Origin of the sequence: Bacillus sp. MRMR6 (assembly GCF_001940785.1) — a bacterium.
Taxonomy (GTDB): Bacteria; Bacillota; Bacilli; order Bacillales; family Cytobacillaceae; genus Neobacillus.
This window is the reverse complement of record NZ_MSLS01000002.1, coordinates 230,686-345,428: the sequence shown is the minus strand read 5'-3', so window position 1 is coordinate 345,428 and position 114,743 is coordinate 230,686. Positions and strand designations below refer to the sequence as shown.

The following is a 114,743-nucleotide window of genomic DNA, read 5'->3' as shown; positions in this document are numbered from 1 at the left end:
ACAAATAAAATACTTAATTTTCTGCTGATTGATTGCATTTACTTGTCCCCGCCAAATTTATATCCAGCTTTCATGACTGTTACAATGTATTTAGGGTTCTTTGTGTCAGTTTCGATTTTCTTTCTAATGTTTTTGATATGGACATCAACGGTACGGTCATAGCCGTTAAAATCAACACCAAAGATTTTGTCTATCAGCTGTTCTCTTGATAACACCTTTCCCTTATTAGCCACAAGTGTGCATAAAATATCAAATTCACTAGGAGTAAATGGAATATCTTTGCCGAGAAGGCTAACCGTTCTGTTATCGCAATCAATTTGTAGATACCGATCGTTATAGATGACATTTGACGAGCCTAATCTTCTAAATAGTGCATTGACTCTTGCTGTCAATTCCCTAGGACTAAAGGGTTTAATTAAATATTCGTCTGCGCCTATATTCAAGCCCTCAATTCGGTCATTAAGAGAACCCTTTGCGGTCAGCATAAAAATATGCACATCGGATGTTTGACGGATGATTTTGCACACATCTTCACCACTTATATCTGGAAGCATTAAATCGAGAATTACAAGTTTGAAATCCGTTGTCTTAAACTTTTCAATGCCTCTCGAACCTGTAGTGGTACACTGTACACTGTACCCTTCCTTCTCTAAATAACCCTTTAATACGACGGAAACACTTTCTTCATCCTCGATGATCAATATATGGTTCATAAGATTTCACCCTGCTTTGTAATGTAACTACTTAAGGTTAGTATACTAGCTAGGTATAGTGGAAAAAGAGAAAAAGGCTGACAATTGTGTGTCAGCCTTTTTCTTTGTATTACTTTTTTATACGATGTCGTAGCCTTGGTCATCGATGGTTTCTTTAATTGTTTCCAATGTAACAGCTTCTTGATTGAATTCTACATCAACCGTTGCTGCATCTAGGTTAACCTTAACGGAGTTAACACCGCTAAGTTCACCCACACTGCCTTCGATTGCTTTTACGCAATGACCACAAGACATTCCTTGTACTTTTAACGTTACTTTTTCCATTCTGCTACTCCCCTTTTTAGTAAGCTTTTTTATCACGACTCAATTTTACTATACCCCCCTACCCTATGTAAAGTGATATTTACAACATTTATTGGCAGATTGGCTGTTTATGTATTATTAACTCTATTATCAATATTAATAAGATAAACGGCATATGAACGTTTTGATTTTGACAATTTGGGGTCATTTTTATTAGTAAATTCGAAAAAAGGATGGAGAATTCCCCATCCTTTTCTTCTAGATTATAAACCACATTTTAATTGAGCATTACAGTTTGTACAAGTGTTGCAGCCGCCGATTTCTTTTACTTTTCCTTTGCGGCAAACGGGACACGTGTTACCCACTTCGGAGCCAATGGTAACGTCCGTTGAACGAAGATCGCTGATGGTATCGACTAGTACGACATGCTGCTTTGGCTTTTCATTAAAAATTGATAATTGTTCGTTCGTATTTTCTTCTGCTTTGAGTGTAAGAACTTGTGAATCACGTGAGCCGTCAACATAAACTGTACCACCTTTGGCACCGCCACGGTAAAGACGTTCGTACACTTTTTCTACTTGTTCTACGCTATAGCCTTTTGGTGCATTAACTGTTTTACTAATTGAGCTATCGATCCAGCGCTGAATGATACATTGCACATCTGCATGTGCTTCTGGGGCAAGCTCCATCGCAGCAACAAACCACTTTGGCAGGTCATTCGGATCCGTTTCCGGATGCTGATCTAAATATTCTTGAACAATATCAGCTTTTACCTCGATAAATTTTCCTAGTCGTCCGCTTCGGAAATACGAGAATGAGAAATAAGGTTCTAATCCAGTTGAGACACCAACCATTGTTCCAGTGGACCCCGTTGGAGCAACAGTTAATAGATGTGAATTTCTTATTCCACTCTCTAGTATGGAGTCACGTATGTCTTCAGGCATTTTTCTCATAAATCCTGTATTAATAAAGGCATTTCTTAAACGGTTTGTATCCTCAGAAGTTTCACCGTCTAAGAACGGGAAGCTCCCCTTTTCTTTCGCTAATTCGACTGAAGTTCTATATGCAGTTGTTGCGATGGTTTCAAATACTTGGTCAACCATCAGGTTGCCTTTTTCTGAACCATACTCAGTTTCACAGTAGATTAGGAGGTCATGTAATCCCATCACTCCAAGACCAACTCGGCGCTCACCAAGAGCTTGCTTTTGGTTTTCCTCAAGGAAATATGGAGTAGCATTGATCACGTTGTCCTGCATTCGGACTCCTACGGCTACAGTTTTCTTTAATTTTTCAAAATCCACTGTTTTCGTTTCCTTATCAGCCATCTCTGCAAGATTGACCGCTGCAAGGTTACAAACAGAGTAAGGTGCGAGTGGTTGCTCCAATTCTCGCTCTCTTATTTCTAAGAGGATTGGACTATCGCTTACAGTATCGTTTCTATACCGGATACTGGCTCAACCGCTTTAGTCTCTCACGGTCCCTTCTGGGTTCCGCCCTGTTGCCTTCACCATTACGTGGTCAGGTTCCAAGTCAATTAGGTCGAGTTTTTAACGTGAGGCAAGCACTTTACCACACGGGTTTGTTGCAACGACTTGCTGTCCATATGCTTTGGCATTTGTCATGTCGTTTGCATTATCGATGAAGAAAATCCCTGGTTCTGCAGAGTAGGTCGCACAGATGTTGATCAGATTCCAAAGCTCTTTTGCTTTAATTTTCTTATAAACTCGTACTTTATGCCCCTGCTTTTCCCACTCACGTACATCGCCAACTTTATGCCATTCTTCGTTGTAAACTTTCATTTCCTCTTCATTGTAATGTTCTACATATGGAAAACGAAGCTCATACTCACCATCTGCTTCTACAGATTCCATGAATTCCTGTGTTAAACAAATGGAGATATTAGCTCCTGTAAGGAATTCAGAATTATGCACAGTGTAATTACCACCAGTATTGAGCTTCTCTTCTGCATCTGCAATAATACTTTCACTAAATCCACCTAAACCAGGAATACTCTTGTAATTAATGATCCCTTGATACATCGCTTCTTCTTGTAGTGTAAGTGGGGTGAACTTAAGTTTATCTTTAGCATGCTTTTTAATCGTTTCGTCGTTTGTATTATCTATTAAGAATCTTAAAATTCTTGGATTTTGCATTTTTGAAATAATAAATTCAATAATGTCTGGATGCCAGTCCGCCAACATGATCATCTGCGCGCCCCTGCGCGACCCACCTTGTTCCACCAAATGAGTCAATTTTGCAATATCATCTAACCACGAAACCGAACCCGATGATTTACCATTTACGCCTCTTGCCAAGGTGTTTCGGGGTCTTAAGGTTGAACCATTCGTTCCTACACCACCGCCGCGGCTCATGATTTCCATTACCTGCTTACGGTGATCAGAAATCCCTTCCCGAGAATCTGGCACAAAAGGCATCACGTAACAATTAAAAAAAGTAACATCGGTGTTTGCCCCTGCACCATACAAAACACGGCCTGCAGGAATAAAATTCAATGATACGAGCTCTTGATAAAACTTTTCAAACCACTCTCTTCGTTTCTCTTCTGTCTTCTCAACAGAAGCAAGGCCCGTTGCATTTCGTTTGGCAATTTGCTCATAGAAAAGCTCTAACGGCTTTTCAATGACGTCAAGTGAACTCCAAATGATCCCCTCAGGGTCATCCAAGACACCTCTAAACTCCTCTTCCACTAAAACCTTTGCTTTTTTACTCTCCCAATCTATTTCCATGATGTATCCAAGTCCGCGAGCTGGGAATTTAGGATCCTCTTTAATCGTGAGTACAACAAAGTCACCGTTTGTTAAGGTTATTTTTGCAGTGTCTTTAAAGGTGTAACGGTCTAACATGACCAAGCGTGAAACACCCTTATGAGTTATTTTCATATCTGGGGTTACGGGGTGCACCTGCGGAAACAAGTGAATATCCTCATTTAACCTTTCAAAATCAATATTCATTTTTTGTCTAAAAACTACAGACATGCAAACAACTCCTTCTAATCATTCTATATCTTGTATGTCAGTCTAGTAGATTTTGGTATATCTAGTTGACTTGATATACATACGTTACCATAGACAAGCAGACTAAATCAATATATAGTACTTAAAATATTTTCGACACCACTATATATTGTGTTTGAGACAAAAAACTTTCTTTTTGTCAAACGTAAAATATACTAGTATCTTAAGCAATTCAAAGATTTCATTTGGTTTTCGGCAGAAAACAGGAAAATTTAACAAATTTCGCGGGTTGCGAATTTTATTTTCAGCTAAAATAAATAGTAGCTTCATTATTTAAAGGATTTAAAAAAATAAAATAGAAATAAATATGGAAAGAGGAGGATTCTTAATGATAGCAGAAATCAAAAAAAATGCTAGGGGCTATACAGCGCGATTTGAACGATATATGAACCATTCTGCGGAGAAGGTCTGGGCCTATTTAACTGAAAATGATAAATTAGGTCAATGGTTTACTGAGCTTCGGATGGGTGAACTTCGCGAAGGTGGAGTGATTACATTTGACATGGGAGACGGCACCTTCGACCATCTTACTATTCTGGAGTTGAAGACTTGTTCGGTGTTGAAATTTACCTGGTGGGAAGATACTGTGCGCTTCGAATTGTTCCCAGAAACGGAAGGGTGTTTACTCGTTTTTACTGAAGAAATAAAATCCATTACTCCCCAAACAGCAAAAGACTTGGCCGGCTGGCATGTCTGTTTAGACGTCATTAAAGCATTACTAGATGGGCGGTCAATTGAGAATAGAATGAATGATTGGGAAGGCTGGTACCCAAAATATATTGAGGCTGTAGAGCATGTAACAGCTGAATAAAGTAAAAGGCGAACACCATTAAATGTGTTCGCCCAATGTTATCTTTTAAAATTCCACTCGTCTGTTTCATAACGCTCTTTCGCAATTTTATTAACATAAGCTAGCTCTTCTTCAGTTAATTGATAGGATTCGAGCTCAATATTCAACCCTTCAGCAAACCCCTTATAGAAAGCCTCTTTCGCCTCCTCTAGTGTTATACGCTTCGTGCTAATATCGTTTATTGCAACTGCTTTACTCTTAAAAGCCTTTTGCATCCGTTCTTTAACTCTTTCATTTGGATATTTAAACACACTGAATAGCTTATCTTCATCCAGATCTAATAAAATGGCCCCATGCTGCAAAATAACACCTTTTTGTCTAGTCTGGGCACTGCCTGCTACCTTTCGGCCTTCCACAACCAGTTCATACCAGCTGGGTGCATCAAAGCAAACCGCTGAACGCGGGTTTTTTAGTGCTTCACGGTCTTCATCCGTGTTTGGAACGGCAAAATAGGCTTCAAGTCCTAAGTGATGAAAACCTTTTAAAATCCCCTCTGAGATCACTCGGTAAGCCTCAGTAACAGTCTTTGGCATTTCTGGGTACTCTTCCGAAACAATGACACTATAGGTAAGTTCATGCTCATGAAGCACACCACGCCCCCCCGTTGGCCTTCTTACAAAGCCCAACCCAAGTGCTTTCACTGCATCCAAATTAATTTCTTTTTCAACGTTCTGAAAATACCCTACTGACAAAGTGGCTGGATTCCATCCGTAGAAGCGAATCACGGGAGGGAATTTCCCTTGACTATGCCAATCAAGCAATGCCTCATCTAATGCCATATTAAATGATGGAGTGCTGTTTCCAGAATCGATAAAACGCCAAACTTCTTTTGCCATTTGTAAAACCTCATTCTCAATTGTTAATTTGTTTTAAGTCTACCAAAATCTGATATGAATTCAAAATAGAAAGAATCTGTTATAATTTTTAAAGGAGAAGGGAAATAATTTAGTCTTTTGCCTTTATATTTAGAGAATAGACTTATATAATATTACTAGTGCAGTATAGCTTGAAAGGAGCAAAAGAATTTGGATTCACTAATTGTATTACTCGTTATCATTTTAGGGGTTGTAGCTTATGCCGCTTTTAATTATTTTCATCAAAAGAGAATCGTTAAAACGGTAACAGAAGAGGAGTTTCGCGCAGGCTATCGAAAAGCACAGCTAATCGATGTTCGTGAACCGAATGAATTTGAAGGCGGTCATATTTTAGGAGCCCGTAATATCCCAATGTCGCAAATGAAAACACGCATGAAGGAAATTCGTCCGGATCTGCCTGTTTACTTATATTGCCAAAGCGGTATGCGAAGCGGCCGTGCGGCTCAATTTTTGAACCGTAAAGGGTACAAACAGTTAACCCAGCTTCAAGGCGGGTTCAAAAAATGGTCAGGAAAAGTAAAAACCAAAAAATAAATGCTTCCCCAATGGACTTCTGCCACATAGCAGAGTCCTTTTTATATGAGATTTTGGGAATTCTACAATAATTGGTGCGATATCAACAAATTAGTGAGTGATATCAACAAATTATTGAGCGATATCAACAAATTAGTGAATGATATCAACAAAATTTAGCCGTTATCTACAAATTCATATATCTACAAATCCTTCACACACAAAAAAGGTCAGATCCTGCAACTAGAATCTGACCTTTTTGACTATTATGCTCTTTGGTATTTTAGAATAGGTTTGCGGGCGGCTGTTGCTTCGTCCATCCGTCCAACTACAGTTGTATGCGGTGCTTCTTGAACAATTTCTGGGTTTTCTTCTACTTCCTTAGCAATTTGGATCATAATTTCAATGAAGGAATCAAGCGTTTCTTTTGATTCGGTTTCAGTCGGCTCAATCATGATACACTCTTCCACATTTAGTGGGAAGTAAATAGTTGGCGGATGATAGCCAAAATCTAGCAGACGCTTAGCAATATCTAGTGTCCGAACTCCAAGCTTTTTCTGGCGCCTGCCGCTTAGTACGAATTCATGCTTACAATGTTTATCAAATGGCAGATCATAGTATTCTGCCAGTCTTCTCATCATATAATTCGCATTTAATACCGCGTACTCTGTAACGGCCTTTAGCCCATCTGGACCCATAGAGCGAATATACGTGTATGCACGGACATTAATTCCAAAGTTTCCATAGTAAGGCTTCACACGGCCAATTGATTGCGGGAGATCATAGTCAAATACATATTCATCACCACGTTTTGCAATAACTGGCTTCGGCAAGAACGGAATGAGATCTGCTTTAACACCCACTGGACCTGAACCAGGACCGCCACCGCCATGTGGGCCAGTGAATGTCTTATGAAGATTTAAATGAACAACATCGAATCCCATATCACCTGGTCGCGCCTTCGATAGAACAGCATTTAGGTTTGCGCCGTCATAATAAAGCTTACCGCCGGCACCATGGACAATTTCTGCCATTTCCACAATATTCTCTTCAAATAGGCCTAATGTATTAGGGTTAGTCAGCATCAAGGCAGCTGTGTCTCCCCCAACCACTCTCCTTAAATCCTCAAGATCTACTAGACCAAATTCGTTAGATTTAACTGTAACCGTCTCTAAACCTGCTACAGTAGCAGATGCCGGGTTTGTACCGTGTGCTGAATCAGGAACAATTACCTTTGTACGCTTTATATCTCCGTTTGCCTCATGGTAAGCACGAATCATCATTAATCCAGTCCATTCACCATGTGCCCCTGCAGCCGGCTGTAAAGTAACTTCATCCATTCCGGTAATCTCAATTAAATGCTGCTGCAAATCATATAAAAGTCCCATGGCCCCCTGAACAGAGCTTTCATCCTGCAGTGGATGTACATGTGCAAAGCCATTAAAACGGGCTACGTTTTCGTTAATTTTCGGATTATACTTCATTGTACAAGAGCCTAATGGATAGAACCCAGAATCCACACCATGGTTTCTTCTTGAAAGCGCAGTATAATGGCGCATGATATCAAGTTCTGAAACCTCAGGAAGCTCAGGTTCCTCGGAACGTAAATACCCCTCGGGAAGCAGGCTGTCTAGGTCTAGCTCAGGAACATCCATTTCTGGCAAGCTGTATCCGATTCTGCCTGGTGTACTTAGTTCAAAAATGAGTGCCTGGTCTTGATTATGCATGCAAATCCCCCAATTCTTTAACAAGAGTATCAATTTCTTCCTTCAATCTTTGTTCTGTTACAGCAATCAACATGTGATTCGCAAGTTCTTTATAATCCCTGCCTAAGTCATAACCGCCAATGATTCCTTCTTTTAGCAGCTGCTGGTTAATTTCTTTTACTGGTCTATTTAATTTAACAATGAACTCATTGAATAGGTGACCATCGTAAACGACTTCGAATCCAGCTTTTTTAAAAGCAGTCTTAGCATAATGTGCTTTCTGCAGGTTTGCAGCCGCCATTTCACGAACACCCTTTTTCCCAAGTGCAGTCATGGCTACAGAAGCAGCAAGGGCATTTAACGCTTGGTTGGAACAAATATTTGAAGTTGCTTTGTCACGGCGGATATGCTGTTCGCGTGCTTGAAGGGTCAGCACAAAGCCGCGGCGTCCTTGATCATCTTTCGTCTGTCCAACCAAACGGCCAGGTACCTTACGCATTAATTTAGTCGTTACTGCAAAATATCCACAATGAGGTCCACCGAATGCAGTGGGGATACCAAACGGCTGTGCGTCTCCCACCACAATATCTGCACCAAACTTACCAGGCGGTGTCAATACTCCGAGCGCTAATGGATTACTAGAAACTACAAATAATGACTTATTCGCATGGATGATTTCTTCCAATTCCTTCAAAGGTTCAACTCTCCCAAAGAAGTTTGGATATTGGACAACCACAGCAGCTACATCACTGTCTATTGATTGCTTTAACGCTTCTAAATCTGTAACACCATCTTTAACCGCAACCTCAATTACATCAAGATACTGACCTTTTGCATAGGTTTTAAGAACCTCGCGTGACTCTGGGTGTACAGAAGCAGATACGATGACTTTTTTTCGCTTTGTATGTCCTGCTGCAAGCATGGCTGCTTCAGCCAGAGCTGTTCCGCCGTCATACATAGATGAGTTGGCAACATCCATGCCCGTAAGTTCACAAATCATAGTTTGAAACTCAAAGATGGCCTGAAGCTCACCCTGTGAAATTTCAGGCTGATAAGGTGTATATGCGGTATAGAATTCCGAGCGTGAAATGACGTGATCAACGATAACAGGCATGTAATGGTCGTAAACGCCTGCACCTAAAAAGGATACGTTTCTCTTTAAGTCTGCATTCTGTTCTGCCAGTTTAAAGAGTTCTTTCATTAAAGCGGTCTCTGATTTTGCTGGTTTTATGTTGTATTCACCCTTAAATCTAACCTTTTCAGGTATGTCACTGAACAATTCATCGACGGAGGATACACCAATCGTTTCAAGCATTGCCCTTTTATCTTCTTCAGTCATTGGTAAATAGCGATGTTTCATATCCCTTGCTCCCCTCTTATTACTTTTCTCTTTTGTAAAAAGGTGTTTGTACTATTTTTGCTTTTAGTCGTTTTCCACGGATTTCAACTACAATTTCAGACTCAAGTGCAGCAAATTCCTTTTTGATTAAAACAAGGCCAATATTTTTCTTTAATGTTGGTGATTGAGTACCAGTCGTAACTTCACCAATTTGCTCTTCACCTTGAAAAACTGGGTAGCCGTGACGCGGAATTCCCCGGTCAATCATTTCGATTCCAACTAATTTTCGGGAAATACCCTGTTCCTTTTGCTGTTTAAGCGCTTCTTTTCCGATAAAATCAACTTCTTTATTTAGCTTAACTGCAAAACCAATGCCTGCTTCAAGCGGAGTAATATCTGCTGATAGCTCTTGGCCATATAATGCTAAAGTCGCTTCGAAACGTAGTGTATCCCTTGCACCTAAACCGCATGGAAGAATGCCCTCTTCTTTGCCGGCATCCAGAATAGCTTTCCACAATTCGACAGCATTGGCTGCATCGCAATAAATTTCAAAGCCATCTTCACCGGTATAGCCTGTTCGGGAGATAAGTGCATGGATACCGTTAATTTTCACTTCTTGCTGAAATTTAAAAAATCCGATATCAGTTAGATTTGTATCCCCTGCCAATTTTTGCAATACTTGTTCAGCTAGTGGTCCTTGAACGGCAAGCTGTGCCATTTTTTCAGAAAGATTGTCGATTGAAACGTCCCCTTCTAGATGGTCTTCCAGCCAGTTAAAATCCTTTTCTATATTTGATGCATTGACAACTAACAAGTAATGATTGTCCTCCATTTTATAAACAAGCAGATCATCAACAGTACCACCATTGTCAAAGCACATAGCGGTATATTGGGCACCGCCATTTTTCAACTTAGAAATATCATTTGTCAACAATTTTTGCAGGTACTGTAAACTGTCTGGGCCTTTCACTTCCACTTCACCCATATGAGAGACATCAAACAAACCTGCCTTTGTACGAACCGCTTCATGCTCTTCCTTTATACTAGAGAATTGAACGGGCAGTTCCCAGCCCCCAAAATCAATCGTTTTCCCGCCATACTCTTTATATACTTCAAATAAAGGTGTGCGTTTTAATTCAGTCATTGATAAATCCCCCTTCAGTCGAACCTACATTAATTTTCCCAAGAAAATATTAGAAAAACTTGGCCTTCGCCAAGTTTTTCTTATGCGTTAGGAGAGTATAAATTTGAATAAATTTATACTCTCCTATTAGCTAAAAAAAAGGACAGAGACCTCCCTTTATGAAAAAAGAAGGTCTCTGTCCTTGCACCTGAAAGTTTACCTTAAATGGCTTTCCCCTTTGGTGGCTGCACAATTTTGCAGCGCTCTCCAGAGTCGCGTCAAACAAGAGTTCTTTTGCCTGAGAGATTCACATTTCTATGCTTGCTCCTTCGGCGCCACCACCAGGTAGTCTCTCCCCTTGTCATCATTCGCATTATATTATTTTCTAATCTGGTCATACTAAAATATACATCTAAAAAAAATTATTTTATTTCAATATTTCAAACTTTCAAAGCTATTATCATCCTATCATTAAAACAATGTATAGAGCAATATTATTTTTACTTAAAAGGAGCTGAAATAATGAATGTCCAAATTGAATTTGATTCCTCCTGGAAGGATGATTTTTTCCATAGGATTGAAACTGACGGCCCTTGGGGAAATTGGGAGCTTTTTAAACTTGCCGTTGGGGTTGAAAAACATCTTGTCATCCCTGAATTTGAGGGTTTGCAGGCACCTAGTCACCTGCCAAATTTAACACCTCTTCCACATCAGCTCGAAACAGCAAAACAAGTAATTGAAAATATGAATGGGAAAGCCATCCTTGCTGATGAAGTAGGTCTTGGAAAGACAATTGAAGCTGGTTTAATATTAAAAGAATACATGATTAGGGGACTTGTAAAAAAGGTCTTAATCCTAGTTCCGGCCTCCCTAGTTACCCAGTGGGCGATTGAGCTCAACTCAAAATTTTTTATTCCTGCTATTACACAAAGAAAAAGCTATGTCTGGGATCAGTGTGATGTTGTTGTATCTTCTATTGATACTGCTAAACGCAATCCGCACCGGGACATTATTTATCAGCAAGACTATGATTTAATTATTATTGATGAAGCACATAAGTTAAAAAATAATAAAACCAAAAATTACGAATTTGTCCAAAACCTAAAAAAGAAATTCTGTCTATTACTAACAGCTACACCCATACAAAACAGAATAGAGGAAATTTTCAACTTGGTTTCCCTCTTAAAACCCGGGCATTTAGGCAGCGAAACGGCATTCTATGAAAAATATAAAAGAGACGCGCGCTCCTTAAATGATGATCAGCATTTAAAAGAACTGGTCAATAAAGTGATGATTCGTAATCGCCGGGCTGACACAGGCATTGAGTGGACAAAAAGACATGTTGAAACGATACCGATTGAGGTTTCCGAGCAAGAAAAGGAATTATATAATGCCATTACCGAGTTAAAGAATGAAGGAGATTGGCTCCAAAAAAGTACGTTTTCTGTGATGACCTTACAACGAGAAGCATGCAGCAGCAGAGAATCTGTCTTCTATACACTTAAAAATATGCTACAAAAACAAGAAAATCCAAGCCGTGCCTACCAAGAGCAGATTCAGTTTTTAATTAGCAAGGTTGAAGCTGTCCAGAAGAATTCTAAGGCTGAGAAAGCACTTGAATTGATTCAAAAAATCAATGATAAAGTCATCATTTTCACAGAATATCGAGCTACCCAAATGTATTTGCAATGGTTTCTAAAGCAAAATGGGATTTCTTCAGTCCCATTTCGCGGTGGCTTTAAACGTGGGAAAAAAGATTGGATGCGGGAACTATTCCAAAAGAATGCTCAGGTATTAATTGCCACAGAAGCTGGTGGTGAAGGGATAAATCTGCAGTTCTGTAATCACATTATTAATTTTGATTTACCTTGGAATCCAATGAGGCTTGAGCAGCGAATTGGAAGAATCCACCGACTTGGTCAGGAAAAAGATGTCATGATATATAATTTTGCCATTAAGGATACAGTGGAAGAACATATCCTAAAACTTCTATATGAAAAGATTGAATTATTTGAAAAGGTAATTGGCGAACTGGATGATATTTTATCTAAATTAGATTTTGGTAATATCGAGGATCATCTCATTGATATCTTTGGACAATCGAGCTCTGAAGGTGAGATGCGCATTAAAATGGAAAACTTAACCTCTATGATTGATATGGCAAAGGATATGCAGAAGGAGGAAAACACACATGCAGCAGCAGGAAATTCATGACTTTCTTATACGCTATTTCCGGGCTAATGAATGTGAAATACTTGAAAACGGGCCTGGGTATCTTATTGTACAGCTGACAATTGATTTGGATAAACAACTAATGAATCGACCATTTTATTGGCATTACTTAGAAAAAACAGGCGGTATTCCTAATCCAATGAAGCTTACTTTAATTACTAATCAAGAAAAAGCACCTGAAAATCTCAAAGGGGAGACGATTCATTTTGGTTCGCCCAGATTGCACCAAATTTTCGAATCAACCAAAAAGCTCGCAGGATACATTCGACTATATGAAAACCATCAGCAGCATAATCTGCAAACTCCCTTGATGCCTTGGCTTTGTATGAATGTAAAAATCTCTTATCAATGTGATCGAAAGCGTGACATTTTTAAATCGATTGGCGTGCAGTTAATCAATGGACAGATGGTGGAAGATTTTCATGATCGCTTGCTGCAGGTCCAGTTAACACCGAAAATTCCAGATTACTCGTTTACCTTGTCACCACTCGTCATGCCAAAAAGCGGAATGCAAAGAATTGAAAACTACCTAAGATCTGTAATTGAAAAGGATGATCACACATGGGCAGATGCTGCAAGACAGCGATGGGATCAGGATCTTCGTTTGTTAGATCACTTTTATGAAGATATAGAAGAAGAAAATGAAAGTTATGAGACAGAGAAAAAGGCCTTGCAGGAACAATATGAACCAAGAATTAATATATCTTACATCAATGGCGGCTTATTTTATTTGACGAATGCAGCAATATAGCTATTAAATGCCCCTCCCTTCCCTAACAAACGAGAGGGAAATTTTTAATAAAGTATTAAAAGCAATGTTAATTTTGTATCATAATGATTTGTGCTCCAGTTGCGAGACTCCAGCAGGAGCAAGGGGCAGGGGAGACCCCGCAGGCGCTTTAGCGCCGAGGAGGCTTCCCCTTCCTCCTGCGGAAAGCGAAGCACCTGGAGCACAAATCAACAATATTTATTTCCACAGCACTTATAAAATATTTTTTGAAAATAAAGAAGGAAAAGCTAGAAGTCTGTCGAAATAATCTAAAGACAAACTAAAAGGTGGTGTTACATATTGTTAGTTCTATTGAAATTTTAGCAAACAGAATTATTAAAGATGCTGCTAGAAACCAAGCAACAGATATTCACATTGTTCCCAGAAAAAAAGACACACTCGTTCAAATCCGCTTAACCAACAAGCTGATCCCCCGGCTTTCCCTTCCAAAAGATGAATGCGACAGATTAATTTCACATTTTAAATTCACAGCTAATATGGATATCGGAGAACGAAGACGCCCCCAAAGCGGTGCGATTTTTTGTGATGTAGACGGACAATTAATGGGACTTAGGCTTTCAACCCTCCCTTCAAACAACAGAGAAAGCCTTGTGATTAGACTTCTCCCCCAGCAAGAACAAATTCCTTTTCACCAGCTCTCACTATTTCCTTCAATGACCAGAAAATTACTTGCCCTGCTTAAACACGCACATGGACTAATCATATTTACAGGTCCAACCGGGAGCGGCAAAACGACTACCTTATATTCTCTATTGAATGAAACGGCTCACCTTTTCCACCGCAACGTCATTACTCTTGAAGACCCCATTGAAAAGAATTATGATTCGGTTTTACAGATACAAGTAAATGAAAAAGCAGGTGTAACCTATGCTGCAGGCTTAAAGGCGATCCTACGGCATGACCCGGATATCATAATGGTTGGGGAAATCAGGGATGGTGAAACAGCAAAGATTGCTGTACGTGCCGCCCTGACAGGTCATTTAGTCTTGAGCACAATGCATACTAGAAATGCTTTGGGAGCAGTCCACCGCCTGCGTGAATTCGGAGTAGACTGGTTAGAGGTAGAACAAACCTTAATTGCTGTTACTGCACAGCGCTTAGTAGAATTAACCTGTCCATTCTGTGAAGGGGAATGTTCACCGTTTTGTTATTCCTACGGCAGGTGGAAAAGAGCAAGTGTATTTGAATTATTATCTGGTAGAAATCTAAACACAGCATTAAGGGCTGTAAAGGGGGAAGATGTGATGTCCCGCTATCGAACAGTGAAAGAAGTCATTAAGAAGGGGGTTGCACTCGGGTACATTAAAGAGTCTGAATACGAACGACTGGTTTATGATGATGAAGCGCCGTAAGTGGACATTAAATGAACAGGCGAATTTCCTAAAAAGAATGGGTGAACTATTATCTAGAGGATACCCAATTACTGAAGCGATGACGTCGATTTCCCTGCACCTGCCTTCGGATCGAAAGGAGGAATTATATGATTGTTTAATAGACCTAAAAAAAGGATTACCGTTTACTGATGTCTTAAACAAGCTTGGCTTTCACAGAGATTTAATTGGTTACGTCTACTTTGCAGAACAACATGGAAGCTTTGCCGAGGCGCTGTTGGAGGGCAGTGGTTTAGCCCTTGTTAAAGACAAGGATATGAAAAAACTAATCAAATTACTGCAGTATCCCCTGCTGCTCATTGTCATAACTGGTTTTTTATTTGTATTTGTACAAAAGACATTACTGCCGAAATTTACAAACTTATTTAATTCAATGAATCTTGAAGCAAATTTATTTACAAAGTTTCTTTATTCCTTTGATCATTACTTCCCCATGTTTATCTTTAGTTTGCTTCTATCCTTACTCGCAGCTTCAATCTACTATTTTCTTCTTTTCCGTAAACTTCCTGCCCTAAAACAAAGGACGCAACTCGTTCGAATTCCCATTCTGGGCAGTATCCTCAAATTGTTTTTTACCCATTACTTTTCCATTCAATTAAGCTTTCTATTATCCGGAGGAATATCGGTCTTCGAAGCACTACAGCTATTTGAAAACAATAAAAGACAGCCATTTTATAGCGAGCTTGGAAGTGAAATAAAAAGAAAGCTAATTACGGGTGAAAAACTAGAAGAAATAATTGGAGCCTTCCCTTTTTTTGAAAAAGAGTTTCCATTAATTATTAAGCATGGGCAAGAAAATGGAAGATTAGATCAAGAATTACGTTTTTTTAGCCAGCACTGTACCGAGTGCTTAGAAGATCAGATAAATAAGAGTCTAAAAACTATACAGCCTACACTCTACCTTTTTATCGGAATTCTCGTTGTCTCAATGTATTTAGCCATTCTATTACCAATGTTTCACTTATTAAATGGTATATAAAAATTGGAGGTAAAAAAATGAAAAATGAAAAAGGATTTACACTGGTTGAAATGATGATTGTTATGCTGGTAATTTCCGTTCTGTTAATCGTCACCATTCCTAACGTCGCAAAACACAATGCCAATATTAACGATAAAGGCTGCGAAGCGTTTGTCAAAATGGTTGAAGCCCAGGTTCAATCATACCAAATGAAACATAATAAGATTCCTACCTTACAGCAGCTAATTGAAGGAGGATATGTCAAAACCACTGGCTGCCCCGACAATAAGAAAGAGGTTATTATAGGTCTCGATGGGGCAGTTACAACAGTTGAAAAAGCCTCCGTCACACCTTAGGAACATGAATCAGGATCAAAAGGGGTACACCCTGATTGAATCTTTAATTGTTCTTTCTATCTTTATGATTCTTTCATGTGTCACCGCTATATCCCTTAAACCACAATTTAACATGGTGAATGAACAGATATTTATTTCACAGTTAAAGGCAGATCTTTACTTTGCACAGCAATATGCTATCTCCCACCAGCAGGATGTAACAGTCAATTTTGTTGCTGATCAACAGTTATATCAAATCTATGAGAAAACGAGCCTAAAACGTTTAGTTGAAAGAAAATTCCCCTATAACTTCCAAGTCATTTCAGGATCTCTCCCCCTCTATTTTCGCTATTTGCCGGGCGGGAATGTCGATCGGTTTGGATCTTTCTTTATTCAGACTGCTGAAAATCGCTATCGCGTGACTGTTTTAATTGGAAGGGGCAGGTTTTATGTTGTTAAAGAATAATAGCGGCTATTTTCTGCTCGAGCTCCTTTTATCCTTGTCCTTCATGTTAATGATTGGCCTGTTTCTTGTTCCATTACTTCGTGATTTATCTGTCCAGTCTCAGCAGCTAATCATAGACCAGAAAATGAACCAGCTTTTATACGAGGAACTTCAAGCAAAACTGAAAGACAGCCCTACCTTTAGCAGCTACTCCCTCACGCACAATGGGCTAGTCTTTTCCATCCAGTGGAACGAATCAGCGGTTAAAGAGCAAAAGGAGGTTTGTGTGAGTTTTGAAGGGAGTACATTTATTAAAAAAGCAGAAATTTGCGCTCGTCAGGAATGAACATGCTTTTACACTCCTAGAGGTGATGTTTGCATTAACCATCTTTACGACGATTGTTTTTTTCATCGCACCCGTTTTTCAAATAATGTTTAAAAATATCGATTCAGAGGCACAACTTCAGGCAATGGAATGGGAAGTATTTGGAAGCCAGGTTAAAAAAGAGATTCGCATGAGCTCACGTGCTGATGTTGTTTCTGGGAGACTGGTTTTAATTAAAAATAATGAAAGCATTTTTTATGAAAAATACCAAAGTAACTTACGAAGACGGGTAAATTCGACCGGCCATGAAATCATTTTACAAAATGTTTTTGAAGTGAATTTTGTTAAGCAGAATAATTCAATAAAAATTAGTGTAATTGATGTCTGGGGAAAAGAATACTCGCTCATTGTCCACTCTTATGTTGACTGGCTGACAGCCATATGAGGAATAACGAGAAAGGATTTACCTTTCCATTAACCTTAACAATTACATTGCTATTCCTTATCATTTTCTCTTATCGATTAGAGCAGCTTGTAACCGAGCGAAGACTTTCTCATGAAACGGCTATTATTATACAGCAGGAGTATTACTATCACTCTTCAGTAAAGAAACTAGAAAAGGTCTTGCAGTCTGGGGGCACGATCCAACCGAAGGGAAGCTATTCATTTACAAACGCTCATATAGCGTATCAAACTGAAAATCTCATTGGCACTACCCAGCGAATTAATTTTACACTTACGATGGCGTCAGGGGAAACAAGCAGCTACCGCGGTATCTTTGACTTACATCTCAAAAAATTGGTGAAGTGGATAGAGCTGCAATAAAGGTTGTAACGTTTGAATTTAATAAACATGGACATACTTTAAGGGAAGTAATAATGGGTAGGTGTGTTCATGAAAACAAATGATTATGTAAAATATGTGACTCAGACACTTGTAAAATATGCAGATCAACCGAAGGATGAACGCAAAAGGCTCCGTACGGAGAGAAAACAGGCTAAAGCGTCATTTTGGTTCCGCTGGTTCGGAATTTTACCTTATATATTTTATATTCAAGTGAAAAACAGAAGAAAACAGTAAATTGGAGAAGCAGTTACACACTGCTTCTTAATTTATGCTGAGTTTCAAGTTGAAAAAACTGACGAAAAGTAACTATTGACATACAACCTGTTTTACATTTGTATAACCTTTGTGTAGTTGGTAAAATCTCTTTATTCTTCAATTGTGAACATTTTCTAAACATATAGTGTTAACATTGTTAACCTCATTCACTTGTTAAATCCGCTGTATTATAATTGGATTAAATTATGGGGGTCCGAGGTGAACCAAGATGGAACAAACACTAAAAATAACAAATGTTTTGTCAGATCCAACACGGTACTATATTTATCAATACATTACTAAGCGTCATCAAGAAGTAACAGTACAAGAGGTAGCTGAAAATTTTAATATTCATCCGAATGTTGCTAGATTGCATTTATCAAAGCTTGAAGACGTGAATATGTTAATATCTGAAACAAAAAAAACGGGTAAGGGCGGCAGACCAAGCAGATTGTACCGCTTATCTGACGATGTTATCCAGTTGCATTTCCCATTTCGTGACTATATGCTGCTTTCAAAAGTAGCGATCCAAACAATGTTAACTTTAGGGGATGCAGGAAAACAGGCACTTTATTTAACAGGTAAGCGATTTGGTACTGAAGTCATTGAACAGGAAATGACTAAAAAGTCATTTGGTGATGAATTAGAATTTGATCAAAAGTTAAATATATTAAAAAGTGCTGCTACTCTTTCAGGTTTCTATCCAGAATTTGAAGCAAATGGAGAAAAGACAAAAATCTTTTTCCAAATCTTCAACTGTCCTTTTAAAGAAGTCGCAGAAGATCACGAATCTGTTTGCCAAATGCACCTTGAATTCTTAAAGGGCATGTTTGAGGCACTATTTGATTCTGTAGAGCTAATTGAAAAGGAAAATATGATTACTGGCTGTGAAACTTGTTCGTATCAGGTATTTGTGACAAACTAATGTGAAACCATTATTTACATTATACCTCCTTTTCCTATATAATATTGTATTGATGGTACCGCATGGTAAAGGGGGGATACATATGGATCGCATGTTCAGAGTTTTGGGTTTCTGGACGGGTATTTTTACCGTAATGTTCTATCTAGGTGACATGGATAAAACCGCAATGCTTTTCTTAGCCCAAACTGGTTTCTTCGTATTATTGAGTTATTTAAAACTGTCCGAACGTATGTATATGTATGTTTTCGGAGCTTATCTAACTGTTTTCTTCGCAGGCTTTACCTATTGGACGACCTTCATGATGCCACTTGGCGGAGGCGGACATTAAGAATTGGAAGAACAACAAAACGCCAGAGCGTAGCCTCTGGCGTTTTTTGTTTGGTCAAAATTCAAATAGATCATCACTGCTTTTAATCTCCATATTCTTTTGTTGAATAATGATATTAAAGTAAGAGCTTATACCGGCTGGCATGATTAAACTTCTTATTGCCCGATTCCTTTTACTAACCTCACTGAAAGGATTAGGGTCATAATGGTTTTCCAATTCCTGTAATATTCCTGTTTTTAATAAAAACTGATCTTGTCTTAGCTTTGTTATAAACTTCAAATTGAACTCCTCACCCTTTTGGATAAGCCAGTCTAAATGGATATGTGTAGTTATATCCATATCACCGGGGTACTGCAGGACATCGTCTATCATTTTATGCTGATAAAATCCTCTTAAACTCCCCAGCTTCCTTGCTGGAAGCTTCCATTCCTCATTCGTATATCCATAATCAGCTGTCACTACTATTCCTTTATTTAATACCCTAGAAATTTGTTGAATTATTTCTTCCATCAGTAACGGAATTTCTATCCGCTGATGATCCATTAACGTTATTCCACTTTCTTGCAGATAGGCAAATATATCACCATTGGTATTAGGGACGAGAACCTCAAATAATGTTTCATCCTCTAATCCAATCATCACCTCAAACAACTGTCCATTCACTTGCTCAACGACATGAACAGGCAAAGCATCGAATAGTTCATTTGAAAAGACGGTTCCTTCAAAGGAATCGATCTCTTCAAGGGAAAATACTTGGATGACAGAGAATTCAGGAGTAAGCAACTCCGATTGAAGCTTTCGATGATATGGACTAGTTTCAACTATAATGTATGTAATAGGACTTTGCGCGGACTTATACCATTCTTGTAAAAAAGCATGGGCAAAACGGCCATTACCAGCCCCAATTTCACAGAATACAGCATCGATACCCGTCTTTAAACAGTAATGTAAAAACCATTTGGCCGTCATTTTTCCGTAAAGGTCGGATATATTACTTGTAGTAATAAAGTCACCCTGTCTGCCAATCTTCTCTTTATCCTTCATATAATATCCTTGTTCTGGGTGGTAAAGGACTGCATTCATATAGTCGGCATATGTTATTAACTTCGTTGACGAAGAGGTAATTAAACTTTTCAAGTAGGCAATCATGTCTTCACTTTCCCTAGAATCCGTTCAAAAATGGATTTTGATCCATTTCTTCTCCGACTGTTGTAATAGGCCCATGTCCTGATAATACTTCCGTCTCTTCCGGCAGGAAAAGCAGCTTCTCATGAATACTTTTTATCAGTTGCTTATGGTTTCCACCTGGAAGATCTGTTCGGCCAATGCTGCTTTTAAATAATGCATCTCCAGAAACAACGAAACCTGCGTTTTCAAAATAAAATGATATACTGCCAGGAGAATGTCCAGGTGTCTCGAATACTGAGAATTCATAGTCGCCGACCTTCATCATACCTTCTTTTTTAATGATATGATCTGCTTTTCTCACCTTTATCTGCTCCTGCATCATAAAATATTTTGAGCCATTTAAACCAGGGTCAGTCAGCCAACCCTCTTCTTCTTCATGAACATAAGCAGGTATTTGATAATAATCTCTAACCGTATCGACAGCACCAATATGATCAAAGTGAGCATGTGTTAGAAGTATGGCAACTGGTTTTAACTCACGTTTTTCCAGCCACTTGATCAGTTTCTTACCTTCGCTCCCAGGATCAAAGATTAAACAAGTTTTGTCCTCATTTTCTATGATGTAGCAATTTGTTTGCAATGCCCCTAGTGGGATTTGTGACCATTTCATACCTTATACCTCCTGTTAAAAATTACACTAGTTATATTTTACACGATCGAACTGATAATGCTAACCCTTTAACTCTCGACAAATGAATGAAAAGAATATAAAATAAGTATCGATGTATATAATATCCTTACATAACTATCTTAGGTATTTAGGCTAACTGCCTAGTGAGTATTAACTAAAGGGGGCTTTATAATGGGGTTAGTAATTATCTTTGCATTAGTAACGATTCTTGCTGGATATGGTTCATTTACTGCGCTGAAAAATAAAAATTTATTAGGCGCATTCTTCGGGGTAGGTTCTTTCCTAGTATTTGGCTGGTTCACAATCATGACACTCCTCGAAAGTGGATTCCCAGCAGCACATTAATAGTAAACTTAGCTAAAAGACTGCCTGCTGGCAGTCTTTTTATTACCCCTCGTTTAAAAGGCTTGAAACCCTGTCTACTTTATATTCCATCGTTCGTGATACATCTCTTCTGTCATCAATCCGAATGTTTGTAGCAACCCTCTGGATGCCCTCTGCGAAGGGAACTTCATGCATAGCCTGTATTACCTCAAACAACATCGGTAGATCACCTTCAATGATGGTATTCATAGGTGTAAGCTGATACCGGATTTTTCCTTCTACTTCATATTTCTGCAAAACCTTATGTATACTTGCAACATATCTGCTAACACTTGGTGTCTCAGTCCCTATCGGAATAACTGTTACATCAACAATCGCCATAATAAACTCCATCCTTTACTTGTTAATACACTAAAATTCTATCATATTTCTCACCAATTAGAAAAACTAGGCATTCGCCAAGCCCTTGGTGCGAGTGCCTTAGTATTTCTTATGCGTTAGGAAAGTATAAATTTCAAAAAAATTTATACTTTCCTATTAGCAAAAAAAAAGAATGATCAATTGTATCATTCTTTCACCAGCTCATTTATCTCTTTTTTCTCTATATCAATTACGTTTTCTAATCTATTTCCATATAAGAGTGCATTCCCTGAAGGTGAGAAAACAACAGGAGCATTCTTCAATCCCTCCATTATTACCTCTGAACTCCCCTTCTTTATATCATACGATATTAATTGAAACCCTTCTGAATAGGCATCAGCATCTCCACTGCTTAGAGGTTGGAAGGTAATAAACCGCCCTTCCTTTTGGTTGTAATCATAAGATGGAACCAGCCAGCCAGAAAATACAGATAGTAATGGCATTGTAAATGAAAAGATTGGTACATTTTCGTGATCAAAAAATGTATAAACTGACTGCGACGGGTCTTCTTTATCAACGGTGATTGTCATTAATAAATCATGAAAGGTTGAAAACTGGTATACCTCGGGAAGAATCAGCTTATCGGTCATATCGTCCAGGTTCATCGACATTATAGGAGCATAGAGTGAAAATGAAACCTCTTCCCAGTCAAGAAAGGCAATTTGATTCTTACTAATCCACTTAATAAATGGCTGTGGTAAACTAAGTTCTTCTACCCTTTCATTTACAATATCAAAAAGATACATTAGATAAGTCCAATCCTCATTAAACGCAGCAACAAGAATCTCCGACTCATTATAGGGATTCCATTCAAATGCTAATTCAACAGAAGCAAGTGATTGTTTCAAAAGCTCTGTGCCATTTTGATCAATGATCGTAATCATACCTTCATATGATGAAGGTGAGGTTTGTACTAAGATATATTTTTTACTTTCACTTATCTGAACCGTTACAATCGGTTGGTCTGATTTATAGAGTAATTCGCTCTTACCTGTGTAAAGCTCGTATTGATAAACACTTGATGTTTGTTCTTGATTGGTAATATAGAGGAGTTGCAGTTCTGAGAGCCACCCTGCAACCTTGTAAAATGCCCCCTCTGGAGGAGTAATCGGAAGGACATATTCAATCTTTTCTTCTGGGAGAGACTCATCTTGTTTTTCCTTTTCTTCTGGCGGCTTAGGCTTAGTATTTTGTTTATTCGTACATGCAGTTAAAATCATGGTAAATATCAGCAAAAATAGACAAGCGAATATAAAGTTTTTTCCGTTCCTTTCTGTTACTGGTCGCAAAACTGGTTCCCTCCCTCCTGTAAATTAGTACGTCTATATTACAAAAATGTTTCAAATTTTTCAAAAATATTCAAAAAAAAATAAAGAAAAAAGCCGTTAAGTACGACTTTTTTATCTTGTGTAATACACTAACGATATTTTATTTTAATGTGAATAATCTTCATTTACAAGTAGAGAAGGGACTATATATAAAAATAGTTTTAGCAGTTTTTATTTATTTGCAATTAACCATGCAGCTCCAATAACACCTGCATCATTTCCTAAAGTAGCTAGTGTAATCTCTGTTGAGTCTTTAATCGCTGGGAACACAAATTTTTTAAAATTGCTTTTAACTCGATCTAATAAAACATCTCCAGCTTTCGAGACTCCGCCGCCGATTACAATTTTCTCAGGACTTAATGTATTAGCGATATTTGCTAATGATAGCCCTAAATGGAAGGAGACTTCATCAACTACTTTAATAGCTAGTTCGTCACCAGCTTTCGCAGCATCAAATACATCTTTAGCCGTGATTTGTTGATCTTTCCCATAAACCTCTGCCAGTTGACCTTTAAATTCCCCTTTAGATAGCTCGGCTAATGCAAGCCGGACAATTCCTGTTGCTGAAGCAACGGTCTCTAGACAGCCGTTTTTCCCACAATTACATGGAGAACCCCCAAGCGGCACAGCAGTAATATGCCCAATTTCACCCGCTGCTCCGTTCTTACCCTGAACGATATTGCCATTAGCAATAACACCGCCGCCAACTCCTGTCCCAAGTGTTACACAAACAATGTCCTTTGCTCCATGCCCTGCACCATTCCACATTTCACCCAATGCGGCACAATTCGCATCATTTTCTATCAAAGCGGGTAGTCCCGTCAATTCTTCAAGGCTCTCCTTTAATGGAAAATTGTCTTTCCAACCGAGATTTACTACATTTAGAATAACACCTTTTTCATAATCTACCGGTCCAGGTGCCCCCATTCCTATTCCAATCAAAGTGTCCTTTGAAATCGCCAGCTCTGCCATTTTTTGCTCAATAGCGGTTGCTATGTTTTTTGTGATATTTTGACCTTCATTTGAATTATCTGTGATGATCTCCCATTTGTGAAATATTTCACCCTTTGTGTTTACAAAAGCTAGTTTCGTGGTTGTCCCACCAAGATCCACACCAGCAATTAATTGCTTAGACATATTATCACCTATTCTTTTGATCTTTTTCTTTTTGGAATTGTATTTCTTGGCGCAAGATTAACAACGCAGTAGAATAATCTCTCTGTTCCATTAGCTGGGATTGATAAAGCTCTTTTATTTCGGCTTCCATAAGTTCAAGGTCACTAACCCGATCACCGATGTAAATGATTGTCCCGTATTGCTTTAAGTATTGTTGAATATCGTAAATCGTTTTCATTATGATCCCTCAACTATTAAATTCAATATGTACTTCCAAAGTATACCTTAACCTAATATCTCTCTCAAGAGAATCATGATGGTTTTTTTAAAGTCCACATTATTGGCATTTCTTTTTTAATTTTCCATATACCTTTTATTAGGACAGCCATATCATTGGCTATTAAGGATAAAGGATGGGGTAGATTTGAAAAAGCTATATATGATTTTTGGATTATTTATAATTTTTTTTCTAGCTGTATCCGTGCAGCAGTATATGATGCCTCCTAAGGTGCAGGAAAGCATAACCTTCTTTCCGATAGATCCTAAAGTAACCTACAAAAAAGCAGAGACCAACCTAGAATTGATAGAAACACCCGCCCAAACTCTTAATTGGAAAGCTTCATCAACATTGGATCGAAAAGCATATTTGAGACAAGATGCCTCACTATTATATTCAAATGGTCGGCTAGTTTCCGAGTTTCATGACTGGAAACAGAATTCAGATACCATTATCCAAGAAAAACAAATAAGCATGAAAGGTAGTGCACTTCTACAAGCAGTTACCTTTCACCATGCAGAGCTTCATGAAAAAAAAGAACTTATATTTAGTTCCCAAACAATGTCAGAACACCAATTATATATCATCCTATTAAATTCTGAAGCGAAGTCATTTATTACACCTGAAAGCCTAGATGAAAAGGAGTGGAAGCAAAAACTAGATGAACAGACAGAAAGAATGCTGCAGCTAAGCTGGAATAAAGGAGTCGGCCACTATTCAATCAAGCTTGACAATTATCAAGCATTTCCGCTAAGTGAATTTAACCGAAGATCTAAAGAATCTTTATCTGGGTTTTCGAAATCAGAAACAGCAAGAGTGGTAGGAAACCTATGGGAGGGGTTATATAAGAATTACCTCTTAGGGATAAAAAAGGCGGATGGCACGATTGAAAGTCCGATTGGCAGTACCATTCCGCTTATTCTTGTTAGCAATGATAAATCACATCTATTGGCTTTGACTGAAACCGCAAAGGGAGAGCCTATTCTCCTCCGCCAGCTGATTTCTGATACTGATTAATCTCATTAACTAAGTTTGAGTATTCCTTTTTATCTGGATTCAGTTTTGATGCCTGCTCTGCATTTATCTTTGCCTGTTCTAAATTATTTCCTTCTAAGAAAATAAGAGCAAGATTATAGTAAGCTTCAGAAAGATTCGGGTCTAATTGTACTGCCTTTTCGAGGTGTACCTTAGCATCATTATACTTGTTTAGCTTGATTTCAGTAAATGACAATACAAAATACATCTGTGCAGTTGGTTTATTGGTATTGTCTACTACCTCTTTCAACGTTTCATATGCTTGTACATAATCTTCTTCACGAATATATTCCTGTGCGAGCAACAAGGAAGAACTTTCATCCTTTCCTCTTGCAGTCGTACTAAATCCGTAAGATAATGAACTCCATATAAGAATAGCTGTAAAAGCTAAGAAAATCATTTGCAATATGAGCTTTTTCTTTTTTGGGAAATGGGTCACACCTGCTGCGAGAAAACCACCCGCAAGTCCTCCCAAATGACCTGCATTATCAATACTTGAGATAGAAAAACCAAAAATCAAATTAAATATTAAAACCATAATGACACTTGGTCCCATTGTTCGAAAGAAGAGTTTTGGATAAATTAGACAAAAGTAAAGAAGTGCTCCAAAGCAGCCAAATATCGCTCCACTCGCCCCCGCTGAGACATTTGAACTAAAAATAAAGCTTGCGATAAATCCAATTACTCCCGCAAAAAGATAAATGAATAAAAAACGAACGTTTCCAAAAATCCTTTCTACTGCGGTCCCTAAAAAATATAAAGCCATTGTATTCATTGCTAGGTGAAAAAAACCAATGTGAAGAAAGATCGGCACAAGGAATCTCCACCACTCCCCTTCATAGATATAAGGATTGAATTTGGCTCCGAATTTAATAAGTGTGGATGTATTTGTACTGCCACCTTGGGTTTCTAATAATAGAAACATGACTACTTGTATCACAATAAATACATAAGTAAAGAAAGGCTTTCCATTTGTAAAAATTTCTTTTTCCGTTTTAGCTTTCTTCGCTGCATGTTCCAATGCTAATCGCTTCTCGGACTCAACCGCCTGCTCCGGATACTCATTTTCTATCTGAAAGGTTATGTCACTGTCCATTAATTGTGACATCCGTCTTAACCCGGCTTCATATTCACCACTTGTTAGCAGGACCGAGTTAACCGTTGTTTTGTTTCCATTGGGATGGACATATGGCTCCCTAAGCCGATCTTCATAATCATCAACCGGAGGGTATTGACTGATATAGATATTATGTATAATGAGTTCACTGCGGCCTACTTGTTTGCGTATCCTTTCACCATTGATAGCAGAAAATTCAATGTCCCTTTGCATCGCATTGCTCCAGTCCAAATCAACTCTTACCAAGCGAATGATTGGTGCCTTCTTGTTTTCTAACTTTTCCAGCCATAGTTCTTTCCCATTTTCAAATAACTGGACAATACGGTAGCCTTGATCGGTTATAAAAAAAGTTGCCAACCTCCAAAAAACATAATCCTCTCTGTAGTTCATGGTTAACCCTACTTTCTATTTGAACATCTGAATGAATTTAAAAGCATCCTATTTTATTATAAACAAAAAATAAACCAAAAGACCATCTGCGGCTTTCACCAGTCAGATGGTCCTTCAATTGATGGTCTATCAGTTGCTGTTCTACCAAATACCGATTCCATCATTTTTCTTTTTACTCCTGGAAAACTCATAATGGATCCAACCGTTACCCGTCTTAGCCAGCCTGAACGCAGAAGCAGATTAATGATTCGATACCTGTAGCGGAATCCAAAATAGCCTAATGATCCTATCATGAAAATGGATGTTAACATCCTAGACATTTTCATCCCTCCTACCCATATATTGTGATAAGATGATGTTTTTTATCCCATTTTCAAAGTAAAAGGAATGAAACCTAAAATAAGATTTCATTCCGCTCGTTTTTTAGTATTTGCTTAGGACTGGATTTAGCGTTTTCTTTAAAACATTAACAGAGTTTGCGAACTTTTCTTTTTCTTCATCGTTTAAGTCTAGTTCAACTACTTCTCTAACACCATTGCGATTAACAATCGCTGGTACTCCAATATAGACATCTTTGTGTCCATACTCTCCATTTAGGTAACAGGATACCGTTAAAACAGAATTCTCATCCCGTAAAATCGCTTTGGTTAATCTAACAAGTCCCATTGCAATTCCATAATACGTTGCACCTTTACGCTCAATAATATGGTAGGCAGCATCACGGACATTTATGAATAATTTATCCAAATCCTCTTGACTGCCTTTTTCATGGTTCTTCATCCAATCCCAAACTTTGGTTCCGGCAATATCAGCATGGCTCCAAACGGGAAGCTCTGTATCTCCATGCTCTCCAATGATATAGGCATGAACGTTTCTAGTGTCTACATCAAAGTATTGCCCAAGCAAAAAGCGGAACCGAGCGGTATCTAAAATCGTACCTGACCCAATTACACGTTCCCTAGGTAAACCTGAAAACTTCCATACCGCATGTGTTAAAATATCCACTGGATTGGTTGCTACTAAGAATATACCGTTAAAGCCGCTTGCCATGATTTGATCAACAATGCCTTTAAAAATCTTTGTATTTTTCTCGACAAGGTCAAGACGGGTTTCTCCGGGTTTTTGATTAGCACCTGCAGTAATTACTACAAGGTCAGCTTTGCTGCAATCCTCATAGCTTCCGTAAAAAATTTTAGTTCTAGATGGTGCAAATGGAAGTCCATGGTTTAGATCCATTGCATCTCCTTCTGCTTTTGCTTCATTTAAATCAATCAACACTAATTCCTCAGTAATTCCTTGATTTAAAAGGGCAAAGGCATAACTCGACCCAACAAATCCAGTCCCAATAAGCGCAACTCTATTAACTTTAACCATTATTCATCCTCCTTAAAGACTCATTTTATAAGTTCAATTACCAAGATGGCAGCCACTGCTGACAGTAAACCCGACAAGAAATTAACCATATCATTATCCACTAGTGGAAGTCCTTTTATTCTTCTTGTTGGAAACTGGCAATGGAGTGTTTTTTCTGTTTCGATCCCACATTGCTCGCAAATATAAACCTGCTGATAAAAAGCACCTATTAATGTATCTATAACATTCCCAATAAAACCAAAGGCAAAAATGATGAAAAAGAGAATCCAGTCAAATTGAAATATCCAAGTACTTAGCATTGCTATTAGTAATGACCCAAGGAGGGCTGCAACTGTTCCAAGTAAGCTAATTGCACCCGACGTTCCTTTGTCAACACTTCGAAAAGTACGGATAAAAATAGGTTTTCTTTTGCTTAATGAACCAATTTCAGATGCCCAGGTATCGGAATTTGCACTAGCCAGGCAGACACTAAATCCAATTAACCACATGATATCCTGATTATAGATATAAACAATGCTAATTAGGGCAGCGGCTCCTCCATTAGCAAACACCTGACGCCAATCTCTTCTTGCACCTTTTGCTAATTTTTCTTCTACTTCTGCTTTAGCATCGTTCTTATATTTAGACCATAAGCTTGAAGTTGCAAAAAATACTCCGAGAAGAAACAGTCCCTCTAGTCCGAATCCGAAATAAACTGCAAGTCCTACAATGGCTGCAGCAATTGCCCCTGAATTACTAAGCGAGTGCAGCATATAACCTCCAAAACAGGTTAAAACAATTATTGTTATTACAATGTATGTTTCAATCATTTTATTTTGATAACCTCATCATTTGTAATGATTTTTGATACAGGCTGATCATGTTTTTCAATCGGGAGATTCGTTACAATTTGGGAATCAAAAGCAAGAGAAATTGTCTTTCCCTTGTAATTTGTTAACAAGCGGTCATAGTATCCACCGCCAAACCCAATCCGATAACCTTCTCTTGTAAAACCTAAGCCTGGAACAATTAGCAGGTCAATGAATTCTGGTTGGATTTCTCTAGTTACCTCTTCAATAGGTTCAAACAACCCGTAGAAAACTGACTCAAGCTGGGAGAATTCACATAAAGTGCGAAATGTTAATTGCTTTTCTTGTGGATGGCATTTAGCCGTAACCACTTGTTTACCCATTTCCCAGGCTTTCCGAATAATTTGGTATGTATCGACTTCTGGATGTCTCGAGATTGTGATCCCAATTACCTTAGCACACTTCCAGTCATCATCATTATAAAGTAATTTGGCAATATTATATGAGTAGTGTTCATAGAGTGGCTTGGAGAGTGTGTTAAGTGCTGTTTGAATTTGCTGTCGAACAGTTTGTTTACTAGTCATATTAAGCTAATCTCCTTACTATTCTAGACAACAAAAAAAGCAGCAGGAAGCCCTACTGCTTATTTTGTTTCACGATGTGCTGTTGTGCGCTTTTCTCTTGGGCAATATTTTTTAAGCTCAAGACGATCTGGGTTGTTACGTTTATTTTTTGTTGAAATATAGTTACGATCTCCACACTCAGTGCAAGCTAACGTAATATTAACACGCATGTCAATTTCCCTCCAAACGATAAGCAAGTTCGTTCATACGACTTTTCTATAATATCACTTTTCAAAAGGAAATGCTAGTATGTTTTTTTATTAAGATGAAGAGCTTGATTTAAAGATAGTAATTCTGTTTTATTTCCCCCAGAGATTGTCCATGTATTGATAGTTTCGATTGAACGTGGCTTTAGGGATATTTTCGATGCAAAGATGATTGCGGCCATCCCTTTTAACATAGGTTGATACATTAAACTGCCTGTATTCAAACTGCTCCATATTTGATCAGAAAACACATTCCAATAAGGTTGGATCGTATATTCCTTTACTTCTTCCCCATTATATAAAGCGTTCAGTAGGTAAACATTTTCCTCCTTAATGTGATAGATAAGACTGTCTGTTGGAGATACAAAAGTAAAGTGCTCTTTACCTACCGATGGTGCGCAGTACATCGCTAATAGTTTTACATCTTTAGTTCTCTTTCCATGATTACTAACGTAAATAGTCGAATAGGTGATTTTGGAATGAGATTGTTCCTGCTTTACTTTTACAATCAATTCTTCCTCATAAAGGACCTTTTCCGTACAATTTTGCAGCCAATAACATTTTCCATTTACCCACAGACCTGGAGTAAACGGAAGTCCACTGACTAATGACGGGGGTGTAGGAACGTGATTATTTAACTTCGTATCTTCTAGTTTCATCATAATTACACCCTTTAATAGTTTTTTAAGGATTCTTCCATTAATCTCACGTCTTTACAGACATCTAGAGCTCTTTTATTGAGCAGTGTATCCTCTATCACATGGGTTGTTTGAATAGCAATTCGCTTCCAGCTGTATAACCTCTTTGCTATTTCTCGCCCCTTAATGCCAATTTCCTTAGCCTTCTCAGGATAGGTTAATAAATAGTTAATACTATCCATCATATTGGTGGCATCACCAGGAACCATCCACATTCCTGTTTGCAAATGTTTAATAATCCCTTTTAATCCTCCAGTTTCAGATACTACTGTTGGCTTCGCCAAAATCATCGATTCAAGAGCAACAATTCCAAACGGTTCATACAGGCTCGGAAAAACAGTTAATTCACTGCTCTCTAAAAGTGCATTCCTCTGTTCATCCGTTACAAAGCCAATAAAACAAAGATGGGATTCTAAATGCTCTTCCACTATTCTCTGACGGTATGCTTCAAGCATTGGCCCTTTACCGGCAATTACAAAGAACAATTCCTGCTTTGTTTCTTTGGCAATCCTAGCAGCCTCAATAACGGTTTCAAAGCCCTTTTCCTTTACAATCCTTCCCATAGAAAAAATATATTTGCGATTTTCTAAAATAGGGAAAATTTCAATTGGATTCAATGTAACAACTGCCTGATTGAGGTCTATCCCGTTGGCGATTACTGCTATTTTATTTTCTTCAATCTTGAAAATCCCTTTAAGCTCATCCCTCATATAATCACTACAGACAATGAGTTGATCTGACTCTGTAACGAGTTGAAGTTCTTTTTGGTGAATAAATTGCTGCATTTCAGTATAAATTCCATTATGCCTGCCCTGTTCATGGGCATGTATCGTCGATAGTAAAGGAAGGGCTAAAACATCTTTTAACGTAATCGCAGCGGAACCAACTAACCAGTCATGTGCATGGATTATATCAAACTTAATGGTTACAGAAAGAGCATCAGCCCTAAAAGCCATAGCCAAATTAAGTCCGGCAATCCAGGTTAGAAAATCATTGTCATGTTGGTTTAATGGGAATACCCGATAAACGTTAACTCCATTCAAGACCTCAAAGTCGGGTAAATCACCTTTTCCTGCTGTAAGAACATGTACCTCATGACCTAACCCCGCCAGAGCGATTGATAAACCATTGACATGCCGTGAAAGTCCGCCAATTATATTCGGAGGGTACTCCCAGCTAAGGATCAGTATATTTAACTTCCTGTCCGATGAATTTACTTTCAGGTCCAATTGATTTGTAGGTCTATTCATCGTTCTGCTCCACTGAAGATTCATCATAGTAGGTATAGGTGCTGACATGGTCAATCCATTTTAGCGCGGTGTCCTCATGCTGCTGGTATTGGATTAAGTCATCATATAGTCCATTTTCATTAGCAATGGTATTTGCAGGTGTTTGAAAAGAATTAGATCGGTAAACCGGGAAAAAATCTGACCTTTGGACCTTCATGCCTAGTTCTGCCACATAGCTTCGGTTTGCCGGTAATCCCTTAACAAACCAGTATCCCTTGTTATATGGAACAGCTATTTCATAGTAATGATGAGCATTGCTGCCTGTAAATAAAATATCGGTTACATCATAAATCCTAACAATATGAACAAGCTCATCCATCTTACTGTTGAAATATACACCAATAATTTTTTCGGGAATCTCTGAAATCTTCCAAAATAAAATGACCTTTCTTGGGGAAACCAGCTTAGCCTGCATTTCCCCCTTTAAATCATTTGCCATCAGGGTGCGCTCTGTATCTTCTTCATTCGAGGCTCCTTGCTTGTCCACACATCCTTGGACAAGTTCATTGTTCCATTTATTCCAGCGATATTGAACTTTTCCTACCGTTGTATTCAGTTCTGAGGCGATTTTTCTAAACGATAAACCAACCTCTCTTAGTTTTACAATTTGATCGATCACCGCGGTTCCTCCTATCTGCAAATTATCAATATATGCAAAAAGTACCTGTATATTCCTATATTCATTAGTTTAATCGTATCATCATGATGATAACTGTACAATAAACGCAATTTGTCGTATCTTGTTAATCCTTATTAACACCGCATCTATAGTCGGGAAATTTTTTAAATTTAGGGATAGATAGCCATTATATTCAAAAATCGACATGGGCCTTCTTCAGTTTTTCGACAAGAAAAAAAGATGAGCGCTTAAGAAAAGGGCTCATCTTTCTGGTTGAGGTTTTTAATCATTTAGGTTATAGCTTTTCCCTGTCACAAGATATAATACATTTTCCGCAATATTCGTAGAATGGTCAGCGATTCTTTCAATAAATCTGCATACAAAAGCTAGTTGAATAATTTGGTTGGTAGCCTCTGGATTATTTGGTACCATGCTAATCAATTCATGAATCATTTTTCCAAACATTTCGTCAACCTTGTCATCTTTTTCAGCGCATTTTTGTGCGAGCATTACATCTTCATCAATATATGCCTTAATAGAATCCGACATCATCGTTAAAGCTAGGTCCATCATTTTAGGAATATCAATAATTTCTTTAAAATGCTGATCCTTACCGATATGCAAAGTAGCCTTTGCAATATTGACTGCCATATCTGCCATACGCTCAATTTCTGAGGAAACCTTTAAGGCCACGTTTATCGTTCTAAGGTCCTTCGCAACAGGTGATTCTGTAGCGATTAATAGTAATGCCTTATTATTAATTTTTACATTTAAAGTATCGATTTCATTATCAGCATCGATGACTTGCTCCGCTTTTTCGAGATCTTGATTAATAAGTGTACTTAGTGAATCTTTAATTGCCTGCTCTGCTTTCCCTTCCATTTCCAACAGCATTTCTTTTAATTGTGCTAAATTTTGATCGAAATTGGTTCTTGTACTCATAGTTATCGCCCCTTAGCCGAATCTTCCTGTAATATAGTCTTCCGTTCTTTTATCCAAAGGAGTGGAAAAAATTTTGTTCGTATCAGAGAATTCGATCACTTCACCGTTCAAAAAGAAAGCTGTTTTATTGGAAATACGTGCTGCCTGCTGCATATTATGGGTAACAATGATAATACTAAAATCATTTTTTAATTCCTGTACAAGCTCTTCCACTTTTAAGGTTGAAATCGGGTCTAACGCAGAGGTCGGCTCATCCATTAAAATAACATCCGGTTCTATTGCTAGACAACGGGCTATACAAAGGCGTTGTTGCTGTCCGCCAGATAACCCATATGCGTTTTGGTTAAGACGGTCCTTTACTTCATCCCAGATTGCTGCACCTCTAAGGCTTTTCTCTACAATTTGGTCGAGAACTTTTTTGTCTCGGATCCCATGAATCTTTGGACCATATGCAACATTCTCATAGATTGACTTCGGGAATGGATTTGGCTTTTGAAATACCATCCCTACCTTGGTTCTCAATTCTTCAACTTGGTAAGACTTTTCAAGTATATTTCTATCTCGATAGATAATTTTTCCAGACGTCCTTACTCCTGGTACTAATTCAATCATTCTATTTAATGTCTTAATATACGTGGATTTTCCACAACCTGAAGGACCAATGATTGCCGTCACTTCATTTTCAGCAATATCAAGATTAATATTTTTTAGGGCCTGATGTTCTCCATACCATAGGTCTAAATTATTTGTTTTATAAACTATTTGTTTTTCAAATGATCCCGCTATTTTTGGAGTGGCTGCTGCTGCATTCATATTTGTTGCCTCCTTCTAGCAATTTAGTATCTCTTCTGAAACTTATTTCGAATTAACACAGCGATTGAATTCATGAAAATTAATAAAACTAGTAATACAATGATTCCTGCTGCCGCTAAGGCATGAAACTCTGCTTGCGGACGACCTGTCCAATTGTATATTTGCATGGGTAAAACGGTCATCATATCCAATAATGAATTTGGTAAAAACGCAAGAAACAAAGGCAGACCTAGGACAACCAATGGAGCTGTCTCTCCAATAGCCCGGGATAAAGCCAAGATTCCACCTGTTAAAATACCTGGTATGGAAGCAGGTAATACAATACGTACAATGGTTTGCCACTTGGTTGCCCCCATACCATAAGAGGCCTCTCTTAATTCCTTTGGCACCGCACGAATCGCCTCTTGAGATGCAACTATGATAACAGGTAACACTAGTAAACTCATGGTTAATCCCGCGGCAAGTACACTTGTCCCTAGTGCCAATGCTCGAACAAATACGGTTAAACCTAATAATCCGAATACAATAGATGGGACACCTGCAAGATTCGATATATTAACTTTTATAAAATCGGTCAAACGATTTGGTTTTGCATATTCTTCTAGGTATATAGCTGTACCAACACCCAGTAATAATGACACAGGCGCAACAACAGCCATTAACCAAACTGTCCCGATCAGCGCAGCATAAACACCTGCCTGTTCCGGTTTACGAGAAGGTAAACTTTGCAAAAATTGAAAATCTAAATAGCCTAATCCTTGAGTAAATATCCGATATAATAACACTCCTAAAACGAGCAATCCAAACATAGTTGCAACAAAGAAAATATATTTTGACAGGAGGTTTACAACTAATCTAGATTTCATATGGTTTACAACCGACTGATGATTAATAAACTTCATTAATATTCCTCCCTAAAACGCCGGGTGATGTATTGCGCAAATAAGTTCATGACTAAAGTAAACACAAATAATGTCATCCCAACTGCATAAATACTATAGTAAATTGTCGTTCCATAACCTGCGTCCCCTTGGCTGACTTGAACAATATACGCTGTCATTGTTTGGATCGAGCTTGTCACATCCCAATCCAGGTTCGGTGTTGAACCTCCCGCAACAGCAACAATCATTGTTTCACCAATTGCACGAGAAATAGCCAAGACAATGGAAGCAACAATTCCTGAAATGGCAGCCGGCAATACAACTTTAATGGCTACTTCAAATTTAGTCGACCCTAGAGCAAGTGCTCCTTCTCGCATTGAATTTGGAACTGCAGACATTGCATCCTCAGAAAGAGAAGTAATCATTGGTGTAATCATAATTCCAATTACAATACCAGGACTTAGAGCATTAAAAATTTCTAGTGATGGAATGAATTCACGTAATAAGGGTGTAACGAAGGTTAGAGCAAAAAATCCATAGACAATTGTTGGAATTCCAGCTAATACTTCTAATATCGGTTTAATAATTCTGCGTGTACGGTCAGATGCATACTCACTCAAAAATATGGCTGAAGTCAGTCCAATCGGAACTGCCACGATTGTTGCGATTAACGTTACCTTTAAGGTCCCTGATATTAAGGGAAGAATTCCAAAAGATCCCTGGGTTTCAGAGAAGGGATACCATTTCTTTGCTGTAAAAAATTCTTTAACCGAAACAGCATCAAAGAATAGAAAGGTTTCAAAAATAAGAGTAAAAATAATACCAATTGTTGTTAATACTGAAACAGCAGCAGCGAGAAACAAAATATACGGCATAATCTTTTCTATCATTCCAGCTGTATTTTTCTTTTTCTTCTTCTCCTGGATTAATTTCTGAACAGAGAAGGAATTACTTTTTTGAGTATCCAAAATGAAGACCCCTTTCATCACAAAGCAAGATGAGAAGCGATATTTCAACACTTCCCACCTCATAAAATTATGTTCGTTGCTATTTAAGTGTTTCAAGCATTTCAAGCTGTTTAGTATACTCGTCATCTGGTAATTTAACATAGCCTACATCTTCAGCTAATTCTGCTACATTCTCTAATAGGAATTTAACAAAATCATAAACTTCTTCTTGGTCTTTTACAGCCGAGTTCTTTACATAAGTGAACAATGGACGTGAAAGTGGAGCATATTCACCAGATTCAATCGTTTTATTAGTAGGCGTGATTGGTCCCTTCCCACCATCGATCGGAACAATCTTTAAAGACTGTTTATTTTCTAAATAATATGCATATCCGAAATACCCAATAGCATTTTTATCACCTTGAACCCCTTGTACTAAAATATTATCATCCTCAGATAGTGTTGCTTTTTCAACGATTGGTTCATCTTCAAGAATGACTTCATTAAAGTAATCAAATGTGCCAGAATCAGTACCTGGCGAGTAAAACTTAATTTCCTTATCTGGCCATTCTGCACGGATATCGGACCATTTCTTAGTGGTACCATCTTCAATCCAAATTTTCTTTAGTTCATCAACCGTTAAATAATCCACAAAATCATTTTCCTTATTTACAATGACGGAAAGTCCGTCAAATGCTAATTTTATTTCAGTGTAATCAATACCTTTTTCCTCAAGGGCAGCTATTTCCTTGTCCTTAATTGGACGAGATGCGTTACTAAGTGCTGTTTCACCTGCGATAAAGGCTTCGAAACCACCGCCTGTACCAGAAACCCCTACAGAAACCTTTACACCAGGCTGTGTTAAACCATATTCTTCAACAACTGCTTCCATAATTGGGAAAACGGTAGATGAACCGTCAATTTTTATTTGTCCTTGGAGTTGCTCTGTCCCTTCACCGGTTTGTTCATTGTTACTTCCGCCGGTTTCTTGTCCACAAGCTGCTGTAAATGCTAGCATTCCAGTCATCATAGCTGTCAGTGCTAATTTCTTATAGCTTTTCATTCCTTGATTCCCCCTACGAATTGTTGTTTTTATTTATCTTACATATTTAATAATAAACTGCTCTTGTAAACCTTGTTTTAATTGAATGTAAAGGTTGAGTAAACGATTGTATGAATTTTGTAAATTGCAAGACTTTACCACAGACCACAAAAAACACCTGCCTCATGTTTGAGACAGGTGAATCTACTACTCTTCAATATCCAGTTGTACTTCAGCATTTTCGTCAGTTTGCTCTGAGGTATTAGTTTCTTCTGAGGTTGCTATACGTTCTTTTTTCAAATTAAAATAGGCATCCATTACTTTTCTGCCAATATGGTTATTAATGCTTGGTCCACTATTCCCTTGGTAAGCCCACGGAACAACTACGACCATTGCAACCTCAGGATGATCATGGGGGGCAAACCCAACAAGAGTTAGATTAATAACAGGGACTCTTCCATACTTCTCCTGTTCAAAGCCTTCATAAAAGGCTTGTGCTGTACCCGTTTTTCCGGCTGGGCTATAGTCCACGTTTCTGAAGTAACTCACCGCAGTCCCATCTCCTACCTGCATGACCATCCTAAAACCTTCTTGGACCCGGTCAATCCACTCATCCTTTGCATCTAGTCGATTTAATATGGTTGGTTGAACTTCCTGCAGAATTGGGCCCATTTGATTACTCTCCAGCAATGGTTCACGAATCTCTTTTACAAGACGGGGTTGAATACGATACCCGCCGTTTGCAATTGTTGAAACGTATTGAGCGAGCTGCATGGGTGTATAGGTATCATATTGACCAATAGCTAGGTGAAGCAATAGCCCCGATTGTTTGACGGTTCCAACATAGCCTGTAGCTTCATTCGGAAGGTCAATTCCAGTCCTCGCACCAAGGCCAAATTGTGCAAATGAATGCCTCATCGTATCAAAAGCTGTCAAGTTAAGTGGTAACGGGTTATTTGGTACATAATGACCGTCAGCCATCGCAATCACTGTTTTCCACATATAGACGTTTGAGGAAACTTGAAGAGCTCTCAAGTCGTTAAGCGCACCAAAGTTTTTCCAAGAAGACATTGGATTGGTATTCTTTATTACCATAGGCTGATCGACGTGGACAGTACCAGGAGATATTGCTCCCGTCTGATAACCCGTTAAGATAGTAGCACCCTTAACCACTGAGCCCACTGCATAACTGGTGGTAATATTTCCTTGGGCAAAGTCAGTCATTTCTGGTTTTCCTGTATCTTTATTTTTCTGAATACCCTTCCCTGCCATTGTTAATAATTCACCGGTATTAGGATCCATTAAAATAACAAATGCACGATCAATTAAGGCTGATTTTGCTTCTTTCTTTGCATTCCATAGTTCTTCCTCGATAATTTGTTCCACTTGACTCTGAAGATCCATATCAATGGTTAAGACAAGGTCCTTCCCTCTCATGCCTTCAGATATAACTTCAGTAGATAGAATATTTCCAGCTTTGTCAGTAATGTTTTTAACCTTAGCTTTTTGTCCGTGAAGCACATCCTCATACTGAAGTTCAATATTACTTTTACCCACTCGGTCGTTCCGGTTATAGTCGCGTGCCAGAAATTCATCTAACTGTTCCTTAGGCAATCCCTCTTCCGAGGAAGTAACTTTCCCTAATATCGATTTTAATGTTTCGCCAAATGTATAGTACCGTTCCCAATCAGTAGTCGTATCGACTCCCGGGAGGTCTTCGAGATTTTCACTGACAACGGCGAACTCTTCTGCAGTAACGTCGGAATTTTTTACTATTTGTGGTGCCAATGCATACCCACTAGAAAACTCCCTGTAAATGGCTAGAGTTTCTATCTCTAGTTCTGTCAGGGTACCTACAAAATCTTTGCTTCCCTCAAGCTGAAGATCATAAATTTGTTTATCCGTTAGAATCCCTTGCTCGTACGATTCCCATTGTTCTTCTGTAATTAGTTCCATCGCCTTATCAGGATTCTTTATAATCCAGAAGTCCTGTTTATCACGCAATCGGACTTTCGAAGTATCTTTATCTATTAATTTAGCCAATCGTTCGGCTACTTCGAGCATTTCCTCTTGACTTGTTCTTTGGTACTTAGTATAGGTGATGGCATTAAGCGGTGTATTATCTACAATGATATTACCATTACGGTCAAACATTTTGCCGCGGGGTACTGGATTATTAACTGTAATATCTTCTGTTCGTTCAATCTCACGTTTGAAATCATCCCCATATACTATTTGAACCATACCCAAACGTAATATCAGTACAGAAAATAATAAAAACACAACAAAGAATAACATGTTCAAGCGAAATGGAACATGCGTCTTTTTCTTTTTATTTCCCACTGTTTTACCACTTCCTTATCACTCGACATTCTAAACACTATTTTATCTGAACCTCCCCTATTTATCTATGAAAAACACTTACCAATTTTACAAAACTCGACAAATTTTGCCTAAGCCAAAAAAAAAAGATGAGTAATATAAAATTACTCACCATTTAAGTTGAAGGCAATTGTACTCTCCTTAAAAACAGATAAATAATTGAATGACCTGCTCCTAGTAAAAGAAGTAATACGGGTATGCTTTTTTCAGGATTAAACCACGTGACTGCTCCGATAAAAACAAGTATTGAAATAATTCTGCCAACATTCAAGAAAATTTCTCGAACAACAATATACTCGATCCTCATTTCAGCAGCTTTCCAGCCTGATCCAATCACATCGTATGTAGTAGAAATATATGGTACAAGCAATAATGGATAGGCAACAGCAATAATACCTGCATACAGCAATAGTTTTACAAAGTTCAGGTCCCACACTAATAATAAAACAGCTGCATACAGCATGGCACCGCCAATTAAAATGGACTTTTTCCGATGTTTCTTTTTTAATAACCTCGAGACTGCAAAATAAGCTACAAAGGATATTCCGGAGTTAATTAAACCAAATGTCCCTAAAGCCATCTCACTCCCAGTCGAAAGATAAACGAAGATCCCAATCATAAATAAAAACGTACCCTCACGTAACCCCTGAAAAAAGTGAGCATTTGTAATGAGACGCCAGTTTTCATTTTTATTTCTCTCATCTAATATCCTTTTAAAATAATACTTTCCTTTTGCAGGCCGGCGCTTTAAAGAAAAACTTAAGAAAACCGCTATTGCAAATAAAGCTAAAGATATTCCAAAAACAATCATGTAGCCTGTAAATTTTTCAAATCGAGTAATAATAAATCCAGCTGCGAATGGTCCAATCATTCCCCCGGTCGAGGATAAAATCCCTAAGAATCCATTAAAGAAATCCCTTGTTTCTGGCTCTGTTATTTCAAAAGTTAACACGTTATAAGCCAGCCAGTAAAACCCATACCCTATACCTAATAGACCTCCGAGGAGAAGCAAATAGGCAGCAGCATTTTTACCAGTTATTAACACAGTTAAGTAAAAGATAGCTAAAAAAATTACACCTATTCGCAAAACAATCACTCGGTCAATTTTTTTAGCCCATCTGCCTGCCAGTATAAAGGTTAAGGGTTGCAGCACTACAATTGACAGGTTATACATGGCTATATCGGAATATTCTCCTGTCTGTTTCCAGAGGAAAACATTCACAAACGTATTGGATAAAGCAACACTTAAAGAATATAATCCTCCAATAACTAACAATAAGGTTAAATCTTTTGTTAGCTCTACTTCACCTAAAAGCTTAAATTTCTTTGCCATATTAACTCCCCTTTATCATAAAGGTTAGTCTTTAACAAAGAAGTTGGCTTTATTCATTATTTATTCCATGAAAAAAAGACAGCTAGTATTAGCTGTCTTTTTTAGGTTGAATTATTTTGCTGCACTGTAGCGCTTTGAAACTTCATCCCAATTTACAACGTTCCAGAAAGAAGAAATGTAATCAGGACGACGATTCTGGTAGTTTAAGTAGTATGCATGCTCCCAAACATCTAGGCCAAGGATTGGAGTTTTGCCTTCCATTAATGGAGAGTCTTGGTTTGGTGTACTAGATACTTCTATTTCACCGTTACTTACCGATAACCATGCCCATCCAGAACCAAAACGAGTAGTAGCTGCTTTTGCAAATTCTTCTTTAAAGCTTTCAAAGCTTCCAAATTTGCTGTTGATAGCATCTGCTAATTCGCCAGCTGGTGCACCGCCGCCATTTGGTGCAAGAATTTGCCAGAAAAGTGAGTGGTTAGCATGTCCGCCACCGTTGTTGCGTACAGCAGTACGAGCTGCTTCAGGAACCGCATCTAAGTTAGAAATTAGGTCCTCAACAGACTTAGAAAGTAATTCTTCGTTACCAGCTAATGCGTTATTAACGTTTGTTACATATGTGTTATGGTGCTTAGTATGATGAATGTTCATAGTTTCCTTGTCAATATGTGGTTCAAGTGCATCGTATGCATAAGGTAATTGTGGTAATTCAAATGCCATAATAAATATCCTCCTATGTATTTAAAAATTTTGGGGCTTTAGTGTCAAAAATCAAAACAATTTTTGAATATTCCTAAAGCTTTGTAGCTTAAGATTACTATAGTTTAGTTTTTGTTTCAAATAAAATGCTTACAGCTAACAAATTTACCATAACCATATCGCTGTCTTTATATACATTCTTTCTTGCCTTTGCGAGAAACCATTAATATTCGAAAAATTGTCACCATCCACCAAACATGCAATCAATCAACGATTAAAGTCACTTTGGCCAAAAACGCTGCTACTACAAGGGTTTGGCTATATTGACATGTTGTTAATAATGGATTTAAATCAAGCTATAGGGGTCTAAAAGGAGTGAGAGAATCATGCTTAGAAACAGCTTATCCATATACAATCAATTACTGCACTTTTTCCAGGATGATGATCAGCTTTTAAAAGTAAAAGCTGGGACCGTTCTTTTTCAAGAAAAGGATCCTGTAGATCATGTGTTTCTTTTATTAAAAGGAAGTATTGCCCTAGGCAGAGTTCATTTGCGTGGGAAGGACTTTATCTTAAAAATTCTAAATGAAAGAGAATTAATAGTCGAGTATCAACTATTTAAGGCTCATCCTCACTATCAGTTTTATGCTAAATCACTGTCGGATTGCGAGCTTATTGCAATAAAAAAAGAACAATTCGAGAAATTTATCACTACCGACCCAGACGCAATGAATGGATTTGTTTCTTGGCTTAGTACAAGCTACCTAAAGGCACAAATGAAATGCCAGGACTTAATCATGAACGGTAAAAAAGGCGGCTTATACAGCATCTTAATCAGGCTGTGTAATACGTATGGAGTCATGACAAAGGACGGAATACTAATAGACCTTCCATTGACGCATCAAGAGCTGGCCAATCTCACCTACGGTACGAGAGAAGTAATACAGCGCACCTTAAAAGAACTTAGAGAAAATGATATTATATCTTATGACCAGCAAAAGTTTACCATTAAGAACCTTCACTATTTAAAAGAAGAGGTAGATTGTCAAAACTGCGCATATGAAATATGTGGTGTAAACTAAACTCCCTCTCACCGTCGAGAAGGAGTTTCTAGCTTCAAAAGGGGAGATTTTGGAAAATCACTCCCTTTTCATTCCTATTGTTAAAGTACGACGAGGAAGAAGTATACGAGCATTAAGATTTGTATAATTGATTTTGTTATGACACTGCTAATAAAACCAACGACTGAACCAAATCCAATCTTTATGCCGTCTTTAAAACTCTTCTTGTTTACAATTACTTCAGCAGCAATTGCTCCGATGAACGGTCCGATCAAAATCCCCAAAAATGGAATAACAAATGGTCCTACGAGCAGACCAATCGTACTTCCCCATATCCCAGCCTTCGATCCACCGTATTTTTGAACTCCAATCATATTCGCAATATAATCGGCACCAAACAACAGAATAATAAAGAACGCTTGAATTAACCAAAAAAACCAGCTAAATGGCTCAAAGGAAAAAAACAAACCATAAGCAAGGTAACCTGCTAACAAGAATAGCACACTTGGGATAATCGGATAAATTAATCCAACAAATGCAACGATAAATAAAACACCTATTATACTCCAATAAACAATCTCCATTATTTCTCCTCCGATAATATTTCAGGTTTAAAATGGTCTTCATTCATACGTTGACACATATGCATTGGTTTCATCTGCTGATAAGATTCCTACCTTGTATATAGCGGACGCAAAAGCTACAATAGAATGGTGAATCTGTCTAAGGGTGGTAAAAGCATGAATATCTTCAAACAATTTTATAAAAGTATTTATTCTCCAAAGGATATTGCATCCTTTCGATTCCAAGGAATTGGCAAAACAATATTATTTGTTTTTTTTCTGACATTCATTTCTATTTTACCTAGTGTTGTTTTCTTAAGTACCATCTTAACAACTGGACTCGAAACAGCCAAAAACGTAATTAATGATGAAATACCGTCTTTCACGATTTCTGAAGGTGAATTAACAACGGATTCAAATGCCCCGATCATAATTAGGAAGGATGACTTTTCAATTATGATCGATTCTACCGGTACATTAACACAGGAAGACGTTGAGAAGGAAGGCAATGCTTTTGCCTTGCTAACCAATCAATTTGTACTTGCTGCTGGCGGCAGAACTGATCCGTATGACTATGCAATGCTAGAAGGGATAGACATCACGAAGGAAGACTTCGTTGATATCATTGATACAATTGACAGTTTAAAGGGAATTATTATTCCGGTAATGTCACTTTTTATCTACCTGTTTTCTAGTGCCGCAAGCTTTATCGAAGTAACGGTTTTGGCCTTATTCGGGTTAGCACTTAAGAATTTAAGCGGCCGGAAGCTGACATACGGGCAATTATGGCGAATGTCTGCATACGCTGAAACGCTGCCTACCCTATTTTTCACCATAATGGCCATACTCAAAACACCTGTACCAAATAGTTTTATTATCAATTGGTTTGTGGCTATTATCGTCTTATACTTAGCCATAAAAGAGGTGCCAAAATCAAAGCAGGAAATCCCGGAACTTTAAACGCATCCACTTGGATGCGTTTTTTTGTTCTATTTTCTAGTGGACAAGCATACGATGTAAAAACTTTCCTATTGGAGGCTTGTCCCATGAAAAGGTTCCTTCTTTCCATTTTTACACTAATAACGATTTATGTAATATATATTGATTTAACGCAAGGTACACTGCCTAAAAAAAGTAAAGAAGAATCAGTTCCAGTAGTGGAAACCCTCGCAGAAACTACAGAGTCCCTACCAGCATTTGAAGCGAGGGTTGGGCGAGGTGAGACACTAATTTCAATTGTTGAACGTCACATTGAGAAGTCATTACCCGTATCAATTGCAGAACTCGTTCAAGATTTTCAAAAACTAAACCCAGGACAAGCACCGGAGAAAATTCAAATTGGTGCTACCTATCGCTTTCCTGACTACTCAAAAGGTTTCTAAATATCCCTAATTTACGCAATCTGGATTAGGATAAAATCGTTAGTCTTGTCAAGATTAGTAGGAGACTGATAAAATAAGTACAGCTTGAAAAATAATGACAAAATTATTCGAATCCAATTTGAAGGAGCGAATCTTCCTTGAGTGAAATATTACATCGTACAAAAACCCGTCCAGTTAAGGTTGGAAATTTAACAATAGGCGGTAGTAACGAATTATTTATACAAAGTATGACAACGACCAAAACACATGATGTGGAAGCAACAGTTGCAGAAATTAAACGACTAGAGGAAGCTGGCTGTCAAGTTGTAAGAGTTGCATGTCCCGATGAGAGAGCAGCAAATGCTATTCCAGAAATCAAAAAACGAATCAACATTCCACTAGTAGTCGATATCCATTTCGATTATAAACTAGCTCTTAAGGCCATTGAGGGTGGAGCGGACAAAATCCGCATCAACCCAGGGAACATTGGTAAAAGGGAAAAAGTAGAAGCTGTGGTAAGAGCAGCAAAGGAAAAAGGCATTCCGATTAGAATTGGAGTAAATGCCGGTTCATTAGAGAAAAAAATCCTTGAAAAATATGGCTATCCAACAGCAGACGGCATGGTTGAGAGTGCATTGCACCATATTAAAATCCTCGAGGACTTAGACTTTCACGATATCATTGTTAGCATGAAGGCATCTGATGTAAACCTTGCGATTGAAGCCTATGAGAAGGCCTCTAAGGCGTTTGATTACCCATTACACCTTGGAATAACTGAATCAGGAACACTTTTTGCTGGAACAGTAAAGAGTGCAGCAGGTTTAGGTGCCATCCTCCACAAAGGGATTGGAAATACACTAAGAATTTCTTTAAGTGCTGATCCTGTCGAAGAAGTAAAAGTAGCAAGAGAGCTGTTAAAAGTGTTTGGTCTCTCTTCAAATGCCGCTACTCTCATTTCATGCCCTACCTGTGGAAGAATTGAAATTGACCTAATCAGTATTGCCAACGAAGTGGAAGAGTATATCCAAAAAATTAAAGCACCTATAAAAGTAGCTGTATTAGGTTGTGCCGTTAATGGCCCTGGAGAAGCAAGAGAAGCTGATATCGGAATCGCAGGAGCACGTGGAGAAGGCTTACTATTCCGCAAAGGTGAAATCGTTCGCAAAGTCCCGGAAGATCAATTAGTTGATGAGTTGAAAAAGGAAATTGATCAAATTGCCGAAGAATATTTTCAAAAAAAGGCTGCAGAAGAAGCAATAATCAACTAGACAGCAAAGAACCTGGTATCAAATACCAGGTTCTTTTTTTGCCCCTATTTTCGCAAGTTACATGTTAAAAGAACGGTAAGATAAAGATACCGACAATAATTGATACGGCACCGATACCGATTGCCCACGCTCCAAGCCCTTGGGCTCCTTTGCGTCTAGCAACAAATCCTAACACGATCCCCACTGCCCCAAAAAGAATTGGCATTACAAACAGAGATAAAATCGAGAGTGCCAAAGCAGCCCAGCCTATTCCTGTACCTGCATTTGTTCCCGTCCCTGCCCCGTTGTCCGCTTTAGACCTTTCACGGAAGGTTGGACGAGTTACTGGTACAGGTGCAGCAATTTCTGCCGCTGTTTCTTCTCTATATTCTGAAGGCTGATTTGGGATATCTTCACCAGTGTTTCCACCTTGGAGATTATTTTGCACCTGAGTGTCTTTTTCATCTGCCATTCGAATCCCTCACTTTCAAGTCGATAGGAGCATTAATTATTGTTTGTAAGTTTCAGCTTTTTAGTATGTTAATCTTTGACACCATTAGGGAATATTTCATTATTCCTGAACTTTGGTAAAATAATAAAGATAAGTGTAAAGTCACATAACAAAGGTGAAGGAACGTATGAAAAGAAGATTTGGAATAGATATTGATGGAACGGTTACATGTCCTACCTCTTTATTACCATTTATTAACAGAGATTTCGGACTAAATATCACTTTAGATGATGTGAAACAGTATGATTTAACGAAGGTTGTTGATGTTTCTGAAGAAGAATTTGCAGAATGGTTTATCAAGTGGGAACCAATCATTTATGAAAAATCGCCACTCGCTAAAGGCGCAGAAAAAGTACTTAACAGCTGGACAGCACATCACGAGTTATTTTTCATCAGTGCCAGAGGAGCACAGCTGCTCGATCAAACCAGGAAGTGGTTTCAGAATAAGGGCTTATCTTATGACCATATCGAATTAATCGGCTCGCATGATAAGGTAGCAACTGCCAAAAGACACCGGGTAGACCTTTTTCTAGAGGATAAACACGATAATGCCGTTACGATTCATGAGGAGTGTAGAATCCCAGTCCTTTTATTTAACACACCCTATAATCAAGAACCAATTCCAAAGGGTGTGATCAGGGTTAACAACTGGGAAGAAGCCAATAGCTGGGTTCAAAAATGGTTAAGAGGTTAAAAAACAGCTAGGGAATTTACCCTAGCTGTTTCTAACGACACTCCGGGCATCTTCCATAAATCTCAAATTTATGTCCCGAAATATCATATCCCCTAAGATCCTCACTTAATCCATTCATTGGACAGGTTTCAATCTCTTTTGTTTTTCCACAATCAAGGCAGATGAAGTGGTGGTGATGATGATGATGACGTGAACAAGTAAAACGAAAATGCTTTTCTCCTGACAATTCAGTCATTTCAAGTATACCCATATCAACAAACAGGGAAAGATTTCGATAAATGGTATCAAAGCTTAGACCAGGGTAATCTTCCTTTAGTTTATCTAAAACGTCTTTTGCAGTTAGATACTTATTACTATCTGCAAACAGTTGAAGCATATCTTCCCTTTTTCCTGTCTGCTTAAATCCGTTCTCTTTTAAGTGTTGAATCGCTTCTTCTACATTCATTTAGATACCCCCCTGACTAATGGATTTATTGATTGTCATTTTTTTATAAAATATGGTTAATATTAATATGACAACAGCAATCATGACAATCGTTCCACCTGGGGCTAAATCTAAATAATAAGAAGCAAACAAGCCTCCCAGAACGGAAATCTCTCCGAATAAAACTGATAATATAATCGTCTGCTTGAAGCCTTTAGCGACTCTGATGCTGGCAGCAACTGGCAGGGTCATAAGTGAGGAAACAAGCAGGATCCCCACGATCCGCATCGAAGCCGCAATAACGAGCGCAACCATTACAATAAAAATAAAGTGAATCGCCTTTGCAGGAATCCCAGAAGCCTTTGCATGCTCCTCATCAAAGGATAATAAAAAGAGTTCTTTATATAAAAGAATAATGACTAAAATGACAACAATACTAATGGAGAAAATAACCCATAAATCGGTCCTGCTAACCGCTGATACACTGCCGAACAAATAACTAAATAAATCAGTGTTAAACCCGTTTGCAAGTGATATAAAAATAACCCCTAGCCCGATTCCACTTGATAAAATAATTGGAATCGCAAGTTCTTGGTAATGCTTGTAAACTCCGCGAAGTTTTTCAATAAACAATGAGCCTCCAACAGAAAAGACCATTCCTAAATAAAGTGGATTTAGTCCGCTCATGAAGAGAAAGTATTTCTCAATTAGAAGACTCGCTGCTATACCAGCTAATGTGACATGGCTTAAAGCATCTGCAATTAATGAAAGTCGTCTGACAACGATGAACACTCCTAATAACGGAGCCAGAATACCAATCATTAAACCTGTAAAGAAGGCATTTTGCAGAAATTCATATTGTAGGATTCCTTGTATCATGACCTGACGCCTCCATGATCATGCTCATGATGATGAGAAAGCAGGTGGACATCATGACCATAAAACTCTGACATTCCCTCTGCTCTAAGCTTTTCAAATTCATCCGTCTCACCATGGAAATGCAGGTGTTTATTAAGGCAGACTACATGGCTCACCCTTTCAGATATGGTGCCAATATCGTGTGTAACCAATAGGAGTGTAATTCCCCGTTTCTTATTTAACTCACCAAGCATGTGGTAAAAAGCATTTACATTCTCTGCATCAACGCCAACAGTAGGTTCATCTAATATTAGCAGTTTCGGTTCACTAACAAGTGCGCGGGCAATAAATACTCTTTGTTGTTGTCCACCTGACAGTTCTCCAATATTACGATTTTTGAACTTTTTCATCCCGACAGCATCTAATGCTTCTAGCACTTGCTGTGAATGTTCTTTTTTAAAGAAATTAAACAAACCCAGCTTCTTGGTTAATCCACTTGAAACCACTTCGAAAACAGTAGCTGGAAAACCAGTATTAAAGGAATTAGCCTTCTGAGAGACATAGCCGATTTGCTGCCAGTTCTTGAATTTATTTAACTCCACACCGAATAAATGGATCTCACCGCTTTGTATTTTTAATAATCCAAGAATTAATTTTAATAATGTTGATTTACCTGAACCATTGGGACCAACAATCGCTAAAAAAGAACCATTTGGAATGGTAAGATTGATATTTTCTAGAACAATATCCCTTTCATAACGATAAGAAAGCCGCTTAATTTCAATTATAGGTTTAGCTGTCATCTTATCTCACCTTTTAATTTTAAGAATCATTCCGATTTAACATCAAGTAGTATACAACAGCTATTTCGTAATGTAAAGGTCTAAGACTTTACAAATTTGTTATCTAACTTATTACGAATCGTCACAACCTTATCCCTTCCCTCATAGATTATCTGGAGGAGTGGTGACTGTGACGATTTTTAAAAACATCATTAATCACAAGCTAAAGAATATTACTGGTGAAGAGTTATTAAAATATGCAGATCAATTTAATATTAAGGTTAATCGACAGCAATCGAATAAGATCGCCTCGTTCTTAAAAGGTAAAGATGTGAATATTTTTGATGATAGACAAAGGACGACGTTAATTAGAGAAATAGCTAAGGTGGCTGGTCCTGAGACAGCCCGTGAGGTCAATAAACTATTTATTATGTTTACTAAGTAAGCTCGATTGGTTTGACAAAAAGCTGAGCCTAAGGCTCAGCTTTTTAAAATTTATTATGAAGAAAGTACAATTTTATCAAGTAGATTCTCGTTAAATTTCTGTTCACGGAGCATTTCGATTTCGAATTTGTATGGAGCTTTTTTATCGTTTTTATCTTCTCCAACAAAAGGTGTCTCAAGAATTTTTGGTACATCCATTAACTGCGGGTGATGGACAATATAGTTAAGGGCTTTAAAGCCAATATGTCCAAAACCAATATTTTCATGGCGGTCCTTTCGCATGCCAACAGCATTCTTACTGTCATTGATATGAAGAACCTTTAACCGCTCAATTCCGATGATCTTATCAAATTCATTTAGAACACCATCAAAATCCTCAACAATATTGTACCCGGCATCATGGGTATGACAGGTATCAAAGCAGACAGAAAGCCGGTCGTTATAGTTTACACCATCGATGATCATTGCCAATTCTTCAAAGGTTTTACCACATTCGGAACCCTTTCCTGCCATTGTTTCTAAAGCAATTTGCAGCTGTTCTTTTCCGGTTAATACTTCATTTATACCTTCAATTATCTGCTTAATCCCTGCTTCGGTCCCAGCACCTACATGGGCACCTGGGTGAAGAACAATTTGTCTTGCACCCAAAGCTTCAGTACGTTCGATCTCCGAGGATAAAAATCTAATACCTAAATCAAACGTATCGGGGTTCGTTGTATTACCAATATTGATGATATAGGGAGCATGGACAACGATATCTGAAATACCATGCTGTTCCATATGTCTCATGCCTGCTTCTATATTCAAATCCTCAATTTTTTTCCGTCTGGTGTTTTGCGGTGCACCTGTATAAATCATAAAGGTATTAGAACCATATGAAACGGCCTCCTCACTCGCAGCAAGGAGCATCTTCTTTCCACTCATAGATACGTGCGAACCAATCTTCAACAAACCTTTCTCTCTCCCTTCACAAGACTATTTCTTATTTATTTTTCTTTGTCGTTTTTTTATCTTATCCATTTCCCACTGCATTTTCTTTTTATAGCCTGGTTTAACCTTTTGCGGCTTCTTCACAAGTGATTTGGCTACCTTATCTGCCTCATCTTCTTTTCTAACCCGCGTTTTTCTTTTATTACGTCCTTCAGTTTCTACAAAACCGTCTTTCTTAAGGTCAATATTCTTGAACTCAATGCCCATCTTCTCTATACGGTTTAAGGCATCTTCATCAGCAAGCTCATAAACCGTTAAGGCAATACCTGACTTGCCCGCTCTAGCTGTTCTGCCCACCCTATGGATGTAGAAATCCAGGTCAGTTGGGAGCTCATAGTTGATGACATGACTTACGCCTTCAATATCAATCCCCCGTGAAGCAAGGTCCGTAGCAACGATATATTGATATTCTAAATCTTGAATTTGCTTCATCATCTTTTTTCGTTCTCTTGGGCTTAAGTCGCCGTGAACCCGGCCAACCTTTAACCCTTTTTCGGTCAAGAATCCAGCTACCTCTTCAGCCATTCTCTTGGTATTGGTAAACACAATAGCTAAATAGGGATTGTAATGTGTCAGTGCTTCGTATACCAACTGTTTTTTATTTCGATGCCTTGATGGCAGTAAATAATGGTCTAAATTTACAGCAGCCCGTTGTTTCTCCTGGATATGAATCGTTTTTGGATTCTCCATATACTTTTTAAGGAATGGCTTTAGCTTTTCAGGGATAGTTGCTGAGAATACCAGCATCTGCAGCTTTTCAGGCATTCTTGCCGCTACCTGATCAAGATCCTCAATAAAGCCCATATCTAGCATCATATCTGCTTCATCTACTACTAGCATATCGGAAGTATGGACAAACAACGCTTTGTCTGACATCAAGTCTTTGATTCTTCCTGGCGTTCCAACCACAATATGCGGCTGCACCTTTAATTTATCAATTGTCCTCTGTTTATCCGTCCCTCCAATAAACACCTTTGTCAGGATGGCTTCTTCTGGTCTGCAGTGTTCCGTAATCTTTAAGATTTGTTGATAAATTTGAGAAGCCAGCTCTCTTGTTGGTGCAGTTATAACTGCTTGCACTTCTTTCTTCTCTGGATTAATTTTTTCAAGTATTGGCAAAACATAAGCAAGTGTCTTTCCTGTACCAGTCTGCGATTGACCAATGGCACTATCATTTTTTAAAACCATCGGAATCATTTGCTCCTGAATATCAGTCGGCTCATGAAAACCAAGATCTTTTATAGCTTCTATAATAAAAGGTTTAAAATTAAAACGTTCAAATCGATTTACCTTCATGTAATTGCTCCCTTATTAAAAAATAATCTAGATCCATTTCTGTCCATCATGTAATTATAGTAAAGATTGATTCAAATAACCAGCATGACCTTTAGAAATCCATTTTTCATTGGATATTCGAATATTTAGTCTTCATTATCATTTTTAACCTTTCATCTCATTTTAAATCATATAAATTTAGAGTTTGTATTGTGGTTAATACCTAAACCAAAATAGGATAGATGCATACCCTAAAGCATAACGAGTATTTTGAGAGGAGGTTATGTTAATGCAGCCTAGACCAAGAATCCCATTTCAAGGGGGAATGGGCCCGAGAATGATGGGTCCAGGCCAAATGAGAGGCCCTTACGGCGGAGGGGGTCAAAGGATGATGGGAGCAGCGAATCCCTTCGGCGGCGGCAATCAAATGATGGGTTCCATGATGGGAAGACCCCCGGGCAGAAGTGGTGGTGGTGGAATCCTTTCAAAGCTCTTAGGCGGGAATAAACAAGCTATGGGGGCTCTTCAAGGGATCCAAGGAGCAGCCCGAAACAGTGCTTCAGGCGGAAGCGGAGGCGGTATCGGTTCAATACTCCAAACCTTGAGTAAACCTGATGGATTATCTGGTTTTCTTAATAATACACAACAGGTATTACAAACAGCACAATCTTTTGGACCAATGATTCAGCAATATGGCCCTTTAGTAAAAAATCTTCCTGCCATGTGGAAGCTCTACAAAGGATTGAAGGATTCACCTAGTGAAGACCAACCAAAGGAAAGCACAACCGTTGCAGTTGACAAGGATGAATCTTCTGAAACAACTTCTAAAGGGAACAAAAAAGCTCCGCAAACAAGCAGTCCAGAAACAAAAGAGAAACGTAAACAAGGTACTTCAATACCTAAACTTTATATTTAAATATGGAATCATTTTGAATGCTGGAAACAGCATTCTTTTATTTTGTGCTTTGTGAAAGGCTCTTTTCTTATAGAATGTTGTTATTGGAAATAAACATGGACCGTTTCTTTTCGCTACAGGCGCAAGAGTACCTCGGGGAGGAAGTCGAGCCTCCTCGACGCTTCGCGTCTGTGGGGTCTCGACTTTTCCTCTATATCCCGCAGGACAAGGAAGGCTACGGCAGCGAAACATCGCACGAAGAAAATGTGGTTTTCATTTTCGAGGAGTCAAGCGCCTTTCGCTACAATCCACTCTGCGCGTTGAATATTGGTAAAAGCAACAATCTGTTAGAAAAGAGCCTTGTGAAAAGGAAAAATGTATCTTTGTAATATTTCTATTAGTTTTATATAATAATTACATAGATTAAGATGTTGTTCCTTAGGAGGACCTTATATATGCAAATTATTAAGATTTCACCGCGCGGATATTGTTATGGTGTTGTTGACGCCATGGTTATTGCTAGGAATGCTGCATTAGATAAATCACTACCCCGTCCAATCTACATCTTAGGGATGATCGTTCATAATAAACATGTTACCGATGCCTTTGAAGAAGAAGGAATCATTACTCTAGATGGAGAAAACCGCCTAGAGATACTTGAAAAAGTTGATTCTGGAACAGTAATATTTACTGCTCACGGAATTTCCCCAGAGGTAAGAGCGATGGCGAAAGCAAAAGGACTTGTGACACTTGATGCAACCTGCCCTGATGTAACGAGAACCCATGATTTAATTGAAGAAAAAACAAAGCAGGGTTATCATGTCATTTATGTTGGGAAAAAAGGACATCCTGAGCCAGAAGGTGCTGTTGGGGTTGCACCTGGCTTTGTACATCTTGTTGAAACTCCAAGTGACGTAGAAGCCCTAACTCTTGATCGTGAAAAACTGATCGTAACCAATCAAACAACCATGAGCCAATGGGATGTAGCAGACACGATGAAAAAGGTTCAGGAAAAATATCCTCATGCTGAGGCCTATAATGAAATCTGTAATGCTACACAGGTCCGTCAAGAGGCTGTTGCTGGTCAAGCGACAGAAGCTGATGTCACCATTGTTGTAGGCGATCCTAAGAGTAATAACTCTAATCGTCTTGCACAGGTTTCAGAAGAAATTGCCGGTACAAAGGCCTACCGTATAGCTGATATTACAGAATTAGACATTGATTGGATTAAAGAAGCTAAAAACGTTGCCGTTACTTCTGGCGCGTCCACTCCGACTCCAATCACGAAGGAAGTTATTACCTTCCTAGAACAATTTGACCCGAATAATGAAGCAACTTGGGAAAGACGCCGAAATGTACCATTACACAAAATATTGCCAAAGGTAAAGAAATAACGTCACAATAAAGATGACCATTTGTATAACAATTTGGTCATCTTTTTTGTTTCTTATGTTATCTGGCATCATGACGCTATCATGCTCACCGATAGCTTTCAAAATTTAACTGAAACGGGCATCTTAACACTTTCATGACGAAAACGGACCTCATGGAACGTCAGTGAGGTCCAAAACGTTTAAAAATCCAGCAACGATTACCTTTTATACAAATTTAAACGGATCTGTGTTGAGTTCGGATGGAAAAATCTCGACTTCATAGCCGGCTTTTTCGCACATTTTTGAAAGTGTGTCGGTCAGCCCTTTTTTCATGATTTTCTCAACATTGTGGCCAGGATCAATCATATTTAAGCCTTCCATCAGCGCATCATGGGCAGTGTGATAATAGATATCCCCGGTAACATATACATCGGCACCTTTAAATTTGGCCGAAGTAACATACTTATTCCCATCTCCACCTAATACAGCAACCTTTTTAACTTTACAGGTTAAATCCCCGACCACACGGACCTGGTCAACCTCAAGAGCTACTTTCACTTTTTGAGCAAACTCTTCAAGTGTTACTTCCGGAATGGTGCCAATTCTTCCAAGTCCAAGTACTTCACCAGGATTTTCAACTGGATAAATGTCATAAGCTACTTCCTCATAGGGGTGTGCCTTAATCATTACGTTAACAACTTTCTTTACCAAATGCTCCGGGACGATCGTTTCAATTTTGACTTCATCCACAGCCTCTAGGTGCCCTTGTGAGCCTATATGTGGATTCGTCCCCTCTCCAGGTAAAAACCTTCCCGTCCCCTCTGTCGAGAAGGAACAATGGCTATAGTTACCGATAAATCCTGCACCGGCTTTTCCGAGTATACTCCTAATTTCCTCAGCATGACTGGAAGGTACGAAAACAGCAATTTTTTTTAGCTTCGTTTCGTATGTAGGTACCAGTACCTCCGCGCCTTCTAAGCCAAGAGCTTCGGCTAAAAGGTCATTTACCCCTCCTGCTGCAACATCTAGATTGGTATGAGCTGCATACACCGCTATATCATGTTTAATGAGCTTTTCGATCATTCTCCCTTGAACGGTATCAGTGATCACATTTTTTAGCGGGCGGAAGATCGGCGGGTGATGCGCAATAATAAGCTGGACATTCTTCTCAATGGCCTCATCAATGACCTCTTCAAGGACATCGAGTGCGATCATGACCTTATCAACTTTCTTATTAAGACGGCCTATCTGCAAGCCAATCTTGTCACCCTCCATCGCTAGTCCTTTTGGAGAAAACTGTTCAAACAACTGGATAATTTCATGTCCATTTGCTTTCTTCATCCTTTAGTACCTCCTCAACCAATCGTATCTTCTTTAAAAGTTCCTGCTTTTTTTCTAGTGTTTCTGCTGTAGGTTCAGCAGAGCCTTCTAGCTGCTGATAAATTCGCTGCCAGTTTTTCTTTTCCAGACTCCATTTTTTTCTAAACGCTTGATTTCTCTCCCTAGAAAGGAATGGTCCTACTAAAAGCTCCCTTTCTATTTGAGCTTTATCATAATTCGATTCAGAATTCCCCTTTTCTCCTACTAAAACCTCATATATTTTTCCATCTTCTTCAAGGATTTCTTCTGCTATAAGCTGCCAGCCATTTTCAATAAACCATTGGCGAATAGCCATTGCATTAATATTTGGCTGCAGAACTAACCGGGTAACTGAGCTTAGCTTCTCTTTGCCTGTATCTAAAATGCTGATTATTAGCGTTCCACCCATACCGGCAATCGTAATACAATCAACCTCTCCAGGTTCCAGCACTTCTAATCCATCGCCCATACGGACTGAAACCATACCTTCTAAGCCCTCTGCCAGCACATTTTTTTTTGCAGACTGGTACGGACCCGCTACTACTTCCCCGGCGATTGCAAAGGTAACTTCATTGTTTTTAACTAAATAGCATGGTAAATAGGCATGGTCAGACCCTATATCAGCCACTCTGGACCCGCTTGGAACATACTTTGCCACCGTACCTAACCGAACGGATAATTTATCTGTATTCATTTATATCCACCACTCTTTTACTCATTTATGTACATTACTAAGTATTAGAAAAACGTAGCATTCGCCAAGTCTTTAAAGGCGTATGCCTTAGTTTTCCTTATGCGTTAGGAAAGTATAATTATACTTTCCTACTAGCTAAAAAAAAGTCCTTTACAGATGCAAAGGACTTAAAAAAACTCTTTTTAATTACTTAATATTAGACAGCCATTCTGCCATACCTGCAGCTTGATCAGGCTTAACTAAACCAGCAGGCATACTGCCAATACCATTAACCACGATGTCAGCAAGCTCTTCTTGTGAATATTTGTCACCCACGCCGACTAACTTTGGCCCCATACCCCCTTGGTACTGATCGCCATGACAGGTAATGCAAGAAGATTTGTAAATATCTTCTGGATTGGCAGCAACTTCTTCTGTTGGTTCACCGCCGCCCTCTTTTTCCGCAGCTAACTCCTTCGCATCCCCGAGGCCTTTGAATGACAATAAGAACATTAGTCCGATTCCAAATACCATAATGAGAACGAAAGGAATAACCGGATTTCGATTCATAAAATAACCTCCCTTATGTACGTAACACTTTAAATAATAAGATATCACACTACAAACAACTACTATTTTACTTTAAAAATGCAAGAAGGAAAAGCCTAAACTTACTTTGTCACGATAATATTTATAAAAAACCAAAAAAAGGCTGAATTTTCCCAGCCTTTTCCCGCTCCTTATCCAAGGTTAACAACCAATTTGTCTTGCAATGACTAGTCTTTGAATTTCAGAAGTACCCTCTCCGATTTCGAGTAATTTTGCATCACGCATCATTCTCTCTACATGGTACTCCTTCATGTAGCCATACCCGCCGTGGATTTGTACAGCCTGACTGGTTACTTCCATACATACTTCTGAAGCGTATAGTTTACACATTGCCGCCTCTTTACTGAACGGCCTTCCTTGGTCTTTTAACCAGGCTGCCTTATAGACCATATTGCGGGCTAGTTCAATTTTCATCGCCATATCAGCGAGCTTAAACTGTGTAGCCTGGAATGAGGAGATTGATCTTCCAAATTGCTTGCGCTCTTTTGCATATTGCAATGATTTCTCATAGGCCCCTTGCGCGATTCCCACTGCCATTGCCCCAATTCCTATACGACCGCCATCAAGCGTAATTAAGAACTGCTTAAATCCCTCCCCCTTTTTACCTAATAAGTGGTCCATAGGAACCCTGACATCCTCCAGTACAAGCTCCGTAGTGTTAGAAGCATTGAGCCCCATCTTTTCATACTTGTCGATGATAGAAAAACCTTTAGTGTCTGTCGGAACAATAATCGCACTTATTTCTTTTTTTCCATCGGCTGTTCCGGTTACAGCTGTTAAGGCAAGATGTTTCGCATAGCTGGCGTTGGTTATAAAGCATTTGTTACCGTTAATAACATATTCATCATTTTCCTCTATCGCAGACGTTCTCGTTCCCCCTGCATCTGAACCAGCCTGAGGTTCAGTTAACCCAAAGGCGCCAAAAGAATCGCCAGTACAAATCTTAGTTAAATACCTTCTCTTTTGCTCTTCTGTACCGAATAAGTATAAGGGGGCTCCACCTAATGAAATATGTGCAGAATAAGTAATTCCAGTTGAGCCGCATGCCCTGCTCAATTCTTCCGTTACAATCGCAAAGCTTACAGTGTCTGCTCCACCGCCAGCATATTCTTCAGGAAAGGGAAGCCCCATTATTCCCATCGCCGATAATTGCTCAAATACATCAACAGGAAATTGTTTATTGCGATCACGTTCTATACTCCCAGGTGCAACCACCTCATCAGAAAATTCCCGCATCATTTTCTTTATCATTTCTTGTTCAGAAGTTAAATCAAAGTTCATACCCATCCCCCTCGAATAACCATTGTATGCGTTTTCATTTCCATTATACGGTTATTTTTTCAATTTTCCCAACATTTTAAATCTGAATATTTATTATATTATTCAGAAATAAGTATTATAATGAAAATTGAAAGGGTAGCTAATTGTTCACAGAAAGATTATATTTTTTTAAAAAAGTGAATTTTTTACTAAACGGGTTAAACGGATAAAATAGTCATTTGCAAAGTGAAAGACAATTCAGTAAAATATAAGACAACAGAGAAAGCACTTTCATTCCCAATAGTTTTTAAAAAAAAATAGTTTACTCCTTGTTAGAAGTAAACTATTTCTAAAAAAAGCATTTTACTCTAAGAAATCTTTTAGACGTTTGCTACGGCTTGGATGTCTAAGTTTACGTAATGCTTTTGCCTCAATTTGACGGATACGTTCGCGTGTAACACCGAAGACCTTCCCTACTTCTTCAAGCGTTCGTGTACGACCATCATCTAAACCAAAGCGCAGTCGCAAAACGTTCTCTTCACGGTCTGTTAACGTATCAAGAACGTCTTCTAGCTGCTCTTTTAATAATTCATAGGCAGCATGTTCTGATGGTGATGTCGCATCCTGGTCCTCGATAAAATCACCAAGATGTGAATCATCTTCCTCACCAATAGGAGTCTCGAGTGAGACAGGCTCTTGAGCTATCTTTAGGATTTCTCTTACCTTTTCTGGTGTTAGATCCATGTCTTCTCCAATTTCTTCTGGAGTTGGTTCACGGCCAAGATCCTGAAGTAACTGTCTCTGTACACGAATAAGCTTATTAATCGTTTCAACCATATGCACTGGTATACGAATCGTTCTAGCTTGATCGGCAATGGCTCGAGTAATTGCTTGACGTATCCACCAAGTAGCATACGTACTAAATTTAAAGCCTTTTCTGTAATCGAATTTTTCTACGGCTTTAATTAGGCCCATATTCCCTTCTTGAATTAAATCAAGGAAGAGCATGCCGCGGCCTACATAACGTTTTGCAATACTTACGACAAGTCGCAGGTTCGCTTCAGCCAGGCGCCGTTTTGCTTCTTCATCGCCTTCTTCAATACGGTTAGCCAATTTGATCTCCTCTTCAGCGGAAAGCAGGTCTACCCGGCCAATTTCTTTTAAGTACATACGAACTGGGTCGTTAATTTTTACTCCAGGAGGGACGCTTAGGTCATTTAAATCAAACTCTTCGTCATCTTCCTTCGATAACTGTTTAGGGTTTGGATCTTCTTCGTCACTTTCTCCTACTAGTTCAATTCCTTGCTCGCCAAGAAATTCATAAAATTCATCCATTTGATCGGATTCTAAATCAAAATTTGCCATTCTTTCTGCAATATCATCATAGGCAAGGACGCCGGTTTTTTTACCCAGTACCGTTAACTGATCTTTTACTTGTTCGAAGGTCAATTCATTCTCGGCCTCTTTTGAACGGGCTGATTTTTCAGCCATAGGTCCCCCTCCTTCTAGAATCAAAGACACCAAAATGGAATCTATAGAGACTTACGTAATTGATTGATTTCAATTCCAATTGCCGCAGCCTTCATTACATCGCTTTTTCGCTCGGCTTCTTTTAGTTCCACTTCTTTTTCTTTTATCTTTAACAATTTTGGATAATTCAACACCTGTTTGATATAATCAGTTAATTCTTGGCTGCTAATTTCTTCATTAATTGACATCATTTCAATGTTGGCGATTATTCTTCTAAGGTTGTCATCTTGAATATAGGTTAAAAGTGCACTAGAGTTTGGATTTTCATGCTCCTCATAAAATCCAAACAAATAGGTAATGATAGCCTGATGTTCATCGACATTAAATGTATTACCTTGTAGCAAATCCTGTACTTTATAAGCGACATCTCGATCTTTCAACATATGTGCAATTAAGCATCTTTCAGCCTTATGGTGTTTTGGTTGTAAATCATTTGTACGCTTTATAGGTAAAGGCTTTTCAATAGGTGGATTCTTTACATTTGCTTTTCTTTTTTCAGAGAAAAAAAGTTGTTTTTCTTGAGTGTTTTGCTGCTGTTTTAAGGCATCTAATGATAGTGAAAACTCACTGGCAAGCTGCCGCAAATAATGATCTTTTTCAACAGCATTTGTCAACTTGCTAATTTCTTTAAGTATTTCTTCGATATAAGCAAGCCGATCTCCTTCAAATTGAAGATTTTTTCCTCTTCGATAGTAAAGGAATTTAAATGCCATCCAAGTCATGCTTGCGCCAATCACTTCATTACGGAACTTTTCGGGACCATTTTTTTTAATATAATCATCAGGATCTAATCCATCTGACATAAGTGCTACCTTAATGTTACAGCCTGCATCCGTAAGAGCGTTTCCGGCTCGGAAAGCCGCTTCAATCCCTGCTTTATCTGAATCAAAGCAAATCGTTACGGATTGTACATTCTTCTTTATTAACGAGATATGCTCTTCAGTCAGCGAGGTTCCCATTGTTGCAATACCATTTTCGACACCTGAACGATCTGCAGCTATAACGTCGGCAAATCCTTCAAATAAAACAGCTTGTTGAGTTTTTCTAATGCTAGGCTTAGCATGATGGAAGTTATATAAAATTTTACTTTTATTAAAGATTGCGGTTTCGGGACTATTTAAATATTTAGGCTCATCGGCCCCAAGTGTTCTCCCTGAAAAGGCAATTGTTTTTCCATTACGATCGTGAATAGGAAACATAATTCGATCACGGAACCGATCAAAATAGCTGCCATCTTTTTCACGTTTAATAATTAATCCGGCTTTTTCCATCCATTCAGGAGAGTATTCTCTTTTTGCGAGAAATTTATAGACGAAATCCCACGAATTTAACGAATAGCCGATTTGAAACTTATCAATTGATTCTCGGTTAAACCCTCTTTGCAGCAAGTATTCTAATGCATGTTGACCATCTTTTGTATTTACCAGTAAATGGTGGTAAAATTTACGTAATAGTTCATGAGCATCGAGCATCGCTTGCCGTTCTGGAGAAACATTCTTAGCAGGACCATTTGTTGATAAACTGATGTCTAATTCTATGTTTACCTTATCAGCTAACTTAATGGCAGCTTCTTGGAATGGAATCCCTTCAATTTCCATTAAGAATGAATAAACATTTCCTCCTGCTCCGCAGCCAAAGCAATGGAAAATTTGTTTATCAGACGATACGGAAAATGATGGGGTACTTTCTCCATGGAATGGACATAAACCGAAGTAATTTCGCCCCTGTTTTTTTAGTTGTACATATTCACCAATGATTTCAACTATATCTACAGTCTGACGAATTTGGTCAATTTTTTCTTCGGCAATACGGTCTGCCATGAAAAACAACTCCATTTGTACTATCTAGCATCCGCGCAAAGGCACTTATGCTTTTCTAAAGACAGTATTTCTACATACAGCCTCTAAAATCCTTCAAATTTCGACAAAATTTTTGTTAATCACTTCAAAAATTTGCTCAGTCCTCCGCGTTATGGCCTTTCCCATTTACACCCCTTTTTCTTGCTTTAGCATTTAAGCAGCGCAAGTCAAGAGCAATTTGGATTCCAGTTTCATCATAATGTACCCTTTGGAGTTATCACATAAACACCGGAGCAGTAAAGTAGACGCAAGTCTAATGTCCTGTGTCACAGTGATATAACCTTTTAACGCATGGTTCATGATGGATAAGTCTGCGGCTTCCTTCCTAGAGTCAACATATTCCCAGGGTTGACTGTGCATATGTAATATCTATTCTATGGTGATCATAGGAAGCGACAAAATGAACTTTAACAGAAAACTTTGAAGCAATTTCGACAATTTCTCTTTTACCGGGCCTAAATCTGCAGTGACAAAAATAGTCGGAATTGCTTTACATAATTACTAATTCTACATCACTCCGCTTATTCCTTCTTTCACTGCCATTTTTTCAAAAAAGGATTAATGTCGAATTTTTTCCTGGCGGTTCCCTTGACATCTAACAATAAATAGTTTATTCGTTCAGGTGCAAGTCTAAACCTAAAAGATTCATTTTTATCACAATTTTTTATTATAGTACATTCATTTCAATTTTTCCATAACTATTTCTTACTATTTTTTCTTAATAGAAAAAACACATAATCAAGGATTATGTGCTAAGTAGTCCGTTTATGTATGAAATTTAGGATTACGTTTGCTGTTTCTTCTACAGCTTTATTCGTTACATCAATAACAGGACAATTAATTTTTGAAACAACATTTTCAAAGTAAGTAAGCTCAGCACGGATTCGCTCAATATTAGCATAGCTGGCTTGATCATTTAAACCTAATGAAATCAACCTTTCCCGCCTGATATTATTTAATTTAACAGGACTGATTTTTAATCCAAAACACTTCTCTGCTGGCACTGTATATAATTCTTCTGGCGGGTCTACTTCTGGGACAATCGGTACATTGGCTACCTTAATTCGCTTGTGTGCTAAATACTGAGATAATGGCGTTTTTGACGTCCTTGAAACGCCGATTAAAATAATATCAGCCTTTAATATTCCTCTCGGATCACGGCCATCATCATACTGGACAGCAAATTCAATGGCTTCTACCTTTTTGAAATAATCCTCGTCTAGTTTTCTCACAAGACCTGGTTCGCACAATGGAGTTTTCCCGCTAAATTCCTGGATTTCATCCATAATGGGACCCATGAGGTCAACCGCACGCACACCTGCGAGACTAGCCTTTTCCTTCATGTAGGAACGCATATCAGGCTTAACTAAAGTAAACGCAATCATACTTCTGTCCATCTTGACTAATGAAATAACTTCATCTATATTTTCCTGATCTTCAACAAAAGGGAACCTTTTTATCGTTATTCCGGCTCCGTTAAATTGGGTAGTGGCGGCTTTTGTTACTAATTCAGCAGTTTCCCCCACTGAATCAGAGACAACATAAATAATTTGTGAACTCATTCTTCCTCAACAGCTCCTCTGCACGTTTTATCTTCGAACAATTGCTAGCTCTGATTTTAATATACTTACTATTCATTTCCCAAAGCTACAAATGCTTTTGTTATTGTTGTTTTCGTAACTCTCCCAATCACTTCATATCCAGAATCCGACTTTCTAACCACCGGCATGGCATCAATTTGTTTATCAATTAAGACTTTGGCAATATCAATTAACAGGTCATCCATTTCACACATTGTAATATTAGGCATTCTTGTCATGATAATATTGATTGGCAGTGCAGTAAGCTCTTGCTTGCCTATACTAGCTCTTAATAAATCCTTTCTAGATAAAACACCTACTAAGGCAGAGTTTTGGTCAACAACAAATAGTGTCCCCACATCCTCGAGAAACATGGTACAGATTGCATCATAAACCGATACATCTTCCTTTATTACTACAGGCATTGACTTATAATCTTTCACAAATATCTTCTGAAGATTTTCAGTCAAAAGCTGTGTACCGGATTTACCTGTATAAAAATAGCCAACCCGCGGCCGTGCATCTAAATAGCCAGCCATCGTTAGAATCGATAAATCCGGCCTTAATGTGGCGCGTGTCAAATTTAGTTGTTCGGCAATTTGTTCCCCAGTAATCGGGCCATTTGCCTTCACGATTTCGATAATTCGGTCTTGGCGCTTTGTTAGTTCCATCATCCTCACCACCATATCTATCCTATGTAATTATTATATACTAACTATTTTTTATTTGCCTGAAATTAAGAAAGGTACGGAAATAAACCGTACCTTCCCATTTAAAATGTAATTTTTGCTTGGATAAAGGTAACCAGATCAGCAATCGGAACACGAGATTGTTCCATTGTATCGCGATCACGAATCGTAACCATTTTGTCTTCCACAGAATCGAAATCATAGGTAATACAGAACGGAGTACCAATTTCATCGTGACGGCGGTATCGTTTACCGATTGACCCCGCTTCATCATAATCGACTGAAAAATGCTTGGACAAAGTGCTAAAAACTTCTCTAGCTTCTTCAGATAATTTCTTAGACAAAGGAAGAACGGCTGCTTTAAAAGGTGCTAGAGCAGGATGGAAATGCATTACTGTTCTTGTTGTACCATCCTCAAGCTGTTCTTCATCATAGGCATCGATCAAGAAAGCTAACGTAACGCGATCTGCACCAAGAGAAGGCTCAATGCAATAAGGAATATAGCGTTCATTTGTTTCAGGATCAATATATTGGAAGTCTTCTCCAGAGAATTGCATGTGCTGCTTTAGGTCATAATCTGTTCTTGACGCAACTCCCCACAGTTCACCCCAGCCAAATGGAAACTTATACTCAAAGTCTGTTGTAGCATTACTATAATGTGATAATTCATCAGCTGAATGGTCACGAAGCCTTAAATGTTCTTTGTTAAGACCTAAAGTATGGAGCCAATCTTCAGCAAACTGCTTCCAATAATCAAACCATTTCAAATCTTCACCTGGCTTACAGAAGAATTCGAGTTCCATTTGTTCAAATTCACGAGTACGGAAGGTGAAATTTCCTGGTGTAATTTCGTTTCGGAAGCTTTTTCCGATTTGGGCAATCCCAAAAGGCAGCTTCTTTCTCATGGTACGTTGAACATTCTTAAAGTTAACAAAGATACCTTGTGCTGTTTCTGGACGTAAGAATATTTCATTGGTACTTGATTCGGTAACACCCTGAAACGTTTTAAACATTAAGTTGAATTGGCGAATGCCAGTAAATTCATGACCGCCACAATCAGGACATGGAATATTATGTTCTTTTACGAGTTCTTCCATCTTTTCAAACGGCAAACCATCTACGACCATTTCAATGCCTTTTTCATCAAGCGCATTTTCAATAAGTTTATCAGCACGATGCCTTGCTTTACATTTTTTACAGTCAATCATTGGGTCATTAAAGTTACCGATATGTCCGGATGCTTCCCAGGTTCTTGGGTTCATTAAAATGCTGGCGTCAAGACCGACATTATATGGAGATTCCTGAACAAATTTTTTCCACCATGCTTGTTTAATATTGTTTTTGAATTCTACGCCTAGCGGCCCGTAATCCCAGGTGTTCGCAAGTCCTCCGTAGATTTCTGATCCTGGGAAAATAAAACCTCTGTGTTTTGCGTGAGAAACAATTTGCTCCATTGTAACACTCATTCTTCTTGCTCCTTTAAAAGTTATTTAAGTAAATAAAAAAACTCTCGTCCCTATGCTTAAGTAAGCATAGGGACGAGAGTTACCCGCGGTTCCACCCTATTTGCTGCTATCTGCAGCCTCTTTAAGTAGTGTCTATGTGACACAGTAGTGTTGCTCGGGAACGCCTTCCTTAATGCTCTATACCCTAGCTCTCACCACCCTAGGTTCGCTTTTTATAGAGGAGACCAAGTACTACTCTCCGTCATTACAACTATTCTTATTAAAAAACATATTAACGATTTATGGAAAGCTTGTCAACAGGCCTATAATTGATTACGAAACTGATCCATACTATTAAGAAATTTTTTTGTTTTTAGGTAAAGACCTGAATTTTCCTCATAATAGGCCGTGATGATTTTCTTCAGCTCAGCCTTCGTTTCATCCTTAATTGATACATTTCCAAGTCTAGAAAGATCAAAATAATAAAATACCCGTAACAATTTTACTGCTGCTGGTGATAATTTAAAATGGTATGGGTCTTTGCTTAAGCAGCGGTGACAAATAAATCCGCCTTCTCTTATTGAAAAAGAAAAATGCCCGTCTGTACTCCCGCAAACGGAACATTGATTTAACACAGGATATAAGCCCATGAGATTTAACATTTTCATTTCGTAAATATTCATCATGACATCTGGGTCATAGCCTTCGTTCAGATAGTTTAATGTTTGAAATAACAATTCAAAATGAGAAGGGTTTGGTTTTTTTTCTTCTGTACATTTATCCGTTAGTTCAACGATATAACTAGCATAGGCGGTTAAGAAGATATCTTCACCAATTGACCTCAAACTGGTGATTGTTTCACCTTGTTGAACGCTCCCTAGACCTGTTCCCCTCTGAACTAGAAAGAAGCCATGTGTGAACAGTTGTGTTATCGAGGAAAGACGGCTGTTTGGCTTCTTTGCTCCTCTGGCCATTACACCAATCTTTCCCCACTCTCTTGTATATAGTGTAACAATTTTATTCGTTTCTCCATAATCCGTTGATCTAATGACGATGCCTTCACATTTTTGAAGCATGTCTGTCACCATCCCGTATTACAAAACAAACTTATGAAACGGGAAAATCCATTTGTGCTAGATCTTCATTCTGATTTCCGGGTATTTCTTGGTTTTCCTTCTCAAGTTCCTTGAAGAGAAGATATGTGTCAATATTACCTGTTTGTAGGAATACTTTCCACGTAAAATCCATCATCGAAAAAACCCCACCTTTCATTATTTAGACTAGCTTCTTTTCAATCCCAAACCTTACAATTATCATAGCCTGTCTTGCAAAAATCATAAGACGAAAATTTTGTTAATGTTGTCCATGCATAATCTTAAAATAAAGCTAATATCCTGATAGGGTGATTAGATCCTAATATTCATCTTCATTAAAGCCGAAATCGCGTAGCTGGGACATCTTGTTGCGCCAGTCTTTTTGCACTTTAACCCAAAGCTCTAGAAATACCTTTGAACCTAGGAGATTTTCAATATCTCCACGAGCCCGTTTACCGATTTCTTTCAGCATACTACCTTGTTTTCCGATAATAATACCTTTTTGAGAATCTCGCTCCACAATGACTGTAGCCATAACATGGATGATGTCCTTTCCTTGCTGACGCTCAATCTTATCAAGAACTACAGCGAGTGAATGAGGGATTTCCTCCCTTGTTAGGTGCAGCGCCTTTTCCCTGATTAGCTCTGTAATAATAAATCGTTCCGGGTGATCTGTAACCTGATCGGCTGGATAATATTGTGGTCCTTCCGGTAAATAAATCTTAATTTGCTCCAAAAGCCGCTCCACATTATTGCCTTCAAGAGCTGATATAGGAACAATCTCTTTAAACGGATACTTCTCTTTGTAAGATTCAATCAGTGGTAATAACGCATCAGGGTGTATTTGATCAATTTTATTAATCACAAGAAAAATTGGGGTGTTCACAGTCTGGAATTTTTCGAGTATAAATTCTTCACCACGACCAAATCCCTCTTCGGCATTAACCATAAATAGAATCAAGTCAACTTCTTTTAGCGTGTTTTGTGCAACCTTCATCATAAAGTCGCCTAGTTTATGCTTTGGTTTATGAATACCTGGGGTATCAATAAAAACCATCTGAGTATCGTTTAAGGTTAAAACGCCTTGAATTTTATTACGAGTAGTTTGAGGTTTATCGCTCATTATGGCAATTTTTTGGCCAATAACCCGATTAAGAAACGTTGATTTACCGACATTTGGCCGTCCAATAATGCTAATAAATCCTGACTTATATCCTTTTGTTTGATTATTCAGCATGTAAGTCCTCCGGAGAAAATGCACCAGGGAGTAAATTTTCTACAGTAGTTTCAAGTACATCCCCTTTTAGGTTTGTTAGCACTATCTTCATATCTTTCGGGCAAAGTTCAGCAATCACTTGGCGGCAAGCACCACATGGGGAGCATGGGCGGTCGGTATCGGCCACTACAGTAAGTTGGTGAAAATCTCGATCCCCTTCTGAGTAGGCCTTAAACAATGCGGTACGTTCAGCGCAATTACACATACTATAAGCGGCATTTTCGATATTGCAGCCGTGATATATTTTTCCATCCGTTGTTAGTAATGCTGCTCCTACTTTAAATTTAGAATAAGGAACATATGCTTTTTCTCTTGCCTTTTTTGCTTCTTCGATTAAATTGTCGGTGCTCAAAATCATTCTTCCCTTCCAGCAGAAGTCTGCCGCTTCCTTTATTTTACCTTAAAATGTTCACAAAATCATCACTTGTTGCAAAATTGTAATGGAAAAAATTGAATTTTCTTAAAAATCAACTAATTCAACCTTTCTAAACCTAGCTGCCGTTATGTCATTTTACATAATTCCGATTCTCATTTCAAATTAAGCAAAGATTTTCCTAATGATTTGTAGAAAATATGGCCAAAAGATGATTGCCCCGATGGCCACTGAGACAAGCGCATAAATAAAAACCGCACCAGCAGCTATGTCCTTAGCCTGCTTTGCAAGCGGATGGTAGTCTTCAGTGATTAAATCGACAACACGTTCAATGGCTGTATTTACTAGTTCCAATGCAAACATTCCACTTATAGCAATTAATATAAATAGCCACTCTGTTTTGGATATGGAGAAAAAAACAGACAACACAATAACTAAAACAGTGGATCCTAAGTGGATGCGCATATTTCTTTCTGTTTGTATAGCTGACCCTATCCCATGAATTGCAAATGAAAAGCTTTTTAATAAACGGTTAGTTTTCTGGTTATCTTGTGAGGCCATACTCATTCAAAATATCCTTTTGCAGGGTAAACATTTCTTCTTCATCAGCTTCTGTCATATGGTCGTAGCCTAATAGGTGTAAAAAGCCATGCACTGCTAAAAACCCTAGCTCCCTGATGAAGGAATGACCGTAATCCTCTGCCTGTTCCTTTGCCCTTGCCACAGATATGATAATATCTCCTAATACACGGGGCAATTCTACTCCAGAAAGTGCGACTTCACCTTCCCCTAGTTCTTCCATTGCGAATGAAATGACATCTGTCGGGGTATCTTTATCCCTGTAATCACGGTTAATTTCTTGGATCCTGTCATTTGTCACAAAAGTAAGGGACACTTCACTGTTTTCTTCAACCTTTTGCTTTTCAGCAGCAAAATTTAAAAGCTTTTCAAGTTCTATTATTTGCTCTCTAGATAATTCATTTGTTTCATCAATAAAATCAATCATTAATTTAGCCAATATCAGTTCACCTTCTTTGTCATTTCTGGGTATTCAATCCTCGAGTGAAATATTCCCTTTAACGTTTCACAAAACGAATAGGCAACAGTGTCTAATTCCTTAAGTGTCAAATCACATTCATTCAATTGACCGTCTTGAAGCCTATCTACAACTATTTTCTTAACAAGCGATTCAATCGCTTCATGTGTAGGCTGTCTCAGTGACCTTACTGCAGCCTCAACACTATCCGCAATTCCAATGATAGCAGATTCCTTCGATTGTGCTCTTGGGCCAGGATAGCGATAATGCTCTTCCTTGACCTCCTCACTTTCCTGCAATGCCTTGTGATAGAAGAACTTCAACAAGGTTGTCCCATGGTGCTGCTCAGCGATCTGAATGATTTCTTTCGGCATATGATATTTCTTTAAAATTTCTACTCCATCGGTTACATGTGCAATAATGATGGCTGCGCTTTTATCAGGGGGAAGCCGATCATGAGGGTTTTCAACATGCATTTGGTTTTCTATAAAGAAACTAGGACGATTTGTCTTTCCGATATCATGATAATAACTCCCTACTCTTGCTAAAAGACCGTTCGCACCAATGGCCTCACAAGCAGCATCCGAAAGGTTTGCAACCATCACACTATGATGATATGTGCCTGGGGCTTCCATCAGGATTTTCCTAAGTAAAGGGTGATTTGGATTGGAAAGCTCAATTAATTTCATGGTCGAAAGTATCCCAAAGCTCGCCTCAAAAAATGGCAGTAATCCAATTGTTAATACGGCAGATCCAATCCCAGAGAATATTGCCGTTAAAATATAGTAACCGTATTCAAGACCAGAAAATTGCCCATTCGGAAGGAACATTAATGCCCAAATGGTAAACAGATTTACTGTTGCTGCAAATGAACCTGCCTGCAGGATTTTTGAACGCTGATTTTGATCACTTAAGAAAAGAATACCTGCCAAAGAACTGAATAAAGTATAGATTCCGACTGAAAAGTTAAGGGTCCCTGAGACACCTTCATTAAATAAAATACTGCCACAGACGGCGAAAATAATGGATGAAAGAATAGCTAGCTTTTCCTCAATTAATATTTTCAATAACATTCCACCCATTGCCGCGGGAAATAAATATCCAATTCCTGTATAGTTGAATATCTCTAGGATGCTGACGATCTTCATGATGAAAAATGTCAGCATAAAGATAATGCCAAATAACAACAAATATGCTTGTCTTTTTTCCGGCTGTTCCTTCATTTGATAAAAATAATAATAAAGAGCTGATAATAAGATGGATATTAATATAGCTAAACCGATAAACGGTTTAACTGATTTCTCATTATTTAAAAGCCCCGCTAGCTCTAACTGTCTAAATTCTTCTTGCCTAATTAACTTACCTTCTTCTACAATAATTTGACCTTGAAGAATTTTAACAGGTTCAACACTTTCTGCTGCCTGTTCCCTGAGTTCCTCTGTTTTAACAGGATCATAAAATTCATTTTGAATAACAGCGTATCTGCCCAATTCAATGACTGCATTTTTTAATTCGCTATGTAAGGTCGAGAATTTTATTTCCTCTTCTAGGCTTTTTTTAGCATTTTCGACATCATCAGCAGAGATTTTTTTCGTCATGACATTATTAATAGCCGTTACGGTTATATCCTTTGCAATTGACAGCTCATCCCTGCTTGCTTGTATCAAAGAAGTGAAAACCCGTTCAGAAAGCTCCTTATTAACCCTTTCTGTTAGCTTTGATTTAAGCATCTTTACTTTGGCTTCCACACTAGGTTCTGTAACCTCAAGCTGTTCAAACTCTAGAGCTTCATTTTTCTTCTTGATCTCTGCCCTGACTTCATCATCTACCTCTTTAGCTGCATTAAAAATCGAAGTAATTAAATCAACCTGGTTGGAAGAATACTCTTTCTTTACGGTATAAACATCTTGAACCTGATCTAGTGCATCCTGACGCTTTTTTTCTGTACTCGCTTTATCTTCTACAGTGGCTGGTGAACGAATTGTTTTCTCTGCGGCTGTAAGCAAAGAAATATCCAGTTTTTCCGGTTTTACATTGTTGTACATTGATGAAAACAAAATGATACCGATTACTAGGAAAAAAAACATTCGAAAAAAAGTAATATCGAGAAGCCTTTTAATATGAATTAAGTACTGTTGTATTTTCTTCAACTAACTCCCCCCAAAACAACGAATATCCATATTAGTAATTTTAGTATAAAAATCACACACACCATTTTTAAACTAACTGAATTCGACAGAATGGTCAAATCTGGCAGGAAATGCTTGCTTTATGTAAAATGATAACAGTTTTTCTGTGAGATTTCACCCTCAATTACAAAGTACATACTTTTTCAGAATTTCATTTCGCAGAATATGTAAAAAGGATAAACCAGATTTGTGGTTTATCCTTGATTGACTGCTAACTATTTAGTGTCTTTCTTTGCGTAAGCTTCAATAATTCTGCCGACTAGCGGATGGCGGACGACATCACTTTGTTCTAAGAAAACAAAAGAAATTCCATTTACGTTCATTAGGATTTCTTCGGCGACGATTAAGCCAGATTTTGCCCCCCTAGGTAAATCAATTTGGGTTTGGTCGCCAGTAATCACCATCTTCGATCCAAAGCCTAGTCTTGTTAAGAACATTTTCATTTGTGCATGTGTTGTATTTTGAGCCTCATCCAATATGACAAATGCATCGTCAAGTGTACGGCCTCTCATATAGGCTAAAGGGGCTATTTCGATCGTCCCGCGTTCAATTAGTCTTTGGGTATGCTCAGCGCCTAAAATGTCATGCAGAGCGTCATACAGAGGCCTTAAGTAAGGATCAACCTTTTCCTTCAAGTCACCTGGTAAAAATCCTAGACTCTCCCCAGCTTCAACTGCCGGCCTTGTCAAAATAATTTTATTTACTTGTCCATTTTTTAGCGCATTAACTGCCATCACAACTGCAAGATATGTTTTTCCTGTTCCCGCAGGTCCAACCCCAAAAACCAAATCATTTTTTCTAATTGAATTTACATATTGTCTTTGTCCAAGGGTTTTTATACGTATGGTTTTACCCTTTACAGTTTTAGCAAGTTCTTCATCATACAAATTTTCAAAATACTCGAGTGTCCCTTTATCAGCCATCTGCACTGCATATAATACATCTCTCTGGCTAATGGTAACCCCTTTACGTATAACAAAAATCAGTTTATCAAGAATTTGGCTGGCTATCCCTACCTTTTCCTCATCACCAGACAATGAGACTGACTCGCCTCTCGTGACGACTGAAACTCCCAGCTCTTCCTCAAGAACCTTCAAGTTAGAATCTGTATTACCTAATAAAGAAATAGCTTCATTTGGGTTTTCAATTTGTACTTTGATGGTGGTTAGCTTTTCTGTCATTCAAGAGTCTCCTTGGGTATCGGTTTTCCGATTGCGATATTTTCGATTATCTTAAAATGGATATCTAGGATAACCTTACCATTTTTCATCTCTTTGTGTAAAATCTTTTCATCCTTAATGATAGCATCCTCATCTAAACCACTTTTTATTTCTTTTTTAGCTAAGTTCAAGGCTATTTCTTCAGCTTCTTTTCTGGTATACGTTCTCGTTATTTTTTCACTTGCCCTTAATGTCTCATTTCCATAGGAAATAGGTAATTTCCACTTAAGAAACTGTATTTGCTGAACGTTTCTTTCTTTTTCAAATTCAGTAAATTCCGGCTTACCGAAACCCCAAACAGGTATTTCATAGCTGCCAATAAGAATAAAATGTTTTTGTTTTTCACGGCCATCGAACACTTTAAAATCTGTCTGTAAAGGCTGTTCAACATGGCTCATATACCAAGTTTCTCCCCATACTTCACCTTTTGCACCTACTTCTTCCGTTTGACCTTCTTTTCCAATGACACCTGATACAAGGATCTGCCCTTCTTCTACATGCTGATTAATTTTAACTAATTTTTGACCAGTTTCAATATACATATTAGCAATGACCGCTTTCTTTTTTGCCACAAGATTTTGCGGAGATAGTTGTTCTTGCTCATCTGGTTCTTTCTTTTCTACTACCTGCAAATGATAGGTTGTCCCTCTTAATTCCACACCAACCCACGTCAAGTTACCTACATTATTAGTTAACTGACGTTGGATTGCTTCTACATTATCTACAAAGAATTGAACTTTACCAATCTTAACCCCCATCTTGTCCAATTCTTTGTGAATCTGGTACTCGGTTGCAGGTTTTGCACCTCTAACCTCGATTCCCCAGATGACATTGGATAAAATTAAAATAATAACTAGAAATAAAACCGCCCCCGCTACAAATCCGCTATTTTTCAATAACCTTTTAAAAAGGAACGGCATCCCGCTCCGTCTTAAAAATGAAACTGTACATTCTCGTTGTTTGGCATAATAACGAATTTTAAGTGCATCCTGAAGTTTCATTGTAAAGGTGATTGTTTCCGTCCCATGCCGTTTTACATTCCAGATATGAAGATTATTCCTAATCAGACTATTTAAAAATCGTTCAATCCCCTTTCCGGTTACTTTGACTGTAACTTTGCCATAAAAGAAATCGACCCACTGGTTTTTCATTTCGTTCCTCCTGGATTTTCAGTTATATATAGGACCTGATCAATTTTTCCTTCTAATAAAATTTCTTCAGGTAATATCGTTTTAATCACAAAGGATTTTCCTTTGATCAGCAGTTGCCCCTGCTTAAGGAGCAGCCTCAATTCTTTATCTGTAAAAGTGAGTAGCCCACGGTGATTTTCAATGTATATGTGAATTTGCCCAATCATCGTGATTCGGGGTAAATCCATCATGACATCTTGAGGAAGATCCATTTTTTGTGCCATCCAGTTGCGGACTCTTTGGCCCCATTTTTTTGCCATAAAAAAAGAACCCCCTTTCATCTCATATTATGAAATGAAAGGGGGTTCTAGCACATCTTTTTCCATTTTCCAGCGTTGTTTTATTCATCTGCCTCGTTTTGAAAAATGTGGACGTTTCGACCTTGGCTCGTTTAAAATCTCCGACCAAATGATCCCATTAATAATCGTTTTTTCATCTGGCTTTTCTTGAAAAATACTGCCTTCTTTAACCAGAGGTCTTTTCTCTTCGTTTAATCTGCCTTCAGACCTGCCAATACGCCTTGCTGGTGCATGATTTGTTTGCAGAACATTTGGGGAGAAATTATCTTCATTCATGTTTCGAGCAGCCGATTGTCCTGTCGATATGGTCTTGGGACTTGGAGGTCTTTCCTCTTGCTCTTCAAATAACGTTTGAATATCCTTAAACCCCTTAGGAATAGAAGTTCTTGCAGGCTTACCTTTTCCTTTTGCTTTACCAAAAATAGAAGAAAGCACCCAAACTATAATTAAAAACAAAATTGATTCCAAAAGCCACCCTCCTTTTTAGGAAATACAATGGTGGTTTAACGATCTTCTTCCTTCTTCTCACCAGTCATTTTACCGATTGATCCACGCATTTCTGTATCAGCTGTAATATTCTTAATATTCATGTAGTCCATTACACCGATATTTCCCGATTTAAGGGCATCAGCCATCGCGAGAGGTACCTCTGCCTCTGCTTCGACTACCTTTGCTCTCATTTCTTGAACTCTTGCCTTCATCTCTTGCTCTTGAGCAACGGCCATCGCTCTACGCTCTTCTGCTTTGGCTTGAGCAATTTTCTTATCAGCCTCTGCTTGTTCTGTTTGCAGTTCTGCTCCGATATTCTTACCGATGTCCACGTCAGCAATATCAATCGATAGAATTTCAAAAGCGGTACCAGCATCTAAACCTTTTGCCAGAACAGTTTGTGAAATGATGTCAGGATTTTCAAGCACTTTACTGTGACTAGCAGAAGAACCGATTGTACTTACAACACCTTCACCTACACGGGCTACGATTGTTTCCTCACCAGCACCCCCAACAAGGCGGTCAATGTTGGCTCTAACGGTAATTCTTGCCTTTGCCTTTACTTCAATACCATTCATAGCAACACCAGCAATAAAGGGCGTCTCGATTACCTTCGGGTTAACACTCATTTGTACTGCTTCTAGAACATCTCGACCCGCAAGGTCAATCGCAGCACAACGCTCAAAAGATAATTCTATATTTGCTCTGTGGGCAGCAATTAGTGCATTTACAACCCGGTCAACATTACCACCAGCAAGATAGTGGCTTTCAAGCTGATTAGTTGTTACACCAAGTCCTGCTTTATGCGCCTTAATTAACGGGTTTACTACTCTGCTAGGGGTTACCCTTCTTAGTCTCATACCAATTAGTGTGAAGATGCTGATTTTCACTCCGGCTGCTAGCGCTGAAATCCAAAGCATTACAGGCACAAAGGATAATAAAATCCCTAAAAAAATCAGAGCTACGACAATTATTGCAATCATGAAAAGTGTACCATTTGTTAAAATCACTGTATTACCTCCTCTATTTACTTTAAATTACAACTCTCTGACAACTATACGTACTCCTTCAACCTTAATGACTATAATCTTACGATCCTTCCCAATGAATCCACCTTCACTTACTACATCAAGTCTCTCATTGTTAAATACCGCTGTCCCGGACGGACGTAAAACAGTTAATGTAATTCCATCCTTCCCTAATAAATCTGTACGATTCACATTTGAAACATAGCCATCTTCTTTTCTAGCTGTATCAAACAAAATCATCCGATTAAACAAAACAATCTTTTTCCTTAATACTTTAGTCATGATATAAAGGATTATGATTGATACTAACAATGCAATAAAAATAGATATTCCCATTGTAAATGGATGTTCACTAGCTAAGAATAGGCTTGCAATCAAAGCAGCCATTCCAAGTGTCCCTGAGATGGCACCTGGCAGAAAAAATTCTAAAAAAATGAGAAGGATTCCAACTGCAAATAACATAATCGTTCCTATTCCTGCCAAACCTGCCTGAAAATGCCCATAAAAGAACAAAAGTAGTGCAAACAAACCGATAAAACCTGCCACTCCCATTTTTGACGAGAAAAGTTCAAATACAATAGCACCACCAGCAATTGTTAATAGTATGGTAATAACTATCGGATCAGTAAGTATTTCAACCAAACTTCCTCCCCCCTTCCTGCATATGAATTCATCAGATAATCTTTATACGTATTAGTAGCATTAAAGTTTCATTTAATGTTCCCTTTATTAAAATGAAAAAACCACAGGGATTAGATACCTGTGGTTTCGCTTTGTAAGAATAATTATGAAAGGTGTTGTTGTACAAATTTATTAACAAGTGACCCATCTGCCTTGCCTTTGACTTTAGGCATAATAGCAGCCATCACTTTTCCCATTTCCGCTTTTGATGTTGCGCCGACTTCAGAAATTGTCTCTTTAACAATGTCTGACAGTTCTTGTTCAGAAAGCTGTTTCGGTAAATACAGTTCGACTACTGCCAACTCTGCACGCAATTTATCAACAAGGTCACTGCGACCTGCTTTATCAAATTCATGGAGGGAGTCTTTGCGTTGCTTAACTTCGCGAGAAAGGATTGTTAACTCAACTTCTTCGGTAAGCTCAGCAGTACCGAGCTTGATCGCCTCATTTTGCAATGAAGCTTTAACCATCCGAATGGTGGTGAGCTTGTCTTTTTCCTTATTTTTCATCGCTTGTTTCATGTCACTATTTAAACGCTCGAGAAGACTCATTAATTACACCCTCTCTTTAGAACTTACGTTTTCTTGCTGCTTCTGACTTTTTCTTACGCTTTACACTTGGCTTTTCGTAGAATTCGCGCTTTCTTGCCTCTTGCAAAGTACCAGTTTTTGATACTGTACGTTTGAAGCGACGAAGAGCATCTTCAAGCGATTCGTTTTTCTTAACGACGGTTTTAGACATTCTCTTTCCCTCCCTCCGAAACACAACACACTTACATTCATCCCATGTACCTTGCAATTATAATATAACCTTGTTACAAGGTCAACTGTATTTCAGTGAGATAAAACATGCTTTTTTAATTTTTATTCTGAGTGATGCAATTTATTCAAATTTCCTGTTAAAAATGGCATGTCCTCTTCTCGTAATCATACAATTAAGGGAGGGGTGAAGACATGCTTTATATCATATTATTTATTCTTTTCATTTTATTATTTATTTTTGGCATGACCATTATTAGGTTTGGATTATTTAATTTAAGCGGAAATAAACTAAAGGGATGGTTAACGAAACTCACAAGCACACCATTAAAAGGAATGGTAACAGGTACATTTGTGACTGCTCTTTTACAAAGCAGTTCAGCTGTAATGGTAATTACCATTGGGTTAATCTCAGCGAAGATTATGACCTTTCCCCAGTCAATTGGAATCATTTTGGGGACCAATATCGGGACAACCTTTAAAACCGAACTCATCACCTTTAATTTAGATGCAGTATTAGTTCCATTAGCGATTATCGGGGCAATACTTACCTTTTTTAAAAATATTAAGCTTCGTAGCATCGGAATGGCCACATTTGGAATTGCTTCAGTCTTTACTGCCATGAAAGGCTTTGAATTATTAGCTGAACCTTTAACAGCACTGCCGTTTATAAATAATTTTATTATCAGTATTAATGACAACCTCCTTTTAAGCCTCTTGACAGGTGCATTCATCACTGCCATTATTCAGTCGAGTACAGCGATGACAGGGATTACAATGGGATTTTTAACAGCAGGTCTACTGCAGCTAGATGCAGGTATAGCAATTGTATTTGGAGCTAATATTGGCACTTGTATTACAGCTCTAATTGCTTCAATTGGAGGGGGCAAGGAGTCAAGGTTAGCTGCCTTCGCCCATGTCTGGTTAAACGTTGGCGGGGTTCTGCTATGCTCCCCATTCATTCCTTTTCTCGCTAAAAATGCCCATTTATTAGCAAGTGAAGTAATGGTCCAATTAGCCCATATCAGTGTCATCTTTAATATCGTCTCCTCCGTTATTGTTCTACCTTTTGCAACAAAGTTTGGTGAAATGATCTTACGATTACATGGTGGTTCTAAGACAAACTAAAAAGACGGCAAAGCCGTCTTTTTAGTATCCAGAGGAAACAGTTAGTCCCTTAAGGATTGAAACTCCTGCACTAGCTCCAATTCTTGTAGCACCAGCATCAATCATCTTCTGAGTATCCTCGGTATTACGAACACCCCCTGATGCTTTAACACCGATGTCAGGACCTACAGTTTCTCGCATTAATCTAATATCTTCCACTGTGGCACCTCCGGTCGAGAAGCCGGTAGAGGTCTTGACATAATCGGCTCCTGCTTTAACGGAAAGCTCACAGGCTCGAACTTTTTCCTCCCTAGATAACAAGCTTGTTTCGATAATGACTTTTGTTAACGCTTTACCTTTTGCCGCATCTACAACAGCCCGTATATCCTGCAGAACTAACTCATCATTCTTATCCTTCAATGCGCCGATATTGATGACCATGTCAACCTCATCGGCACCATATTCAATCGCATGTCTTGTTTCAAATGCTTTCGTTTCTGGAGTGTTCGCACCCAATGGGAAGCCGATCACGGTACAAACCTTGACACTACTTCCATTTAACAGTTCTTTGGCGGTGCTAATCCAATTCGGGTTTATACAAACTGAAAAGAAATGATGCTCTTTTGCTTCCTGGCATAATACTTCAATTTGTTTTCTTGTTGCATCTGCTTTTAACAATGTATGGTCAATCATTGCAGCAATATTGGCAGTAGTCATGGACGTGCTCCCTTCCATTTCATTCTCTTCTTTTTGTACTTGAGTCACATTTTGCTGCTAAAATTAGATTTCCCGATTACAATAAAAAAAGGACCAAAGATTAGGTCCTTAAATGGCAGCTTCTTCTTTTTTAAACACTTCTTCTTTTACATCGTCCATTACTCGCACAAATTGTCCTTCATTATATGGGTAACCAGCCTTGGTGATTTTCACCTTTACTAATTTTCCAATCATATCCTCTGTTCCAGAAAATACAACTTTTAAATAATTATCTGTATACCCAACGTACATACCTGTGCTGAATTCTTCTTCAGGAATAATTTCCAATACTTCGTTCTCGAACTTAGAAGCATATTCTTTAGCTAATTGATCTGAAAGCGCAATTAAACGATGAACACGGTCATTTTTAACTACTTCATTCACTTGGTCTTCCATCCGGGCAGCAGGTGTACCTGTCCGTTTTGAATAAGGGAAAACGTGGAGTTCAGAAAATTTATGATCATTGATAAAATTGTACGTCTCCATGAACTCTTCTTCTGTCTCTCCAGGAAAACCAACAATGACGTCTGAAGTAACCGCAAGCCCAGGAAGTACTTCTTTTAAGCGATCCAATCTCTCACCAAAGAATTCCATTGTGTACTTTCGACGCATCCTTTTAAGAACCGTATCAGAGCCTGATTGGATAGGAATATGCAAATGTCGAACAATGATATTGGAATGTTTAATTACCTTAATAACGTCATCAGTAATTTGGCTGGCCTCGATGGATGAAATACGAAGTCGTTCCAATCCTCTTACCTCAGCCTCTAAATCGCGAAGCAGCAATGCTAAATTATAATCCTTCATGTCTTCTCCATACCCGCCCGTATGGATTCCAGTTAAGACGATTTCCTTATACCCAGCATCAACAAGCTGAATTGCTTGTCTGATCACTTCTTTAGGATCACGGGATCTCATTAATCCACGGGCCCATGGAATAATACAAAACGTACAGAAGTTGTTACAGCCCTCTTGAATTTTCAAAGATGCTCTAGTCCTGTCAGTGAAGGCTGGAACATCTAATTCTTCGTAAACACGATTTTTCATGATGTTACCAACACCATTAATCGGCTGACGTTCTGTTTTAAATTGTTCAATGTATTCCAGCATTTTGACACGGTCCTGTGTCCCAACAACAATATCTACACCGGGGATCGCCATAATTTCTGCCGGAGATGTTTGTGCATAACAGCCCGTGACACAAATAACAGCATCAGGATTTTTTCGAACAGCACGGCGAATGACTTGACGGCTTTTTTTGTCCCCTGTGTTTGTGACCGTACAAGTATTGATGATATATACATCCGAGATTGATTCAAAATCAACCCGGTCATAGCCTTCTTGTTTAAACAATTGCCAGATGGCTTCAGTTTCATAGTGATTAACCTTACATCCAAGTGTATGAAACGCTACTGTTGGCATTGTATCTTCACCTCAATAATTCAAAATGATAGGAAATCGCCGCAAGAGCATACATCGGCGCAGTTTCCGTTCTTAATATACGTGGCCCTAAACCACATAAAGCAAATCCACTTTCCTTTAATGCATGAACTTCTTCCTCGGATAATCCGCCTTCAGGGCCAAAAACAATCAGCAGTGTTTCTCCCTTTTGCATTTTTTTGAGTGTGCCTGACAAGGTTGATACCTCTCCGCTTCTACTTTCTTCCTCAAAAGCAACTAATTTATGATGATAGGATTGTGCTTTTTCAAGCAATCCTTTAAAACTAACCGGATGTTCCACCTCAGGTAAATAGCTGCGATGAGACTGTTCAGCCGCTTCCTTCGCAATTTTTTGCCATCGCTCTAGTTTCTTTGCGGACTTCTTATCATCCCACTTCACGATAGAGCGTTTAGCTGAGAAAGGCAGGAATTCATGGGCACCAAGTTCTGTACCTTTTTGAATAATCCATTCAAGTTTATCACCTTTAGGAAGGCCACTTGCAATTGTAATCGTAACGGGAAGCTCTGAGTGCTCATCTTTCCATTGTACAACGTCTGCAACGACTTGTTCATCGGTAATTTCTGCAATTTTACAAATAGCTGATTTCCCTTCTGGATCGACACAAATGATTTCATCACCGATGCCCATTCGCATGACCTTTAACAAGTGGTGACGGTCCTCGGCATCGATCAAAAAACGATTTTCATTTGCTCGATATTTAACAAAATAACGTTGCACACCATGCACCCCTTTAAAAATTTTACTCTTTATTTTACTAAAAAAACTCTCTTAATTAAAGGACAAAAATAGAAAAACACAATTGACTATATAATTACAAAATAAAAAGGGGATTGATAGTCCCCCCTTTATCTTGGTACCATTATTTCCTTTTTGCTATGATTGCAACCCAGTCTTCCATTAAAATCGTTTCAACAATTTCAAATCCCGAAGCTGTAAGCCCTTCTTTTACCTGGTCTTTCTTCTGTTGAATAATACCAGACGCAATAAAACTTCCACCAGGTTTTACAACACGTGCCACATCATCTGTAAAGCGTAAAATAACTTCTGCTAGTATATTTGCGACTATTACATCGGCCGAACTTTCTTCAACAGCATCAAGCAGATTATTTTGGGATATCGTTACTTTTCCATGGACTTTGTTCAACTTAATGTTAAGCCTTGCCTGTGTAACAGCGACTTCGTCAAGGTCGTAGGCACGGATGTCTTCGGCTTCCAACATCGCTGCAGCAATACTTAGAACTCCCGAACCGGTACCTACATCAATTACCCGATCACCTGGACGAACGGTTCTCTCAAGAGCCTGGATGCACATAACCGTTGTAGGATGTGTGCCAGTCCCAAACGCCATACCAGGATCCAACTCAATGATTAATTCATCACTGCTGACTGGATTATAGATCTCCCAAGTCGGCACGATGGTAAATCTTTCAGAGACTTTAACGGGGTGATAATACTTCTTCCACGCGGTTGCCCATTCCTCTTCATTGACTTCACAAATGGTAACTTGATTTCTCCCGATATCAATATTGTGGATAATTAGATTATTGACCGATTCTTTTATCGCATCTACCGTTTCACCTAAGAAACTGTTCACCGGTAAATAAGCTTTAATAATGACACCTTCTTCAGGGTAGTCATCTGGATTGAGTTGGTAGATCTCCCCAAACTGATCTTGCCTCTCCTTTGTTAGTTCAAAAGGATCTTCAATAACAACGCCGCTTGCACCGGCTTCATGTAAAATATGCGATATTGGTTCAATCGCTTCGTTTGTAGTGTGGATACTGATTTCTGACCACTTCATATCTACCAACTCCAATCCTTACTCGCCTTTAAAGGCACGTTTTACTTTTGAGAAAAATCCTTCTTCATGTTCACCGATTGGGGAACTCCCACTTATTTCTGCAAATTCACGTAAAAGTTGCTTCTGTTTATCCGATAACTTAGTCGGAGTGATAATGCGTACAAGGATGTGCTGATCCCCGACACCGTATCCTCTAACGTTTGGTATTCCCTTGCCTTTTAGTCGGAACTTGGTACCTGTTTGCGTACCAGTAGGAACTTTCAGCTTAACCTTGCCATGTAGGGTAGGAACTTCAATTTCATCTCCAAGGGAAGCTTGAACGAAGGTAATCGGCATTTCACAATAAACATCATCGCCGTCACGCTCAAAGAATTCATGCTCACGCACATGGAAAACAATGTATAAATCTCCTGCTGGGCCGCCATTCATTCCTGCCTCACCCTGGCCGGATATTCTTAGCTGCTGACCATCATCAATTCCTGCAGGGATTTTAACATGAATTTTCTTACGCTTTTTAACTTTCCCGGCTCCACCACAAGTAGCACATTTATGTTTTATTTCTTTCCCCGTTCCATTACAGTGATGACACACCCTGCGGTTGACAATTCTACCGAATGGGGTATTTTGTTCAACGTTTAGTTGGCCAGTTCCACTGCAATGCTTACAGGTTTCTGGTTTAGTACCTTTCTTGGCTCCAGAACCGTCACATGTACCACAGGTTTCTTCACGTGGAATTTCAATATCTGTTTCTTTCCCAAAGGCTGCTTCTTCAAATGAAACGGTCATAGTATACTGCAAATCCGCCCCTTGTCTTGGTGCATTGGGATCTCGTCGTCTAGAACCGCCGCCGCCGCCAAAGAAGGTATTAAAGATATCTTCAAATCCGCCAAACCCGCCGCCAAAGTCTGAACCGCCACCAAAACCTTGGTTAGGATCTGTATGGCCAAACTGGTCATAGTGTGCCTTTTTCTGATCATCGCTTAAGACCTCATAAGCTTCAGCGATTTCTTTAAATTTATCTGCCGCATCGGCCTCTTTATTAATATCTGGATGATATTGTTTAGAGAGCTTCCGATAGGCTTTTTTTATTTCATCCTTAGAAGCGCTCTTACTAACACCAAGCACCTCATAGTAATCTCGTTTACTCATGATTACCACTCCCGAATCTGTCACATAAAAATTATTCTAACACCTTTTAATACACTAGTGCAATAAAAAAGAGCAAGCCCCTAAGCACAGGAGCTAGTCATTTAAAAAAGCCAAAGCAATATTCAGCTTTGACTTTTTCACTTGTTGCTCGAATGGATTACTTCTCGTCTTTAATTTCTTCAAACTCTGCATCGACTACGTTGTCGTCTTTAGCAGTTGTGTTTCCAGCTTCAGCACCTTGTGCTTGTTGTTGAGCTTGTGCTGCTTGCTCGTATAGCTTAACGGTCAAAGCTTGAACGATTTCTTGTAATGCATCCTTTTTCGCGCGGATTTCATTCAAATCGTTACTCTCAATCGCTGCTTTTAACGCATCTTTTGCTTCGTTAGCTTTTGCAACCTCATCAGCATCAACTTTACCTTCAAGGTCTTTTAGTGTTTTTTCTGTAGTGAATACTAGCTGATCTGCTTCATTACGAAGTTCAACTTCTTCTTTACGCTGCTTATCAGCTTCCGCGTTTTCTTCTGCTTCTCTAACCATTTTTTGAATTTCTTCATCAGATAGACCAGTAGAAGATTTAATCGTAATTTGTTGTTCTTTATTTGTACCAAGGTCTTTTGCACGAACATTTACGATACCATTTTTATCGATATCAAAGGTTACCTCAACTTGCGGTACGCCACGTGGTGCCGGTGGGATGTCAGCCAATTGGAAGCGGCCTAATGTCTTGTTAAGATTAGCCATTGGGCGTTCCCCTTGAAGAACGTGGATATCCACAGCCGTCTGGTTATCTGCAGCTGTTGAGAATACTTGTGATTTAGATGTTGGAATCGTTGTATTACGATCAATAAGCTTCGTAAACACGCCACCCATTGTTTCAATACCAAGTGATAGTGGAGTAACGTCTAGTAATACAACATCTTTTACATCTCCAGTGATAACTCCACCTTGGATTGCAGCACCCATCGCTACAACTTCGTCTGGATTTACACCACGATGCGGCTCTTTACCTGTTGCTTTTTTAATCGCTTCTTGAACAGCTGGAATTCGAGTAGAACCACCAACAAGAATTACTTTGTCAAGTTCAGACGGTGATAAACCAGCATCGCTTAATGCTTGGCGAGTTGGTCCCATTGTCCGTTCTACAAGTGGTGCAGACAGTTCATCAAATTTCGCTCTTGACATGGTTACTTCAAGGTGAAGCGGACCAGCAGCTCCAGCAGTAATGAATGGTAAGGAAATTTGTGTAGTTGTTACACCAGATAAATCCTTCTTAGCCTTCTCAGCAGCATCCTTTAAACGCTGTAGAGCCATTTTATCTTTTGAAAGGTCAATGCCGTTTTCTTTTTTGAACTGTTCAACTAAATAATCAATAATAACTTGGTCAAAGTCATCTCCACCTAGACGATTGTCACCAGCAGTTGATTTAACTTCGAATACACCATCACCTAGTTCAAGAATGGAAACGTCAAAAGTTCCGCCTCCAAGGTCATAAACAAGAATGGTTTGGTCTTGGTCAGTTTTATCCAAACCATACGCTAGTGCTGCTGCTGTTGGCTCGTTGATGATTCGCTCAACTTCTAGACCAGCAATTCTGCCTGCATCCTTTGTAGCTTGACGCTCAGCATCATTAAAGTAAGCAGGTACTGTAATAACTGCTTTTGTTACTGGCTCTCCCAGATAGTCTTCTGCATATGATTTTAAGTATTGTAGAATAATTGCAGACATTTCTTGCGGAGTGTAATTTTTACCTTCTACATCCACTTTATAGTCTGTTCCCATATGACGTTTGATTGACATAATGGTATTAGGGTTTGTAATTGCTTGACGTTTTGCTACTTCCCCTACTTGACGCTCTCCGTTTTTGAAAGCAACAACGGAAGGGGTTGTGCGATTTCCTTCTGGATTTGGAATTACCTTTGGTTCTCCGCCTTCAAGAACAGCTACACATGAGTTAGTTGTTCCAAGGTCGATCCCAATAATTTTACTCATAACCATTTCCTCCTAAATCTTTATATGTAGACTTATTGATTTACTTTTACCATTGCTGGACGAAGCACACGGTCTTTTATCATATATCCTTTTTGAAATTCCTCTACTACAATATTGGAACCGTAATTTTCATCTTCTACCTGCATAACTGCTTGATGGAAATGCGGATTAAATTCCATACCTACTGCCTCGATTGATTCAACACCCTCTTTTTTCAAGGCTTCAACCAAACTGCGGTAGACCATTTCCATTCCTTGCAGCAAACTTTGGGTTTGTTCAGAATCAACTTCGATTTTAAGTGCTCTTTCGAAATTATCTAAAGCCGGTAATAATTCTAAAGCTAATTTTTGTGCTTTATATTTTTCACTAGCCTCTGCATCTAATCGAGTACGGCGGCGGAAATTATCAAAATCAGCCTGAAGCCTTAGGTAGCGATTATCTGCTTCCTCTAATTTATTGATGAGCGACTGAAGTTCAGAATTTGTGTCCTCAGTAGAAGTTTCTTCTTCCGCAAAAACAGCTTCAACTGTTTCTTCCTCGGTAAGTTCAGCCTCATTTGCATTCGTTTCAGTAACAAGTTCTTCATTTAATGTGTTTTTCTCATTTGTCAACTTACTCACCTCCCTTAAAGGATAAGATTCATTCTATTAAAAAGGGGATATTATTCATGGAAATAGGGGTGAAATAACCTTTCACCCTGAGTGGTGCCTAAACATTCACCCTTACTCAATATTTCCAGCGTGATTATTTTTGATACAGCTTTGTTAATACTGCTGTTAAATCCTTGCTTAAGAACTGCAATAAACTAATGACTCTGGAATATTCCATTCGAGTTGGACCAATAATGGCAATTGTTCCAAGTTTCTCAGTTCCGACAGAATATGCGGCGGTAATTAAACTACAGTTCTCCATGACACTATTGTTGTTTTCCCGACCAATCTTTACATTGATTCCAGCGGAGTCTTTTTTAATCAGATTATAAATCCATTCTTCCTGATCAATCATTTGAAGAAGAGTACGGATTTTACTAATATCATGAAACTCTGGTTGACTTAACATATTCGTTTTCCCGCCAAAGAAAAGTTTTTCATTTACCGGCATTTTGAGTGAGTCAGCAATTGTATACAAAAGCAAATCGTAATTATGGATATGTTGCCTCAACAACACGGCTACTTCTTTGTAAATCTTATCATTCAAGTCTTCAAGCGGAACACCAGCTAAACGTTCATTTAGAATGTTAACTGTTTTCTCTAAGTCACTCACGTCTACATTAGGCGGTAAATAAAACATTCGGTTCTCGACATGACCTGTATCAGTAACAAAGATTGCTACAGCAGTTTCTTTGTTTAAGGGAATAATTTGTATTCTCTTTAGTTTATTCAAACTAGCTGCTGGTCCAAGAACGATTGAAGTGTAGTTGGTTAGTTCAGATAAGATTTTTGCGGATTTTTGAATAATTTTTTCAAATTCAAAAAGTCTTTCGGCAAAGATCGATTGAATAACCGAAACATCCTTCTTGTTTAAGGCCTGAGGAGACAGCAAATGATCCACATAATAGCGGTAACCTTTTTCTGACGGAACACGCCCAGAGGAGGTATGGGTTTTTTCGATAAAGCCCAACTCCTCCAAATCAGCCATTTCATTTCGAATGGTCGCGGAGCTAAATGAAATTTCATCTTTTTTCGACAAGCTTCTTGAGCCGACAGGTTGCGCAGATCGAATGAAATCATCAACAATAACCTGAAGAATCAATAATTGACGATCCGATAACACATTCATCACCTCTGTTAGCACTCATATTAGTTGAGTGCTAATTCTATTAATAAATTATCAAATAAAAGGGGATGGTGTCAATCATTTGATAAAAAGAAAAGCGAAAGCGCCTTGGTCAGCCCCGACCAGCATAAGACGAGCCGGCGAGAAGGTTGCTCTTTAACCTTCTTGACGGATTGGCTTATGACTCGAGGGGCTAGGCGCTGTAGCTAGACAAAAGAAAAGCGAAAGCGCCTTGGTCAGCCCCGACCAGCATAAGACGAGCCGGCGAGAAGGTTGCTCTTTAACCTTCTTGACGGATTGGCTTATGACTCGAGGGGCTAGGCGCTGTAGCTAGACAAAAGAAAAGCGAAAGCGCATTAGACGGCTCCTATAAATGTTTGAAATACTTCATTTCCTAATAGTCGGCCCTTTTTAGTTAAAAATATTTTACCGTCTTCAATTTCTATCCATTTTTTCCTAACTAATTCTTCAAGTTCATTCTTAAATAATTCCAAAGGGTCTTTGCCAAATTTTTTAAGGAAATGACTGATTAACACACCATCCGTTTTACGAAGACCTAAAAACATTTCTTCTTCCATTTGTTCCGTGATTGACACTTCGTTTTCTTGAAATATAGGCAGTTTCCCATACTCAATCTGTTCAATGTACTTCTTTAATGGACCTGCATTCGATCGTCTCCAGCCATTTACGTAACTGTGAGCTCCGGCACCAAACCCATAATAATACTCATTTTTCCAATACGTAAGATTATGCTTGCTTTCATAGCCCGGCTTAGAGAAATTACTAATTTCATATTGGTGAAAATCATGCTTGTCCATTTCCTCCATTAGCATCTCGTACATGGTTGCTTCAACATCCTCACCAGGCGTAGGCAGTTTGCCTTTTTGCATAAGGTTGTAGAACACCGTCTTTGGCTCAATAATAAGTGAATAAGCAGAATAGTGCTGAATATCAAGCTTGAAAGCTTCTGATAATGATTCTTGAAAATCGTTGATTGTTTGAGTTGGCAGACTAAAGATTAAGTCAATGCTTAGATTATTGAAACCAATAGCCTTGGCTAGTTCAATTGTTTTGTAGACATCTTTTGCACGGTGAGACCGGCCGATACTTTTTAAAAGTTCATCGTTAAAGGTTTGGACGCCAAGGCTAAGCCGATTAACTCCCGCATCCTTTAATATTTGTAATTTCTCTTTCGTTAAATCCCCAGGATTCGCTTCAAAGGTAAATTCAACGTCTTCGCTCATTGGTAAATGTTTGTTGATGCTTTCACAAAAACGACCAAGCTGCTGCTCATTTAACGACGTGGGCGTACCACCACCGACGAAAATCGTTTCGAGTTGGTTGGTTGGATCCTTTTGAAGAGTAAGCACCATTTCTTTTTCTAATGCTAGTAAATATTCATCTACCGGCTGATTTTTAAGAAATACCTTATTAAAATCACAATAGTGGCATATATGCTCACAAAAAGGGATATGCAGATAAGCCGCGTGAATCATGTCATTTTCCTTCTTTCCTATAATTAGAAAAACTTGGCATTCGCCAAGTCCTTAAGGCGAGTGCCTTGGTTTTTCTTATGCATTAGGAAAGTATAAATTTGAAAATTTTTATACTTTCCTAATAGCCAAAAAAAGGCGGGATTTCGCCTTTGTAGACAAGTCCCGACCTCCGCTTCGTTATTTCTTAGTATTGGTATCGTCCATTTTTAATACGGCCATGAAGGCTTCTTGTGGAACTTCAACAGAACCAACCTGTTTCATTCGCTTTTTACCTTCTTTTTGCTTCTCAAGTAGTTTACGCTTACGAGAGATATCTCCGCCGTAACATTTTGCTAAAACGTTTTTACGCATTGCTTTAATCGTCGAACGAGCAACAATCTTTTGCCCAATAGCCGCCTGAATAGGAACCTCGAATTGCTGTCTAGGGATTAACTCTTTTAGCTTTTCAACAATAACCTTCCCACGTTCATAAGCAAAGTCTTTATGGACAATAAAGCTTAATGCGTCTACCTTTTCATTATTTAATAATATGTCCATTTTAACCAGGCTAGATGGTTTGTAACCAATTAACTCATAATCAAAAGAAGCATACCCTCTTGTACTAGACTTTAATTGATCAAAGAAATCATAAACGATTTCGGCTAATGGGATTTGATAGACGATACCGACTCGATTTTCCCCTTGATATTGCATATCAATAAAGATTCCACGTTTTTGCTGACAAAGTTCCATAATTGCTCCAACATATTCATTCGGTGCCATCATCGTTGCTTTTACATAAGGCTCTTCAACCCGATCAATTTTCTGTGGATCCGGAAGGTTCGATGGATTGTCCACTTTTAATAAAGTGCCATCCGTCATATATACATCATAGATAACGCTTGGTGCTGTTGTAATTAAATCAATCTTAAACTCACGCTCAATCCGCTCCTGGATGATTTCCATATGGAGAAGTCCTAAGAAACCACAGCGGAAACCAAATCCTAAAGCTTGTGATGTCTCTGGCTCAAATTGAAGAGCTGAATCATTCAACTGGAGCTTCTCGAGTGCTTCACGCAGGTCATTAAATTTAGCGGTATCAATTGGATAAAGTCCACAATAAACCATTGGATTTAGCTTACGATAACCCGGAAGCGCTTCAGTCGCACCATTTTTTGCATTAGTAATTGTATCACCAACACGAGTATCGCCAACATTTTTAATCGAAGCAGTTAAGAATCCTACATCGCCCACCGTGAGCTCTTCACGTTGTGTCGCTTTTGGTGTGAAAACGCCAACTTCGTTCACTTCGAATTCAGCACCCGTTGCCATCATTTTAATTTTATCGCCGACTTTTACGGTACCTTCCATGACACGGATATAAGCAACAACGCCCCGATATGCATCATACAAACTATCGAATATTAATGCCTTTAAGGGAGCTTCTGGATCTCCTATTGGGGCCGGAACGGTTTTTACTATTTGTTCGAGTATCTCTTCAATTCCGATTCCTGCTTTAGCCGACGCTAACACAGCCTCCGAAGCGTCCAATCCAATTACATCTTCAATTTCAGCACGGACTCTTTCTGGCTCAGCACTTGGCAAGTCAATTTTATTGATTACAGGTAAGATTTCAAGATTGTTATCTAATGCTAGATAAACGTTTGCAAGTGTCTGTGCCTCAATTCCTTGGGCAGCGTCAACAACTAAAACAGCCCCTTCGCAGGCTGCAAGACTTCTTGATACCTCATATGTAAAATCGACGTGCCCAGGGGTATCAATCAGATGGAAAGTGTATTCTTCTCCATCTTTCGCTTTGTATCTTAATTGGACTGCATTTAACTTAATAGTAATCCCGCGTTCTCTTTCGAGGTCCATTGAATCTAGTAACTGGTCTTTCATTTCACGGGAGGTTAGTGCGTTTGTTTTTTCCAAAATACGGTCTGCTAATGTTGATTTTCCATGATCAATATGAGCGATAATGGAAAAGTTTCTAATTTTTGATTGTCGTTTAAGTCTATCTTCTCTATTCAAGTCGTTCACTCCTACTATACTCGCGCATGTACACTATTTTTGATTATATCAGTAGAGAAATCAAGATTCAATTAAAACTGAAGGAAGGAGTAAATTCCCAATAGAAAAGCGGAACCCACTACGGCACCGCTTCATTTTTTATTCGGTTATTAACTTAATCAGATGCCCCGATAAAGATGATACGCCCTCAGAGATATTTTTCCCTAATGATGAGAAGACATTATAGGCATTCATTTCTTCTAGTTTTTTCTTTTTTTCATCTAAATCATGACTAGAAAGATCGTTGCCTAAGAATGTTGCGGTTATTTGCTCACCATTGTCATTGAGGGCAACGGCTCTTTGGAAATTCGGATCGTCATAGCCTTTCATCTTGTGAATGCCATCATTAGCCAATTGCATGCCTGCCAATACAGAGATAAACATGAGAGCCGCTATACAAATTGCTTTCATCATGAACATTTTCATAAAATGAACCCTGCCTCTATTCCTTATTTGTCGAACCCTCAACATCGTAATTGACTTTTTCGGCCTGCCAGAAATACTCACTAAAGACATCTGCTAGTGCTTCAGCTGAACGGTTTAATTCTTCAAAATTATTATCCACACCGCCGAATTCAATCAACAGTGCATTTTCAGATAAATTTTGATTGTAGACACCATTTTGTCCGGCACCTTGATTTTTCATAACTCCCCAGCTTAAACCTTTATATTTTTTTTCTAAAAGATTATGGAGTTCGGTTGCTATCTTTTCATTTTTTTCATAATTAGGATTTTTACCGCCTACGACAAAAACGACCTGTGCATACGATTGACCATTAACCCTCACTTTCGTTTTGTCTCCTCGACGAGCATCTCTGTGAATGTCAATTAAATACTTTATATCACGGTTCGTTGCCATAGCAGACTGAACCAGTTCTCCTGACTTCCAATAGGTACTGGCCATTTTTACAGTCCCCATAACATCTGTTTTATCAATGGTTGTTCCTATACCTCTTTCCTCTAAGCCCGCTTTAAGCTGATCTCCCACCTTCGTAACATTCAATTGTGAATGATAAGCAAGGTTGGGATCGGTTACCCCTTGCAAATAAGGTAAATAGGACTCACGATTATGAGTAAAGTAAAGGTGAACAACTTTCTTATCTCCTGTTGTAAGGGTAGGAGGAGTAGGTGTTTTTCCTTCATCACTACCCTCTATTCCCTCTAAATTCTGCAGAGCTGCCTCTCGTTCTGCTTGCATTACTTCAATTGGCGGCGCAGATTCCATAGGCATATTCGTATAATTCGAACCTATTCCTGCTATTACAATTTCGCCATCAAACTGATAAAACCCTGGGAGTTCTCTTCCCAACAAACTTCTCGGGTCATCCAAATTAATATTATTCGATAGACTAAAAATTAAATTTGTCAGCTTGGGACTTGCTGATAAATCATCTTTAACTGATAAGAAATGATGATTTTCCCACGCCATCAACTGGTATAACCATTCACCATTTATTTTGTCTGCCGCTGAGTTCACTGATGAGGAAGAGATCCTATATTGGGGCTTTAACGATGTTAATAACCCGCTGATTGAGAACACTAATACAATAAACAGCAGCAGAGCAGAGGTAATTTTGATAAGATTAGTCGCTTGTACCGTCACGAACATACTTGGAGTCCTAGTAGATTTCATGGTTCCACCTCTCAATTCAATTCTAGTAAATACTATGACATTACTAGAATTAGTAGAACCAATAAAAATTGACTATATCACCGGCAGGAAGTTTCGTGAGGACTTTATTTTCCTTTCGGAGATCCAAAAACCTTTCATGAAGACCGAATCGACTCGTGTTTCCCTTTTTCAGTCCTCATGAACCTTTCATGAGGACCGCATCCACTCGTTTCACATTTTTTCTGGCCTCGCATTTTCTAGTTACTCAATTCGAGATCTACCTTGTATAGAATCCAGCGTTATCTTGATTAACTGCACTATGCAGGGAAGCATTTAATCCACTTGCCACAAGATTGGCCATGTCTTCAATGAAAACGTCTACCTCTTTCGGCGTGACCATTAAATTATGTCCCAGCGGAGAAAGTACTTCGGAAATTAACTTCCGCTTTTCTTCTTCCTCTAAGGTTCCGATCATCCCAAGGAAGGTTTGACGATGCTTTTCATCTGGAAGGTCTTCCTCTGTCAGTTTTTTACGCTTACCAAATGTCATTCCCGCAGGTGCCAGTGCTCTCGAAGGACGATTTCCTTCCTTGAGTTCTTTACCAAAATGCTTCAATATGAAGTCAATCGTATCACTGGTAATGGATACAGCATCTACTACTGTAGGTACACCAATTGCAATAACCGGGACGCCTAGGGTTTCTTTACTTAATTCTTTTCTCTTATTCCCTACACCAGATCCAGGATGAATACCTGTATCGGAAATTTGGATAGTTGAATTAACTCTTTCAATTGATCTTGCTGCCAGCGCATCAATCGCAATAACAAAATCAGGCTTTGTTTTTTCCACAACGCCAAATATGATGTCGCTCGTTTCAATTCCGGTTAATCCCATAACTCCAGGCACCAAAGAGCTTACAGAGCGATAGCCTTCCTCGACGCTTTCTGGTTGTAATTGATATAAATGTCTTGTAATTAATAAATTCTCACAGACCATTGGACCAAGGGCATCTGGAGTCACATTCCAATTTCCAAGCCCTACAACAAGACATGATGCATCTTTTTTTATTCCGGCTCCTTCTAAAAAATGAGAAAATTCCTTTGCGAAAATTTCTTCCACTTTTTGCTGTAACTCTGTATCTTGTTGGCGAATTCCCTGAACTTCCACGGTTAAATAACGTCCTGCTTTCTTTCCAAGCTGTTTCGCCCCTTCACCGGTTACTTCTACCAATGAAATTTTTATATCATCAATATCTTTTTCTTTAATGACAACGCCTTCTATTTGGGATAGGTCTTCTTCCTGCTGCACAGAGCCTGTCCGATTAGCAATGACCATTTCCCTAGCTTCAATTGCTAGGTCTGTTCTAATAGAGTACTGGCTTAAATCGATATTCGAATCCATATTCTTACTCATACAGTAGATCGCTCCCATCCAATTAACTAAACTATTCCCTATTTTGGCCCCTTTTCGTCTAAAACATTCAAGTTATTATTTCAGGTAAGTAATTCTAGTATTGCAAATTAAGGTCTTATTTGATAAAATATCTCTTGTTCTGATTAATTGTGAATGAGGTAAAGTCGAGTTCATATAGTATCTCGATTCTTTGTAGGAGGTGAATGTAATGCCTAACATTAAATCTGCTATTAAACGTGTAAAAACAAGCGAAGCTCGTAATGCTCAAAATACAACTGCAAAATCTGCAATGCGTACTGCTGTTAAGAAAGCCGAAGCTGCTGTTACTCTTAACGATGCTCCTGTTGCTAAAGAAGCGTTCGCATCAGCTGCTAGTAAATTAGACAAGGCTGCTGCTAAGGGTCTTATCCACAAAAATGCTGCTGCTCGTAAAAAATCACGTCTTGCAAAAAAAGCTAACTCTCTATAAGAAAAGCGGAAGCACCCTGGTCAGCGGTGTATGGCCTCCTCGAAAAAAGCTAACGCTTTTTCCTTCGTGCGATGATTATGCTGCCGAAGCCTTCCTTATGGAGCCCTCCAACTGAGATAAAGGAAACACGAAGAGCGGTTTTTGCGATTCGATGTTGACTTATCGTAGGGCGGAGTGCGAATGACACTAGCCGCTAGGGTGCTGGAGCTGGACAATAAGAGTATATAAAAAACGATTCCCATAAAGGAATCGTTTTTTTATTTATCTTTTTAATTTAAACAACAACATTTCGATTAAAAGGGATTTGTTCATTCCGCCAGTTTTCATTTGGTAGTCGGCGTCTGCTAGTAGTTCCATGATTTGTTTTAGGTCTTCATCGGTAAATTTACCTGCTTGTCCTGCTGCGAGTTTTACCCGGAAGGGATGCGTTTTTAAATAGCCTGCAATTTGCTGCTGTCCATAGCCTCTTCTTGATAGCTCTTTTACTTGATAGATGAGCCTGAACTGCCCTGCGAGTAGCGCAAGGATTTTAATTGGTTCCTCATTTTGCTTCAGTAAATCATAATAAATTCTTAATGCTTCCTCAAGTTTCCTCTGAACTACTTTTTCAATTAAGGTAAATATATTCTGTTCAAGCGACCTGGAAACTAATTTCTCAACTACCTCGACCGAGATTCTTTCTTTATCAGATGCATATAGAGCTAATTTATCTACCTCACTTGTAAGCATGAACATATTAGTCCCGACCAGTGCTATCAACATCTCAAGGGCATCAGGCTCGAACACAATTCCATTGATCTTTGACCGATCTTTTACCCAGTTCTTTAACTCATGTTCATTTAATTTTTTCGCTTCGACGATTACGGCATTTCTTTTTAATTCCTTTGTAATCTTTTTACGTTCGTCTAGCTTTTCATATGGGGCCGAGATTACCATTACCGTATATGGTGCCGGCTCTTTTAAGTAAGCTTCAAATCTAGATATGTTGTGATCGATTTTTTCTTTAGACTTTTCTGCAGTTAAGAAAATGGGGTTATGTAAAAAGATTACTTTCCTTTCTCCTAGAAAGGGAAAGGTTTCAGCATCTTCAATAGCTAGTTCAATCGGGGTTTCTTCTAGATCATATGCAGAAAAATTAAAATCCTTATCTTCTTCATCCAATACCTGATTAAGAACCATTTGCTTTGTTTCATTAATCAAAAATGCTTCTGTTCCATATAATAAATAAATGGGAGCAATTTCCCGTTGTTTAATCTGCTTCCAAATTTCTAAAACCATGTCCTTACGCTCCCTCTTATTTCACTTACCACTCTATCGTAATGAAGCTTGGACAATTTGACAAGAGGTTAAAGGGAATTGGCAACCTTCGGAACAGGCGCCAATTCCCAATCTATGATGAACGCCGGCAACAAAAGCCCTAGGAACTTTTGTCGCTTGGCGGGATTCCTTTTGTAGAATTAGTTTCACCCGCAAGAGAGAAAGTATTTGTGTCAACTCTTGCTAATAAAGGAAACCAGTATTTGAAGTATACTGGATTTTTTTAAAAAAATAGCTTATACTAAATGGTGAAAATAGGAGGGGTATACTGTGAACGAATTTGAAAAAAATGTGCAAAGTAAACGTAACGATGCAATCGATTCTGGGGTAGGATTTGTCGTTTCTTTTGGTTTTTTTGCAACCATGTTCTTAATTGCAACTGTTATTAGCGTGATCGGCTCTTAATTGTTTGGCTACATAATGTATTGTTTGGAGACTGCATACAACTGCAGTCTCTTTGCTCTTTACCCGAAGAGTTATGTTGCTCTATCCTATGGCAAATAGGTTGAAAAGGTTCCATGATTACGAAGAAAACGGTAGGTTATGGCCCCCTGTTGATCCGTTCGATATATGTTGGAATCTTTTAAACGATTTAAAACCTCCTGATGTGGATGCCCATATCGATTATTTTCTCCTGCAGAAATGAGGGATATCTTAGGTTTTAGTTTATTTACAAAAACCTGGCTTGTTGAGGTTTCACTGCCATGATGACTTGCCTTTAAAACATCAATTTTTAAATTGGGATATTTTCTAAAAATCTCCTCTTCTCCTACCTTGTCAAGATCCCCGCCAAAAAACCAGTTAAGACCACCAATATTAGCAAAAAAAGCGATTGAACCGCTATTCCGTTCCCCCTGATAATTTTTTTCTGGACCTAGAACATAAAATAGACTTTTTCCGCAATACCATCGGCTGCCTTCTGACACTTTTACAATAGGGATCCCCTTTTCAGCAGCTAATCGAATAATTGCCATTTCCGTATCTGATGGTTCCGCTACAGCCGGCATGATAATTTCTTTCACTTTTACTTCATTTATGATTGAAAATACACCGCCAATATGGTCCATATCACCATGTGTAAGAATTAATTTATCAATTTTTGTGATTCCTTTTCCTTTTAAAAAGGGAACTACCACATCACGTCCAACTTCAATTGGTTTCTCATCCTTTTTCCATTCCTCTTCAGGAAATTGAATCGTTCCTCCGGCATCAACTAAATAAGTCCCCTTACCAAAGGGAAAGCGAATGAATATACTGTCACCTTGTCCAACATCAATCATCGTCACTTCCCCGTAAGGATTTAACCAGTTGCAGGTTACTTGAAAAACAACCAGCATAACCACTAACACAGGTATCAGCAGTTTTTTCCTTATAAAAACCTTAGCCTCCCAAGAAAAAAACAGCGCTAAAATAAGCAAAACATAAATGACCAACATGATCCAAGCCGGTCTGCCAGGTACCAGCCTAAAGGCAGAGTACGTGGCAAGATGTTCAATTAACCCGTTAGCAAGGGAGATCATTTTTATGAAGAAATAAATAAAGAGCATTGGTACATCATGGAAGCTGATTTGGATAAAAAATAACAGATACAAACCAGGAAGTAGTATAAATGAAAAAAGTGGAATATACAAAAGATTAGCTGCAACGCTTATAAAGGATACTTCAAAAAAATGATACAGCAAAATCGGAAGTGCTGAAAGCTGGGCAATAATCGAGACGGCCAGCATTGATAGGACTGGATGATTGCAGTTAGGAAGGATATAGGAGACAGAGAGAATAATCGCAAAACTGACAGAAAAAGATAACTGAAATCCCGCATCGAATAAAATAGTCGGAGAAAAAAACAAGTAAATTATGAAGGTCAGACTAACTGCATCAAGAGAAGACAATTTAACTTGCCTGTTATATTTTAGAATAATCATCACTAAAAAAACCATTACAACTGCTCGAATAACAGATGGAGAAGCTCCGGTCAGAATCGCATAGAACGGGAGAATAACGAGAAGTAAATCTGTCATAAATTGCCTGGTTAACCCAAACCGTATCCCTAGGTAAAAAAACATGCCAATTAATAAGGAAACATGCAAACCAGAAATAGCAAGTAAATGAACAATTCCAGTCCTTTGATAGGCTGTTAATACATCAGGGGAAAGTAAGCTTCTGTCACCAAAAATTAACGCAGCTGAAAGTGAGGCAATCTCTGGAGGAAAAGTATTTTCGAGGTAATTAATTCCTGTAAATCTTAATTCCTTGATTAAGGTTACTGGAGAGGGCTTGATTTGTGCACAATTTTGACTTGGGTTGTTTTGTGCTTCAACAATCCAAAAAATCTGTTTTGTAGCTAAATAATTTCGATAGTTGAAGCTATTAGGATTTTTTGCTTTTGAAGGCCTTTTTAATTTTCCTGATACCTTGCACACATTCCCATAAAAATTCGTGTTACTTAAAGATTCTTTTTCCTTTTCAGACTTAATTCTATAACGGAGGATAACCTTTTCCTTATATCTAGCGTCCATCGCGGCAACCTGGAACATGTCACCATCAATTTTTGGGTTTTCATTGTATGTAAGCACGAAGGTAGTTGCTGAATCTGGTATCAATGTTTTTTGATTCAATTCAGCAAATTGACCGGAAATAAAGAAAACGACATATATACCTAAAACAAAAACAATCTGGGCGGAAGAATACTTTTTGAATTGGGATAAGAGATAAAAATAAATAATGGTAAGAAGCAGGAAAGGAAAAAAGAGGGATAGCGAGGAAATGACCCCTAATAAAGCAGCTAGGGCAAAGTATATAAATTTTCCGTTCATAAATTTTCTCCAAAGTGTAGGATGACTAACGCCGAGGAAGTCGGCGTTAGTGTAATTTAGGGGCTTACTTTTCTAAAATCAATAACGGACTCTTTTAGCTCAACCTTCTCTGTCTTTACATTTGCTTGTTGGAATAACTCAATTGCATGGGGATGATTTTTATAATCCTCCGCATAATACACGGTTTTGATACCTGCTTGAATAATCGCTTTACAGCATTGAAGGCAAGGGAAATGAGTTACATATATTTCTGCTTCTGCTGTAGGTACGCCAAACTTCGCACATTGTAACAGTGCGTTCATTTCAGCATGAATCGTCCTAACACAATGATGATCGATTACATAACAGCCTTTATCAATACAATGGTCTCCCCCTGCAATGGAACCATTATAGCCTCCTGCAATGATTCGCTTGTCTCGAACAATCGTTGCGCCTACAGTAAGCCTTGTACAAGTGCTTCTTAATGCTAGTAAATGGCTTTGTGCCATGAAATACTGATCCCACGAAATTCGATCCACATACTCCACTCCTCATCGACATACTTAGTATAATGTAAGTTTACTGTTCCATGCTTACTATCGTCAATTGGAAACATTACCGAACATCAATGAGTTCTTTAAGTTTTTCGAACGTTTTATCACCAATTCCACTAATATTTTTTAAGTCTTCTATTGCCTTAAATGAACCGTTAGTTTCCCTATATTCAATAATGGCAGCTGCCTTTGCAGGACCGATTCCAGGCAGGTTTTGTAATTCAGTTTCGTCTGCCTTATTCAAATTAATTTTTCCTGATAAATTACCCGCAGATCCTTGAGTGCTTCCTGAAATCCCTGTTACGAGTTGTCCTTCCTCTCCCTGTGCGGGGATATAAATAACCATGGCATCCTGTACGTGCTCCGCAAAATTCACTTGGGCTTCATCGGCAAGTTCGGTTAATCCACCTGCTCTGCCAATCAAATCAATAATCCTTTCACCCAGATTAGCTTGGTACACACCTGGTTTCTTTACTTGTCCTTTAACATCTACCATCATGTTTTCTAATGGAGGCTTTTGATCCTGGTCAGGCTGGTGCAGGTTTTCACCTTCCCCACCTCCTGTTATTTCTGCCGGCAGAACATTTTCAGCATCAGACAGTGATGAATTAGGCTGATTTGTAATATAAAAACTTCCTGCAAAGGCAACAAATACAGCAGCTATTACATAGAGCCTATGCTTAATTATCCAGTCTTTCATCAGAATCATTCCTTTCTCTTGGTATATTTAACTAGCGGATTTCATATTGTTATTAGAGATACTGCATGCGAAGGAGGGTCGGAATAATGAAAATAGGGATTATTGGGACCGGTAACATGGGGAGAATCTTAGTGGAGTCTTTAATTGAAGGAAAGGCCATTTCCCCTTCTTCAATGGTAATTACAAATCGAACTATAACCAAGGCTATGTTGCTTAAAGATAGATACAAGGGGTTAACGGTTGGGGTGAATGCAACTGAAGTGGCATCTCAAACTGATTTAGTATTTGTTTGTGTGAAACCAATAGACGTGCACAGAATCCTTGATGAAATCAATCCATACTTAACTGACAGTAAATGTGTGATCTCAATAACAAGTCCTATAAATACCCAACAAATTGAATCAAAGGTGGTATGTTCGGTTGCTAGGGTTATTCCGAGTATAACGAACCGTGCCTTAACAGGAGCATCCTTACTAACATTTGGAGAACAGTGCAGTGATGAATGGAAGATAAAAGTAGAGAATTTATTTACGAAGATTTCCGTACCGGTGAATATCGAAGAAAAGATCACAAGAGTAGCATCAGATATCGTAAGCTGTGGTCCTGCCTTTTTTAGCTATTTGCTTCAACGATTTATTCTAGCTGCAGTAAAGGAAACAGAAATTGACCAAGAAACTGCAACTGTAATGGCCAGCGAAATGATTGTGGGACTTGGAGAACTTATAAAACAAGGCCATTATACATTACCATCTTTACAGGAAAAGGTGTGTGTTAAAGGCGGCATAACAGGCGAGGGTATAAAGGTCATGGACGAAGAGCTGGGGGATCTATTTGAGCATCTTTTTCAAGCGACACATGCCAAGTTCCATGAAGACATTGAAAAAGTCGGGCTGCAGTTCTCTAATCATTAACATTCGTCATCTTTTGCAAGATTCCTCTTTTAAAATTAGAAAAACTTGGCATTCGCCAAAGGCGAGTGCCATAGTTTTTCCTATTAGCTGAAAAAAGCCATCTTTTCATGATGGCTTTTTTCGTGTGATAAAAAAGATTCGCTCCGAATCTCCTTGGGGCTCACTATCCTTAAAATCCGCACTGACCTCTAGTAGTTCAAAATCAGCCTCCGCTAACCATTTTGTGTATTGTTGAACGGAATAAGTTCTTTGATAATGAAGTTCATCCACACGGTCGTATTTATTAGATTGCTCGTCTAAAACAAAGAAGCTTAACTCATGTTCTACACTGTTTGGCTGCTCGCCTGAAAAGCTATTCCAGATATAGGATAAGTGGTCATCCGCTGCCGCATAGGTTTGGTTTATGAAAACCTGATTGATTTTATAAATGGAATGTACATCAAAAATAAACAAGCCTCCAGCCTTTAAATGCTGAAAAACCTTAGAAAAGGTATGTATGACCTCTTCAGCTGATGGTAAATAGTTTAAGGAGTCACAAAAGATTCCTATGACATCAAAGGAGTCCAAACCCTCTAGTTCCGCCATGTTTTGCTCGTAAAAAGGAATGGTCACTCCTGCGGCCTCAGCTTTCGCTTGTGCAACCGCAAGCATGTCGGAGGATAAATCAATCCCAGTAACACTAAAACCCTCTTTAGCCAACCGAACGGAGAGCTCACCAGTACCACACGCTAAATCAAGTAAGCTCTTCCCCTCAATGTTGTATTTTTTCTGTTTGTCTTTTACCAGCCGTACCCACTCCGAATACGGAGCATCCTGCATTAGTTCATCATAAAGGTAGGCAAATTGCTGATAACTCATGCATTTAACTCACTGTGAATGTCCTCTAAAGGAGCATCTCCCCATAAGCGTTCAAGCTTATAATAGCTTCTTTCATCACGATGGAAGACATGGGCAACAACATCACCAAGATCAATTAAGATCCAGGTTGCTTCGTCAAACCCCTCCATCCTCCTTACACTGTAGCCATGCTCTTCTGCTCTTTCCTTCATTTCCCTAGCTATAGCCTGTACCTGTTTGTCAGAATTACCATGACAAATAATAAAGTAATCGGCAATTAGGGAGATACCTTGCATATTTAAAGCCATGATATCCTCTGCTCGTTTATCGTCAGCTGCCTTTACGGCGATATTTAATAATTCCTTGTTACTCATCCATCAGTCCTCCTGTTATTTAACAAATCATTATAGGTATAAAATGTATCGGGATACACAGGTTGTTTTTTTTTCATTAAGAATAGTATTGTATTTTGAAGCGATTTAATTAGTGCATCTTCAAGATTTTCTTTTGCCAATGCTCGAACCTCATCCACTCCAGGAAAATGCCTGCCTGGTTCTATATAATCAGCTAGATAAATAATTTTCTCAAGCAAGGTCATTCCCGCTCTGCCAGATGTATGATAACGGATTGCATCTAATACCTCGGGATCTTGGATACCGACTTCCTTTTCAACAAGATAAGTCCCTGCTGGAGCATGCCACAGTTCTGAGTTATATTCTAGCAGGTCTTTTGGAAATCCATATTGTAAAATAATCTCCTTCATTTCATCCTTGGGCCGGAACTTTGCATAGTCATGAAAAATGGCTGCTAATTCTGCCTTTTTTTCATCAGCACCAAATCTGTTCGCTAACTCAATAGCCGTATCCATAACGCCTACAGTGTGCTGGTACCTATGCTCCGTCAATTGTTCCTTTACAAGTTTTAAGGCCACTTCACGTTCCATATAAATGCTTCTCCCCTATATAGCGGATAACAGGGTCAGGTAGTAAATAGCGAACCGTCTTTCCTGTTTTTAATCTCTCCCGAATCATACTCGACGAAACATCAAACGCTGGCACATCCACATAAGTGACAGGATATTCCGTCTCATGACTATACTTGGGTCTTTCAACACCAACAAATTGAACAATCCTTACTAACTCATCAATTTGATGCCAATTTGGTAAGTACTCGATCATATCGGCTCCAATTATAAAGTAGAATTGATCATCCTTAAACCGTTCGTTTAAGATTTTCATCGTATCTACTGTATATGAGCGGCCTGACCTTTCGAGTTCAATCATCTCAATTTTAAACGAAGAGTGGCCTGATATCGCCAGCTCCAGCATTCTTAGACGATCTTCATTTTTAATGGACTCAGATTTTTCCTTATGTGGAGGCTCATGGTTGGGCATAAACCAAATTTCATCTAGATTCAAATTTGAGAGAACCTCATTAGCAATTAAGAGGTGCCCATAATGGGGTGGGTCAAAGGTTCCTCCCAAAATCCCAATTTTCTTCATGAACCCGCCTCCTTTATGTTCTTATGGAAGTTTGATTTGTTTCTTCTCAACCGATTCCTTGTATAGGACAATCGTATTCCCGATGATTTGAACAATCTCAGCACCCGTACCCTTAGCTAATTGCTCCGCCACAACCGTCTTGTCTTCTTCGCAATTTTGCAAGATACTTATCTTAAAAAGTTCTCTTGCTTCAAGGGCATCAGCTACCTGCTTAATCATATTTTCGTTTACGGCGCCCTTCCCTACCTGGAAAATCGGATCTAGGTGATGAGCTTTTGAACGTAAAAAACTTTTTTGCTTACCTGTTAACATTTTGTTCCTCCTAATTGAATTAAAACATTATTTCTCATTCTTTGGATATCAGGGAAAATCCCCGTCCATTTTTCAAAAGCGAGCGCTCCTTGTAACACAAACATATCTAACCCATTTTGGATGACCGCACCCTTTTGTTTAGCTTCCTGAAGGAATTTCGTCTCTAATGGATTATAAATGATATCACATATAACTGCGTTACTGTTTAGATTTGTCAACTCTAATGGATTTTCATCTATTTTTGGATACATTCCGATAGAGGTTGTCTGGATAATGACATTATAATATTCTAAATCTCTTCCAGCCTCTTCCATGGACAAAGCTTTTGAATTTGTTTTAAACGGGCATGCTTCTATCAGTTCTACAGCTTTTTTGACCGTACGATTTGCGATATCAATCGTCTCTGGGCTTTGTTGTGCCAAAGTAAAGTAAATCGCTCTTGCAGCCCCTCCAGCCCCTATAACGAGAATGCGTTTTCCAGATAGGGAGGGAATCAGCGGTTCTAACCCTTTTAAGAAACCTGGACCATCCGTATTGTAACCAATCAATCGTCCACCTTGATTCACAACTGTATTCACTGCACCAATACTTCGAGCAAGTTCATCCACTTCGTCCAATAACGGTATAATATCACTTTTATGCGGTACTGTTACATTAAAACCAGTAATTCCAATTGCCTTTAACCCGTTTACCGCTGTCTGCAAATCCTCTTTTTTTACTAAAAACGGATGATAATGTGCATCTATTTGATAAAGAGGAAACAAATCATTTAGCATAACAGGCGACATGGAATGTCCAATTGGATCCCCTAAAACAGCAAATAATTTCTTCACCTGTTTTCTCCCCATTTCTTTTTCTACTTCTCTATATCAAGGACTTCCTTGTTAATGTCTGTACACCTTTAGGAACATAAGCGGCAACCTTTACACCTGGTTCATTAACTGTTATCCATCCTAAACCTGAGAAAACCACATCCGTTTTTGCTTCTTTAATGGTGTATTCTTGCTTCACCAGTTCAGGGAAGGAACCTAATTGATCCATCCTTGGTGGTGAGAGCAGTTCACCAACATGGTTTTGGTAAAGCTCATCAGCGTTTTCTGTCTTAGTCCGATGAATGGTTAACTCATTTGATACATGGCAGACAAAAGATCTCCTGCCCCCGCTTATATAATCAAATCTAGCCAAACCCCCAAAAAACAGTGTCTGACCTTCGTTTAATTGAAAGACTTTAGGTTTAATCTCTTTTTTAGGAGTAATGACTTTTAAATCACTCTTATCAACAAAGTGTGCCATTTGGTGGTGATTGATAATGCCTGGAGAATCTATCAGTGCTTTGCCATCCTCCAGTGGGATTTTTATAATGTCTAAAGTGGTTCCTGGAAAATGAGAGGTAGTGATCACATCTCCCTCCCCTGTCACTTCTTTAATAATACGATTAATAAAAGTAGATTTTCCAACGTTAGTACAACCAACCACATAAACGTCTTTTCCATTTCTCAGTTCATCAATCGCAGCAGCCGTTTCTTTAATAAACTTACCTTTTTCTGCACTTACTAGGAACACTTCTTCGGGTCTTAGTCCAAGCTCTCTTGACTCAAGCTTCATCCAATTAACCAATTTACTATGTCTTACAGACTTTGGCAATAAATCCACTTTATTCCCTACAAGTAGAACCTTGTTATTCCCTACAAAGCGGTGTAACCCAGGCAGCCAGCTGCCGTTAAAATCAAATATGTCAACAATCATCACGATTAAGGCGTCTGTTTGGCCAATCCCATTTAATATTTTGAGGAAGTCCTCATCTGTTAGGCTAACATCCTGTACTTCATTATAATGCTTTAGTCGGAAGCAGCGTTGACAAATGATTGTTTCCTTTTCGAGGGCTGAAAGGGGCGCATATCCTAGTTCAGATGGATCATCTGTTTGAACACTAACCCCACAGCCCATGCATAAGTATTCTTGTTGTTCACTCACACTTTAGTCCTCCCACTGCATAAGACCTTTTTTTCGGAACCAATTCATAATTCTTCGCTCTGCAAAACGGTTGAATTTCGTAACAAATCCATCTGTTTGTGCAACCGGCACAACAAGAATGGTATGGAATCCGCTGCGATTGCCGCCTAAAACATCCGTTAATAATTGATCCCCAATTACTACAGTCTCGTTCTTTTGTATACCCATTTCTGCTAGTGCTTTATTAAAAGCCCTTACCATCGGCTTGCGTGCTTGAAAAATAAATGGAATATCCAATGGGTCAGAAAACGCCTTGACACGTTCTTCATTATTATTAGAAACAATCGTAACAAGGATATCGTGTTTCTTTATCTCCTCAAACCACTGTATTAATTGTGGAGTCGCATTCGGTCGATCCCACTCCACTAATGTATTATCTAGATCAGTGATAATCCCCTTAATTCCTTTCTTGTTTAAGTGTTCAGGGGTTATATCCAAAACGCTTTTAACATGTTCATCTGGTAAAAAATTCTTTAACACTAAGCTTACACCTCATTATTTAGCATTTTATTGCCGTTATGCTATCTGTACCATCATAACCAATTTCAATCATTGTTTCAAAATTAATGAGCGATTGAGGACAAACCTCTTTTAACTCTAATCCATATTATTCGTCAAAGCACGACAAATTTACGAATTTGTTTAGTTTTTTTGCAGAAAAAAGGTTTTTAAAAAATATTTTTCGACAAATTCTACAAAAAACAACACCTGTGGATAAAGTTATTCACATTATCCCGGTTGTTTCTTCTACTATTCAATCGCTTATAAACAAATTAATCACAACTTATCCACCGATAATTGTGAATAACTGGAAAGGTTGTTCTGCTTGAATATTTTTGTTAGATTTAGGTTACACCAATCGAACCTACCATTTTATGCGATATATTCTCCGATTAGAACCAATTATTTTTCACTATGGAGGTGCTTCTGGCTTGCGTAAACTATCAGACGAATTATTACTCGAATCCTACTATAAAGCAAGAGAATTAAAGCTAAGTCCTGAGTTTATTCAGCTCATTGAATTAGAAATTCAAAGACGTTCTTTATTCCGCAAAATGAAGATTTCTTCATAAATATTTGACAATCCGCCCATTTGGGCTTTTTTTTTTCGATTAATTTTGATTTTGTGAAATTACCTTTTATCTAAGTTCTCCCAATTTCTCGCCCATTTTTATCTCTTTAGGTGGGAGAATGGTAGGATCGACTTGAAAAATATCTTTTTCAAATAGTAGTACCACTGTTGAACCAAAGGTAAAGTAAGCCATTTCCTCCCCTTTTTCTAGATGACTCCCTTTATGTGTGGTTTCGATTGAGTTAACAAACATCGCACCGACTTTGACCACAGCGACATGTCCACTAGCTGTTTCCACTTCCGTAATGACCCGAAAGTTTTTCGCAAGTGTTCTGACTCCATACTTTAATCCCATTTTATTTACTGGATACGATTTCGATCCCAGCTTCCATTGTTTCGTCACGGTCCCATTAACAGGGCTGTGAATTCGATGATAATGGCTGGGACTTAGATAAAGAATCATATATGTACCATGTAAATATTTTTTTATTTCTTCCTTACTCCCTAGCATTTCTCCTACTGAATAGGTCTTTCCCTTAACAAATATGTCACTTGTCGCAGTAATTTCACCTACATCCTCAATAACAGCATCAACAGGACTAACAACAGCATTCGGAGTTTGTTCCACACTCCTCGTACTAGTTTTTAGCTTCCTAACAAATAAGTCATGAAGCGTTGGAAAATCAGTTAGCTTATTTTCCATTTCAGCTTGGTTTAGCTGATAGACTTTTGCAAAGGAAGGAACAATAAACCGGCTCCATTTAGAACGGGCAAAGCGCTGTAAAAGAACAGATGACCATTTTCCATTGGTAAGCTCGATAAACATTCGGTATACAGGTTGCAGCATTACATGACCCCCAAAAAGTGTAAAAATACTCTTTACGAAATAGCATAAAAGCCTTAATATTAAATAGAATAGAATAACTAAAGGAAATCTAGATGCCTACCAGCTTTTTTGAAAGGAGTGGTAAGGATAATGTTTTTATTAGATGTTTTTGATTCAACACTAAAAAAATTGAAATCTCAAACCGCAAATGTACTCACCTTAATGAATCTGTCACTTGGTGGATTTGCGATCATATTTGCGATGCATGGCAATCTACGATTAAGTCTTCTTCTAATCTTTATTGCCGCTTTAGCGGATCGGTTTGACGGAATGGTCGCAAGAAAATTTAATATTGAGTCAGAACTTGGCAAGCAGTTAGATTCCATGAGTGATATTATATCATTTGGAGTGGCACCAGCACTATTACTATATCAAGGAATTTTGCATGAATTTGGCGGACCAGGCTCATTTTTCACTGTATTTTATATTGGCTGCGGCGCTTTTAGACTCGCACGCTTTAATATATCTGATAGTAATGGCTACTTTACTGGCTTGCCAATCACTGCAGCGGGCTGTTTAGCAACATTAAGTTTCTTAGCTATCCCTTATTTACCTTCACAAATATTCTTATTTATTGTTATTATTCTATCCTTCCTAATGGTAAGTCCATTTAAACTTAGAAAAATGTAAATGAATACTTGGAATCCCTCAGTTGACAGGATTCTACCCTTTAAATGAAGTCCAGTAAACATACTGGGCTTTTTATATCGTGAGGAAAGACTCAATATAAATAAAATTATCCGGGACAGACACAATCCTTCAAAAACTCACATAGGAATTAATTATAGGCGATAGTCCAAAGTTGACTAGTCGACTACGATGCAGAACGAAACAGAGACAGAGAATTACTTTTGTTACATCGGGAACGGATCCGATCAGTTAAACTAAGCACGGGGGTGGAGTGTATATGGCTGGTATTTTCACAGCTTTAGGCTATTTATTAAAAGAAATATTATTTCTTGTCTCCTATGTAAAAAATAATGCTTTTCCGCAACCCCTATCTGCCGCAGACGAACGAAAATACTTACAATTAATGGCAGAGGGGGATGCCCACGCTCGCAATATGTTAATTGAACATAATTTGCGGCTGGTGGCTCACATTGTCAAAAAGTTTGAAAATACAGGCGAGGACTCGGAGGATTTAATTTCTATCGGAACAATAGGGCTGATTAAAGCCATTGAAAGCTATTCAGAAGGAAAAGGAACAAAGCTCGCCACTTATGCGGCTCGGTGTATCGAAAATGAAATTCTAATGCATTTAAGAGCTTTAAAGAAGACAAAGAAAGATGTTTCCCTTCATGACCCGATCGGGCAGGATAAAGAAGGAAATGAAATCTCGCTCATTGATGTTCTGAAGTCAGAATCTGAAGATGTAATCGATACCATTCAATTAAACATGGAGCTTGAGAAAATACGCAAATATATTGACGTCCTTGATGATCGTGAAAAGGAAGTCATTATAGGCCGCTTTGGTCTTGATTTAAAAAAAGAAAAAACACAGCGCGAGATTGCTAAGGAACTAGGTATATCGCGAAGCTATGTTTCTAGAATTGAGAAGCGGGCGTTAATGAAAATGTTTCATGAATTTTACCGTGCTGAAAAAGAAAAGAAGAAAAAGGGTTAAGCAGGGACGGAATAATTCCGTCTCTGTTTTTCTTTTTCTACCACAAAATCATAACAAATGCCCATACACAATCATAGATACAGGCACATAACCTAATAATAAGAAAAAAGGAAAAGGGGGTAAATGCATGTCATACGGCTATGGCTATCCTTATTACTATCCAGCCCCTTATCCCGCTTATCCAACACCCTATAGAGGAGGCGGAGCATGGTACGCTCTGTTCATCGTCCTCTTAATCCTAGTATTAATCTTTGGCGGATGGTGGTACTTTTCAACCTACTGATAACAAACCTTACAGGCTTATGAACAATCATAGGCCTTCTTTTAGTGGCTTTTTTTAAATCTTCGTAACCCGAAGGAAATGATAGAAATAGTCAAATAATATATTTATAATAAAAGTACATCCAAAAAGGGGGACCTATACATATGACAGCAACTACATATTCAGATGTTTGGAATTTAGAAGTGCTCTTTCAAGGAGGAAGCGAGTCACTTGAATTTGCAAAGCACCTAGAGCTCACCAGCCAATTAATCGACCAATTCGAAGCAAAGGTAAATAATTGGACTCCACTTCATTCAACGGAGGATCAAGTACACTTAATCGAACTCCTGGCAGATTTTGAAAGGGCAGGTAAAAAACTACGTCAAGCAGGTGCATTTGTCGGCTGCTTGCAGGCTCAAAATACAGAGGATAAAAAGGCATATACGCTTGAGGCAAAAGTGACAGGTTTAAGCGCTGCCTTTCAAACGGCACTGGGTGCTTTAGATAGCTTATTAGCAGCATTTACCGATGAAGTTTGGTCACAAATTTTAGAAGCCGATTCTTTAAGAGAAGTCACATTTTCATTATCCGAACGCCGTGAACGAGCTAAGGATAAGTTATCAAAGGAAGAGGAAGCAATCATTAGCGCTCTTGGCGTCGATGGTTACCATAGCTGGGCTCAATTATATGACCTGCTTGTCGGGAAAATCAAAATTCCTGTAGAAGAAAAAGGCGAGGTAAAACAACTCTCCGTTGGTCAGGCATTTAACAAATTTTCAAGCCCAGACCGTCAAGTACGTGAAGCTGTCTTTAAAAATTGGGAACAGGCTTGGGGAGATCAGGCAGACTACTTTGCGAAAACCTTAAACCATCTTTCTGGCTTTCGTTTGAATGTTTATAAAAAGCGCGGCTGGGAAGAAGTCTTAAAAGAACCGTTAAGCATTAATCGAATGAAAAAAGAAACACTTGAAACGATGTGGTCTGTTATCTCAGAAAACAAACAACCACTTGTGGACTATTTAAATAGAAAAGCAAAATTTTTAGGGCTTGAAAAGTTAAGTTGGTTTGATTTAGATGCACCTTACGGAAAAACAGAATCAAAGGTTTCTTACCAAGAAGGTGCACAATTTATTGAACGGAATTTTGCACTTTTTGGAGAAAAAATGTCTGGGTTTGCCAAGAAGGCATTTGAAGAGCAATGGATTGAGGCAGAGGATCGTCCTGGAAAGGCACCAGGTGGCTTTTGTACCGGTTTCCCTGAAAGTGAAGAATCACGGATTTTCATGACCTATTCAGGTACCCCGTCTAATGTTTCAACACTCGCACACGAGCTTGGTCATGGCTTCCACTCATACGCAATGAGAGGAGTACACTACTTAAATCGCGGATATGCCATGAATGTTGCAGAAACCGCCTCGACCTTCGCTGAAATGATTGTTGCTGATGCGGCAGTAAAGAATGCAAAGACCAAGGAAGAGAAACTGATTCTTTTAGATGATAAAATCCAACGGACCGTAGCCCTTTTAATGAATATTCATGCCCGATTCCTCTTTGAAACTCGTTTTTATGAGGAAAGAAAACATGGCCAGGTTTCTGTTGAAAAGTTAAATGATTTAATGGAAGCTGCACAAAAGGAAGCCTATTGTGATGCCCTTGAACAATATCACCCATTATTCTGGGCTTCTAAACTTCATTTCTTCATCACCGGGGTGCCATTCTATAACTTCCCATACACGTTTGGCTACTTATTCTCTTTGGGAATTTATGCACAAGCAATTGAAGAAGGAAAAGGGTATGAAGAGAAGTATATTGCACTCCTAAGAGATACGGCGTCAATGACCGTTGAGGATTTAGCGGCAAAGCATTTACAGGTTGATTTAACTCAGAAGGACTTCTGGGAAAAAGCCGTTCACCTTTGCATCGATGACATTACGGAATTTCTAACGTTAACTGCAGAGAAGTAAAAATGATAGGGGTGTTCCTTCTTAGGAACACCCCTATCTTTATTCAACGCTCAATTCTGCTGAAATTACGCAGCCAATCGCCCCAATAATGACGAGTGCCATCACAACCATAAACATAGTCTCCACCCCTTCGGAAAGATCCTGCTATCTACTTTGAATTTATCATATTTTCACAGTATCTAACTGAAAGGAATGTGAACATTTTGTTAACTTGAACGTTGAACTATTAGCAAAAATGCGAGAATAGGCTATTATTTTTTGGCTTTTTTCTTATTTGTGAAGAAAAGCGATAACAATAAAACATGTAACGGCATCAGGACTACCTCCTCTATACTTTCACTAGGTGGTATCTTTCATACCCCATAAGCTTGCTCCGCGACCTTGCATTAAAAATACCATTTATAAAACTCCTTTCTGATAATCAATATTTTTTTTACTTTTACATAAAGCGGTGAATGGACATTTGTCGATCTTTATTTGCTTCGTAAAGTTTTTCAACTTGTTCTTGATGTTGAATTTCCTCTATACTCAATTTCCGTTTATTAATGGTAATAGTTAAAAAGAAAATATTCAGGGTCATAATGACACCTCCTTTGTTACCGTATCTTACATGACGTGGTACATTGAAATTTGACGGTCTTTGTTCTGCTCATAAAGACGTTCAACCATCTCTTGTTGAGCAGCTTCTTGAAGATTCATTTTCCGTTTTTTAATCGTAATCGAAAAGAATAATATGTTCAGGGTCATTTTTATTCACCTCCTTAAAGGTTTGTCGCGGCAGCTAAGCCTTTTTACTTTTCTAGTTTTTTACAACCATATCCAAATGAAGGCACAAAAAGGCCGCAAGAAATTACTCCCTTGCGGCCTTTTGATTTTTAGGCACAAAAATACCGCAGGGCATCATTCTCCCTTGCGGCATGGATATGTATGGTAACTAAAAAATAGTTAAGCAATCCATTCCTGTCTGGTCGAATGCGTGATATTCAAATATCCAATTTTCATGTCAGTACCTTTTACTGCGCCAATGTTAGAAATTTTCATCATCTTACTCGACCTCCTTCGGAATTTTTTACTAACTAAGGTAATTATATCCACGTACATATACTTTGTAAACCGTTTTCTTGAATTTTTTTAAAAATAGGCAAAAAAATAAGCGTCTCCAGTACGGAGATCGCTTACCTTTGATTCATTTGATCATTTCCTTCTTCCATATCCATTAACTTTAACTGGCACTTCTTTGCTTGAATAAAAAGGAAAATTGAAATGGCTAAAAGAGACATTGAAGCCATCATCATTATATTTAGATCCATCTCACTTTTATCAGATGGAATGATAACACCTAAATAGAAAAACACACCAACAGCTAACAAGATTATTGCGAATCTTCTGAAGTCAGCCATTTTCTCTGCAAGTTTCTTCGCACGCTGTTCCAAGTCATCCACCTGCTTTTCATATAATCTACTAATCTACTTTAACACATAATCATGAATTAAAGAGGATGTAAATTATAGAAAACATTATAAAAACAAGCCCTGGATAAAGGACTTGTTCAAATTAGAGCATAACTATATGGCAGATACCATTTTCATGATTAGAGTGGCGGAGTTGGTTGCAGCTTTGTCTATGAATTGATCGAAGGAGATTTCAGATTCCTTGCCAGCGATATCTGAGAGTGAGCGGATAATGACAAATGGGACCTCAAATCGATAGGCAACTTGTGCAATAGCAGCTGCCTCCATCTCAACAGCTTGCAAATCGGTAAATTTTGAACGGACAAACTCAACGCGTGTCGGATCTTCCATGAAAGAATCTCCAGTAACAATTAACCCTCTGCTAACCTGAAAGTTTTCAATTTCGTTTGCGGCAGTTTCAGCTGCTGCCATTAATTTTTCATCCGCAATAAAAGCTGCAGGGAGCTGTGGCACTTGGCCGTACTCATACCCAAAGGCCGTCACATCCACATCATGATGCCGGACCTCCGTAGAAATCACTGCATCACCAACACTGAGGTCAGGATTAAAACCACCAGCAGAGCCCGTATTGATGATACAATCTGGCTTATATTTTTCAAGCAGGATGGTCGTTGACATCGCTGCGTTTACCTTTCCAATACCTGAACGAAGTAAAATGACCTCTTTGCCATGCATACTGCCAAAAGTAAATTCACAGCCTGCTACCGTTTCTTGTGTTCGGTTTTCAATATTTTCTCTTAATAATGCTACTTCTTCTTCCATTGCACCGATGATTGCGATTTTCATTATTTGCCCTCTTTCGTCTTGATTTTACAATTAGGATAATAATAATTTACCTCGGATTAACCCATCGTATCCGCAACCATTATTTTAACACCTTTTAAGAAAAATTTACCACAGTCAATAAAGATAATTGGCCAAGTATTGCTAGTAAGCACGGAAATCACTAAAATAAACTTAGGAAAGGATGGTTTAGATGAATTTTAAAATCGATTTGATAGAGGATAAAGTAGAATTCTTTGACGCAACCGACTTGAGGGAATTAGAAAAGAAAATAGAAGTCAAAATTGAAGAAAACAAAATGATTCTCTTAGGTGTCCACTCGGTATCACACCAAATGCATGTAACAGATAAAGGCCAAACTTATTTTACAGCCGTTGTGCATTTCAAACTAAAAAAGTAGGATAGGCGTTATAGAGCCCATCCTACTAGCTTATTTTTGAAGCTCTGCTAATTCTTCCACTCTTGTAGGCATCCAGCCTGCTCCATCAACCCACTTAATATAAACACGATATATGTGTGATTTATCATTAGAATAAACTGTTCCAATCGAAGCATTTGACTGTGTTTTATCGCTGCCTAACCAATAGACCTGCATACTGTTCTTATCTATACCTGTTGCATAAGAAATAGCAGTTAACATTTCTTGCCAATCAATAGATTCTAAATCATAGGCTGGAACATGATCACCTGACTGCGAGGTGCCTACAGGCTTCCAGCTTGGATTTTCAATTGTTTTAACTACATTTGATGAGCCATCACCTTCAGTGACAACTGCCTGAGATTCATCCGCAGATTCAGGGGCAGACACTTCCACACCCTCTTCACCCGATTCGGATTCAACTGCTTTTTCTTCCTCAGCTTGCTGCTTCTCATCTTTCTCTTGCTTCTCTTCATCTGAGGTTTTCGTCTCTTCTGTTTTTGGCTGATTCTTTTCAGTAGATAGGTTTTCGTCACCAGAAGAAAAAATGGAATATGCAACAAAAACAATAAGTGCAAGCACAAGGACAATTAAACTGTTTAAGATTATATTTGTTTTTTTTCTTTTCGCTCGATAACTAGAACGAGGACCAGATTGGAATTCGTTACTCATTAAATTACCTCCGAAATTAAAATGCACTTAGCTGTCAACATTCTAACATGAATCAGCAAGAACTTGAAGGGAAATCGCTTAAGACAGGACTATTGATTCCCCTGATTTGTTTCATATAGCATTTTAACCATATCCGCAAATAATAAATTTACCCCGCCCTCATGATCAAGCACATCCAAATTTACTGTAACCAGAGCATACTTTGGGTTTTGGTAGGGAAAGTAGCCGGCAAACCACTTGTTATGCAATTGCTGTTCATTTTGATATTTCCCTGTTTCAGCAGTCCCCGATTTTCCAGCTACCTCATAAGGGAGGTTTTGAAACCATTTGCCTGTTCCATTAGGATTAAGAACAACTTCTCTTAGAAGCTTCTGGAGTTTCATGGTCGTATAGGAAGAAATCGTTTCTCCTGACAGCGCTTGCTCATTAAATTCTACCATGGTTGTGCCATTTTTATATTCAATTTTTGAAGCTGTTCGGACCATTTCCTTTTTCCCGCCTCTAGCGATTGTGGCCATCATATTCGCTACAGCCAGAGGGGTTGCTCTCACCTCATGCTGTCCAATACCTGACAAGGCTGCAAAGTTCGGATCCTTTCTGGCCTCTTCCGATAAAAATACTCTGCCTTTATCTTCACCGACAAACTGCTTAAAATTACTAGTATGATAAACCTCACCCTGCCAACCTACTGAACCTGTCAATGA

Annotated in this window: 128 protein-coding genes, 3 pseudogenes and 1 riboswitch (2 of these 132 only partly in view); of the genes and pseudogenes, 35 read left to right on the top strand and 96 right to left on the bottom strand. The window is 38.5% G+C overall.

The genetic code is table 11. From position 1 onward, the window contains the following. From BTR25_RS04025 to BTR25_RS04005, 5 genes and pseudogenes are all read right to left on the bottom strand, one after another. Window positions 1-38 carry the 5' portion of a sensor histidine kinase gene (locus BTR25_RS04025; RefSeq protein WP_075686359.1) on the bottom strand. It extends 1,345 nt beyond the left edge of the window, so the window shows 38 of its 1,383 coding nt (coding positions 1-38); it begins with the start codon at window positions 36-38; the stop codon falls past the left edge of the window. After that, window positions 39-713 (bottom strand): response regulator transcription factor, encoded by a 675-nt coding sequence (locus tag BTR25_RS04020; protein ID WP_075686357.1) that lies wholly within the window; start codon window positions 711-713, stop codon window positions 39-41. A 117-nt stretch (window positions 714-830) separates the two neighbouring features. Further along, the gene (gene copZ / locus BTR25_RS04015) at window positions 831-1,037 is read right to left on the bottom strand and encodes a copper chaperone CopZ (protein WP_075686355.1); all 207 of its coding nucleotides are present in this window, start codon (window positions 1,035-1,037) and stop codon (window positions 831-833) included. 242 nt (window positions 1,038-1,279) lie between these two features. After that, window positions 1,280-2,398: pseudogene (locus BTR25_RS04010) on the bottom strand (vitamin B12-dependent ribonucleotide reductase); the annotation flags it as partial. A 186-nt stretch (window positions 2,399-2,584) separates the two neighbouring features. Continuing rightward, window positions 2,585-4,012: pseudogene (locus tag BTR25_RS04005) on the bottom strand (vitamin B12-dependent ribonucleotide reductase); the annotation flags it as partial. A gap of 367 nt (window positions 4,013-4,379) precedes the next feature. Here BTR25_RS04005 and BTR25_RS04000 point away from each other — a divergent pair. Beyond that, the gene (locus BTR25_RS04000) at window positions 4,380-4,862 is read left to right on the top strand and encodes an SRPBCC family protein (RefSeq protein WP_075686349.1); all 483 of its coding nucleotides are present in this window, start codon (window positions 4,380-4,382) and stop codon (window positions 4,860-4,862) included. Window positions 4,863-4,900: 38 nt separating this feature from the next. Here the strand turns inward: BTR25_RS04000 and BTR25_RS03995 are convergent, their stop codons facing one another. Next, window positions 4,901-5,737 (bottom strand): lipoate--protein ligase family protein, encoded by an 837-nt coding sequence (locus BTR25_RS03995; RefSeq protein ID WP_075686347.1) that lies wholly within the window; start codon window positions 5,735-5,737, stop codon window positions 4,901-4,903. A 201-nt stretch (window positions 5,738-5,938) separates the two neighbouring features. Here BTR25_RS03995 and BTR25_RS03990 point away from each other — a divergent pair, with 201 nt between their 5' ends. Further along, window positions 5,939-6,310 (top strand): rhodanese-like domain-containing protein, encoded by a 372-nt coding sequence (locus tag BTR25_RS03990; protein ID WP_483295229.1) that lies wholly within the window; start codon window positions 5,939-5,941, stop codon window positions 6,308-6,310. 245 nt (window positions 6,311-6,555) lie between these two features. Here the strand turns inward: BTR25_RS03990 and gcvPB are convergent, their stop codons facing one another. From gcvPB to gcvT, 3 genes are read right to left on the bottom strand one after another with little or no spacing between them, the layout of a single operon-like run. Then, window positions 6,556-8,016: an aminomethyl-transferring glycine dehydrogenase subunit GcvPB gene (gene gcvPB / locus BTR25_RS03985; protein ID WP_075686343.1), complete on the bottom strand. Its 1,461-nt coding sequence runs from the start codon at window positions 8,014-8,016 to the stop codon at window positions 6,556-6,558. Next, window positions 8,009-9,355, bottom strand: a complete 1,347-nt coding sequence (gene gcvPA / locus BTR25_RS03980; RefSeq protein ID WP_075686341.1) for an aminomethyl-transferring glycine dehydrogenase subunit GcvPA — start codon at window positions 9,353-9,355, stop codon at window positions 8,009-8,011. The genes gcvPB and gcvPA overlap by 8 nt, the downstream gene beginning before the upstream one ends. Window positions 9,356-9,374: 19 nt before the next feature. Beyond that, window positions 9,375-10,478 (bottom strand): glycine cleavage system aminomethyltransferase GcvT, encoded by a 1,104-nt coding sequence (gene gcvT, locus BTR25_RS03975; RefSeq protein ID WP_075686339.1) that lies wholly within the window; start codon window positions 10,476-10,478, stop codon window positions 9,375-9,377. A 255-nt stretch (window positions 10,479-10,733) separates the two neighbouring features. Continuing rightward, a riboswitch (glycine riboswitch) is annotated at window positions 10,734-10,825 on the bottom strand. Window positions 10,826-10,979: 154 nt separating this feature from the next. Between gcvT and BTR25_RS03970 the strand changes: the two genes are divergently transcribed. The 12 genes from BTR25_RS03970 to BTR25_RS03910 all read left to right on the top strand — a co-directional run bounded on the left by BTR25_RS03970 (window position 10,980) and on the right by BTR25_RS03910 (window position 19,287). Then, window positions 10,980-12,671 carry a DEAD/DEAH box helicase gene (locus BTR25_RS03970; protein ID WP_075686491.1) on the top strand — a complete coding sequence of 564 codons (1,692 nt, stop codon included), beginning with the start codon at window positions 10,980-10,982 and terminating at the stop codon, window positions 12,669-12,671. Next, window positions 12,649-13,440, top strand: a complete 792-nt coding sequence (locus BTR25_RS03965) for a YqhG family protein (protein WP_075686337.1) — start codon at window positions 12,649-12,651, stop codon at window positions 13,438-13,440. The genes BTR25_RS03970 and BTR25_RS03965 overlap by 23 nt, the downstream gene beginning before the upstream one ends. A gap of 305 nt (window positions 13,441-13,745) precedes the next feature. Continuing rightward, window positions 13,746-14,831 (top strand): competence type IV pilus ATPase ComGA, encoded by a 1,086-nt coding sequence (comGA, locus tag BTR25_RS03955; RefSeq protein WP_075686333.1) that lies wholly within the window; start codon window positions 13,746-13,748, stop codon window positions 14,829-14,831. After that, window positions 14,767-15,849, top strand: a complete 1,083-nt coding sequence (gene comGB / locus BTR25_RS03950; protein WP_368482962.1) for a competence type IV pilus assembly protein ComGB — start codon at window positions 14,767-14,769, stop codon at window positions 15,847-15,849. Before comGA ends, comGB begins: the two co-directional genes overlap by 65 nt. 17 nt (window positions 15,850-15,866) lie before the next feature. Continuing rightward, window positions 15,867-16,184 carry a competence type IV pilus major pilin ComGC gene (gene comGC / locus BTR25_RS03945; protein WP_075686331.1) on the top strand — a complete coding sequence of 106 codons (318 nt, stop codon included), beginning with the start codon at window positions 15,867-15,869 and terminating at the stop codon, window positions 16,182-16,184. A gap of 4 nt (window positions 16,185-16,188) precedes the next feature. Further along, the gene (gene comGD / locus BTR25_RS03940; protein WP_075686329.1) at window positions 16,189-16,629 is read left to right on the top strand and encodes a competence type IV pilus minor pilin ComGD; all 441 of its coding nucleotides are present in this window, start codon (window positions 16,189-16,191) and stop codon (window positions 16,627-16,629) included. Beyond that, window positions 16,613-16,954: a hypothetical protein gene (locus tag BTR25_RS03935; RefSeq protein ID WP_075686327.1), complete on the top strand. Its 342-nt coding sequence runs from the start codon at window positions 16,613-16,615 to the stop codon at window positions 16,952-16,954. Before comGD ends, BTR25_RS03935 begins: the two co-directional genes overlap by 17 nt. Further along, window positions 16,902-17,378 (top strand): competence type IV pilus minor pilin ComGF, encoded by a 477-nt coding sequence (comGF, locus tag BTR25_RS03930; RefSeq protein ID WP_254842620.1) that lies wholly within the window; start codon window positions 16,902-16,904, stop codon window positions 17,376-17,378. The genes BTR25_RS03935 and comGF overlap by 53 nt, the downstream gene beginning before the upstream one ends. Continuing rightward, window positions 17,375-17,758, top strand: coding sequence for a competence type IV pilus minor pilin ComGG (gene comGG, locus BTR25_RS03925; protein WP_075686325.1), 384 nt, complete (start codon window positions 17,375-17,377; stop codon window positions 17,756-17,758). Before comGF ends, comGG begins: the two co-directional genes overlap by 4 nt. A 69-nt stretch (window positions 17,759-17,827) precedes the next feature. After that, complete coding sequence (locus BTR25_RS03920; protein ID WP_075686323.1) at window positions 17,828-18,013, top strand: YqzE family protein; 186 nt, start codon at window positions 17,828-17,830, stop codon at window positions 18,011-18,013. A gap of 250 nt (window positions 18,014-18,263) precedes the next feature. Then, complete coding sequence (locus BTR25_RS03915) at window positions 18,264-18,959, top strand: helix-turn-helix transcriptional regulator (RefSeq protein WP_075686321.1); 696 nt, start codon at window positions 18,264-18,266, stop codon at window positions 18,957-18,959. A gap of 82 nt (window positions 18,960-19,041) precedes the next feature. Then, window positions 19,042-19,287, top strand: coding sequence for a DUF2626 domain-containing protein (locus BTR25_RS03910; protein WP_075686319.1), 246 nt, complete (start codon window positions 19,042-19,044; stop codon window positions 19,285-19,287). Window positions 19,288-19,341: 54 nt separating this feature from the next. On the opposite strand, the gene BTR25_RS03905 is transcribed toward BTR25_RS03910, so the two are convergent. Beyond that, entirely contained in the window at window positions 19,342-20,436 is a 1,095-nt protein-coding gene (locus tag BTR25_RS03905; RefSeq protein ID WP_075686317.1) for a class I SAM-dependent methyltransferase, read from the bottom strand. 13 nt (window positions 20,437-20,449) lie between these two features. Then, a complete protein-coding gene (locus BTR25_RS03900; RefSeq protein WP_075686315.1) occupies window positions 20,450-21,085 on the bottom strand; it encodes an MBL fold metallo-hydrolase in 636 nt (211 codons plus the stop codon). A gap of 192 nt (window positions 21,086-21,277) precedes the next feature. On the opposite strand from BTR25_RS03900, the gene BTR25_RS03895 reads away from it, so the two are divergent. Next, the gene (locus BTR25_RS03895; protein WP_075686313.1) at window positions 21,278-21,451 is read left to right on the top strand and encodes a DUF2759 domain-containing protein; all 174 of its coding nucleotides are present in this window, start codon (window positions 21,278-21,280) and stop codon (window positions 21,449-21,451) included. Between the two features lie 42 nt (window positions 21,452-21,493). On the opposite strand, the gene BTR25_RS03890 is transcribed toward BTR25_RS03895, so the two are convergent. The 4 genes from BTR25_RS03890 to BTR25_RS03875 form a co-directional block, all read right to left on the bottom strand. After that, window positions 21,494-21,811, bottom strand: coding sequence for an MTH1187 family thiamine-binding protein (locus tag BTR25_RS03890; protein WP_075686311.1), 318 nt, complete (start codon window positions 21,809-21,811; stop codon window positions 21,494-21,496). 185 nt (window positions 21,812-21,996) lie between these two features. After that, window positions 21,997-23,139, bottom strand: coding sequence for a YqgU-like beta propeller domain-containing protein (locus BTR25_RS03885; RefSeq protein WP_075686310.1), 1,143 nt, complete (start codon window positions 23,137-23,139; stop codon window positions 21,997-21,999). Window positions 23,140-23,349: 210 nt separating this feature from the next. Further along, on the bottom strand, window positions 23,350-24,315 hold the full coding sequence (locus BTR25_RS03880) for an ROK family glucokinase (protein WP_075686308.1): 966 nt from the start codon (window positions 24,313-24,315) through the stop codon (window positions 23,350-23,352). Between the two features lie 4 nt (window positions 24,316-24,319). Next, window positions 24,320-24,532 (bottom strand): YqgQ family protein, encoded by a 213-nt coding sequence (locus BTR25_RS03875; protein ID WP_075686306.1) that lies wholly within the window; start codon window positions 24,530-24,532, stop codon window positions 24,320-24,322. Between the two features lie 186 nt (window positions 24,533-24,718). Here BTR25_RS03875 and BTR25_RS03870 point away from each other — a divergent pair, with 186 nt between their 5' ends. Beyond that, window positions 24,719-25,588: a hypothetical protein gene (locus BTR25_RS03870; protein ID WP_075686304.1), complete on the top strand. Its 870-nt coding sequence runs from the start codon at window positions 24,719-24,721 to the stop codon at window positions 25,586-25,588. On the opposite strand, the gene BTR25_RS03865 is transcribed toward BTR25_RS03870, so the two are convergent. The 17 genes from BTR25_RS03865 to BTR25_RS03785 form a co-directional block, all read right to left on the bottom strand. After that, window positions 25,551-27,113 carry a rhomboid family protein gene (locus BTR25_RS03865; protein WP_075686302.1) on the bottom strand — a complete coding sequence of 521 codons (1,563 nt, stop codon included), beginning with the start codon at window positions 27,111-27,113 and terminating at the stop codon, window positions 25,551-25,553. The genes BTR25_RS03870 and BTR25_RS03865 overlap by 38 nt on opposite strands. A gap of 95 nt (window positions 27,114-27,208) precedes the next feature. Beyond that, entirely contained in the window at window positions 27,209-27,433 is a 225-nt protein-coding gene (locus tag BTR25_RS03860; RefSeq protein WP_075686300.1) for a hypothetical protein, read from the bottom strand. A gap of 103 nt (window positions 27,434-27,536) precedes the next feature. Next, entirely contained in the window at window positions 27,537-28,490 is a 954-nt protein-coding gene (locus BTR25_RS03855; protein WP_139311163.1) for an L-lactate dehydrogenase, read from the bottom strand. A gap of 17 nt (window positions 28,491-28,507) precedes the next feature. After that, window positions 28,508-29,296, bottom strand: a complete 789-nt coding sequence (locus BTR25_RS03850; protein WP_075686296.1) for a DUF92 domain-containing protein — start codon at window positions 29,294-29,296, stop codon at window positions 28,508-28,510. Beyond that, window positions 29,293-29,859: a 5-formyltetrahydrofolate cyclo-ligase gene (locus tag BTR25_RS03845; protein ID WP_075686294.1), complete on the bottom strand. Its 567-nt coding sequence runs from the start codon at window positions 29,857-29,859 to the stop codon at window positions 29,293-29,295. The genes BTR25_RS03850 and BTR25_RS03845 overlap by 4 nt, the downstream gene beginning before the upstream one ends. Before the next feature lie 59 nt (window positions 29,860-29,918). Further along, entirely contained in the window at window positions 29,919-30,068 is a 150-nt protein-coding gene (gene rpmG / locus BTR25_RS03840) for a 50S ribosomal protein L33 (protein WP_015594975.1), read from the bottom strand. Between the two features lie 74 nt (window positions 30,069-30,142). After that, the gene (locus BTR25_RS03835; protein WP_139311162.1) at window positions 30,143-30,766 is read right to left on the bottom strand and encodes a hypothetical protein; all 624 of its coding nucleotides are present in this window, start codon (window positions 30,764-30,766) and stop codon (window positions 30,143-30,145) included. A gap of 11 nt (window positions 30,767-30,777) precedes the next feature. Further along, window positions 30,778-32,052, bottom strand: coding sequence for a glycosyltransferase family 4 protein (locus tag BTR25_RS03830; RefSeq protein ID WP_075686290.1), 1,275 nt, complete (start codon window positions 32,050-32,052; stop codon window positions 30,778-30,780). Next, entirely contained in the window at window positions 32,045-32,710 is a 666-nt protein-coding gene (locus BTR25_RS03825; RefSeq protein WP_075686288.1) for a DUF4912 domain-containing protein, read from the bottom strand. The genes BTR25_RS03830 and BTR25_RS03825 overlap by 8 nt, the downstream gene beginning before the upstream one ends. A gap of 282 nt (window positions 32,711-32,992) precedes the next feature. Next, window positions 32,993-33,652, bottom strand: coding sequence for a phosphate signaling complex protein PhoU (gene phoU, locus BTR25_RS03820; protein WP_075686287.1), 660 nt, complete (start codon window positions 33,650-33,652; stop codon window positions 32,993-32,995). A gap of 12 nt (window positions 33,653-33,664) precedes the next feature. Then, entirely contained in the window at window positions 33,665-34,465 is an 801-nt protein-coding gene (gene pstB, locus BTR25_RS03815; protein ID WP_075686285.1) for a phosphate ABC transporter ATP-binding protein PstB, read from the bottom strand. Between the two features lie 23 nt (window positions 34,466-34,488). After that, a complete protein-coding gene (gene pstA, locus BTR25_RS03810; RefSeq protein WP_075686283.1) occupies window positions 34,489-35,367 on the bottom strand; it encodes a phosphate ABC transporter permease PstA in 879 nt (292 codons plus the stop codon). Further along, window positions 35,367-36,332 (bottom strand): phosphate ABC transporter permease subunit PstC, encoded by a 966-nt coding sequence (gene pstC, locus BTR25_RS03805; RefSeq protein WP_075686485.1) that lies wholly within the window; start codon window positions 36,330-36,332, stop codon window positions 35,367-35,369. The genes pstA and pstC overlap by 1 nt, the downstream gene beginning before the upstream one ends. A gap of 61 nt (window positions 36,333-36,393) precedes the next feature. Then, complete coding sequence (locus tag BTR25_RS03800) at window positions 36,394-37,356, bottom strand: PstS family phosphate ABC transporter substrate-binding protein (protein ID WP_075686281.1); 963 nt, start codon at window positions 37,354-37,356, stop codon at window positions 36,394-36,396. Window positions 37,357-37,542: 186 nt separating this feature from the next. Further along, on the bottom strand, window positions 37,543-39,633 hold the full coding sequence (locus tag BTR25_RS03795) for a peptidoglycan D,D-transpeptidase FtsI family protein (protein ID WP_075686483.1): 2,091 nt from the start codon (window positions 39,631-39,633) through the stop codon (window positions 37,543-37,545). 199 nt (window positions 39,634-39,832) lie between these two features. Beyond that, window positions 39,833-41,050, bottom strand: a complete 1,218-nt coding sequence (locus BTR25_RS03790) for an MFS transporter (protein WP_075686279.1) — start codon at window positions 41,048-41,050, stop codon at window positions 39,833-39,835. Window positions 41,051-41,161: 111 nt separating this feature from the next. Beyond that, window positions 41,162-41,770 carry a superoxide dismutase gene (locus tag BTR25_RS03785; protein WP_075686277.1) on the bottom strand — a complete coding sequence of 203 codons (609 nt, stop codon included), beginning with the start codon at window positions 41,768-41,770 and terminating at the stop codon, window positions 41,162-41,164. A gap of 365 nt (window positions 41,771-42,135) precedes the next feature. On the opposite strand from BTR25_RS03785, the gene BTR25_RS03780 reads away from it, so the two are divergent. Further along, window positions 42,136-42,831: a Crp/Fnr family transcriptional regulator gene (locus tag BTR25_RS03780; RefSeq protein ID WP_083652230.1), complete on the top strand. Its 696-nt coding sequence runs from the start codon at window positions 42,136-42,138 to the stop codon at window positions 42,829-42,831. Between the two features lie 80 nt (window positions 42,832-42,911). Here the strand turns inward: BTR25_RS03780 and BTR25_RS03775 are convergent, their stop codons facing one another. Continuing rightward, window positions 42,912-43,394 carry a DUF456 domain-containing protein gene (locus BTR25_RS03775; protein WP_075686275.1) on the bottom strand — a complete coding sequence of 161 codons (483 nt, stop codon included), beginning with the start codon at window positions 43,392-43,394 and terminating at the stop codon, window positions 42,912-42,914. 156 nt (window positions 43,395-43,550) lie between these two features. Here BTR25_RS03775 and BTR25_RS03770 point away from each other — a divergent pair, with 156 nt between their 5' ends. From BTR25_RS03770 to ispG, 3 genes are all read left to right on the top strand, one after another. Then, window positions 43,551-44,333 (top strand): DUF1189 domain-containing protein, encoded by a 783-nt coding sequence (locus tag BTR25_RS03770; protein WP_075686273.1) that lies wholly within the window; start codon window positions 43,551-43,553, stop codon window positions 44,331-44,333. Window positions 44,334-44,419: 86 nt separating this feature from the next. Beyond that, the gene (locus tag BTR25_RS03765; protein ID WP_075686271.1) at window positions 44,420-44,755 is read left to right on the top strand and encodes a LysM peptidoglycan-binding domain-containing protein; all 336 of its coding nucleotides are present in this window, start codon (window positions 44,420-44,422) and stop codon (window positions 44,753-44,755) included. 146 nt (window positions 44,756-44,901) lie between these two features. Continuing rightward, a complete protein-coding gene (gene ispG, locus BTR25_RS03760; protein WP_175596696.1) occupies window positions 44,902-46,002 on the top strand; it encodes a flavodoxin-dependent (E)-4-hydroxy-3-methylbut-2-enyl-diphosphate synthase in 1,101 nt (366 codons plus the stop codon). A gap of 64 nt (window positions 46,003-46,066) precedes the next feature. Here ispG and BTR25_RS03755 read toward each other — a convergent pair whose 3' ends face one another. Continuing rightward, a complete protein-coding gene (locus tag BTR25_RS03755) occupies window positions 46,067-46,453 on the bottom strand; it encodes a DUF4190 domain-containing protein (protein WP_075686267.1) in 387 nt (128 codons plus the stop codon). 166 nt (window positions 46,454-46,619) lie between these two features. Between BTR25_RS03755 and BTR25_RS03750 the strand changes: the two genes are divergently transcribed. Beyond that, on the top strand, window positions 46,620-47,186 hold the full coding sequence (locus BTR25_RS03750; RefSeq protein WP_075686265.1) for a hypothetical protein: 567 nt from the start codon (window positions 46,620-46,622) through the stop codon (window positions 47,184-47,186). 31 nt (window positions 47,187-47,217) lie between these two features. Here the strand turns inward: BTR25_RS03750 and zur are convergent, their stop codons facing one another. Genes zur through BTR25_RS03735 form a run of 3 tightly spaced genes read right to left on the bottom strand, consistent with a single transcriptional unit; the run spans window position 47,218 to window position 49,271 of the window. Next, window positions 47,218-47,631, bottom strand: a complete 414-nt coding sequence (gene zur, locus BTR25_RS03745; protein ID WP_075686263.1) for a zinc uptake transcriptional repressor Zur — start codon at window positions 47,629-47,631, stop codon at window positions 47,218-47,220. Further along, window positions 47,632-48,489, bottom strand: coding sequence for a metal ABC transporter permease (locus BTR25_RS03740; RefSeq protein ID WP_075686261.1), 858 nt, complete (start codon window positions 48,487-48,489; stop codon window positions 47,632-47,634). After that, a complete protein-coding gene (locus tag BTR25_RS03735; RefSeq protein ID WP_075686260.1) occupies window positions 48,486-49,271 on the bottom strand; it encodes a metal ABC transporter ATP-binding protein in 786 nt (261 codons plus the stop codon). Before BTR25_RS03735 ends, BTR25_RS03740 begins: the two co-directional genes overlap by 4 nt. A gap of 169 nt (window positions 49,272-49,440) precedes the next feature. On the opposite strand from BTR25_RS03735, the gene BTR25_RS03730 reads away from it, so the two are divergent. Continuing rightward, a complete protein-coding gene (locus tag BTR25_RS03730; RefSeq protein WP_075686258.1) occupies window positions 49,441-49,695 on the top strand; it encodes a DUF2624 domain-containing protein in 255 nt (84 codons plus the stop codon). A gap of 53 nt (window positions 49,696-49,748) precedes the next feature. Here BTR25_RS03730 and BTR25_RS03725 read toward each other — a convergent pair whose 3' ends face one another. Then, the gene (locus BTR25_RS03725) at window positions 49,749-50,645 is read right to left on the bottom strand and encodes a deoxyribonuclease IV (protein WP_075686256.1); all 897 of its coding nucleotides are present in this window, start codon (window positions 50,643-50,645) and stop codon (window positions 49,749-49,751) included. Between the two features lie 24 nt (window positions 50,646-50,669). Next, window positions 50,670-51,980 (bottom strand): DEAD/DEAH box helicase, encoded by a 1,311-nt coding sequence (locus tag BTR25_RS03720; protein ID WP_075686254.1) that lies wholly within the window; start codon window positions 51,978-51,980, stop codon window positions 50,670-50,672. Between the two features lie 268 nt (window positions 51,981-52,248). Between BTR25_RS03720 and vrrA the strand changes: the two genes are divergently transcribed. From vrrA to BTR25_RS03705, 3 genes are all read left to right on the top strand, one after another. Next, window positions 52,249-52,875, top strand: a complete 627-nt coding sequence (gene vrrA / locus BTR25_RS03715) for a VrrA/YqfQ family protein (RefSeq protein WP_075686252.1) — start codon at window positions 52,249-52,251, stop codon at window positions 52,873-52,875. Window positions 52,876-52,892: 17 nt separating this feature from the next. Further along, on the top strand, window positions 52,893-53,243 hold the full coding sequence (locus tag BTR25_RS03710) for a hypothetical protein (RefSeq protein ID WP_075686250.1): 351 nt from the start codon (window positions 52,893-52,895) through the stop codon (window positions 53,241-53,243). A gap of 66 nt (window positions 53,244-53,309) precedes the next feature. Then, the gene (locus BTR25_RS03705; RefSeq protein WP_075686248.1) at window positions 53,310-54,248 is read left to right on the top strand and encodes a 4-hydroxy-3-methylbut-2-enyl diphosphate reductase; all 939 of its coding nucleotides are present in this window, start codon (window positions 53,310-53,312) and stop codon (window positions 54,246-54,248) included. 204 nt (window positions 54,249-54,452) lie between these two features. Here BTR25_RS03705 and BTR25_RS03700 read toward each other — a convergent pair whose 3' ends face one another. The 25 genes from BTR25_RS03700 to rpsU all read right to left on the bottom strand — a co-directional run bounded on the left by BTR25_RS03700 (window position 54,453) and on the right by rpsU (window position 76,847). Then, window positions 54,453-55,568 (bottom strand): Nif3-like dinuclear metal center hexameric protein, encoded by a 1,116-nt coding sequence (locus BTR25_RS03700; protein ID WP_075686247.1) that lies wholly within the window; start codon window positions 55,566-55,568, stop codon window positions 54,453-54,455. Then, window positions 55,546-56,280, bottom strand: a complete 735-nt coding sequence (locus BTR25_RS03695) for a tRNA (adenine(22)-N(1))-methyltransferase (RefSeq protein ID WP_075686246.1) — start codon at window positions 56,278-56,280, stop codon at window positions 55,546-55,548. Before BTR25_RS03695 ends, BTR25_RS03700 begins: the two co-directional genes overlap by 23 nt. 186 nt (window positions 56,281-56,466) lie before the next feature. Beyond that, window positions 56,467-56,829 (bottom strand): cytochrome c550, encoded by a 363-nt coding sequence (gene cccA / locus BTR25_RS03690; protein ID WP_075686244.1) that lies wholly within the window; start codon window positions 56,827-56,829, stop codon window positions 56,467-56,469. A gap of 180 nt (window positions 56,830-57,009) precedes the next feature. Beyond that, window positions 57,010-58,149: an acyl-CoA dehydrogenase family protein gene (locus BTR25_RS03685; RefSeq protein ID WP_075686242.1), complete on the bottom strand. Its 1,140-nt coding sequence runs from the start codon at window positions 58,147-58,149 to the stop codon at window positions 57,010-57,012. 342 nt (window positions 58,150-58,491) lie between these two features. Further along, window positions 58,492-59,619, bottom strand: a complete 1,128-nt coding sequence (rpoD, locus tag BTR25_RS03680) for an RNA polymerase sigma factor RpoD (protein WP_075686240.1) — start codon at window positions 59,617-59,619, stop codon at window positions 58,492-58,494. A gap of 41 nt (window positions 59,620-59,660) precedes the next feature. Beyond that, entirely contained in the window at window positions 59,661-61,478 is a 1,818-nt protein-coding gene (dnaG, locus tag BTR25_RS03675; protein WP_075686238.1) for a DNA primase, read from the bottom strand. A 192-nt stretch (window positions 61,479-61,670) separates the two neighbouring features. Next, window positions 61,671-61,817, bottom strand: coding sequence for a hypothetical protein (locus tag BTR25_RS28025; protein WP_254842623.1), 147 nt, complete (start codon window positions 61,815-61,817; stop codon window positions 61,671-61,673). 452 nt (window positions 61,818-62,269) lie between these two features. Continuing rightward, window positions 62,270-63,079 (bottom strand): pyruvate, water dikinase regulatory protein, encoded by an 810-nt coding sequence (locus BTR25_RS03665; protein WP_075686236.1) that lies wholly within the window; start codon window positions 63,077-63,079, stop codon window positions 62,270-62,272. A 68-nt stretch (window positions 63,080-63,147) separates the two neighbouring features. Further along, on the bottom strand, window positions 63,148-63,768 hold the full coding sequence (ccpN, locus tag BTR25_RS03660; protein WP_303046809.1) for a transcriptional regulator CcpN: 621 nt from the start codon (window positions 63,766-63,768) through the stop codon (window positions 63,148-63,150). A gap of 101 nt (window positions 63,769-63,869) precedes the next feature. After that, the gene (locus BTR25_RS03655; protein ID WP_075686232.1) at window positions 63,870-65,252 is read right to left on the bottom strand and encodes a glycine--tRNA ligase; all 1,383 of its coding nucleotides are present in this window, start codon (window positions 65,250-65,252) and stop codon (window positions 63,870-63,872) included. Window positions 65,253-65,554: 302 nt separating this feature from the next. Further along, window positions 65,555-66,307 carry a DNA repair protein RecO gene (recO, locus tag BTR25_RS03650; RefSeq protein ID WP_075686230.1) on the bottom strand — a complete coding sequence of 251 codons (753 nt, stop codon included), beginning with the start codon at window positions 66,305-66,307 and terminating at the stop codon, window positions 65,555-65,557. A 31-nt stretch (window positions 66,308-66,338) separates the two neighbouring features. Next, a complete protein-coding gene (locus BTR25_RS03645; protein ID WP_075686228.1) occupies window positions 66,339-66,482 on the bottom strand; it encodes a YqzL family protein in 144 nt (47 codons plus the stop codon). 162 nt (window positions 66,483-66,644) lie between these two features. Next, window positions 66,645-67,562 (bottom strand): GTPase Era, encoded by a 918-nt coding sequence (era, locus tag BTR25_RS03640; protein ID WP_483295227.1) that lies wholly within the window; start codon window positions 67,560-67,562, stop codon window positions 66,645-66,647. Continuing rightward, complete coding sequence (locus BTR25_RS03635) at window positions 67,552-67,959, bottom strand: cytidine deaminase (protein ID WP_075686226.1); 408 nt, start codon at window positions 67,957-67,959, stop codon at window positions 67,552-67,554. Before BTR25_RS03635 ends, era begins: the two co-directional genes overlap by 11 nt. A 180-nt stretch (window positions 67,960-68,139) precedes the next feature. After that, complete coding sequence (locus tag BTR25_RS03630) at window positions 68,140-68,541, bottom strand: diacylglycerol kinase family protein (protein WP_075686224.1); 402 nt, start codon at window positions 68,539-68,541, stop codon at window positions 68,140-68,142. Beyond that, a complete protein-coding gene (gene ybeY / locus BTR25_RS03625; protein ID WP_075686477.1) occupies window positions 68,519-68,980 on the bottom strand; it encodes an rRNA maturation RNase YbeY in 462 nt (153 codons plus the stop codon). Before ybeY ends, BTR25_RS03630 begins: the two co-directional genes overlap by 23 nt. 14 nt (window positions 68,981-68,994) lie before the next feature. Next, window positions 68,995-71,160 carry an HD family phosphohydrolase gene (locus tag BTR25_RS03620; RefSeq protein WP_075686222.1) on the bottom strand — a complete coding sequence of 722 codons (2,166 nt, stop codon included), beginning with the start codon at window positions 71,158-71,160 and terminating at the stop codon, window positions 68,995-68,997. A gap of 254 nt (window positions 71,161-71,414) precedes the next feature. Then, window positions 71,415-72,380 (bottom strand): PhoH family protein, encoded by a 966-nt coding sequence (locus tag BTR25_RS03615; RefSeq protein ID WP_075686220.1) that lies wholly within the window; start codon window positions 72,378-72,380, stop codon window positions 71,415-71,417. Next, on the bottom strand, window positions 72,377-73,570 hold the full coding sequence (gene yqfD / locus BTR25_RS03610; protein WP_075686218.1) for a sporulation protein YqfD: 1,194 nt from the start codon (window positions 73,568-73,570) through the stop codon (window positions 72,377-72,379). Before yqfD ends, BTR25_RS03615 begins: the two co-directional genes overlap by 4 nt. Next, complete coding sequence (gene yqfC / locus BTR25_RS03605; RefSeq protein WP_075686216.1) at window positions 73,567-73,869, bottom strand: sporulation protein YqfC; 303 nt, start codon at window positions 73,867-73,869, stop codon at window positions 73,567-73,569. The genes yqfD and yqfC overlap by 4 nt, the downstream gene beginning before the upstream one ends. 84 nt (window positions 73,870-73,953) lie before the next feature. Next, window positions 73,954-74,376 carry a hypothetical protein gene (locus BTR25_RS03600; RefSeq protein ID WP_075686214.1) on the bottom strand — a complete coding sequence of 141 codons (423 nt, stop codon included), beginning with the start codon at window positions 74,374-74,376 and terminating at the stop codon, window positions 73,954-73,956. Between the two features lie 35 nt (window positions 74,377-74,411). Continuing rightward, entirely contained in the window at window positions 74,412-75,380 is a 969-nt protein-coding gene (floA, locus tag BTR25_RS03595; protein ID WP_175596695.1) for a flotillin-like protein FloA, read from the bottom strand. 54 nt (window positions 75,381-75,434) lie between these two features. Further along, on the bottom strand, window positions 75,435-76,067 hold the full coding sequence (locus BTR25_RS03590) for an NfeD family protein (RefSeq protein ID WP_075686212.1): 633 nt from the start codon (window positions 76,065-76,067) through the stop codon (window positions 75,435-75,437). Window positions 76,068-76,210: 143 nt separating this feature from the next. Then, entirely contained in the window at window positions 76,211-76,657 is a 447-nt protein-coding gene (locus BTR25_RS03585; RefSeq protein ID WP_075686210.1) for a GatB/YqeY domain-containing protein, read from the bottom strand. A gap of 16 nt (window positions 76,658-76,673) precedes the next feature. Next, complete coding sequence (gene rpsU, locus BTR25_RS03580; RefSeq protein WP_075686208.1) at window positions 76,674-76,847, bottom strand: 30S ribosomal protein S21; 174 nt, start codon at window positions 76,845-76,847, stop codon at window positions 76,674-76,676. Window positions 76,848-77,059: 212 nt separating this feature from the next. Between rpsU and BTR25_RS03575 the strand changes: the two genes are divergently transcribed. Continuing rightward, complete coding sequence (locus BTR25_RS03575; protein WP_075686207.1) at window positions 77,060-77,992, top strand: Na/Pi symporter; 933 nt, start codon at window positions 77,060-77,062, stop codon at window positions 77,990-77,992. A gap of 21 nt (window positions 77,993-78,013) precedes the next feature. On the opposite strand, the gene deoC is transcribed toward BTR25_RS03575, so the two are convergent. The 13 genes from deoC to gpr form a co-directional block, all read right to left on the bottom strand. After that, window positions 78,014-78,688, bottom strand: coding sequence for a deoxyribose-phosphate aldolase (gene deoC / locus BTR25_RS03570; RefSeq protein WP_075686206.1), 675 nt, complete (start codon window positions 78,686-78,688; stop codon window positions 78,014-78,016). A gap of 108 nt (window positions 78,689-78,796) precedes the next feature. Beyond that, a complete protein-coding gene (mtaB, locus tag BTR25_RS03565) occupies window positions 78,797-80,149 on the bottom strand; it encodes a tRNA (N(6)-L-threonylcarbamoyladenosine(37)-C(2))-methylthiotransferase MtaB (RefSeq protein WP_075686205.1) in 1,353 nt (450 codons plus the stop codon). A gap of 7 nt (window positions 80,150-80,156) precedes the next feature. Further along, a complete protein-coding gene (locus BTR25_RS03560; RefSeq protein WP_075686204.1) occupies window positions 80,157-80,906 on the bottom strand; it encodes a 16S rRNA (uracil(1498)-N(3))-methyltransferase in 750 nt (249 codons plus the stop codon). A 142-nt stretch (window positions 80,907-81,048) separates the two neighbouring features. Further along, window positions 81,049-81,990: a 50S ribosomal protein L11 methyltransferase gene (gene prmA, locus BTR25_RS03555; protein WP_075686203.1), complete on the bottom strand. Its 942-nt coding sequence runs from the start codon at window positions 81,988-81,990 to the stop codon at window positions 81,049-81,051. Between the two features lie 18 nt (window positions 81,991-82,008). Continuing rightward, window positions 82,009-83,139 (bottom strand): molecular chaperone DnaJ, encoded by a 1,131-nt coding sequence (gene dnaJ, locus BTR25_RS03550; RefSeq protein WP_075686202.1) that lies wholly within the window; start codon window positions 83,137-83,139, stop codon window positions 82,009-82,011. Between the two features lie 157 nt (window positions 83,140-83,296). Then, the gene (gene dnaK, locus BTR25_RS03545; protein ID WP_075686201.1) at window positions 83,297-85,129 is read right to left on the bottom strand and encodes a molecular chaperone DnaK; all 1,833 of its coding nucleotides are present in this window, start codon (window positions 85,127-85,129) and stop codon (window positions 83,297-83,299) included. A 32-nt stretch (window positions 85,130-85,161) separates the two neighbouring features. Beyond that, entirely contained in the window at window positions 85,162-85,740 is a 579-nt protein-coding gene (grpE, locus tag BTR25_RS03540) for a nucleotide exchange factor GrpE (protein ID WP_075686200.1), read from the bottom strand. Between the two features lie 133 nt (window positions 85,741-85,873). Next, window positions 85,874-86,902: a heat-inducible transcriptional repressor HrcA gene (gene hrcA, locus BTR25_RS03535; RefSeq protein WP_075686199.1), complete on the bottom strand. Its 1,029-nt coding sequence runs from the start codon at window positions 86,900-86,902 to the stop codon at window positions 85,874-85,876. A 359-nt stretch (window positions 86,903-87,261) separates the two neighbouring features. Next, window positions 87,262-88,401, bottom strand: a complete 1,140-nt coding sequence (gene hemW, locus BTR25_RS03530) for a radical SAM family heme chaperone HemW (protein ID WP_075686198.1) — start codon at window positions 88,399-88,401, stop codon at window positions 87,262-87,264. A 177-nt stretch (window positions 88,402-88,578) separates the two neighbouring features. Continuing rightward, window positions 88,579-90,414 carry a translation elongation factor 4 gene (gene lepA / locus BTR25_RS03525; protein WP_075686197.1) on the bottom strand — a complete coding sequence of 612 codons (1,836 nt, stop codon included), beginning with the start codon at window positions 90,412-90,414 and terminating at the stop codon, window positions 88,579-88,581. Window positions 90,415-90,552: 138 nt separating this feature from the next. Continuing rightward, window positions 90,553-90,879: a DUF3679 domain-containing protein gene (locus BTR25_RS03520; RefSeq protein ID WP_075686196.1), complete on the bottom strand. Its 327-nt coding sequence runs from the start codon at window positions 90,877-90,879 to the stop codon at window positions 90,553-90,555. A 16-nt stretch (window positions 90,880-90,895) separates the two neighbouring features. After that, the gene (gene spoIIP, locus BTR25_RS03515; protein WP_075686194.1) at window positions 90,896-92,086 is read right to left on the bottom strand and encodes a stage II sporulation protein P; all 1,191 of its coding nucleotides are present in this window, start codon (window positions 92,084-92,086) and stop codon (window positions 90,896-90,898) included. Between the two features lie 256 nt (window positions 92,087-92,342). After that, entirely contained in the window at window positions 92,343-93,467 is a 1,125-nt protein-coding gene (gene gpr / locus BTR25_RS03505) for a GPR endopeptidase (RefSeq protein ID WP_075686473.1), read from the bottom strand. 220 nt (window positions 93,468-93,687) lie between these two features. On the opposite strand from gpr, the gene rpsT reads away from it, so the two are divergent. Next, window positions 93,688-93,948 carry a 30S ribosomal protein S20 gene (rpsT, locus tag BTR25_RS03500; RefSeq protein ID WP_075686190.1) on the top strand — a complete coding sequence of 87 codons (261 nt, stop codon included), beginning with the start codon at window positions 93,688-93,690 and terminating at the stop codon, window positions 93,946-93,948. 261 nt (window positions 93,949-94,209) lie between these two features. Here the strand turns inward: rpsT and holA are convergent, their stop codons facing one another. After that, window positions 94,210-95,226 carry a DNA polymerase III subunit delta gene (gene holA, locus BTR25_RS03495; RefSeq protein WP_075686188.1) on the bottom strand — a complete coding sequence of 339 codons (1,017 nt, stop codon included), beginning with the start codon at window positions 95,224-95,226 and terminating at the stop codon, window positions 94,210-94,212. Between the two features lie 309 nt (window positions 95,227-95,535). Between holA and BTR25_RS03490 the strand changes: the two genes are divergently transcribed. Continuing rightward, on the top strand, window positions 95,536-95,670 hold the full coding sequence (locus tag BTR25_RS03490) for a YqzM family protein (RefSeq protein ID WP_075686186.1): 135 nt from the start codon (window positions 95,536-95,538) through the stop codon (window positions 95,668-95,670). Window positions 95,671-95,756: 86 nt separating this feature from the next. Here the strand turns inward: BTR25_RS03490 and BTR25_RS03485 are convergent, their stop codons facing one another. The 3 genes and pseudogenes from BTR25_RS03485 to BTR25_RS03475 form a co-directional block, all read right to left on the bottom strand. Next, window positions 95,757-98,078: a DNA internalization-related competence protein ComEC/Rec2 gene (locus BTR25_RS03485; RefSeq protein ID WP_075686185.1), complete on the bottom strand. Its 2,322-nt coding sequence runs from the start codon at window positions 98,076-98,078 to the stop codon at window positions 95,757-95,759. Window positions 98,079-98,149: 71 nt separating this feature from the next. Further along, window positions 98,150-98,596: pseudogene (locus tag BTR25_RS03480) on the bottom strand (ComE operon protein 2); the annotation flags it as partial. Between the two features lie 76 nt (window positions 98,597-98,672). After that, a complete protein-coding gene (locus BTR25_RS03475) occupies window positions 98,673-99,311 on the bottom strand; it encodes a helix-hairpin-helix domain-containing protein (RefSeq protein WP_075686471.1) in 639 nt (212 codons plus the stop codon). A gap of 86 nt (window positions 99,312-99,397) precedes the next feature. Between BTR25_RS03475 and comER the strand changes: the two genes are divergently transcribed. Beyond that, window positions 99,398-100,222 (top strand): late competence protein ComER, encoded by an 825-nt coding sequence (comER, locus tag BTR25_RS03470; protein ID WP_075686181.1) that lies wholly within the window; start codon window positions 99,398-99,400, stop codon window positions 100,220-100,222. 105 nt (window positions 100,223-100,327) lie between these two features. On the opposite strand, the gene BTR25_RS03465 is transcribed toward comER, so the two are convergent. From BTR25_RS03465 to BTR25_RS03430, 8 genes are read right to left on the bottom strand one after another with little or no spacing between them, the layout of a single operon-like run. Further along, window positions 100,328-101,080, bottom strand: a complete 753-nt coding sequence (locus BTR25_RS03465; protein ID WP_075686180.1) for a class I SAM-dependent DNA methyltransferase — start codon at window positions 101,078-101,080, stop codon at window positions 100,328-100,330. Beyond that, the gene (gene rsfS / locus BTR25_RS03460; protein WP_075686178.1) at window positions 101,077-101,433 is read right to left on the bottom strand and encodes a ribosome silencing factor; all 357 of its coding nucleotides are present in this window, start codon (window positions 101,431-101,433) and stop codon (window positions 101,077-101,079) included. Before rsfS ends, BTR25_RS03465 begins: the two co-directional genes overlap by 4 nt. After that, window positions 101,430-102,002 (bottom strand): bis(5'-nucleosyl)-tetraphosphatase (symmetrical) YqeK, encoded by a 573-nt coding sequence (yqeK, locus tag BTR25_RS03455; protein WP_075686176.1) that lies wholly within the window; start codon window positions 102,000-102,002, stop codon window positions 101,430-101,432. Before yqeK ends, rsfS begins: the two co-directional genes overlap by 4 nt. After that, the gene (locus BTR25_RS03450) at window positions 101,992-102,561 is read right to left on the bottom strand and encodes a nicotinate-nucleotide adenylyltransferase (protein WP_075686174.1); all 570 of its coding nucleotides are present in this window, start codon (window positions 102,559-102,561) and stop codon (window positions 101,992-101,994) included. Before BTR25_RS03450 ends, yqeK begins: the two co-directional genes overlap by 11 nt. 21 nt (window positions 102,562-102,582) lie before the next feature. Further along, entirely contained in the window at window positions 102,583-102,873 is a 291-nt protein-coding gene (yhbY, locus tag BTR25_RS03445; RefSeq protein WP_075686172.1) for a ribosome assembly RNA-binding protein YhbY, read from the bottom strand. After that, on the bottom strand, window positions 102,867-103,706 hold the full coding sequence (gene aroE / locus BTR25_RS03440) for a shikimate dehydrogenase (protein ID WP_075686170.1): 840 nt from the start codon (window positions 103,704-103,706) through the stop codon (window positions 102,867-102,869). The genes yhbY and aroE overlap by 7 nt, the downstream gene beginning before the upstream one ends. Window positions 103,707-103,737: 31 nt before the next feature. After that, the gene (yqeH, locus tag BTR25_RS03435) at window positions 103,738-104,820 is read right to left on the bottom strand and encodes a ribosome biogenesis GTPase YqeH (protein WP_483295228.1); all 1,083 of its coding nucleotides are present in this window, start codon (window positions 104,818-104,820) and stop codon (window positions 103,738-103,740) included. A 30-nt stretch (window positions 104,821-104,850) separates the two neighbouring features. Next, complete coding sequence (locus BTR25_RS03430) at window positions 104,851-105,366, bottom strand: YqeG family HAD IIIA-type phosphatase (protein ID WP_075686166.1); 516 nt, start codon at window positions 105,364-105,366, stop codon at window positions 104,851-104,853. Between the two features lie 452 nt (window positions 105,367-105,818). Here BTR25_RS03430 and BTR25_RS03425 point away from each other — a divergent pair, with 452 nt between their 5' ends. Further along, entirely contained in the window at window positions 105,819-105,959 is a 141-nt protein-coding gene (locus BTR25_RS03425) for a sporulation histidine kinase inhibitor Sda (protein WP_075686164.1), read from the top strand. Between the two features lie 66 nt (window positions 105,960-106,025). On the opposite strand, the gene BTR25_RS03420 is transcribed toward BTR25_RS03425, so the two are convergent. Next, on the bottom strand, window positions 106,026-106,805 hold the full coding sequence (locus BTR25_RS03420; protein WP_075686162.1) for a phosphatidylserine decarboxylase: 780 nt from the start codon (window positions 106,803-106,805) through the stop codon (window positions 106,026-106,028). A gap of 129 nt (window positions 106,806-106,934) precedes the next feature. On the opposite strand from BTR25_RS03420, the gene pssA reads away from it, so the two are divergent. The 4 genes from pssA (at window position 106,935) to BTR25_RS03405 (ending at window position 110,694) form a co-directional block, all read left to right on the top strand. Then, the gene (gene pssA, locus BTR25_RS03415) at window positions 106,935-107,474 is read left to right on the top strand and encodes a CDP-diacylglycerol--serine O-phosphatidyltransferase (RefSeq protein WP_075686160.1); all 540 of its coding nucleotides are present in this window, start codon (window positions 106,935-106,937) and stop codon (window positions 107,472-107,474) included. A 277-nt stretch (window positions 107,475-107,751) separates the two neighbouring features. Continuing rightward, the gene (sigK, locus tag BTR25_RS03410) at window positions 107,752-108,468 is read left to right on the top strand and encodes an RNA polymerase sporulation sigma factor SigK (RefSeq protein WP_075686158.1); all 717 of its coding nucleotides are present in this window, start codon (window positions 107,752-107,754) and stop codon (window positions 108,466-108,468) included. Between the two features lie 127 nt (window positions 108,469-108,595). Then, window positions 108,596-108,751 (top strand): hypothetical protein, encoded by a 156-nt coding sequence (locus BTR25_RS27410; RefSeq protein ID WP_175596690.1) that lies wholly within the window; start codon window positions 108,596-108,598, stop codon window positions 108,749-108,751. Between the two features lie 143 nt (window positions 108,752-108,894). Continuing rightward, complete coding sequence (locus BTR25_RS03405; RefSeq protein WP_075686156.1) at window positions 108,895-110,694, top strand: M3 family oligoendopeptidase; 1,800 nt, start codon at window positions 108,895-108,897, stop codon at window positions 110,692-110,694. A gap of 439 nt (window positions 110,695-111,133) precedes the next feature. Here the strand turns inward: BTR25_RS03405 and BTR25_RS03400 are convergent, their stop codons facing one another. The 4 genes from BTR25_RS03400 to mtnN form a co-directional block, all read right to left on the bottom strand. Then, window positions 111,134-111,274, bottom strand: a complete 141-nt coding sequence (locus BTR25_RS03400) for a YrzI family small protein (protein ID WP_075686154.1) — start codon at window positions 111,272-111,274, stop codon at window positions 111,134-111,136. A gap of 26 nt (window positions 111,275-111,300) precedes the next feature. Beyond that, window positions 111,301-111,441: a YrzI family small protein gene (locus tag BTR25_RS03395; protein WP_075686152.1), complete on the bottom strand. Its 141-nt coding sequence runs from the start codon at window positions 111,439-111,441 to the stop codon at window positions 111,301-111,303. Between the two features lie 428 nt (window positions 111,442-111,869). After that, window positions 111,870-112,136: a YrhC family protein gene (locus BTR25_RS03390; RefSeq protein WP_254842618.1), complete on the bottom strand. Its 267-nt coding sequence runs from the start codon at window positions 112,134-112,136 to the stop codon at window positions 111,870-111,872. A 123-nt stretch (window positions 112,137-112,259) separates the two neighbouring features. Continuing rightward, the gene (mtnN, locus tag BTR25_RS03385; RefSeq protein ID WP_075686148.1) at window positions 112,260-112,952 is read right to left on the bottom strand and encodes a 5'-methylthioadenosine/S-adenosylhomocysteine nucleosidase; all 693 of its coding nucleotides are present in this window, start codon (window positions 112,950-112,952) and stop codon (window positions 112,260-112,262) included. Window positions 112,953-113,142: 190 nt separating this feature from the next. Here mtnN and BTR25_RS03380 point away from each other — a divergent pair, with 190 nt between their 5' ends. Continuing rightward, entirely contained in the window at window positions 113,143-113,349 is a 207-nt protein-coding gene (locus BTR25_RS03380) for a DUF2536 family protein (protein ID WP_075686146.1), read from the top strand. Window positions 113,350-113,379: 30 nt separating this feature from the next. Here the strand turns inward: BTR25_RS03380 and BTR25_RS03375 are convergent, their stop codons facing one another. Further along, the gene (locus tag BTR25_RS03375) at window positions 113,380-114,039 is read right to left on the bottom strand and encodes a YrrS family protein (RefSeq protein WP_075686144.1); all 660 of its coding nucleotides are present in this window, start codon (window positions 114,037-114,039) and stop codon (window positions 113,380-113,382) included. Between the two features lie 89 nt (window positions 114,040-114,128). Continuing rightward, window positions 114,129-114,743: the final stretch of a peptidoglycan D,D-transpeptidase FtsI family protein gene (locus BTR25_RS03370; RefSeq protein WP_075686142.1), read on the bottom strand. The gene runs 1,146 nt beyond the window's last position; only the last 615 of its 1,761 coding nucleotides appear in the window; the start codon falls outside the window, past its right edge; the stop codon is at window positions 114,129-114,131.

Excerpts from the sequence above, each read along its gene's own strand:
- BTR25_RS28025 (WP_254842623.1), bottom strand. The coding sequence starts at position 61,817 with ATGAACCATGCGTTAAAAGGTTATATCACTGTGACACAGGACATTAGA.
- BTR25_RS03835 (WP_139311162.1), bottom strand. The coding sequence starts at position 30,766 with ATGATGAAACTAGAAGATACGAAGTTAAATAATCACGTTCCTACACCC.
- comGC (WP_075686331.1), top strand. The coding sequence starts at position 15,867 with ATGAAAAATGAAAAAGGATTTACACTGGTTGAAATGATGATTGTTATG.
- vrrA (WP_075686252.1), top strand. The coding sequence starts at position 52,249 with ATGCAGCCTAGACCAAGAATCCCATTTCAAGGGGGAATGGGCCCGAGA.
- yqfC (WP_075686216.1), bottom strand. The coding sequence starts at position 73,869 with ATGGCAAAAAAATGGGGCCAAAGAGTCCGCAACTGGATGGCACAAAAA.
- era (WP_483295227.1), bottom strand. The coding sequence starts at position 67,562 with ATGCTGAATAATCAAACAAAAGGATATAAGTCAGGATTTATTAGCATT.
- recO (WP_075686230.1), bottom strand. The coding sequence starts at position 66,307 with ATGCTTCAAAAATGTGAAGGCATCGTCATTAGATCAACGGATTATGGA.
- comER (WP_075686181.1), top strand. The coding sequence starts at position 99,398 with ATGAAAATAGGGATTATTGGGACCGGTAACATGGGGAGAATCTTAGTG.
- BTR25_RS03720 (WP_075686254.1), bottom strand. The coding sequence starts at position 51,980 with ATGAAGGTAAATCGATTTGAACGTTTTAATTTTAAACCTTTTATTATA.
- floA (WP_175596695.1), bottom strand. The coding sequence starts at position 75,380 with ATGATTGCAATAATTGTCGTAGCTCTGATTTTTTTAGGGATTTTATTA.
- BTR25_RS03895 (WP_075686313.1), top strand. The coding sequence starts at position 21,278 with ATGGGGTTAGTAATTATCTTTGCATTAGTAACGATTCTTGCTGGATAT.
- rpoD (WP_075686240.1), bottom strand. The coding sequence starts at position 59,619 with ATGGCTGAAAAATCAGCCCGTTCAAAAGAGGCCGAGAATGAATTGACC.
- yhbY (WP_075686172.1), bottom strand. The coding sequence starts at position 102,873 with ATGTTAACAGGTAAGCAAAAAAGTTTTTTACGTTCAAAAGCTCATCAC.
- BTR25_RS03765 (WP_075686271.1), top strand. The coding sequence starts at position 44,420 with ATGAAAAGGTTCCTTCTTTCCATTTTTACACTAATAACGATTTATGTA.
- BTR25_RS03775 (WP_075686275.1), bottom strand. The coding sequence starts at position 43,394 with ATGGAGATTGTTTATTGGAGTATAATAGGTGTTTTATTTATCGTTGCA.
- BTR25_RS03380 (WP_075686146.1), top strand. The coding sequence starts at position 113,143 with ATGAATTTTAAAATCGATTTGATAGAGGATAAAGTAGAATTCTTTGAC.
- ccpN (WP_303046809.1), bottom strand. The coding sequence starts at position 63,768 with ATGGAACTAACAAAGCGCCAAGACCGAATTATCGAAATCGTGAAGGCA.
- BTR25_RS03770 (WP_075686273.1), top strand. The coding sequence starts at position 43,551 with ATGAATATCTTCAAACAATTTTATAAAAGTATTTATTCTCCAAAGGAT.
- BTR25_RS27410 (WP_175596690.1), top strand. The coding sequence starts at position 108,596 with ATGTCATACGGCTATGGCTATCCTTATTACTATCCAGCCCCTTATCCC.
- BTR25_RS03995 (WP_075686347.1), bottom strand. The coding sequence starts at position 5,737 with ATGGCAAAAGAAGTTTGGCGTTTTATCGATTCTGGAAACAGCACTCCA.
- BTR25_RS03710 (WP_075686250.1), top strand. The coding sequence starts at position 52,893 with ATGCTGGAAACAGCATTCTTTTATTTTGTGCTTTGTGAAAGGCTCTTT.
- BTR25_RS03695 (WP_075686246.1), bottom strand. The coding sequence starts at position 56,280 with ATGAATACAGATAAATTATCCGTTCGGTTAGGTACGGTGGCAAAGTAT.
- BTR25_RS03850 (WP_075686296.1), bottom strand. The coding sequence starts at position 29,296 with ATGATTGAAACATACATTGTAATAACAATAATTGTTTTAACCTGTTTT.
- BTR25_RS03755 (WP_075686267.1), bottom strand. The coding sequence starts at position 46,453 with ATGGCAGATGAAAAAGACACTCAGGTGCAAAATAATCTCCAAGGTGGA.
- BTR25_RS03475 (WP_075686471.1), bottom strand. The coding sequence starts at position 99,311 with ATGAAAGACTGGATAATTAAGCATAGGCTCTATGTAATAGCTGCTGTA.
- BTR25_RS03890 (WP_075686311.1), bottom strand. The coding sequence starts at position 21,811 with ATGGCGATTGTTGATGTAACAGTTATTCCGATAGGGACTGAGACACCA.
- sigK (WP_075686158.1), top strand. The coding sequence starts at position 107,752 with ATGGCTGGTATTTTCACAGCTTTAGGCTATTTATTAAAAGAAATATTA.
- BTR25_RS03900 (WP_075686315.1), bottom strand. The coding sequence starts at position 21,085 with ATGAAATGGTCACAAATCCCACTAGGGGCATTGCAAACAAATTGCTAC.
- pstB (WP_075686285.1), bottom strand. The coding sequence starts at position 34,465 with ATGAATGCAGCAGCAGCCACTCCAAAAATAGCGGGATCATTTGAAAAA.
- BTR25_RS03655 (WP_075686232.1), bottom strand. The coding sequence starts at position 65,252 with ATGAGTGTTACAATGGAGCAAATTGTTTCTCACGCAAAACACAGAGGT.
- BTR25_RS03685 (WP_075686242.1), bottom strand. The coding sequence starts at position 58,149 with ATGAACTTTGATTTAACTTCTGAACAAGAAATGATAAAGAAAATGATG.
- BTR25_RS03465 (WP_075686180.1), bottom strand. The coding sequence starts at position 101,080 with ATGAGTTATCAGCAATTTGCCTACCTTTATGATGAACTAATGCAGGAT.
- dnaG (WP_075686238.1), bottom strand. The coding sequence starts at position 61,478 with ATGGCAGACCGTATTGCCGAAGAAAAAATTGACCAAATTCGTCAGACT.
- BTR25_RS03705 (WP_075686248.1), top strand. The coding sequence starts at position 53,310 with ATGCAAATTATTAAGATTTCACCGCGCGGATATTGTTATGGTGTTGTT.
- rsfS (WP_075686178.1), bottom strand. The coding sequence starts at position 101,433 with ATGAGTAACAAGGAATTATTAAATATCGCCGTAAAGGCAGCTGACGAT.
- BTR25_RS03910 (WP_075686319.1), top strand. The coding sequence starts at position 19,042 with ATGGATCGCATGTTCAGAGTTTTGGGTTTCTGGACGGGTATTTTTACC.
- comGG (WP_075686325.1), top strand. The coding sequence starts at position 17,375 with ATGAGGAATAACGAGAAAGGATTTACCTTTCCATTAACCTTAACAATT.
- rpmG (WP_015594975.1), bottom strand. The coding sequence starts at position 30,068 with ATGCGTGTTAATATTACGTTAGCTTGCACTGAGTGTGGAGATCGTAAC.
- BTR25_RS03405 (WP_075686156.1), top strand. The coding sequence starts at position 108,895 with ATGACAGCAACTACATATTCAGATGTTTGGAATTTAGAAGTGCTCTTT.
- rpsT (WP_075686190.1), top strand. The coding sequence starts at position 93,688 with ATGCCTAACATTAAATCTGCTATTAAACGTGTAAAAACAAGCGAAGCT.
- comGD (WP_075686329.1), top strand. The coding sequence starts at position 16,189 with ATGAATCAGGATCAAAAGGGGTACACCCTGATTGAATCTTTAATTGTT.
- BTR25_RS03645 (WP_075686228.1), bottom strand. The coding sequence starts at position 66,482 with ATGATGGATTTTACGTGGAAAGTATTCCTACAAACAGGTAATATTGAC.
- BTR25_RS03575 (WP_075686207.1), top strand. The coding sequence starts at position 77,060 with ATGCTTTATATCATATTATTTATTCTTTTCATTTTATTATTTATTTTT.
- BTR25_RS03845 (WP_075686294.1), bottom strand. The coding sequence starts at position 29,859 with ATGACTAGTAAACAAACTGTTCGACAGCAAATTCAAACAGCACTTAAC.
- BTR25_RS03450 (WP_075686174.1), bottom strand. The coding sequence starts at position 102,561 with ATGAAGAAAATTGGGATTTTGGGAGGAACCTTTGACCCACCCCATTAT.
- zur (WP_075686263.1), bottom strand. The coding sequence starts at position 47,631 with ATGAATGTAGAAGAAGCGATTCAACACTTAAAAGAGAACGGATTTAAG.
- pstA (WP_075686283.1), bottom strand. The coding sequence starts at position 35,367 with ATGAAGTTTATTAATCATCAGTCGGTTGTAAACCATATGAAATCTAGA.
- BTR25_RS03830 (WP_075686290.1), bottom strand. The coding sequence starts at position 32,052 with ATGAATAGACCTACAAATCAATTGGACCTGAAAGTAAATTCATCGGAC.
- BTR25_RS03665 (WP_075686236.1), bottom strand. The coding sequence starts at position 63,079 with ATGAGTTCACAAATTATTTATGTTGTCTCTGATTCAGTGGGGGAAACT.
- BTR25_RS03400 (WP_075686154.1), bottom strand. The coding sequence starts at position 111,274 with ATGACCCTGAATATTTTCTTTTTAACTATTACCATTAATAAACGGAAA.
- dnaJ (WP_075686202.1), bottom strand. The coding sequence starts at position 83,139 with ATGAGTAAACGAGATTACTATGAGGTGCTTGGTGTTAGTAAGAGCGCT.
- BTR25_RS03700 (WP_075686247.1), bottom strand. The coding sequence starts at position 55,568 with ATGAAGAAAGCAAATGGACATGAAATTATCCAGTTGTTTGAACAGTTT.
- BTR25_RS03485 (WP_075686185.1), bottom strand. The coding sequence starts at position 98,078 with ATGAACGGAAAATTTATATACTTTGCCCTAGCTGCTTTATTAGGGGTC.
- rpsU (WP_075686208.1), bottom strand. The coding sequence starts at position 76,847 with ATGTCTAAAACCGTCGTTAAGAAAAACGAATCGCTTGAAGATGCTCTT.
- BTR25_RS03920 (WP_075686323.1), top strand. The coding sequence starts at position 17,828 with ATGAAAACAAATGATTATGTAAAATATGTGACTCAGACACTTGTAAAA.
- deoC (WP_075686206.1), bottom strand. The coding sequence starts at position 78,688 with ATGACTACTGCCAATATTGCTGCAATGATTGACCATACATTGTTAAAA.
- BTR25_RS03935 (WP_075686327.1), top strand. The coding sequence starts at position 16,613 with ATGTTGTTAAAGAATAATAGCGGCTATTTTCTGCTCGAGCTCCTTTTA.
- pstC (WP_075686485.1), bottom strand. The coding sequence starts at position 36,332 with ATGAAAGGGGTCTTCATTTTGGATACTCAAAAAAGTAATTCCTTCTCT.
- BTR25_RS03915 (WP_075686321.1), top strand. The coding sequence starts at position 18,264 with ATGGAACAAACACTAAAAATAACAAATGTTTTGTCAGATCCAACACGG.
- BTR25_RS03965 (WP_075686337.1), top strand. The coding sequence starts at position 12,649 with ATGCAGCAGCAGGAAATTCATGACTTTCTTATACGCTATTTCCGGGCT.
- spoIIP (WP_075686194.1), bottom strand. The coding sequence starts at position 92,086 with ATGAAATCTACTAGGACTCCAAGTATGTTCGTGACGGTACAAGCGACT.
- dnaK (WP_075686201.1), bottom strand. The coding sequence starts at position 85,129 with ATGAGTAAAATTATTGGGATCGACCTTGGAACAACTAACTCATGTGTA.
- BTR25_RS03585 (WP_075686210.1), bottom strand. The coding sequence starts at position 76,657 with ATGAGTCTTCTCGAGCGTTTAAATAGTGACATGAAACAAGCGATGAAA.
- yqeK (WP_075686176.1), bottom strand. The coding sequence starts at position 102,002 with ATGGAACGTGAAGTGGCCTTAAAACTTGTAAAGGAACAATTGACGGAG.
- BTR25_RS03905 (WP_075686317.1), bottom strand. The coding sequence starts at position 20,436 with ATGATTGCCTACTTGAAAAGTTTAATTACCTCTTCGTCAACGAAGTTA.
- phoU (WP_075686287.1), bottom strand. The coding sequence starts at position 33,652 with ATGAGTACAAGAACCAATTTCGATCAAAATTTAGCACAATTAAAAGAA.
- BTR25_RS03795 (WP_075686483.1), bottom strand. The coding sequence starts at position 39,633 with ATGTTATTCTTTGTTGTGTTTTTATTATTTTCTGTACTGATATTACGT.
- BTR25_RS03750 (WP_075686265.1), top strand. The coding sequence starts at position 46,620 with ATGAAAAGAAGATTTGGAATAGATATTGATGGAACGGTTACATGTCCT.
- pssA (WP_075686160.1), top strand. The coding sequence starts at position 106,935 with ATGTTTTTATTAGATGTTTTTGATTCAACACTAAAAAAATTGAAATCT.
- BTR25_RS03635 (WP_075686226.1), bottom strand. The coding sequence starts at position 67,959 with ATGATTTTGAGCACCGACAATTTAATCGAAGAAGCAAAAAAGGCAAGA.
- BTR25_RS03860 (WP_075686300.1), bottom strand. The coding sequence starts at position 27,433 with ATGTCTAGGATGTTAACATCCATTTTCATGATAGGATCATTAGGCTAT.
- BTR25_RS03630 (WP_075686224.1), bottom strand. The coding sequence starts at position 68,541 with ATGAGTATGGCCTCACAAGATAACCAGAAAACTAACCGTTTATTAAAA.
- BTR25_RS03780 (WP_083652230.1), top strand. The coding sequence starts at position 42,136 with ATGCTTAGAAACAGCTTATCCATATACAATCAATTACTGCACTTTTTC.
- BTR25_RS04000 (WP_075686349.1), top strand. The coding sequence starts at position 4,380 with ATGATAGCAGAAATCAAAAAAAATGCTAGGGGCTATACAGCGCGATTT.
- BTR25_RS03375 (WP_075686144.1), bottom strand. The coding sequence starts at position 114,039 with ATGAGTAACGAATTCCAATCTGGTCCTCGTTCTAGTTATCGAGCGAAA.
- mtnN (WP_075686148.1), bottom strand. The coding sequence starts at position 112,952 with ATGAAAATCGCAATCATCGGTGCAATGGAAGAAGAAGTAGCATTATTA.
- BTR25_RS03865 (WP_075686302.1), bottom strand. The coding sequence starts at position 27,113 with ATGAACTACAGAGAGGATTATGTTTTTTGGAGGTTGGCAACTTTTTTT.
- BTR25_RS03875 (WP_075686306.1), bottom strand. The coding sequence starts at position 24,532 with ATGAAAACGATTTACGATATTCAACAATACTTAAAGCAATACGGGACA.
- cccA (WP_075686244.1), bottom strand. The coding sequence starts at position 56,829 with ATGAATCGAAATCCGGTTATTCCTTTCGTTCTCATTATGGTATTTGGA.
- BTR25_RS03740 (WP_075686261.1), bottom strand. The coding sequence starts at position 48,489 with ATGATACAAGGAATCCTACAATATGAATTTCTGCAAAATGCCTTCTTT.
- BTR25_RS03735 (WP_075686260.1), bottom strand. The coding sequence starts at position 49,271 with ATGACAGCTAAACCTATAATTGAAATTAAGCGGCTTTCTTATCGTTAT.
- gcvT (WP_075686339.1), bottom strand. The coding sequence starts at position 10,478 with ATGACTGAATTAAAACGCACACCTTTATTTGAAGTATATAAAGAGTAT.
- BTR25_RS03520 (WP_075686196.1), bottom strand. The coding sequence starts at position 90,879 with ATGAAAATGTTCATGATGAAAGCAATTTGTATAGCGGCTCTCATGTTT.
- hemW (WP_075686198.1), bottom strand. The coding sequence starts at position 88,401 with ATGATTCACGCGGCTTATCTGCATATCCCTTTTTGTGAGCATATATGC.
- gcvPB (WP_075686343.1), bottom strand. The coding sequence starts at position 8,016 with ATGCATAATCAAGACCAGGCACTCATTTTTGAACTAAGTACACCAGGC.
- gcvPA (WP_075686341.1), bottom strand. The coding sequence starts at position 9,355 with ATGAAACATCGCTATTTACCAATGACTGAAGAAGATAAAAGGGCAATG.
- BTR25_RS03785 (WP_075686277.1), bottom strand. The coding sequence starts at position 41,770 with ATGGCATTTGAATTACCACAATTACCTTATGCATACGATGCACTTGAA.
- BTR25_RS03615 (WP_075686220.1), bottom strand. The coding sequence starts at position 72,380 with ATGACAGAAAAGCTAACCACCATCAAAGTACAAATTGAAAACCCAAAT.
- BTR25_RS03970 (WP_075686491.1), top strand. The coding sequence starts at position 10,980 with ATGAATGTCCAAATTGAATTTGATTCCTCCTGGAAGGATGATTTTTTC.
- BTR25_RS03880 (WP_075686308.1), bottom strand. The coding sequence starts at position 24,315 with ATGTCTAAGCAATTAATTGCTGGTGTGGATCTTGGTGGGACAACCACG.
- BTR25_RS03790 (WP_075686279.1), bottom strand. The coding sequence starts at position 41,050 with ATGGCAAAGAAATTTAAGCTTTTAGGTGAAGTAGAGCTAACAAAAGAT.
- BTR25_RS03395 (WP_075686152.1), bottom strand. The coding sequence starts at position 111,441 with ATGACCCTGAACATATTATTCTTTTCGATTACGATTAAAAAACGGAAA.
- BTR25_RS04020 (WP_075686357.1), bottom strand. The coding sequence starts at position 713 with ATGAACCATATATTGATCATCGAGGATGAAGAAAGTGTTTCCGTCGTA.
- copZ (WP_075686355.1), bottom strand. The coding sequence starts at position 1,037 with ATGGAAAAAGTAACGTTAAAAGTACAAGGAATGTCTTGTGGTCATTGC.
- prmA (WP_075686203.1), bottom strand. The coding sequence starts at position 81,990 with ATGAAGTGGTCAGAAATCAGTATCCACACTACAAACGAAGCGATTGAA.
- mtaB (WP_075686205.1), bottom strand. The coding sequence starts at position 80,149 with ATGCCAACAGTAGCGTTTCATACACTTGGATGTAAGGTTAATCACTAT.
- BTR25_RS03800 (WP_075686281.1), bottom strand. The coding sequence starts at position 37,356 with ATGAAAAGCTATAAGAAATTAGCACTGACAGCTATGATGACTGGAATG.
- ybeY (WP_075686477.1), bottom strand. The coding sequence starts at position 68,980 with ATGATTGATTTTATTGATGAAACAAATGAATTATCTAGAGAGCAAATA.
- yqeH (WP_483295228.1), bottom strand. The coding sequence starts at position 104,820 with ATGGGCTGTGGGGTTAGTGTTCAAACAGATGATCCATCTGAACTAGGA.
- gpr (WP_075686473.1), bottom strand. The coding sequence starts at position 93,467 with ATGGATTCGAATATCGATTTAAGCCAGTACTCTATTAGAACAGACCTA.
- holA (WP_075686188.1), bottom strand. The coding sequence starts at position 95,226 with ATGGTTTTAGAAATTTGGAAGCAGATTAAACAACGGGAAATTGCTCCC.
- yqfD (WP_075686218.1), bottom strand. The coding sequence starts at position 73,570 with ATGAAAAACCAGTGGGTCGATTTCTTTTATGGCAAAGTTACAGTCAAA.
- BTR25_RS03420 (WP_075686162.1), bottom strand. The coding sequence starts at position 106,805 with ATGCTGCAACCTGTATACCGAATGTTTATCGAGCTTACCAATGGAAAA.